This window comes from Methylobacterium sp. AC832 (genome assembly GCF_979256025.1).
In genome coordinates this window covers 168,611-283,071 of the sequence record NZ_CEEDMV010000001.1, presented here as the reverse complement: position 1 = coordinate 283,071, position 114,461 = coordinate 168,611, and the positions used below count along the sequence as shown (strand labels likewise).

The window sequence follows — 114,461 nt, the reverse complement described above, 5'->3', positions numbered from 1 at the left end:
CCGCGTTGAGCGCGCGGTAGACCGGCTCCCGCATCCAGGGCGCCCCCTGATGGCTGAACAGGTAGGGCTCGTAATAGTGGAAGGTGAACAGGAGCGGCGCGAAGCGGGCCAGCGGCGCGGGGTCGAGGGCGGTGAGCCCGGTGATCATGCTGCCGCAGGCGCCGCAGGCCACCAGGGTCAGGCGCGGGGCGACCCGGCGAGCCTCGCCGAGGAGATCGTCCTGGATCGTCAGCCACGATGCCGCGCCGCAATCCTGAGGCGGCTCGTTGACGGGCTCCAGCGCCAGCCGCTCCGGGGCGATCCGCTCCAGCATGCGGGCGAGGTCGGAGACGAAGCGGCGATAGGCGGGAAAGAGCGGCGCGCCGGGATCACCGTAGAAATTCTGAGGGTTCCAGTGATGGGTCGCACCGTTGGCCTGGACATTGACCAGGACCGCGAGATCCGCGCGCAACGCCGCTTCCACTGCGGCCCTGAGCTCGGCCATGAGATGCTCGCGCTCCTCCGGCGCGGCTGCGGCGAAGGGGCCGGGATCGACGGGCAGGCGCAGGAAGTCGAACCCGGCCGCTCGCAGACGGGCGAGGTCGCGTCCGGTCGGGACGGGCCGGCCCTCTTGGAACGGAGGCGTCCCGTAATCCGTGCGCGGGGCCGGAAATTCCCGCGTCAGGGAGAACCAGGGCCAGGTGTTGACGCCGCGCCTCAGGCGGAGCGGCGGCGGGGCGGCGGCGGCCGGGACCCGTGCCGCCGTCCATGCCGCGGCCGCGAGGATCGCCCTGCGTGTGGGCGCCGGCCTCACGAAGCGCGATCTCGGCTCTGGCCTCCCACCTCCATCGGCCTAGGGGCCGGAGGGAGATGGGCGGACGAGGTGCCGGAGTGCTTCGACTCCTGGCCCGCCGGTGCGGCGAAGCCTCCGAGCGCCATGGCCTCTTCCTCGTACTGCTTCAGGATCTCCGACCATTCGAAACGGTCGGCGGCACGGGCGAGCGAGGCGACACCCGCCCTTCTCGCCGCGCCGTCGTCCGCGATCAGGGTTTCGATGTGCCGCTCGCAGGCATCCGCATCGGCGAAGTAGAATTGCTCCTCGCCCGCCGTCCCCCGGTTGAACGGATTGTCATGGGCGATCACGGCGTTGCCTGCCCACAGAGCCTCCACCAGGGACGGGTTGGTGCCGCCCACCGTATGCCCGTGCAGATAGGCCCGCGCATGGAAGCGCAGGGATCTGATCGTCTCGGATTCATAGATGGCGCCGGGAAAGAGGACCTCGTCGCTGGCCGCCTCCCTCACCGCGCGGTGATAGGGATTGCTGTCGGAGAGCGTGCCGAGGACCACGAGCCGCATGCCCCGCACCTTGCGCGAGAAGGCATCGACCATGGTGAGGATGTTGTTGTCGGGCTCGATCCGGGCGATCGAGGTCATGTACCGCCCCGGCTTCAGGCCCATGGCCTCGATGGGCCCGGTCGGCGCCGCCGAGATCGGATCGCCGCCATACGGGATGGTGGCGATGGCGGATCGCGGACGGCGCGTGGCCACATGGTCGGCGATGGCGGGGTGGTCCGCCACGAGGCGGTGCGAAGCCCAGGCGGCGATCCATTCATTGGTCCAGAACCAGGCGCGCACCGCCATGGACCATTTCGGCCGCTTCCACTCGATGCCGTCCATATTGGTGATGATCTTCGCGCCGGAGAAGCGCAGATACGGCAGGAAGACCGCCCCGTTATAGCCGAGGACGAGGCTGACGCCGCCCCGCCTGGCGGCGTCGCGCACGCAGTGCCAGTCGAAATCCAGGGTCGCCCGCGGGCCGCTGGTGGAGACGGCCACATGGATGAGCTCGACGCCCTGCCAAGTGGTCGTGCGGAAACGCTCCGTCACCGCCTCGACCTCGTCCTGGCAATAGACCGCCACGTGCCAGCCACGCTTCACGAGAAAGAGCGCGAGCTTCTCGGCGAAGGTTTCAAAGCCGCCATGGGATGCGGGAATGCCACGCGTCCCCAGGATCAGCAGCGAGCGCTTGTGCGACGGCATCCGAGTCTCCTTTAGCCCCCAACGGTCCCGAGACGGGACATGAGAATCATCTCCAGGCAACCATGCGCCATGATTACACTGGGCGAGGTTCTTGCTCGGTAACGATTGAAAACATCGTGGCATGTCATCTTGGGGCAGTTGAGGTTGGGATTGAGGTCGAGTCGGCATGCGCATCACCTGCGTCCACCAGGGATACGAGCTCTATGGGTCCGACCGCAGCTTCGTTGAGAGCGTGCGGATCATCCGCGCGGCCTATCCGGCTGCCGTCATCGACGTCGTCCTGCCCCGCACCGGCCCCATCGTGGGTGCCCTCGAAGGCGTTGCCTCGCGGATCGTCTTCGAGCCGCTCTGGATTCTCCGGCGCCGCGACTTGCTGCGCCTCGCCACCCTCGGCCTGCTGACGCTTCCTGTAGCGATGCTGCGCGCCTGGCGGCGGCTGCGCGCGAGCGACCTCGTCTATATCAACACCTCGGTGGTGGCGGATTATCTCCTCGCCGCCCGGCTCTGCCCGGGTCGTGCCATCGTGCATGTCCACGAGATCCCGCAGGGCGCCACCCTGAAGCTGCTGCGCGGGCTGATCCGCTGGAGCGGGGCCGACATCGTGTTCAACTCCCGCGCCACCGCAAAGGCCTTCTCGCTGACCTCCAAGGTTGCCATGCGGGTGGTCTATAACGGTATCGCGGGGCCCGAGACGCCACCGGCCTCCACCTATGACGGCTCGCGTCCCCTGCGCCTGCTGATGCTGGGCCGGATCAGCCGCATCAAGGGCCAGGAAATCCTGGTCGAGGCGATCCACTCCCTTCCACCGGAGGTGCGCGGGCGGATCGAGGTCCGCATCGTCGGCAGCGCCTTCGAGGATACGGCGCGCGAAGAGGCGCTTGCCCGCCAGATCGCCGATGCGGGTCTCGGCTCGATCATCCGCCTCTCCCCCTTCGTCGACGATCCTTCCGATCTCTATCGCTGGGCGGACGTGGTGACGGTGCCGTCGCGCCTGCCGGAATCCCTCGGCCGCGTGGCGATCGAGGCCATGGCCTATGGCCGCCCGCCCGTCGTATCCCGCATCGGCGGGCTGACGGAAGTGGTCGAGGAGGGGTCAAGCGGCTGGGTCGTCACGCCTGACGATGCGCCGAGCCTGGCTTCCGCCCTGGAGCGCATCGTCACCGATCCGGCTTCCTGGCAGGAATTCCCGGCGGCCGCCCGTGCCCGCTACGCGGCCCTGTTCGGTGAGGAAGCCGCCGCGGAAGGGCTGGTGGCGATGATCCGTGCCCGCATCGGCGGTCGCGCGGGCGCCGATGCCAGCGCCGTCGCGGCGAGCTGAATCGTCATGCACGGTCTGAACCGCCTCGCGCGCCGCTTCATCCTCATGCTGGGGGGCGAAGTCACCCAGAGCGCCTTCCATTTCGGGATCAATATCGTCCTCGCGCGAAGCCTGAGCCCGCACGATTACGGGCGCTTCGCCATTCTCTTTCTCGTGGGTGGACTGGCGCTCACCTACATCCGGTCGCTGGCAGGCGTGCCGGCCACCATCACCATTCCGCCGCGCGCCGGACGACGCGCGGCGCGTGGTTTCGATGTGACCTTCGGTACGGTGGCGGTCATCCTCTCCGCGGCGATCGGGGCCGGGGTCTGCGCGGCGCTGATGGCTACTTCGGACATCAACGCCCTCGCGGGGAGCCTCTTCGTCGGCCTCTGGTCGCTGCGCAGCTATCTTCGCCTCGCGCTCTTCGCCAAGCACCGGCCGGCGATCTCGGGGCTGGGAGACGTGGTCTTCGCCCTCTCGGGCACCGCCTTTACCGTGGCGATGATCCATTTCCAGGGCGCGCCCGGCCTCGACGAGACCCTGTTCGCCCTGGCCTGCGCCAACGGCCTCGGCATCGTCGCATCGCTCGCGCTGCTACGGGAGCCGATCCGGCTCAGCCTCGGCCGCTCGGTGCGCCGCCGCTACGGGGCGATGATCCCGACCCTGTCGTGGTCGCTGGTCAACGTCACCACCGCCAACGTCCAGGGCCAGGGGCAGAGCCTTCTCGTGGCCGCCATCGCGGGGCCGGCTGCCTATGCGCCGATGGCCGCCACCTTCGTGCTGTTCTCACCCCTGCGGCTCTCGGCATCCGCCCTCATCAACATGGTCCAGCCCGAGGTGGCGGGCCATCTCGCCCGAGGCGACTTCCCCCTCGCGCGCCGCTTCGCCTTCATCTGCTCCGGCCTGCTGGGGCTCGGCTGCATCGCCTACGGCGTGATCATCCTCTGGGCGCTCGAACTCATCGAGCACAAGCTGTTTGCCGGCCAGTTCACGGCGGCGCCGATGACGCTGATCGCGGTGGCGGCCTGGGCCATCGTCACGGTCTCCCTCATTCATGCGCCGATGAGGGTGCTGATGGAGACGATGCAGGAATTCCGTCCCCTGGCGGTCATCGCGGGCGTGAGCGTGGGAATCGGCGCCGTCGCCGTCATCGGCCTGCTCTTGATCGCTCAACCGGCTTGGTCGCTCTTCGGCGTCCTGGGTTCGGAAGTCGTGGTCCTGGCGGGCTGCCTGTGGATGCTGAAGCCCTGGAGCTCAGCCCGTCACCCGATGCAGCCCGGCCTCGGCGGCGATCTCGAAGCGAGGCCCGGGCGATGACCCTCGACTCTTTCGGCGGGGCCCCTCGCGCCATCCATCGCGGCATGTCCGCCGCCCAGGCGGAAGCGGTCCGCCATACCACGATAGCCAGGACATCCCAGTCATGAGCGTGATCCCGGAACGTCCCGCACCGACGCTCCCTGTCTCCGCCCGCCGCTACAGCGCCCGCCTGCATACGACGATGGCGACGGTCGCCGATCTCTGGAGCCGGCTAGAGACCGACGGGACTGCCACGGCCTATCAGCGTCTCGATTGGGCGACGGCGGTGGCGGAGCGTCTGAGCACCGAATCCAAGGCCGAGCCGATCATTGTCGAGGTGACCGACGCCAACGGGCGTCCGGTCATGCTGGTGCCCCTGGCACGTCTGCGCCATCGCGGCTACCAGACGATCACCTGGCTCGATCTCGGCGTCTGCGACTATGCGGCGCCGATCCTCGCCCCCGGGATCGACCTCTCCGCCGACGAGATGCCCCAGGCCTGGACGGCGATCCGGGACGTGCTTCCCCGGACCGACCTGATCCAGATCAGCCGGATCCCCGACGATGTGAATGGCCGGCCGAACCCGTTCGCCTCCCTGCCCGGCAACCGCCGGATGGACATGCAGGCCTCGGGCGTCACCATCGAGGGCGATGCCGAGACGCTGCTGTCGCGCCTGTGTCGTCCCAGCACCCTGAAGGACATGGCCAAGCTGCGCCGCCGGCTGGAGCGTGCCGGCGCCGTCACCTTCGTGGAGGCGCGAAGCGCCGGCGAGGTCGACCGGATCTTCGATGCGCTGGTCGAGCAGCGCCGCTCGCGTTTCGCCGAGATAGGCCGGTTCAACCTTCTCTCCCGGCCCGATGTCGAAGCCTTCTACCGCGACGGCGCGCATCGAGGCCTGACCGGCGGACCGGTCCGCCTGTTCGGATTGGCGGTCGACGGAGAATGGATCGCCTGCGCCTACGGCCTCGTCCATGGCGGCACCTTCCATGGCATCCTCCTGACCATGGCGGGGGAGGCCTGGCGCAACACCTCACCGGGCCTCCACATCGTCGCGGAAACCCTGCGCTGGGCCCGCGCCGAGGGACTCGGCTATTTCGATTTCACGGTCGGCGTGATGCCCTACAAGTCGGATTTCGGGGTTCAGACCCGGGATCTGAGCGAGCTCTTCGAGGTCGTGACCCTGCGCGGCCATCTGGTGAAGCGCCTGATCGCGGGAACCGAAGCCTCGAAGATCTGGCTGCGGGGCCATCCGGAATGGTTTGCCCGCGCGCAGAAGGCGCGCCGGTGGCTCCGGCGCAAAGTCGCCTGAGGGGACCGGCCGGAAGCCGGCCGCCGGCGACGAGGGGTAAAGCCAGGCCTATCGCTTCGAGCGATTAGCCTGCTGCCCTCGTCCGTACCGGTTGGCCTACCCGCCCGATGATGCTAGGGGAACACGTGGTGAGTCTCCGTAGCTCAGCTGGACAGAGCACAGGTTTCCTAAACTTCAATTGGGCGCCGCGATGGGAAACCGCGCGGCGGATCCGCTCAAATTCGGGGAACGCCCAAGGCTGGCACGCGTGCTGGCCCGGCCGATCCCGAGCCAAGCCCCGGACTCATCCGGGGAAGGTGTAGAGACTAGACGGGCGGCGCCTAAAGATCGCGACGGGTCAATCCCCACCGGTCCATGGCGAAGGGATAGTCCAGACCACGAACGCTCCTGCACGGAGCGGCGGCGGAAGCCGAAGTGGGATGAAACCTGGGGTCGCAGGTTCGAGACCTGCCGGGGACGCCACCTCTCCATTCTCGACGTATCGTCCATATCCTGGACAAGGTGACGGCTCGGAATAGCACACCGCGCCGTGCTTTTTCGGGTTGGGTTGAACCTGCGAACGTGGAAGAAACAGTAGCTGCGAGCGCCCTGAGCGACGACGATCTGCCCAAGTGCACGGCTCGCGACAGGATTCATGAGACTGCACGGGATCCGACATGGCTGGACAAAAGACCGATGCACGCGATGTCCATGTCGGCCTGCGCATTTCCGAGCAGAGGAAGAAATCGGCCCTGACCCAGAAGCGCGTCGCCCAGAGCTTCGGCATGTCGGCAGCGCAGCTTCAAAAATACGAGAAGGGTATCAATCGCATCAGCGCGATCCATCTCGAGATTCTCAGCCGGATGACCGGTATGCCGATCGAATATTTCTTCGATGGCATGGAGCGCAGCGACGATGTTCCGGCTCAGGGGTTGAGCGAGGCACCGCAGCGGGCTTTCGTGAGGCAGGAGGGTCCGCAGGCCCAATGGGTCGGCCTCGTCGATGTCGTCGCCAAGCACGTGACGGAGCATTTCTCCGATGCCAGCCGCCGGGAATTCGCTGCCGCGATCCACGCCCTCGACGAGAAACTAAACGGCTGATCTAAAGTATGTTTTGTTCGTTTTAGCGGATACGTTCGGTTTGTCGTCTTGACCGGTCGAAGTGGGAGTGCCAGAAGCTCTCCGTTCCGAATACCGGGTCTAACGCTGCCGAGGCGAACCCGAAACCGGGGGGCCCAGATGCCGCGTTCCAACTACCTGTTCACCAGCGAGTCGGTCTCCGAAGGCCATCCGGACAAGGTCTGTGACCGGATCTCGGACACCATCGTCGATGCCTATCTGGCGGCGATGCCGGAGGCCCGCCTTGGGGTCGAGACCCTTGCCACCACCAACCGCATCGTCATCGCCGGCGAGGTGCGCGGACCGGATTCCGTGACCTTCGAGCACCTGGAGCACCTCACCCGCGAAGCGGTGAAGGACATCGGCTACGAGCAGTCGGGCTTCCACTGGAAGAACAACGACATCGCGATCCATCTGCACGCCCAGTCCGCCGATATCGCGCAGGGCGTGGATTCGTCCGGCAACAAGGACGAGGGCGCCGGCGACCAGGGCATCATGTTCGGCTACGCCTCGGACGAGACGCCCGAGCTGATGCCGGCGCCGATCTACTACGCCCACAAGATCCTCAAGGACCTCGCCGACGCCCGCAAGGCGAAGCAGGGTGACGCGGCCAAGCTCGGCCCGGATGCCAAGAGCCAGGTGACGGTGCGCTACCAGAACGGCCGCCCGGTCGGGATCACGCAGATCGTACTCTCCACCCAGCATCTCGACGAAACCCTCGATTCCGCCGATGTACGCGACATCGTCGAGCCTTACATCCTGGCGGCCCTGCCCCAGGGCTGGGTCGGCGAAGAGACCGTCTGGCACGTCAATCCCACCGGAAAGTTCGTCATCGGCGGTCCCGACGGGGATGCGGGCCTAACCGGCCGCAAGATCATCGTCGACACCTATGGCGGCGCGGCACCGCACGGCGGCGGCGCCTTCTCGGGCAAGGATCCGACGAAGGTCGACCGTTCGGCGGCCTACGCCGCGCGCTACCTCGCCAAGAACGTGGTGGCCGCCGGTCTCGCCACTCGCGCCACGATCCAGCTCGCCTACGCCATCGGCGTCGCCAAGCCTCTCTCGATCTACGTGGACCTGCACGGCACTGGGACTGTGGACGAGGCCAAGCTCGAGACCGTGCTGATGGACGCTCTCGACCTCTCGCCCCGCGGCATCCGCATCGCACTCGGCCTCAACAAGCCGATCTATGCCCGCACTTCCGCCTACGGCCATTTCGGCCGCAAGCCCGAGGATGACGGCGGCTTCTCGTGGGAGCGCACCGACCTCGCCGACAAGCTCAAGTCGGCCCTGTCCTGACCCGTGACGTACGGGCGGGATGATCTCCCGCCCGACGAGGGCGGGGCCGGAAGCGAGGGCGCGGACCGCGCCTTCTACGGCCGGCGCAAAGGCAAGCGCCTGCGTGCCGGACAAGAGCAGCGGCTGGCCGAACTGCTGCCGCGCCTGCGCGTGGCGTTGCTGAAAGCAGGCGCGAGGCTCGATCTGCCCGCGCTCTTTCCAGATCCGGTCGACGAGGTCTGGCTGGAAATCGGGTTCGGCGGCGGCGAGCATCTCGCCACCCAGGCCGCGCTTTACCCGCAGGTCGGCATCATCGGCGCGGAGCCTTTCGTCAACGGCGTCGTCAAGCTGCTGCGGGCCGTCGATGATGGCGACCTCGGCAATGTCCGGATCTGGGACGAGGATGCCACTCGGCTCCTCGCCGCCATTCCCGATGCGAGCCTCGCCCGCGTCTACCTGCTCTATCCCGATCCCTGGCCGAAGCGCCGCCAACGCAAGCGGCGGTTCGTCTCGGACGAGACACTGGCCGAGATTGCCCGGGTCCTGAAGCCCGGCGGCGTCTTCCGCTTCGCCAGCGACATCGACGATTATGCCGGCTGGACCCTGGTCCGCGCCGCGCGTTGCGACGCTCTCAGCTGGACCGCCGAAGCCGCCACCGACTGGAAACGCCCCTTCGCGGAATGGCCCGGCACCCGCTACGAAGCCAAGGCAATCGCGGCGGGCCGGGGCCCGACCTACCTGGAATTTCGTCGCGTCGGCTGATCGGTCGGGAGCGATGCGGCCGCGCCGAGCTCGGGCGCGATCGAAATTCGGCCACCGGTGACGGGTGCGCTCCGGCACAGCTTTTTCGTCGTAAGCCCTTGCGGCGCAGAGCGTTGCGTCTTCAGATACCGTGGCAACGAGCATCCGGGGCTACCGGAGCGAGTCTTGTGCCCCATACGAGTCCAGGGGCGCCGCCGAGTGAGGGTGCGGAGTGGGCAGCGGATCTGATCGAGGATCGCCAGTGCTTGGGGATGCGCGCTCCCCGGCCGACCCATATCGGCGCGGCTTCGAGGAGGCCGGGATCGGCCTGGTGATTGTCGATCACGCCACGAATCGCATCTACGATGCCAACCGGTTCCTGACTAACCTTCTGGGATACGAGACTGGAGACCTGGCAGGCCGGCCCGTCAGTGTGTTGGGCGACGATTCCGGCCTGCTCTCCACCGGCATCCGGCGCTGGACCACCGAGAGCGGCACCCCCCTCGACGTCCGCATCCGGCCATCGTCAGCCACGAACGAGGGCGTCTTCCGCACCTTCGTGGTGGAACGGGTCGATGCCGACGAGATCGTGCGCTCGGAGGAAAATCGCGCCGCGCTCACTGCCGCTGGTCTCGGAGAATGGCGGATCGATCTGGCCGACGGACTCCTCAGGGTGTCGCGGCGCGCGGCCCATATCCTCGGCTTCCCGCCCGGCACGTCGCTGACCTGGCCGCAGGTCGCCGAGCTGATGGACGCGTCCGAAGTGGAAAGAGTGAAGACGACCGTCCGCGCCGCGATGAGCGACGGCACTCCCTTCGCCATCGAAGCCCGCCTGCGTCGGGCGGGCGACGACGTCGAGATCCGGATCAGCGCCAGGGGGCAGGCGATCGGTACCGTGGGCGGCCGGTCCGGAATCGTCGTCGGCGTACTGCAGGATGTGACGACGCGGGTGGAGGCGCGCGACGCCCTCCGCGAGAGCGAGGAGCGCCTGCGTATCGCCACGTCGCTGGCCGAACTCGGCATTTTCGAATGGCACATGCTGGACGACCAAGCCGTCTGGGAGAACGAGCGCATGTTCGCGATCTTCGGGCGACACCCCGAAGAGGGAGCTCTGGGCAAGCGCGAATTCCTCAGCACCGTTCTACACCCCGATGACCGCCCCGCATTCCGCCAGGCGATCTCGACGGCTTTGCGTGAGGATTCCACGCTGCAGGCCAGCGGCCGAATCCAGCGCGCGCATGACGGCGCGTGGCGCATCATCGACATGGCCGGGCGCTTCGAGAGCGATGCCCCCCATCGCCTTCCCCGCCGCCTCATCGGCGTCGTCGCCGACGTCACCGAACGCAGGATCGCCGAGGAGCGGCAGGCGCTACTGATCCGTGAATTGCACCACCGGGTGAAGAACACGCTGGCGACCGTCCAGGCCATCGTCGGCTCGACCGCCCGCACCGCGTCGAGCATCGAGAGCTTCTACGAGGCTTTCGTGGGGCGGATCATGTCGCTGGCCCATACCCATTCGGTCCTTACCGAGGATACCTGGCAGACCGCGTCTCTGCGCAACCTTCTCGAGAACGAGCTCAGGCCCTATGGCGACGGTGCGTCGGACGGGCCGGGTACCAAGCGCATCGCACTCGACGGGCCGCCGGTGGACCTCGCCTCCGAGATCGCGGTCCCGATCGGCATGGCGATCCACGAATTGACCACCAACGCGGCGAAACACGGCGCGCTCTCGACGCAGGAGGGACGGGTCGCCATCACCTGGAGCGTCATGGAGGATGCAGGCGGCAAGACGCTGCATCTCGAATGGTCGGAATCCGATGGGCCGCCGGTGCGGCCGCCGACCCGCCAGGGTTTCGGCTCACGCCTGCTGCAGCGCGTGCTCACGGCCCAGGTCCGCGCCGACATCGCGGCGAGCTACCCGCCCGAAGGGTTTCGCCTGACCATGACGGCGCCGCTGCCCGCCCGGACCGAGGGGCTGAACCCCTTGGCCTGACCGACTGTCACGCCGCTCCGCGGGCAGCCCCGTCTTCGCCGCCCGCCTCGACGAAGGCCTTCAGTTCATCCAGGGAGTCGAAGGTGAACTGGCCACGCGGCGTATCCGCCTCGATAGAGCCGTTGGAATACATCACGTAAGTGTTGCCGCCGGACGCGTAGGTGCCGACCACGGTCAGACCGGCCTTGGCGGGGCCGGCGGCCGGTTCGACCTCCTCGGGTGAAGCACGCTCCGCAACGGGCTCCGGCTCGTCGACCACCGACGACCGCAGGCCCAGGGGCTCCTCCCGATCGGCCTCGCGGGGCGGAGATGGAGGCACCACGACGGCGGCGGGCGCTTCCACGACCGGGGGCGCGGGCTCCGGCGCTGGGATGACCGTATCGACCATCGCCATCGGCTTCACCGCCCGAGGCGGCTTGTTCGGCTTGATCCGCCGCGCCGGCACGGCATCGGCTTCCGTCTCGGGCCCTCCCGTGCGGACCTGGTCCTTTCGCGCTTCCTCGACGGAAGGAGGTGGCGGTTCGGGCAGGAGATCCGGCAGGAGCGGCGATGCCGGGTCGCTGCCGAGAGGCGAAGCCTCGTCGGTGAAATGAGGTGGCGATACGAGCCTCGGCTCAGACAGCCCCAGCGCGCTGGGGCGCTGCCGCCCGGACGGTGCCGGCTCCTCCGCGGCGTCGGTGGCGTCCAGCCCCGTCGGGTCGATGCGGCCCCGCCCCTCGGACAGGACGGCCCCCTCCGCGCCGAGGCCGGCGGCCTGCTCCAACAGGACCCGCTCCAGCCGCTTCAGGTAGGTGGCGACCACGGCAAGACCGAGGAGGAGCGCGCCCGACGAGGCCGTGGCGGCGCCCGCGATGGTCATCGTCCATCCGCTTTCCAGCCTGACATAGGGAAAGCCCTGGACCACGGAAGCAATGCCGCCGACGATCATGACGACGGCGAGCGCGAACAGCGCGAGGATCATGGAACTCTCTAGATGACGCCTGCACGTAGGAAGTGCGGCGCGCACAGTAAGGCCCGGCCCGGGTTTTGCAAAATCGATCCGTGGAGAAATCCCCGTTCACCGTTCGATACCGGACGCCCGTTGCCCTTGGCGGAGGAGCGACTTAGGTACGAACGCGTTGGCCGGATGACGGCGCGACCCTCGCATCCCTCGGAGCGAGACCCGCCATCCTGTGCCACCAGACCCGGGAGACCTGCCGATGACCTTCACCCTGCCCGAACTGCCCTACGCCTACGACGCGCTCGGCCCCTACATGTCGAAGGAGACCCTCGAGTTCCACCACGACAAGCACCACAAGGCCTATGTCGATACCGGCAACAAGCTGCTCGAAGGCACGGGTCTCGAAGGCAAGACCGTCGAGGAGATCGTCACGGCGTCCTACGGCACCAACCAGCCGCTGTTCAACAATGCCGGCCAGCACTTCAACCACCTCCATTTCTGGAACTGGATGAAGCCCAATGGCGGCGGCGCGGCCCCGGCGGCCCTGGCCGCGAAGATCGACGAGGATCTTGGCGGCTTCGACAAGTTCAAGGCGGACTTCATTCAGGCGGGTGTCAGCCAGTTCGGCTCGGGCTGGGCGTGGCTTGCGGTCAAGGACGGCAAGCTCGCGATCCTGAAGACCCCCAACGGCGAGAACCCGCTGGTCCACGGCGCCAAGCCGATCCTCGGCGTCGACGTGTGGGAGCACTCCTATTACATCGACTACCGCAATCGCCGTCCCGACTACCTCAAGGCGTTCATCGAGAACCTGGTGAACTGGGAATACGTCGAGAAGCTCTACAGCGAAGCCTCGAAGTAAGCTCCGCTCTCACGGTCGCGCCGCGGGTCTTCTGGCCCGCGGCGTTGCCTTACGGAACTGCTCGCATCCATTAAGTCTGACGAGACCGTCGGAGCGCGGCACTCCTCCCCCTTGTGGGGAGGAGTTGGAGGTGGGGGTGGCTGGGCGACCCGCTGCGGAGCCCGGCGGAACCACCCCCACCCTCGCTCCCTCCCCACAAGGGGGAGGGAAGAACGCGCATCGACGAAGCGTTCCGTTTCCCTCTCTCCGGTCGATTCGCATGATCCGCAGCATCCTTTCCGTCGGCGGCTGGACGCTGGTCTCCCGCGTCACCGGCTTTGCCCGCGACGTGGTGATGGCGGCCGTGCTCGGGGCGGGGCCGGTAGCAGACGCCTTCGTCGTTGCCTTCCGCCTTCCGAACCATTTCCGCGCCATCTTCGGCGAGGGTGCGTTCAACACCGCCTTCGTCCCGAGCTATGCCGGCCTTTCGGAGACCGGCGAGGAAGGCGCGGCCAGGCGCTTCGCGACCCGCGTCTTCACCCTTCTGCTACTGACGCAGATCGTGCTGCTCGCCCTCGCGTGGTCGGCGATGCCCTGGGTGGTGCGGGCCCTGGCACCGGGCTTCTCGGACGATCCCCTGCGCTTCGATCTCGCCGTCGCGCTGACACGGATCACCTTTCCCTACCTCCTCTTCATCACCCTGGTGACCCTGCTGTCGGGCATCCTCAATGCCCATCGCCGCTTCGCCGTGGCGGCGGGAGCACCGGTTCTCCTCAACCTGTCGATGCTGGTGGCCCTGGCGCTGGCGGGGTTCTTCCCGAACGCCGCCTATGCCGCCGCCTGGGGCGTCTCCGTCTCGGGCGTGCTGCAATTCGGCCTCGTCTGGCTCGCCTGCCGGCGCGCGGGCATCGCGCCGGAATTGGGGAGGCCGACCTTGCGCGATCCGGCGATGACGCGGTTCTTCAAGGTGCTCGGTCCGGCGGTGATTGGCGCGGCCGGATTTCAGATCGCCTCCTTCGCCGACACGATTATCGCGAGTTTCCTGCCCACCGGAGCGGTCTCGGCCCTCTACTACGCCGACCGGCTGTACCAGCTGCCCTTCGGCGTCATCGCCATCGCGGCGGGAACGGTGCTGCTTCCGGAGATGAGCCGGCGGATCGCCAAGGGCGACGTTGCGGGGGCGCATGCGGCGCAGAACCGGGCGGCGGGCTTCTCGCTCGCTTTATCGGCCCCCTTCACCATCGCCTTCCTCACCCTGCCGGGTCTGATGATGACGGCTCTATTCCAGCGCGGAGCGTTCAGCGCCGAGGATGCCGCCCGCGCCGCTTCGGTACTCGCCGCCTACGGCCTCGCCTTGCCCGCCGTGGTGCTGGTGCGCAGCGCGGTGGCGAGCTTCTACGCCCGCCAGGACACGATGACGCCGCTCATCGCCTCGCTCGCTTCCATCGCCCTCAACGTCGCGCTCAAGATCGTGCTCACCGGCCCCTACGGCGTGACCGGACTGGCGCTCGCCACCGCCATCGGCCAATGGCTGAACCTTGCGCTCCTCGTGGGGCTTGCCTGGCGCCGGGGTTGGACGGCACCAAGCCGGGGCCTCGGCATCACAATGATCGGGGTGGTCGTCGCCTGCGCCGCCCTCGCCGCCACGGCGATCTACGGCCTGCCGATTGTGGAACGGTCGTTACCGGCCCTGCCGCATTTCCGCGAGATCGTGGTGCTCGGGCTTCTCGGGCTCGTCGGTGCCCTCGTCTACGCCGCCTTGCTGCTGGGAACCCTACGGGCCTTCGGCCTGCGCCTGCGCCGGGCCTGATCCTCTCGGATCAACAGCCCCGGCAGATCCCGTTCAGGACGCGGTCCAGCTGTTTCTGCCGGTTGGTCCGCTCGTTCGGATCGACGATGGGGGCGCCGGCCGCACCAGGCGGAACGGTCTGGCCCGTGGTCGACGTATGAGGCGCCGTGACGGTGGTTTCAGGACCGCCCCCCGTTCCGGTGACGGCGGCCCGAGCCTCGGAGAGGCCCATGAGGAACGACAGACCGAGAGCGACGGCGATGATGCGACCGCGACGTCCCGATCGCTTTGAACCCTCGTACCGATCTCGCATCATTCCTCCCCGCATCGTGTCGGCGGCGTGCCAGCACAGCCTGTGCTTTCGGCTTGCGCGCCTCTCTCTGTATCGAACCCGAAAAACCGGTGACAAATCAGACGGGTTCCAGAATTAAATCACCGGCGATACGGGGATTAATCTCGTCCGACCGGCTGGTTCTCCGGATCGAGTCACGCAGGCAAGGTGAGCCGCACACGGCAGTCCCGGTGTTACTGTCCTGCCCGCCCCCGCATCGAGGCCGGTTGGCCGGGAAGACTCAGCCTGAACCCCGTATCGTGAACTGCATCTCCGTCGATGCGGTAGACGCCGATGGTTCGGTCCACGTAATTGCCGATATAGATATGCGATCCCGATGGACTGAAGGCGATGCCTTGCGTCACCGCCCCCGCCTCGGCCTCTCCCGTGCGGCGGACGAGCCCCGACGGATCGATGGTGAGCAGCGCCACCGCCCCGGTCGGGGTGTAGCCGGGGCCGCTCGCCGGAGCGCTCGATCCGCGCACCACGGCCACCGCCGCGTGCCGGCCATCGGGCGAGATCGTCAGGGTTTCGGGCGTATCGCCGATGCCGAGATGATCGATCACCACCGGGCGCGGCGCATCGGCTCGGATCACGCTGACGCTGTCGGCGTGCCCGTCGCTGGGCTCGGGGCCGGTATTGGCGGCGAGTGCCAAACGCCCGTCGGGCGTGACCTCCAACCCATAGATGCCGGGGCCGACGGGCAGGTCGAGGGCCGGATCGTAGGTGGCTTTGGCGCCGTCGAGGGCCAGGACACCCACCTTGGCCGCCTTGTTCTTGGCCACGAACGCGCGGCGTCCGTCCGGGGCGATGGCCAAAGCCGCCGCCTCGTCGCCCACATCCACGGTGGAGGCCACCCGCACGCTGGTGCCCGTAATGGCGAGGATCGTGACGCTGCGGCCCTCGCGGTTGGCCACGAGGGCGACATCGCCTGTTCGCGCGATGGCGAGGCCCGAGGGCTGGCGCCCGACGCGGATGGTCTCCACCAGACGCGGCGGGTCCGCGAGGAGGTCGATCACGTGGAGCCGGTCGTCCGCCTGCGCGTACCAGGCCTCGCCCTCCTGCCGCATGAGCACCGAACTCGCCGCCAGCCCGAGCCGTCCGTCCGGGGTGATCTGCAGGTTGGTGGGCGGCCCGTAGACGGAATTGTCGAGGGGCAGGACATGGGAGAGGCGGGGGCGGGCCTCGTCGCTCACATCGACGATGGCCAGCGCATCGCTTCCATTGGGGCCGTTCCGGCCGCCTTCGGGCAGGAAGAAGGTTTTTCCGTCGAGGCCGACGAGGAGATAAGCCGGCGCGTCGGCGGCGCAGGCGGGCGCGAGGCCGAGGAGCCCCGCCATGAAGATTCCGACGAGGCGCATCGTTCTCACTCCCAGCCGTCGCCGACGAGAGCCGCCGTGCCACCGCACCTGCCGATCCCGATGCGACGAAGGCATAATGATCCAGGACCGGAAAGGTTTGCGGCGGATCAGGCGCCCGCTGTCATGCGGCCCTGACCGTGGAGAGGAATTGCGACATCGCGGTATCGAGTTGGTTGAACTGCAGTGACAATTCCGAGGCCGAGGCGAGAACCTGGGCCGAGGCGGCCCCCGTCTCCTCGGCGGCCGAGGCCACGGCACTGACGTTGTGGGTGACCTCCCTGGTCCCGGCCGAGGCTTCGGTGACGTTGCGGACGATCTCCTGGGTCGCCGCGCCCTGCTCCTCCACGGCCGCGGCGATGGAAGCGGACACGTCGTCGATCTCACGGATGCGCTGGGTGATGCCGGCAATCGCCGAGACCGCCATGCCGGTGGAAGCCTGGACGCGCGCGATCTGGCCGGTGATCTCCTCGGTGGCCTTGGCGGTCTGGTTCGCCAGTGCCTTCACTTCGGAGGCGACCACCGCAAAACCCCTCCCCGCCTCGCCCGCGCGCGCGGCCTCAATCGTGGCATTCAGCGCCAGCAGGTTGGTCTGGCCCGCGATCGTCGAGATCAGGGACACAACGTCGCCGATGCGGGCGGTGGACTCGCTGAGATCGCGAACGAGCGCGGCGGTCTCGGCCGCTTCGCTGACGGCACGCTGGGACAGGCTGGCGGAGCCTTGCATCTGGCGGCCGATCTCCTGGACCGACGAGCCGAGCTCCTCGGCGGCGGAGGCCACCGTGGTGACGTTGGCGGCGGCCGTGTCCGCCGCGGCCGCGGCATTACCGGAGCGTCGGGCGGTCATCGTGGCCGTGGCGCTCATGCTGCCCGCCGTGGCCTGCAACTCCGTGGCGGCGGCGCTGACCTGAGTGGCGATGCCGCCGACCGCGGCCTCGAACCGATCGGCCATGTCGAGCATGACCGCCCTGCGATGGGCCTCGGCACCGGCGCGCGCGGCTTCCGTTTCCACCTCCAGGGCACGGGTACGGATGATGTTGTTCTTGAACACCAGGACAGATTTTGCCATCGCGCCCACTTCGTCCATGCGATCGACGCCGGGGACGTCGATGTCCGTGCCCCCCCGAGCGAGAACATCCATTGCCGAGGTCATCCGGCGCAGGGGGCGGATCACGGTGATAACCAGCATGATGGCGGCCCCCGAGGCCATGAGTGCGGCGATGGCGACGAGGACGATGGTCGCCATCACGGCACCGTCATAAGCCGTCTGCGCATGAGTGCCGCTCTCGCGCGCGGCGCGCGCTTCGTAGGTGACGAGCTTCTGAAGCTCGGCCAGCACCGCGCTCATACCCGTCGACATGGTCGTGTTGTAGGTGCGCTGGGCCTCGGCCAGGTTCCCGGTTTGCGCCTGCATGATGATGGTGTCCTGCAACGTCGAGTAAGCGACCCATTGAGTCTCGAACGCCTTGTACAGCGCCCTCTCCTCGTCCGTGTCCAAGCGAGGCATGTAGGCGGCCTGGACGTCGCGCATCTCATCGGCACGCAGTTTGACCGTGGCGGCAGCGCTGGCGCGTAGCTCTGGCGTATCCGCATTGATCAGACGCCCGCCGCTCACCCGCTGCCGCAGGGCAAGAACCTGGATCTTGCCGAGCATCTCGGTGTTCGGCAGGTGATCGTCCCGCATTTCCCGCCCGATATCGTTGACTGAGCGAAGGAAATATAGTGATGCCCCTGCGAGCAAAAGGGATAATAAAAATATAACCCCGAAGCTGGCTACAAGCCTTGTCTGAACGGATACCGATCTCAACAACATCGCAGCAGCGCCCTTGAAATTCTCGATTCTAGGGAACACTGAGCTTATTAACATACCGCAACTCCAATAATCACCGATCGCCCCTTCGCCACCAGTGATTGCTTGGTCGTTCAATGTCCGTTCTTGGATTGAACGGGGCCGAGGCTGCAGGGAGCCAACACTGATAAGAGCGGAGCATCAGCCGACGCCATGATCGTGCGCTCAGTTCGGTCTCACCTCGGCCCAGTCGCACTTCGGCCTGAGTTCAATCCGACGCGCGGCCGAGCGCCCTGCGTATCAGCCGCTTGGCATCCTCGCTGCCCCAATCGGCCGGTCCCTTCATCACGCCGAGGATACAGCCCTTGGCGTCCACCAGCATCGTCGTGGGCAGGCCGAGCGAACCGGTCGCCTTCTGCATGGCCGGCAGCACCCGCCCACCGGGATCGGCATAGTAGGCGAGATTCGTGATCCCATTCTCCTTCAGCCATTGCGGCGGCTTCTCGAGATTGCGCGTGTCCACATTGATCGCCGCGACGGTGAAGTCCGTCCCCCCCAGCATCTGCTCGAGCCGGTCGAGGGCCGGCATCTCGGCCTTGCAGGGCGCGCACCATGTCGCCCACAGGTTCACCAGCGCGAGCCGCCCCTGCAACTGGGCGAGCGTCCGGTCGGCGCCGTCCGGCCCCTTGAACACGAGGTCCGGCGCGGCGCGCGGAACCTTGGAGACTTCCATGGCCGCCACCTCGCCACGGGCATGGGGCGCGATGCGCGCGATCGTCTCCACGGCACCACGACACGGTTCTGCCACCGCCTCGCTGTTGCCGCCGGTCGGACGCGTCCCGTATACGGCGAGACCGCCCGCGATCAGGACGGCGACGACGGCTCCCGCAGCCAGGGTCGCCTTGGCTCCGGGCATCATCGTTGCGTCGCCCGACGGGTGGATGGGGCGGCCGAGAGGAACAGTGTCGACATGAGCAACCGGATGTGGGGCGGGCGCTTCGCGAGCGGCCCCGCCGAGATCATGGAGGAGATCAACGCCTCCATCGGATTCGACAAGCGCCTCGCACCCCAGGACATCCGCGGCTCGCTGGCGCATGTGGCGATGCTGGGTAAGGCGGGCATCCTGCCATTGGCCGATGTGGCAGCGATCGAGGACGGTCTCAAGGCCGTGCGCGCGGAAATCGAGGGCGGCGGCTTCGTGTTCAAGCGCGAGCTCGAGGACATCCACATGTCGGTCGAGAGCCGGCTCACCGAGATCGTCGGCCCCACCGCCGGGCGCCTGCACACGGCCCGCTCGCGCAACGACCAGGTCGCCACCGACATGAAGCTCTGGGTGCGCGACACCCTCGACAACCTTGACGAGCAGGCCGCCGGCCTGCAGCGGGCTCTGGCCGAGAAGGCGCTGGCGCACGCCGCCACGGTGATGCCGGGCTTCACCCATCTGCAATCGGCCCAGCCCGTCACGTTCGGGCACCATTGCCTGGCCTATGTGGAGATGCTGGCCCGCGACCGTGGCCGGTTCCGCGATGCCCGCGCGCGGCTCAACGAATGCCCGCTCGGAGCCGCGGCGCTGGCCGGCACCTCCTTCCCCATCGACCGGCACGCCACGGCGGCGGCGCTCGGGTTCGACCGGCCCACCGCCAACTCCCTCGACTCGGTAGCCGACCGCGACTTCGCCCTGGAATCGCTCTCCGCCGCCTCGATCTGCGCCGTGCACCTGTCGCGCTTCGCCGAGGAACTCGTGGTCTGGACCTCGGCCCAGTTCAACTTCGTGAAATTGTCGGACGGCTACACCACCGGCTCGTCGATCATGCCGCAGAAGCGCAACCCTGATGCGGCCGAGCTCGTCCGCGCCAAGTCCGGCCGCGTCATCGGCGCGCTGACCGGCCTGCTCATCGTGATGAAGGGCCTGCCGCTGGCCTATTCGAAGGACATGCAGGAGGACAAGGAAGGCACGTTCGACGCGCTGCAGGCGCTCTCCCTGTGTCTGGCCGCCATGACCGGCATGGTCCGCGACCTGGAGCCCAATGCCGAGGTGCTCGCCCGCGCCGCCGGCTCCGGCTACGCCACCGCCACGGACCTCGCCGATTGGCTGGTGCGCGAACTCGGCCTACCGTTCCGCGAGGCGCATCACGTCACCGGCCGCCTCGTCGGCGCTGCATCCGCCAAGGGGATCGGGCTGGAGGAATTGGCGTTGTCCGAGATGCAGGCAGCCGAGCCGAGGATCACCGATGCGGTCTATGCGGTGCTGGGCGTGGAAAACTCCGTTTCCAGCCGCACCAGCTATGGCGGCACCGCGCCGGACAACGTGAGGACGCAGGCCACACGCTGGCTGGCGCTGCTCGACGCGCCAGCCGCGACAGCGTGATTCACAGGGCGACAAAAAAGCTCGGCCGGAGCGGATGCGTTCACGGTCGAGCTATGTGATCCTGCCTAAAGCTCGGACCCACGCACGCCGGAGATGTCGATGCCCGTCGAGAGTTGGATGAATCCCGAAGACACCGCCGCCCTCGCGGCGGAAGCCACCACGCTGATCGATACCGTTCTGGCCCGCCTGCCTGAGGCGGATCGGGCTGCGTTCTGGGCATCGATCCGCAAATGCTACAACACGCCCTATAACGACCCGAAGCCCCGCGCCCTGCCCGTCCGCGACGTGATGGAAGCCAATGCCACCGCACCGTATATGGCAGCCTCGATCGCCGATCTGTCGGCCATCGCCGAGCCGCCGCGGGTGGAGATGGCAATGGGCGCCATCCTCGCGGGACCGACCTTCGGACCGGAGGCGCACCCGGCCTGAATCGTCCCAACGCGCCGAACCCATTCGCGCGGAGCCGCTGGTCGATCCGGCCCGGCGTGAACGCCTGATGGCGTCTCGCCGCAATTCCGCACAATTTTACAGCCTGTGTCGGGACAGCCGCTTTGGCTGCCAGTCCGTCCTTCGCGGCGCAGATTTGCCCTCCACGCTGTCGGCGGGCCTTCTTTCGTATTCGAGAACCTGAACACGATGCAGCATCCTCTCCGCCGCCTCCTCGCCGTCAGCGCCTCGGCGGCTGTCCTGGCGACCCTCGGCCCGGCCTCTCTCACCGCTCCCTCGCCGGCACTGGCGCAGCAGGAGGCCGCCACCGCAGCCGAGGCTCCGGCCAAATCACGGGGGCGCGGGCGAGAGAAGAAGAAAGCGGTCAGCGCGCCGGGCATGCAGCAGGCGACGCCGGTCGCCATCTTTGGGGACTGGAACGTCTTCGCCAACGGCCAGGGCAAATCACGCACCTGCTACGCCATCGCTCAGCCCCAGGCCCGCACACCGAAAACGCTCAAACGCGACACCGCCTACTTGTTCGTCACCATCCGCAAGGGTGACAACGTGCAGAACGAGGTCGCGGTCATGTTCGGCTTCCCGCCCAAGCCGGCCGCCAGCCAGGCAAAGGCCAATGCCACGGCCGCCTCCGATCCGATCCTCAGCCTCGGCAGTTCGCAATACGGCTTGGTCGTGAAGGACGAGAATGCCTGGCTTCAGAACCCGTCCGAAGAGGCCCGCCTCGTCGGCGAGATGGCCAAACTGGCCAAGGTTCAGGTCAAGACGACGTCCATGCGCGGCACCTCTACCAGCGACGAATACGCGTTGGCGGGCTTCGGCGACGCGATCAAACGCGCCCGCGAGGAATGCAAGTAAGACCAAGCCTCAACGAGGCGCGCGAGTGTCCACTGCCGCTCACTCGCGCAGCTGGGCCCCGATGAGAAGACGTCATCGAGGCCCGCTATCAGGAACCGCGTTTTGCGGAGCGGGCAGGATCAGGCACCGCCCAAGGCCGCCCGTGTGAGTGCGTCGGCCCCGATATCCTCGGTGCCGTTCATGCCCAGTGTTTCGATCAGCCGGCCACGGGCGCGGCTGACACGGCTTTTCATCGTTCCCACGGCGACACCGCAGATCTCGGCGGCCTCCTCGTAGGTGAAGCTCTGCGCGCCGACGAGGACGAGGGCCTCGCGCTGGCTCAGCGGCAGCAGGTCGAGGGCGGCCTGGAACTCCCGCATCTCCACCCGGATCTCCTGCTCGGGCAGGCTGGTGAGCCGCGCGGCATGGACGCCGTCGGCATCCTCCACCTCGCGCTTGCGCTTGCGTTGCTCGGAATAGAACAGGTTGCGCAGGATGGTGAACAGCCAGGCCGTCAGGTTCGTGCCCCGCGTGAAGCTGTCCGCCTTGGTCCAGGCACGGACCAGCGTGTCTTGAACGAGGTCGTCGCTGCGATCGAGATCGTAGGTCAACGAATAGGCGAACGCTCTCAGGGCCGGAATCGCACCGAGCAGAAGCTCACGCATCTCGGTATCGGCGCCCGAGGGCGTACCGACGGGATGGGTATGGCAGCTCATCATGAGGTCTCCCGCGAAGCAGGCTTGGCCGCGAGTTCGGCGAGAAGGGTCTCGAAACGGTCGGGGAGCGGCAGATCCAGGACGTTGCCGTAGAGAATGCGGAGGTTTCGGCCGATCCGGCGCCGGGACTCCGTGTCCATGCCGGCTCGGTCCATGCCGACTTGTGCGACGCCCAGACCGGGGCCGGCCATGGCTTCCGCTTCCGCAGACGACGCTTCGCCGCCGCAGGCGTGGTCACGGGGGACCCGTTTCCCCACGTCCAGCACCTCGAAAGGGCCGTGGATATCGCTGGCGTCGATCGTCATGGTTCTCCACCGTTATGTCGGTGTCGGTCCTAGTGACGAGCGCTTTAACGCGTTCTGAAAAATGTATTCAGAAACCTTTAAGCTTGTAAAAGCAGCGTCTCTCGCGCGATTCGATGTGTTGAAAGACATCTTATGCGGAAGCACAGCCAGATCAAGCTGAGCCGTAGATTCACACTACATTTACAAATCTGGATGGATGCTGAACGAGAACGGTTCCCCGCGCGGGGATGATGAAGGCCGGACCGACCGATTCACGAATCCTAACGGTTTTATGCGCCTCGACGCGGCGCGTAGGGACATCGATCGCGCCGCCTGAAATCGAGCGGAAATATGAATTTCCGGCCTCGAATGTCCCTTCGGTATCGCACGGTTGTGCACCGCACGGGGCTGCCTGTGCGGCGCGGAACCGCCATCCAACGGGATCATTGGCCCTGCTGATACAGGAGGTCCGATGCCGATCATCCAATCGCTCGCAGGCGATGCGATCCGCTGGCTCACTTGGCTGCCCTGGTGGACGCAGACCCTCGCTCTCGTCGCCGGGTGCTGTGCCGTGGTCCTCCCGCTCCATGGCGTCGTTTTCCGCGCCATGCAGCGCGCAGTGGCTGATCGGAGCCTGTTCTGGCGATCCCTGGTCTCGCGGACTCATGGACCGAGCCGTCTCGCGCTGCTGATCGTTTCCGTCACGGCGGCGTCGTCTGCCGCACCCCTCTCATGGGACGTGCGGATCGTCCTCAACCAGATCCTCGTCGTCGCGCTCGTGGCGCTGGCCGGCTGGTGCTGCGCCACCGCGCTGCATATCGCGACAGTGATCTACCTGCGCCGGTTCAAGCTCGACGCGGAGGACAACCTTCTTGCGCGCAAGCACTTCACCCAGATGCGAATTCTGGAACGCGCCGGCGTGACGCTCGTCGCGCTGCTGACCATCTCCATCGCGCTGATGACCTTCGAGCCGGTCCGGCAGTACGGCGTCAGCCTGCTCGCCTCGGCCGGGGCGGCGGGGCTGATCCTGGGTCTCGCAATGCAGCCCGTCCTCTCGAACCTCGTGGCGGGCATCCAGATCGCGATCACGCAGCCGATCCGAATCGAGGATGCGGTGATCGTGGAGAACGAGTGGGGCTGGGTCGAGGAGATCAACTCCACCTATGTGGTCATCCGGCTCTGGGACTGGCGCCGCCTCGTCCTGCCGCTGACCTACTTCATCCAGAAGCCCTTCCAGAACTGGACCCGCGAGGGCGCCTCGCTCATCGGCAGCGTCTTCCTCTATGTCGATCACCGCGCGCCGGTGGAGGCGATGCGGGCGAAGCTTTCCGAGATCGCGGCGCAGTCGCGTCTTTGGGACCGCAACGTCGTCAATCTCCAGGTCTCGGACGCCAGGGAGAGCGTCATCGAGATCCGCATGCTGGTGAGCGCCCGCAACGCTCCGCAGGCATGGGACCTGCGCTGCGAGGTGCGCGAAAAGATGATCTTCTTCCTGCAGACGGAATATCCGGGTGCCCTGCCGCGCCAGCGGGCGGAATGGATGCAGGCGGAGGCTGCGCCCCTCCCCCGGCAGGAGCCGGAAATTCCGCGCCGCGCGGCGTAACGCGCCGCCGCCGGGGAATTTCACCCGATCCCCGGTGGTATGGCTCGCCGAGCCCGCCCGTCTGGCCCATAAGGCGAGCGGAAGACCCGAGCCACGAGGACGAACCTTGACCGTCACCCAGCTGACCCACCACGACCTCGACGGCTACGGAGCCTCGACCATCGTCGGTGCCTTCCTCGACGTGTCGCGGATCGTCCATATCCCGCGCTATGCCGATGTCGGCCCGGTGGTCGACGCGGAATTGAAGCGGCTCTCCCGCGCCCAGGCGCCCGAATGCCTGATCATGACGGATCTCGGCCTGGAGGCCGTGGCCGTCACCTTCATCACCCGGTTCACTTCCATGAACTTGCGTCGCGACGAGGCAGCGCGGCACCGGCTGATCGTGCTCGACCACCATGCCTCCTCCCTCGACCAGCTGCGCGACCAGGGCCTCACCCTCGAGCCCGTGCCGGAGAGACCCGGCCTCACCAAGGTCGAACTCTCCGACCCGAACGTAGTCGTCCTCATCGACGAGGACCGCTGTGCCACCCGCCTCGCCTACGAGCATCGGGAGCTCTACGCGTCGCGTGAGGTGGAGGCCGGGACGACCGAGGAACTCGAGACGCTTGTCGCTGCCGTCGATGCCCTCGACCTATGGAAGAAGGAGCGCCCGACATTCCGGGGCGGCCTCGCCTTGGATGAGATCTTCTGGGACAATGTCGCGACCCTGATCCCGGTGGGCCATCCCTGGCATGACCGCTTCATCAGCGCGCTGCTGCGGGCTGTCTCCGCCCTGTTGCGCGAGGGGGCATCGCCGGCCCGCGTCGAGGCCGAGATCGCCGCGACCCGGCGTCGCCTCGTGGATGCGCTCCTCGCCGACGAGCCTCAGGACGACCCGACCCTCACCACCCGCATGCGGATGGCCCGAGCGCTCGCCCGGTCGGATGCCCTGTTCCAGCGACTCTCGGATGGGACGATGCTGTCCTTCGGCCTCGATTCGGGCATGTTCCAGCGCGTGTCCGACCTCGTGATGGAGAGCGGCAGGGCGACCCGCGTCGTCAATGTCCAGCGCACGGGCTCGCTGTCGTTCCGCTCGAACAACGAAACGGCGCTGGACGGTGCGCGCAAGTTCCGTGGCGGTGGCCACAAGGATGCGGCCGGCGGCAAGCTGAATGCCGGATCGGCCTTCTCCCTGGCCGATGCCGTCTCCCAGGTGGAGCCGGTGCTCAACCCGCCCCAGCCCGATCCGGCCTCCAGCCCCTTCGCGGCGCTCAAGCCCTGGAAGGGCTGAACCTCGCTCCTCAGCCGACCTTGCCCGTGGTGAGGACGCCGCGGGCCGCCGCCAGCACCTCCTCGCTGAGCTCATCGTCGTCGATGGCACGGGCCAGGGCGACGGCTCCGATCATGAGTGACAGGCTCGCCAAGGCCCGCTGGCGCCGCCGCTTCGCCAGGGCCGCGGGAAGCAGGCCGGTCATGCGCTCGATCAGGTCTCGGGCCCCGTGAAGAAACCGCGCCCGCAGCGGAGAACCCGGCGCTTCACGCGACACGTCATTGGCCAGACACGCCAGTGGACAGCCGAGGCCCGGGTTCCGAACGTGGCCGAGAGTCAGGTAACCCGCCATCCAACCGTCGAGATCGTCAGGGCGCCAGTTCTGGTTGGCCGCCAAGTCGAACGCCTCGACCGCCAGCGCCTCCTTGCTGGCGAACTGGCCGTAGAAACCGCCATGCGTCAGGCCCGCCGAGGCCATGATGTCGGCGACGCCGACGCCATGCAGTCCGCGCTCGCGGAACAGGGCCGCGGCGACCTCGACCACCCGTTGCCGGTTCAGCTTGGCCTGCGCCTGTGAAACCTTTGGCACGGTGAGATCCTCCTGCTTGACCTCCCAACATATAGATGATCGGCCTCATGCAAAAGGGGGCATCGCGACGGCGATCCAGGGCAGTCGATGCCACCGGTCCTGATTCTTCGTGTCGCGGGCTCACCGCACGCGTGGCAGCATCTCCTTCGCAAAGCGCCGCATCTCGGCCTCGAACGGCTGAAACTGCAGCATGAACAGGTCGATGCCGGAGCCATGAAAGGCGCGGATGCGTGCGGCGACGGTCTCGTAGCTGCCGACGAGCCCGGCCGCCGTGCCGCCATTGGTGCCGACATGCTGGGCCGCCGCCGCATCGGTCTTGGCGAACATCACGCTGGCGGCGTCGGTACGGGCCCTCGTGGCATTCCGTAGCCCCTCGTCGCGCCGCGCCAGGGCGAGGAGCCGGGCATGCTCGGCCTCAGCCTCGGCATCCGTCTCGCGGGCGATCACGAAGGCGGAGAGGCCGTAGCGCAGCGGCCCGTTGGCGGCGGGCCGGCGCGCCACGTCCGCGATCAGGGCCCTGACATCGTCGAGCGGCTGTCCGTTGATGAACCAGACATCCGCCCGCTCCGCCGCCAGGGCGCGGGCCGGCTCGGATTCGCCGCCGAGATAGACCGTCGGCCGTGGCCGAAAGGTCCCGGCCGGGCGCAACTGGTAATCCTCGACATGGAAATGCCGGCCCGCATGGGTCACGCGTTCGCCCCGCATGAGCCGGTCCACGAGGCCGATCCATTCCCGGCCATAGGCGTAGCGGTCGTCATGGGCCGGGAAGGGCAGGCCCGCCCGCTCGAACTCGGCCTTGTTCCAGGCATTCACGAGGTTGAGGGCGAAGCGACCCTCGCTCACATGCTCGATCTGCAGGGCCATCTTGGCGAGCACGACCGGATGGTAGAGCCCCGGCTTGATCGCCGCGATGATCTCGATGCGACGGGTCAGGGCGGCGAGCGCAGCGGAGGCGGTCCAGGCTTCCAGCTGGTCGCGCTCGTCGTCGTAAGGGTTCGCCGTGTGCTGGGCCACTAGGACCGAGTCGAAGCCCAGTGCCTCGGCCTCCAGCACCAGAGCCCGGTTGCGCATCCAGCTGGCATCGTCCGGCTCGTCCGGATCGTGGTGGGACGCGCGCGAGCCGTGGACGGCCGCCCAGATCCCGAAACGGGGCGCATCGCTCATGCGCGTCACCCCGCCCGCGCGGCGGGCGGTTGCCAGATCGCCACCCCGGTGGCGTCGAGCTTGCGGGGGATCAGCTTGGCCTCATAGAACGTATCGGCGATCTCCTGCTGCTCGCCGAGTTCGGCACGGGTCACGGGAGTGACCTCGTAGGTCCGGCGGCGGTTCACCGTCGCGACGATGTCGGGGGACAGGTCGCCCCAGATCGGGGCCAGCAGCGCCACCGCGGCGTCCGGCTCGGCCTTCGCCCACCGGCCGGCTTCCTTCAGGGCCTCGTAGACCGTGGCGACGACCTGCGGGTTCTCGGCCACGAAACGGTCATTGGCGAGGAAATAGCGGTGATAGCTCGACAGGCCGGTGGCGTCGGCCAGCACGCGCACCGGCCGCTTGGACTGCGCGATGGCAAGAAAGGGGTCCCAGATGACCCAGGCATCGAGACTGCCCTGGTTGAACGCGACGAGCCCCTCGGGCGCCTGGAGATAGGCCGGCTTGATATCGGGGAAGCCGAGACCGGCCTTCTTCAGCGCCGCCGCCAGGATGAAATGGCAGCCCGACCCACGCGATACGCCGACCGTCCGGCCCTTCAGGTCGGCGATGGAGCGGATGGGCGATTCGGCCGGTACGATGATCGCCTCGGCGGAAGGAACACCGATCTCGCGCGCGTAGAAGGTGAGCTGAGCGTTGGCGGCCTGAGTGAAGATCGGGATGGCATCCGCCACGTCCGCGTGCAGATCGACGGCCCCCGCATTCATCGGCTCGATCACGCTGGTGAACAGATGCCAGGACGGCGCGAAGCCAAGGGGCTTCAGACGCTCGTCCAAGGTGCCCTTCGCCTTCAGGATGGTGAGCAGGGTCGAGGAGCGCTGGTAGCTTAGGCGGACGGTGCGCTCGGCGGCGTGCACCGCCGGCGATCCGAGCGACAGGCTCGCTGCCACTCCTAAGCCGGCACGCAGAATCGTCCGGCGCGAGGGGGATGCTCCGCCCGGAGTGTCGTGATTCATCTTCGTCTCCAGGGTGAGAAAAGCACGTCCGGTACGAGCCTATTACAAGATGAAGCCCCACACAGATCCAGGCAGTGCCGGCGGATCTGCGGCTTGACCAAGCATAGGCACCGACCGACCCCGGTGTCTTACCGAGATGCTTTACTTCTCCGCAAGAAAACAGTTTTTTGAATTTCCCCGCCTTCGCGGACGAATATTTCCCACCCCCTCGTCGTTGAGATGCTTATCCTTCAAGATGGCGACAGCGATGCCATTCGTTCTCGAAACGGCACGTTCCATGGCTTAAAGCAGTCGCTCGAGACCCTGCAACGGGTCGAGCGCCGGAGATGCACCAGCAAGGACCGCAGATCGTGGTTCGGTGTGAGGATGCAGAGGCCGCCAGTCCAGGACCAGTCGCCACAGGCACAAGCACGGCGGCAGGATCGAAGCCTGCGAGGCATTCGCGTCTCGAAGGCCTGCGACGCCCATGAGTCGCGACGCTAAGCCAACCGACCTTCCATCCCCGATCCTGCTCGCGGGAAACCAAGCATCTTAAGTACATCATTCTAAAATTGAAGATGACGCGCGATTAAATCTTTAATAATTCCAACAATCCAAATAGAATAATTCCGATTACGATTGTTTCCATGGCCACGCGACAGATCACGACGGCCTGGATGGCCAAATGGTCGGCATAATGAGGACCGGGCTCGGGCAGGTGTCCCTTGTCGAAATGCTGCATCGGAAAAGCGGCCCCCATGATGCGCAAAAATTTAAGATCTTGGATAATTTATAGAAAAATTCGCAACCTTTCAAAAGAGCAGAAGGAGTATCCGTCAGGGTTGTCAAACGCGAATGTGGCAATCGATGAGACATCGATCGCCGCCCGGTCGCAAGAAGGCGCCGCCGCCATGGATGCATGATCTCGGCCTGCCTCCCGGGATTGGACACCACTGTCAGCAGGCGCCAAGGCATGGCGTGAAGATTGTCATCGAAGCACGGTCGGCGAACCGGATCCGCCTTCTCCGCGTCGGCGAGCGACCGCTTCCGTCGCGCCCTCGCGCATCCCCACACCGGGAGGCGCCAGGAACACGTCGCCGAAGATGGGCGAAGAGTTCGCAAACAGATGTGGCGTCGGCGCTACGGCGGCGGGCGATAGGCCCGGATCGGCAGATCGGGGGACAGGCGGTCCTCCGTCTCCACGCTCGTGGGGGCAGCGGGTTTCGGCGCGGCGACGGGAGCCGTTGGCGCGAGCGTGGGGGCCGGATCGGTGATGTAGCGCGGGGCGCCCGTGGCGGGACCGGCCGGCAGCGGAACGGCGGTGCCCGCGGCAGGCGGCGACGGGATCGTGGGGGAAGCGCGCTCCACGACAGGAACCGGGGCGCGCCGGCCGTCATCGGCTTTCTGGTTTCGTGCGCTCGGCCGTTCCATGGCACCGGGCGGCTGCGCGGCCGCCTTCGCGGGCTCCTTCGAAGCGCGGGCGGACGGTGCCTCGCGCCGGGGCTTGGGCGCCGCGCGGGTGGATACGTGCGGTCGTCCGCCCTCGCGCCCGGCACCGAGGGAGAGGTTCATGCGTTCGAGGCCGGAGACGAGATCCGCGAGGGTCGCGGTAGCCGTCCGGCACAGGCTCACCCGGAGGGACGCCGCGCGCTCGGTGCTTCCGCCGAAGAGACTGTCAGGGGCCGATCGCCCGCCGGATCGCGGAGCGAGATCGATCCATTGCCAGGCGTAGAGGCAGTTGCTGCCCACCGCGAGGCCCACGGGGCCATAGGCGTTCCGCTTGGGAACGGTGGAGACGCGCATGCCCTCCCCGGGAAAGCGCGCCAGGAGTTCCGCGGCGATGCCGAGGCGGGTCGGCTTCGCCATGGTCAGGGCGGAGCCGAAGCGCCCCCCCGCATCGGCTCCGTTGCGAACGCTGATCTCGGCGTAGTTGCGCGGGCCACCGGCAAAGGTCACGCGCTGGGCGAAGCCATCGCGAAAGGCGGTCTGCGCCACATCCGAGACGCGGCCCGCGCCGGGGATCTCGACCACGGATTGCGCGAGAGCGGCCCGTGTCGTGAAGGCCCACGGTAGGAGGACCAGGGCAGCGAAAACGCCGGATCGCAGGGAGGAGACCAACCGATGGGAGCGGATCATGGACGTTGCATCGAGCTCGGCGCGGTATCGGGCTGATCGTAGCCGCGATTGACGGCCTGCGAATTGGGCAAGGTGAAGCGGTCGGCCTCCGACGCAGCACGCTCCTGCGGGCCACGGTTCCGCGAGGCCTGCTGCGCCCGCCATAGGGTGCCCTCGCCCGGCTCCGACAGGGTGGAGGGCCGTTCGGAGCCGTCATAGCCCGGCAACAGGTTGAAGCCATAGCTCTCGTAGGGCATCGGCCCCGCTCCCGATACCCGGCGCGCGACGAGCGGCATGGTCTTCGAGGCGGGCGGCTCGGCCAGGAAGGCGCCGTCCTGCCGATCCGCGACCACCCGCGCCAGGGAGGGCGGAGCGTAGCGCAGGGGGTTCTCCGCCGACACCGCGAGGGGGAATTCGCTGCGCTGGACCGGCAGGGGCTTGGTCTGGCCGTCTCCCGACGCATCGGGTTTGGGCACCCGGCCATAGGCTGCCGTGTTGCGGGCCGGTGCGGTCGCGGCGGGAGCGGCGGAGGCGGCCGGTGCCGGGCGCCCCCCCTGGGACGGGGCTGCGTCCGCTGTCGCGGCGCAGGCCAGGGGTGGTCCGGCCGGCCCCTCGCGGAACAGGAGATCCACCACTTTGGGGAACAGGCCGTCGTAGCGGTTCACGATGGTGAGGTAATCCTGCTTCCGCTTGAGGCGCTGCAGCGACAGGGCATAGCCGGTCACCGCGGACTCGCTCGGAAGCCAAGCGACCGCGTGCTGGAACCATTCCAGCGCGGCCTCGAACTGGCACGAATTGTAGGCGTACCAGCCGAGGGCCTCGGCCCCCTCCCCCGACGCCGTGGCCAGGGTCACCTTCGCATAGCGGTTGATCCGCTCCAGATCGATGAAGCTGGGATTGGCCTGCGTCAGCCTGCGGCCCATGAGGTCGATGAACAGGATGCTGTTGCCGACATACTTGTCGCGCCAGGCATAGGCGACCTCCTCGGCCTCCCGCAGCATCCCGAGCTCGCGCAGGGTATGGGCGAGGCCATGGGCGATCATGGCATCGCCGCCGCGGCTGATGGCGAGCTTGAACCAGTCGAGGGCCGCGCGGAACTGGCGGTGGTTGTACGTGTACCAGCCGAGCAATCCGGTCTGGCTCGCATCGCCGGAGGCGCGGGCATAGGCTTGGAACGCGGCCATGTCCGCCGCGCTCGGCTCCTGGGCCGGAGCGCCGTGGAGATCCGCGACGATGCGGGCGCGGGTGATGTCGTTGGCGATCGCCTTGAACTCGGAGCCTCCGTCGGCATCCGTGCGCCCGATGGCGATGAGCTTCTCCGCCAGGACCATTGGCAAGGTCGACATCGCCTTCTGGATCGTGGCCAACCGCACGCTGGTGTCGTTGCTGGTGTCGAGCACGGTCTTGTAGAGGGCCAGGGCCTCGTCCGATCCGGCCGCTCCCCCTTCGGAGGCCAGGGCTTCCGCCGTGGTCCAGTAGCTTTCCACGTCGCTCGGATCGAGGGCGCTCGGGTCGGCCCGGTAGAGGGTAACGATATCCGCCGTCTTGCGCGCGGTGGTCAGGGCTTTCAGGCGGCTGCGGAAACTGGCCCGCAGGAGCTTGCGCGACAGTTCGTCGGAGGGGCGCCAGTTCGGGTCGGCAGCCCGGCGGGCCGCGATCGCCGCATCGAGGTCGTCGAAACGCCCTGCGGTGAACAGGTCCCAGAGCGGCGCCTCCTCAGGCGGGCTCGGCTGCAGGGTGTCGAGGTCGGTGGGTTCGACCCAGCCGGGATAGAGCTGCTTCAGCCGCGCCGCCTCGGCCTTCATCCGCGCCGTCTGCTTCTGCGACGCGTAGTAGCGCAGGGCGCTCTCATCGACCATGCCGGCGGCGGCGGAACTGCCGGGCACCGCAATGATCGCGGGCGCACGCGCCGCGTCGTCCGGGCTCTCGGTCTGCGCCGCCAACGGAGCGACGAGGCAGAACCCGGCGAGGGAGACGCCGCAGAGCAAGGCGAAACCCCGAGCCGCTCCCGTGGCGCGAGCGGTCGCCGGCCTCCCCCATCCGCGGATCACCGTGCCGGACATGACAGGTTCCTCATCTGCAGCGCCACCATCGACAGGAGGTGCAGCGTGGTCGGATAGTAGTTCTCGTTCCCCTGCGGCCGTCCGAACCCGTCGGGCAGCGGCATGCCCTTCCGGTCGCACAGGAGCAGCCCCGAGAGGGCGGTATAGCCGCTCTCGCTCAGGGACTCGACCGTCCGGCCGTCGGAGGTGTCGACGATGGGCAGGCGCTCCCGGTCGGGGCCGGACCAGAGCGCGACGAAGGGGTCGTAATCGCTCGGGCGCCCGACACCTGCCCAGACCATGTAGAGGGGAATGCGAATGGCGTTGTAGGAGAAGAGCGGCGGGAATCCATCCGCCGGACGCGGCTCCTCGCCCTTCAGGGAGATCCATTCGGTCGGCAGCTTCGCCGTCCCGAAGCGGGAGCGGCGGATCAGGTTGAGCCCGCTGGCGGTCACGGCCGCCCAGTCGAATTCGGGGGCCACGATGGGGAGCCGGGCGAAGGCCGGGAACACCCAGTAGGAGAGGTTGATCAGCGGCCCGTCCGCGCGTTCGGCTGCGGAGAAGCCGGAGACCGCCGGCAGCAGCAGTGCCCCGTTCTTGTCCTTGAACAGGATGGTCTTGCGCGCGACCTCCACGGCGATGCGCCGCGCGGCCACCCGGTACGAGGCCTCGTCCCAGGCCTCGGCCGCTTCGGTGAGGGCCCAGGCCACGAGGATGTCGCCGTCGGACGCGTCGTTGAGATCGGCCACCGCCGGTCGTTTGCCGGGCTCCCAGCGCCAGGCCAGCAGCTCGTCCGAGCGGACCATCAGGTTGGCGCGGGTCCATCCCCAGAGCCGTTCGAAGGTGGTCCGGTCATTGGCGGCGACCGCGAGAAGCATGCCGTAGCCCTGCCCTTCGCTGTGGCTGATCATACCGTTGGCGGTGTCCACCACGCGGCCCGCCTCGGTGATGAAGCGGGACCGGTAGGAGCGCCAGGCATCGGGATTCTTCAGGGAATCGGCGAGAACCGCCGGCTTCGAGGCTCCCGGCATGGCTTCGCCTTTCGCGGTGGGGGCGCCGGGGATCGCGGTGGCGGGTGGAACCGGCGAGGCGCCGTCCTGCGCCCTCGCGGGAACGATCCAGGGGCTCGCGACGGCCAGTGCCGCGCCGAAAACCAGGCCGAGAATGGGATGCACGGTGCGGGTCATCCGTTTTTCCGGCCGATATTGCGGACAAGGGACGTCGTCGTCAGGCCGAGGAGCAAGGCGAGCCCAAGGGTCAGCGCCACATAGATCGCCGGGTTCATAGAGAGCCAGCCGGCGGTGACGAGGCGAATGTTGGAGAGTGAGCGCGTCTTCGTCTCGACGAGCTCCACGTTCCGGGGAGCCACTGTCTCGAGGGATCCGTCCGAGGCATCGAGGAAGGCGAAGCGCCCATCGATCCGCGACCAGACCTCGGGATCGATGAGGCAGGCCGCCGAAGCCTTGAGCAGCAAGGCATTGGGGGCGGTGATCACGGTCACCGACCCGTCGAAGCCGTTCTGCGCCGCCGCCGCCGTCGGAAAGCCCTGGGCCATGATCAGGCTGGCGCCGGGGGGAACGGCGACCGTGGCGGGCGTCGATGGCGCCGCGCTGAACAAGGCGCGGGGGTCACCCACGACGGAGTTGAGCAAGGCCCTCCCCCGCTCGACGACGCCGTCCGCAGCTTCGAGGACGGGATGGCGCGCACGAAGGGTCTCGTCCCATTTCGTGACGAGATCACCGTCCGACAGTCTGGCCTGGGGCGAACGTCGCGCCTCGGCGGGCGCGGCGGAGGCAATGGTCGGGCTGGGGGCCGGCGCGCGTAAGGTCAGTTCGGGCAGGCTGCAGCGCGGCGGCAGGTTGCGGCGAAGCCGGTCCAGGGTCGGGGCCGGCACCGAGCCGGACTGGCCGGGCGCCCGCGCCGTTTCCGCGCGCGCCTGCCAGATCGTCCTGATCTGGTCCGGGTCGAGGCCCAGCCCCGACAGGGTCGAGGGAGACAGGGACCGCACCGGGGCGACGACGAGGGTCGGCCCGGGAGAGCCGCTCTGCATGTCGCCGGCGAGCTCGAAATCGATCATCCGCCCGGCGGCGCCCGCCAGTCTGGCGGCGAGGGTCGCGGCGGCCGCCACCGTGTCCTTGTCGAGGGTGGGCAGGACCAGACGCGGACGGCGTTCGGACTTGACGAAGGCCAGGGCCCCGCTCGTCGTCGCGGCGAGATCGGGAATCCTGGCCGCGTGCGCCAGGGTGGGAATCGACAGGCTCGCGCGGTCGAGGATGAGGAAGCGCTCACGCTTCGAATCCGTGGCGTTGAGACCGCAGGTCTCGTCCGCCGGGGCGGGAACTTGGGCCATGATCGCGACGCGGTTGAGGCCCGGACGCCACTTCGCCAGGGGCAGCGGGATCGTGTTGTTCTCGAACACCTCGCCGCGGGTCTGGGCCAGCGGCACGCTGGCAGCGTTGCTGCCGTTGAGATCCACGAGGATGCGGGCGTCCGAGGTCAGGCCGGACGCGTAGGCGCCCGCCAGGTTCAGCATGACCTTACCGTAGTCCGCCGGCAGGAAATCCGCCGGCAGGTAGACGTCGAAGGCGGTACGCAGCAGCCGCCCCGAGAATTCGCGAGTGGAGACGCCGAGGCTCTGCAGCGAGACCGTCTCGTCACCGTCCAGGATGGTGCCGCGTGCGAGGGACGCCGCCTTCAGGCCGGCGGGAGTGCCGTAGACCTCTCCTCCCCGCGCCAGGGCGGCGATGGCTTCCTCGATCTCGGCATAGCTGGTGCCCGTGACGACCAGGGTCGGTACCCGGTCCGGGCGCGGCGGCAGGACCACCAGCCTCGGCCCGCCGGTGGCGCCGATCGATTCGAGATCGGGCATCTCCCGTAATTCCGCCGCCGTCCCGACGATGAGGTTGAGACCCGACCGGCCCGACATGGGCGGGCCGAACTCCACCACCGGCCGGGCGATGCGACCGATCAGGCCCACCGCCTCCACCGCGTGGATCATGCGCTCGAGCCGGGGCAGGTTCGGCTTGTCGTTGGCGACCACCCGCACCGGCAGGGCGCCGCTATGGTCGGGCTCGAGGGCGGGAAGATCCTTGAGTTCGAGGCTGGCGGCGGCGACCGGCGCGACCACGAGCCCGGATCGCGACGGATCGATCTGCGTCCAGAGTTCGTAGGTGGCGTTGAGCGAGCAATCGACCCGGTGGCGCTGGCTGGCCTGCAGCGAGACGGCGTTGTAGCCGAGCTTGAGGCTTCCCTCCGGAATCTCGAACTCCACCACCTTCACCGCGCCCGGCGCCTGGATGTTGGTGCGTCCGACCACCGCACCGTTGACGCTCACGGTCAGTTCGGAGGCTTCGGGCGCGACCGAGATGGCCGAGAGGTAGGAAATGCGCAGGCGCGGGCGGCCCCGCGTCTGTGCTTCCGTCAGATAGACCGGGAAGCGCAGCGTCGCCTCCTCCCCCTCCATCCGGAACCCGTCGGTGGTGGCCGCGAGGCGACGCGCCGGGGCGATCCGGCCGACAGGCTCGCGCTGGACCTCCTCGGGGGGCGCGGCGGGGCGGGTTGCGGGCGGCGGGGCGTCCGGGCGGCGCATGGCATCGCCCACGGGCGGCACCGAGAAGCGCTCGGTCGGCCCCGATCCGAGGAAGCTCTGGGCTTGGCCGGCCGGCGTCTGCAGGATCAGGCCGAGGGCGCCAAGACAGGCGAGGACGCGAAAGGTCGACATGGTGATCTCCCTCACGTCCGCACGAGCGGGTCGTGCGACCCACGGCTCGCTTGCTTGCCCGAGCTTTCGAGAAGGCGGTCGTTCTCGAATTCCAGCATCAGCCGGACCCAGTCCGTCGCGGCCTCGCTGCCGGGAATGCGGCTCGATCCTTGGCGAACGACGAGGGGATTGTCGGACGGGCCGGGCGGGGTGGGCTGCGTGTCGGCGGGTGCGGTGAAAGGGGCCGGCTGCTGCACCAGGAGGGGGGCTTGCGCGCCTTGTTTCGGCAGGACCGGGCCTGCCTTGGCCACGGTCTCCGCCGTAGATGCATGTCCGCTCTTGAAGGCGTAGCTCGCCGCGCGGAACGGCTCGACCAGGCCCCACCAGATCAGCTGCAGCGTGCCGGAAAGGATGTTCTTGTGCCGGCGGCGGCTCTGCTGGAAGCGCAGGAGCGCACCGGCATCGCCGTACATCAGGCCCGCCAGCGCCCCGTATCCCTTGGGGTCGAGGGGCTGGAATTGGAGGTTGAGCACCATCTCGTCGCCCGATTGGGTCATTTCGCCGATCTCCACCGGCAGCGGTACCTGCACCGGAGCACCGTCGATGGGGACGACGGAGAGCTGGCCGGTGCGGTGCGTACTTCCAGCTCCCGGCGGCAGCGCCTCGGCGCCGAAACGGATCGTGCAGCCCAAAGCAGAGGCGCGTTCGATGGCGACATCGAGAGCGCGCCCCCCGAAGACGAGGCGGCCATGCCGGTTGATCGCCAGCGAGGGGCTCGCTTCGGTGGTCCTGCGCTCCGCCGCCACGCCGAGGGCCACGCCGGCGGTGAGGAGGTTGAAGAAGTTCCAGAGGCCCACGACCAGCATCAGGTTGGTGACGCCGGGCTCGAACAGATAGCGGTAGAGGGCCGTGCCGCAGCCGATGAGCAGGATGAAGTAGACCGCGAAATAGGGCCACGCCATGGGCGAGAGGTGGTCCTGATCGAGGGCGGCTCCCTTGGCGGTGACGTTGAAGGTCGGCTTGCGCGGCGAAACGATCACCGAAATGATGGCCCGGAAGAGATACAGGCCCTGGACGTATTCGTAGAGCTCCGAGACGAACGGCCAGCGAAACTTACCGTAGACGTAGTTCTGCATCATCAGGTTGATGACGATATAGGTCGCCGTATAGGCGATCGACTCATCGACGCTGGCGACGAAGATCTTCAGGTCGAAGAAGATGTGCAGCATGGGCGCGAACATGAAGATCATGCGCGGCACCGGAAAGAACCAGAACGTCATGCTCGACAGGTAGGCGAGCTTCTGGATCGGGTGGAGCCCGCGCTTGAACAGCGGGTTCTTGAGCATCAGGATCTGGAACATGCCCTGGCACCAGCGCGAGCGCTGGCCGATGAAGGCCACCAGCGTGTCGGGCTGCAGGCCGGCGATGAGCGGCGTGTCCACGTAGATGCTGTTCCAGCCGCGCGAATGCAGCTCGAAGGCGGTCTCGCAATCTTCGGTGATCGTGACGCCGGAGAAACCGCCGGCCTCGTCCAGCGCGCGCCGGCGCAGAAGAGCGGCGGACCCGCAGAAGAACGACCCGTTCCACTTGTCGAGGCCGCGCTGCGTCACCGAGTAGAACATCTCGTTCTCGGAGGGCATGCGGTCGAAGGTGCGCAGGTTCCGCTCGATCGGGTCCGGATTGAGGAAGGCGTGCGGGGTCTGAACCAGGAACAGGCGCGGGTCGGCCGCGAAATGGCCGATCGTCTCCCGCAGGAAGGAGCGGAACGGCACGTGGTCGGCATCGAGGACGACGATGATCTCGCCCTGCGAATGCTTGAGACCGTTATTGAGGTTGCCGGCCTTGGCGTGCTGGTTGCGCGGCCGGGTCAGATAGGTGACGCCGAGCGCCTTGCACAGGGATTGAAGCTCGCTGCGCCGCTGTATCGCCTCCTGCGCTTTCGCGGGGTCGGGATCGGCGCATTTCTGGTCGGTGCCGCCGTCATCGAGCAGCCAGACATGGAGCTTGTGGGCCGGGTAGTCGATGAGCTTGGCGGCGGACAGGGTCGTGGAGAGAATCCCCGCATCCTCGTTGTAGCTCGGAACGAAGATGTCGACGGTGGGCAGGTCCTCGGGCGGGCCCAGGGGCGGCGTGGCGCGGCGCAGCGGATCGGCGTTGATGATGAGGCTGATGAAGAGGATGAAGACGCAGTAGAGTTCGCCCAGCAGCAGGACGAGGCCGAACCCGAAGCTCACCGGATCGGACGGGGACGGCAACGTGTTCGTGACGCGCCAGAACATGTAGCGCAGGACCACGAGGCTCCCGAGAGCCAGGAAGACGAACCGCGCCGGCGGATTGTCGAAGAAAATCCATAGGATGCTCATCGCCACCATGGCGCATAGGCTCATCGCGAGCTGATCCTGCGTGCTGATCGGCTGACTCAGCAGAGCGAGAACGGCGACCGCGGACACCATCCACACGATCCAGCGCAATGCAGATCTCAAAACGAGTATCCCTTTGGGGGCGGGCAATCGGTCGGCACAAGCAATTATCGCGCGGGTGCATGAAGCTGTCGTGAGGAAGAATGCTTAACTTCCAGCATCCGACATCCACGGCAGCGTCAGGCATCGGACTCGGCCATTTTGCGGCCAACCGGTTGCGATTGTCTTGCTACGCTGAAAATCGAGAAATCTCGGTCTTAATATGTCGTTTAGGATGCAATTGGGCGGTTGCGACGCCGAAAAAGCGCGGAATGGTGTGACGCGTCGAAACGAAGCACGGCAGGCACGGCCTCAGAACGCGGCCCGGGCCTCCACACTGGAATAGTAGCCGCTGCCCTGGATCCGGTCCTTCACGTAGCCGACGCCCACGGCCATCTTGATCGGGCCGATGGAGAAGCCGGTGACATGGGCGCCGATGCGGTACTGGCTGAAGAAATTGTCGCCCAGGACCATGGCCTCGGGCCCGATATAGATTCCGTCGGCGACCATGTAGCCGGCGCGGAAGCGCGTGTAATAGGCGCTGAACTGCGTCGAGTAGGAGCCATAGGCCGAGACCATGGTGTTCTCGGTGGGCCGAGCGTAGAAATTCGCGGCGAGCTTGGCCCCGACTCCGGTTCCGATCACGGGGTTGTCCGGGTCGAGAATCGAGAGCTGGTTGCTTCTCACGTTGAAGCCGACGAAGCCGGCCAAGGCCGCGTCGCGCCAGATCCACTCGTAGCCGGCGCTGAGCGCGCCTTCCTGCTGGTAGCCGTTGACCCGCTGGGCGACGCCCTGGCCGGGATAGCTGTAGGTTCCGGCGACCGCCTCGACGCGAATACGCGGGCCGCTCTGAAGCAGAGTGCCTTCCGTGGCAAAGGTCCCCGTCACTGAACCGAAGGCCGAACTGTTCGAGGTGACAGCCGCCGAGGCATCCACGGCCGTGGTCCAGGCGTCGTCCCGCGCCACGGGCTCGGCGCCCGTGTACCAATCCGCCGCCTGAGCCGACATCCCGACGAGCAAAGCGGGGACGAGGACAGTAGCGAGAGTTGCAAAGCACTTCATGGGGGCACGACCCTGTTGTCCCGGCGCGCCCGGATGCATCCCTCAACGGGTACCGTTATCATCGACGCGTTTTCTTTTATGTTCCGTCAACGTTAACTGAGAGCTAACGACGGCCAGGAAGCCGACATTCTTCGTAAGCTTGCTGAAAACTTACTCGGCGACGCGCGATCTTGTGTCGCAACGGGACGAGAACGCTCAAGCCAATACGTCCGTGACAGGCCGGCTCATCCCGCGACGGGGGCGCGGCGACATCCGAGGCGGATGCCGCGATCATCGATCGCGGTCCGAGGATCGTCGGCCGGCGGGACGTGCGTCCCACGCCAGTCCAGCCACGAAGCCGCGATTGTCGATCCGAGCTCGCGGGACGAGGCGTCCCGCGCCTTGTCAGGCCGCGACCGCCGCGTTCTTGCGGGCAGCCTCGCGCATGACCGCCGCCAGGGCAGGATAGCGGAATGGCTTCTCGATATGCAGGAACGCGCGAGCGCTCGCCGGCAACTGTCCCCCCGGGCTCGCGAGAATGACGCGGATCTGAGGATGGCGGTTGGTCATGGTCACGGCCAATTGGAGCCCGCTCACCACGGGCATGGCCCAATCGGCGATCATGACATCGAAGGTCGCCGCTTCGTCAACGAGGGCCAGGGCATGCTCGGCTGAGCCCGCCTGGACGACATCGTGGCCGAGATCGGTGAGGGCATCGGCGAAGCTCTGGCGCACGAGGCTGTCGCTGTCGACGAGGAGCACCCGAAGGGCGGGCATCTGCGCGCCGGCTTCCTGCGCCTCGGTTTCGGAGGGCGCATCCCCGGCGCGGAGCCAGACTTCCGCGAGGAAGCCGGTGGCACTGCTGCCATCCGCCAGAAGTCTGAAACCACCTCCAACCTGGGTGAGGAGAGCCGCCACCGCCTTGGTCGCCTCGCTGTCGCTGGAGGGTATGGTCGTGGCATGGCGACCTGGCGTGCCGCTGGCCAGGATGATCCGCACGTAACGGCCGGAGGCGAGTGCGATCCCCTCGTCGTCGGAGAGCACCTTCTCGTCGGCACCGATGGCGAACCCTTCCGAGCCGATGTCGCGGACATGGAAGGCGAGGTTGAGAAGGACGGCCTCCAGAACCTTCTCGCTGCACAGGACCTTGGCGAGGCCCGGACGGATCCGGGTCTCCACCGAGGTCTGGTGCAGCACGTTGGCGCCCAGGAACGGGACGAAGGCGGTCAGCGTCACGGCCACGTCGGTTTCCTGCAGGCCGGAATCGTCGCGGCGCACGAAGTTGACGAGGCGCCGGGTCAGGCTCGATCCGCGTTGGGCGCCCGCCAGGGCGGCATCGATCAGGCGTGCCTGGTTCGAGGGAAGATCATGACGCCGTTGAAGGGTCGCCAGATTGGCGATGACGACGGTGAGCACGTTGTTGAAGTCGTGGATCACCCCATCCACCACCTTGCGCAGGACGGTACCGGTCCGAGATTCCACGGGACCATCGGTCTCCCGGCGACGCCGCTCGACCGGAGACGCGCTGCCCTCCGCCTCCGCGCCACCGACGAAATTCGGGTCCTTGACGGTCTCGCCGACGAATTCGCGGCTCAGCGCATGCAGGATCGTGGGCTTGGCCGACTGCGTCTCGTCCTCGGCGCGGATGAAACGGACGAAGAGACGCCGCTGGCCATTCTCCGCCAGACTTCCGGTGGTGCGCAGGACGACGTCATGCGGGCCGGGCTGGTCCAGCGCCGACCGCATCGTGAAATCCATCAGATCGCGATCGTCCGGGGCGATTCCGCTCTTGAGATCGGTGAGGGCGACGGCGCGGTCCGGAACCGCATGGTTCGCGTGCGTGGCGGGGTCGCTCCAGGTGACGCTGCCGGCCTCGGTGTCGATCTCCCAATAGGTCCAGCCCGACATGGATTCGAAGGTGCGGAAGCGCTCCCGGATGCGCGAGAGGGCCGAGCGCGTCTCCTGGAGTGCGCGGACACCGCTGCGCTCCCGTGCCACGAGGCGCTCTTCGTGTTCCGACAATTCCGCGATGCGCGAGGGCGACGAGACGCCCTGCTCGCTCTCGCCGATCAGCTTGAGCCGCCGCACGATGCGATCGCCGACGATCCAGCCGCCGCAGGCCGTCAGAAGACAGACGGCCAGCCACAGCACCACGCTCCCGTTATCGGGGAGGGAGGCCTCGATGCTCCGCGGCGCTCCGGCATTCGTCACGCGTGCGACAGCGAGCCAGCCCGACGGGGCGAGATCACGAAATCCTGCGCTCGGCGTCGCCTGTTCCACGACCTCCCGGGCACCAGACGTCTGTTGGGCCATGAGGCCCGAACTCGGCCGCGCATCGGGAGCGAGAATGGACAGGCCCATGACGCCGTTCGTCACGGGGCCGCTCGCCGTGGCAGAGGCGGCCAGCACCCTGTCCTGAATCTCGCCGATCCACGCCTCGTTCAGGCGGGCGACGAGAATGCCCTCTCCGCCGGCCGCAGGGCCCGGAACCGGCAGCGCGATGTCGAACACCGTCCGCCCGTTCGCCCCCGGAGACGGCACGGCGACGATGGCCTGGGAGGCCCTGGCGCGCAGGAACCAGGACCGGCCGGATACGTCCCGGCCGAAACCGAGATCGTTGCCGGCGACCTTCACGCGGCCATTTGGGCCCACCAGGTTGAGCTCGGCATAATCGGGACGCAACCTGAGCCATGCGCTCAGCACCGGCTGAAGCTCATCCGCATCGAGGCGCTGGGACGTCTGCTTCAGGGTGACGGCGAGCGTCTTGAGATCCTGGACGACGTCGTAGACCCCGCGATCGAGGGCGGCGGCGAAGCGCTGGGAGGCTTGGGCGGCCTCCAGCGGCTTGCGCGCCTCATCACGGCTCAGGTTGGAGACCGCGAGACTGCCCGAAACGACGAGGATGCCCACGAGCGCTGATGCTCCGGCCACTACGGCATAGAGCGATTTCATCGACATCAGGCTCAGGCTGAGCTTCTTCATCTCATCTCACGCTGATCGTTCTCGGCGTCACGCCGGGACCGCGTTCCTGACCGTCGGGGAGACATCAGACAGACAGATCAGCATTAAAAACTCTTTAAGCGCGGCGCTTAGCGGGTTGCAATCGTTCAGTGTTCCCAAGCGGAACCGGGCCGTTCCCCGCCCGCACGCGCCACGTCCCCCAGCCGGCCCGGCCGTCGGCCGCGGTCCGACGGTCCGCCGCTTATCTAACGCCCCTTGGGGTGTCACCGTCAGGTGGCGACAGGGCGCACCTCATGAGCGGACGGCGTTCCGCAGGCCCGGCAGAAGCGCTCGAAGGTGCTCTTGCGGTGGTCGCAGGTCGGGCAGCGTTCGAAGGCGCCGAGGCCGCAATGAGGGCAGAAGTTCAGGTTCGGGTCGTCGAGGGCGATCGGTCGTTCGCAGCCCGGGCAGGACTTCTTGGCGAGCCGCTCCAACGCCTGATCCGTGGCGATTTCGCCCCGGCGCTCCTCGGTCGGTCGCGTTTCCGCCAGCTTCTGCCGCTCGTTATAAGATTGCAGGGCACCGATCGCCGCACGGCCGGCGACGAGGGTCACGAGGACGCCGACGCCGTATTGCACGTAGCCGCCATAGCTCGGCAGATACGGAACGAGCTCGACGAAGAACGCGAAGGTCGCCGCAAAGGCGAAGCCCCAGACGAAGGGCCAGTTGCGGCCCCGCCGCCGCTTCAGCAACAGCCACCCAGCCAGCCCCAGGAGCGGCAGGGTCAAGGCGAGGCGATATCCGAAGACGCGCAGCTCCTGCTCCCGCTCGACGGCGTCGAGCTTGACCTGAGCCGCCGCGCGCAGGTCGCTCTCCGCTTGCGTCAGCGGTTCTTCCTGCTCGGAAAGGGCGAGCCGCGCCTTCGCCAGCCCTTCCAGCCGCTCTTCAATGGTCCGTTCCGCCCCCTTCAGCGCATCGAGCGCCTGCGTGCGCGCGATGAGGTCCGGATCCTGGTCGACGCGCTGCGTGGCGTCGCGGGTCTTCAGCCAATTGGCGAAAGTCTCGCGCGCAGCCTCCGAGGCCGAACGCGCGGCATCGAGAGCGAGCTGTTCCTGCTCCGTCCGGCGCCGGATGTCGTCCTGCTCCCGCCGGATCCGCTTGAGGGACTCGGCCGCCGCGCCATCGGCCGGTCCGTCGAGGAACTGTTCGAGGGTATAGCGGTGCTCGACCTGGGGCAGGTCACCGACGACGAGGGCGCCGAGGCCGATCAGGAACCAGCCGAAGAGAAAGGCGATGAGCCAAAGCCCGAGCGTCAACCAGCGTTCGGACAATCTTCGGCTGGACCGCATATCGTGCCCCCTGTCGATGGCCCCGCCCCCGCCTCGGATTCACGAGGTCGAGGCCGTCTCGCGCCCCCCCCGAAGGGACCGATATCGCGAGCTGGGCCATAAAGCCGACGGGTGTAGCCGCCTTCGCTCCGCGCGAACAGGTCAGTGCCGGCCATCCGCGATTGGGGAACAAGGCGAGGCGTGAAACTAGAAATTGCGAGGATGGGCAAAGCCATTACCTCTCCAGTCGGCGTGTGAAGGCAGCTTCAATGACCCTAAGCTGTTCTTCGTGTTACGATCCGTTTTCTCGGCTGGGTTTTTATGAAGGCTTCAGCTCGATCAGTTTCCGGCCAATATTGTACAGCCTCTTGTCGTCCTCCTGGGCGCATCGTGCTAGATTTGCAAGCTTATGGCTGTCGCGCTGGCCCATTTTAAACGCTTCGATCACGTGCCCTATTTCTTTTGCATCGCCCTTGCTGAAGGCCTCCCTCAACTCAGTGCGACCTTTTACATCCTGTCCTTGATTCAGGCTCCAGTCCAAGTCGTCTTTAACTGATTTCCAGTTTGCAGACATTATTTCCTCCCTTTGCCCCGTGCAGGACGAGAAAGAGGATACGCTTCTTTTTATCATCGTCGAGCAAATCCGCATGGGCGGCCTTGCTCGCGGGATCGCGGTCAACCTGCCTCCTGCTAGGGAGGCCGAATGACGTATCGCCGGTTATCGCTAGTCCTCCATACTGCATTCACATGCTCGTCCGCGCATGGAGGGCAAACGGATGGGCTACGACAACCCGCGACACGGCGAGTGGTCGTAGCCCATCCGTGACGACAGCCACGCGGTGGTATGGCCGACGCCACGGATCTGGTTGCGGGAAAGCCTTCTCAGGAGAATGAGCCGAAACTCTCAAAAACCGACGGAGACACAGCTCTGACATATGGAGCCGGAGGTGCCGACGTAGGCTGGATCGTCCCGCTATTAGTGGTTGGCTCTCTACGCCCAATCTCGGTCAAGGAGTTAGAGCCGCGCACCACTGGTTCCAAGGTTGCAGGCGTAGCAAGACGATCACGTTCAATGTGATTGTACATTTGTCAGGCACATCTGGACGCGTTGAATTGGGAGAAGTGAGCTTAGAATGCGCTGCGAGCGGGCGTGTTCCGGCTGGTATGCCTGGGTCTGGTGTCGCACCGTCACATGGTCAAGCTTCAATCTACTGCCCGCTAAGAGATGGTCCGCCCGAAGTCCCACCGGTGCCGGGCGGGCTGCTGGTGAGCGTGCCGCCGATATTCACGTCCGGCGTGCTGCCAGGAACGGAAGCCGGGCTCGGATTGCCCGGAATAGCATCGGCAGGACGGCCCCTCGCACCGCTTGCCCGCGGCACCGGACCCGGCTCCATGGATGGCGTCATGACGCCAGTGTTCCCAGCCCCGCCGGTGGGAGCCAGCTGCTCGGCGAAAGCCGGCGCGGTCAACAGGACAGCCAGCGTAGTCGTGAGAGCGAGTTTCGTGAGGGTCATGTGTCCATCCGTGCGGCTGAAGTCGATCAGCAACGGCCGGCGGTTCGGAAGGTTCGGCGCCGCTTCGACGAGAGAGCCGTAGGCTGCCCTCGCCGCGGACACCGACAAATCAATGTCGAGCGCCGTGTGCTTCTCATCGCCGGCACCGACGCGGCCGGCATCGCCGGTGCGGAGCGCCGCTGCCGCGAAGCGGAGGGCGCCGCCGTCGGCGGCCTTGGCGGAACACGACGCTGTCCTCGCACGCCAGCGGCCCGGCGTGATGGGCATCCTTTTCAACGACGGCAAGGGATGCAGGGAACAGGTCGGCATCCGTCCCGCTATCCGGGCGAGCGACGTCGCGACGACGCTTCGACTGACCCTGGCCGGGGCGGGCACCTCCCGAGCCTCATCGCCGCCCGTGACGTCGAAGGGGGCCTGCTCGTCCGGGTTCGCGGACCGTGGGCCACCACGGGCGGGGCATCGAGGACAGTGAGTCTGGCGGGACGGAATTTGCCGGAACGCGTACGCCTGTTCCCCGAACATGTGCGCACCGAAATCTCGAAGCGGTTTTCCTTGGAATCCACGCAGCGATAGAAGATCCGGGCAGCGAGTTTCTCACGGAAGCCTCTCGTCGCCCTCGCGTGCGGACGAGCCCCCGACTCCTCTGCGGGGAATGAGACGCGCCCATACGTGGAAACCCGACGCTCGGTACCAGCTTCGAAGCTTCTTATTGGTCGGAAGAGGGACCGTCCGCTCCAGAGGGGAAGTATCGAGGAGAACCGTTCATCCAGAAGCGATGAGTTCGAGGCCTCATCGCTCATGTCACATCTGCCGACCCAGTCTCGTCCCTGTGGCATGACGCGCGTTTCTTGATCCTAACGAGCCAGATGCAAGCGCGTCCCACGAAAGGGATGACGATGACGACTGCAGTGACAACCAATACCAGACGAACCGATCCGGGATATGCTGGCGCTCCACCTGTGGGGGCTGAGGAGTTGGTGCCCTCGCGCTACGCGGTGCGGATCGGTGAGATCGACGTGCTGGTCGTCAGCGACGGAGTGCTGCCGCTCCCGACCAAGATGTTGGGACACAACGTCGAGGCGGCCGAGAGGGCGACTTGGCTGAACGACATGTTCCTGCCGCCGGACGCGTTCGACTGGTCGCTGAACGTGGTCGTTGTCCGCAGTGGCGGCCAGACCATTCTCATCGACGCCGGATTGGGGCTGGACCCGAACCTCAACCTGCCGCGGGCCGGGCAACTGGTCAGGCGATTGGAGGCCGCCGGTATTGATCTCGCGGCCGTGACCGACGTGGTGCTGACCCACATGCACATGGACCATGTCGGCGGGCTCCTCGTCGAGGGAGTGAAGGAGCGGCTGCGCCCGGACCTGCGGATCCATGTGGCGGCCGCCGAGGTCAAATTCTGGGAAGCGCCCGACTTTACTCATGTCGACATGCCACAGGGGTTCCCGGACGCGCTTCGGGCGGCCGCCAAGCGGTTCGCGCAGGAGTACCGCAGCCTGTTGCGGCTGTTCGATGAAGAGCACGAGGTCGCGCCGGGGGTGGTCGTCCATCGCACCGGTGGCCACACTCCCGGGCACAGCGTGGTCCGCCTGGCATCCGGCGGCGACCGGCTGACATTCGCCGGCGACGCCGTGTTCACGGTCGGGTTCGAGCACCCAGACTGGCACAATGGCTTCGAACACGATCCCGAGGAGGCGGCTCGCGTTCGCGTCAGGCTTCTGCGGGAGCTGGCGGCGACCGGTGAGCAGTTGATCGCCACGCACCTGCCGTTCCCTTCCGTCGGTCGGGTCGCGGTCGATGGCGACGCCTTTCGGTGGGTTCCCGTGTTCTGGGACTACTGAAGGCATGGGGTCAGTGCCGACCCGGTCGCCCGTTCGAACCATGGTTCGCGCACGCATGATCCATCCGCAATGGCCGCTCCTCGGGATCCGTCCCGAGGAGCGGTTTCCATGGGATCACGCCGTCCCGGCACGCCCGAACCGGGACGGATTTTCTCCGAGGCCGCGCCCGTCGCGAGCATCCCACATGGCGAGCCCTCGCCGGTCCCGAGTCGGACGCATCGATCGTCCGCGCCGATGTCACACCGCGAGGGGCATTCCTCGTCATGACGGCGACCGGTCCCGATGGGACTTGAGACAAGATGGAGCGTCACATGAAGATCGTCGTCATCGGCGGTACGGGGCTGATTGGCTCGCAGGTCGTCACCATTCTCAAAGCCGCCGGCCACCAGGTCCTTGCGGCGTCGCCGAATACCGGCGTCAACGCCGTCACGGGCGAAGGCCTCGCGGATGCGTTGCGGGGCGCCGGCGTGGTGGTCGACGTCGCCAACTCACCGTCCTTCGCCGACGACGCGGCAATGGACTTCTTCGTTCGTGCCGGACGGAACCTCGCGGAGGCCGAGAAGAATGCCGGCGTCACCCACCATGTCGCGCTCTCGGTCGTCGGGACCGAACTCTTGCTCGACAGCGGCTACTTCCGCGCCAAGCTCGCCCAGGAAGAACTGATCGCCTCGGCGGGCGTGCCGTGGACGCTTGTCCGTGCCACGCAGTTCTTCGAATTCGTCGCGGCGATTGCGGAGGCCGCCATCGTCGACGGCGTTGCGCGCGTCACCTCCGCGTCGATCCAGCCGATCGCATCGGCCGATGTGGCCGCGAAGGTCGCCGAAATTGCCCTGGCGCCGCCCCGGAACGGCATGATCGAGATCGCCGGCCCTGACCGGCTGCCGATGGCCGAATTGGTGAAGCATCACTTCGACGGCATCGGCGAGACACGCGACGTCATCACGGACGACACCGCACCGTATTTCGGGGTGGTCCTTGGAGGGCCTTGGCTGACGCCCACCGGGGACGCGTGGCTTTCGCAGCGGCGCTACGGCGACTGGCTGGCGGCGCAGCCGAAGCGCGTGGCCTGAGGCTCCCCGCCGGTGGATGCGGCCTATATCTCAGCGCTGTCCGCGCTTGCGGGGTCGGCCATCGGCGCGATGGCCTCCTTCGCGACCACATGGTTGACGCAGCACAGCCAGGAGCGCGCGACGCTCCTGGTGCAGGATCGCGCGCGACGGGAGGCACTCTACGGCGAGTTCATCCGCGAGGCCTCGACCCTGTTCGGCGACGCCTTCGAGCATGACCTCGACGACCCGGCCAAGCTGGTCAACCTCTATGCCATCGTGAACAAGATCCGGCTCTTCGGAGAGCCGGAGACACTCGAAGAGGCCGAGCGTGTCATGCAGCGCATCGGCGAGACCTATTTCGCTCCCAACAAGGATCTCGCCGCCTTCTCGGACATCCGCCATGCCAGGGACCTCGATCCGCTCTGCGCGTTCTCGATCGTCTGCCGCAGGGAACTGGCAATCGCCCGCCGTTGAGGCTCAGTGAGACACCGGCGCTCCCAGCATCCCTCCGAACCGCATGGCCATCCTCTGGAGCTTGTCCGGATTGCGGGTGAAGTAGATGCCGACGATCAGTCCGGCCTGAATATCCAGGGCGACGGTCTGGAGCATTCCGCCCGGCTCCAGGCTGACATAGCCCGGCAGGCCATCGATCCAGAGGTCCTGCAGCTTTTGGGCATGCTGGATCCACGATTTTCGCGCGGCGCCCTCGAACATGCGCGTGACCTTGTCGATGCCGACGATGGGCCGCGGGAATGCATGCACCTTTCCGCCGCCGTCCGAGTGCACGACGACGGCATCGGCGAGCATGCTGCGCAGGGCCGCGACGTCGCCTGTCGCCGATGCCTCGAAGAAGGCTTTCGCGATCCGCGCACCCTCCTCCCTCTCGACCGGAAAGCGCGGGCGGGCGGACTGCACGTGCTTCCTGGCCCTCGCGGTGAGTTGACGAACCGCCGGCGGCTCACGCCGGAGCGTGACCGCGACGTCCGCGAGCGGGACCGCGAAGACATCGTGCAGGAGAAACGCGGCCCGCTCCAGCGGCGAGAGCCGCTCCAGGGCCAACATCAGCGTGAGTGTCAGGTCGTCGCCCGGGTCTTCGTCCGGGGCCATGGCGACGGGCTCGGGCAACCAGGTCCCGAAATAGGTCTCGCGCCGTACCCGCGCGGATTTCATGACGTCCAGGCAGAGCCGCGTGACCGTGCGTGACAAGAAGGCACCGGCCGAGCCGACCTCGGCATGGTCGACGCGCCGCCAGCGGAGCCAGGCGTCCTGTACGACATCCTCGGCCTCGCCGATGGACCCGAGCATGCGGTAAGCGAGCCGGACGAGCCGCACCCGCTCCTGCTCGAAGACGAGGGTCGGATCGTCAATGGTCGGCATGGCGGAACGACCAGATGCTGAGGGCGACCGCAATAAGCGCAGGAAGTGTCACCGCGGGGAAGTCGCGAGGCAGAACCTCCGGTCCGCAAATGCCGACGGCCACCTCCCAGACATGGAACAGCGCATGGCCCGAGAGCCAGGTCGCACCCATGGTCCAGAGCAGGACACGCGAGCCGGGTCTCACGACACCGTACACAAATCCCGACCCGATCAGCACGAAGATCAGGCCGATATCTCGCAGGAAGTGCTGATTGAACGGGCCTGTCGAGGTCACGCCCGGCACCGCGAAATACCAAGCCTCGGGTGCGGCGAGCATGTAGAGGCCATTGCCGATCAATCCTGCGCCAAGAAGGCCAGCCAGCAGCCGAATAGCTTTGGTCATCGCACTCTCCCCACGTGATTGGTCAGTGTGGGTGACGACGCGCCAAGGCCGGATGTGACATGGGATGGGTCTTATCCCGGCACTTTCATCGGCGCCTTCGGTCTTGCACGGCGCACCTCACTGAATTCGAGTCGGCTGCGCTGATGTTCGAGTGTCGGGAAGTTTGAGCGTGCCGCGAAGAGATTCGGCCGCTGTAGCGCGGGCATGATCGCGTTGGTTTCGACCAGTGATTTCGATCGTTCCTGCGATGTCGGCAGGGGCAATGCGGCATCGAAGCAGTGTCAGGCATCCGGTTGCAAGGACGCCTCACCGCAGCCTGTTTCGACGCACGACGAACGGGCAATGGAGTTGGGCTGGACGGGGATCTGCCTCCGAGAAGTGGGCGCAGGAGGTAAGGCGATGCGTCACTGTATGACATCACTCGGGGGCACACGGAGTAATCGCCGCAAATCCATTTGCGCTCCGTACAATGAGCCTCCTCGGTGAGACGATCGAGGAGCGCATCGATGTCGTAGCTGCGTACGCTCCTTGTATGGCGGCGGATTGATTATTTCATTGTATCAATTCTAATATTGATCACATCACTGCTCTGTGTGAATTGCCTCTTGTGTGTGTATCGGAATTTTGCAATCCGATCCTTTACGCGCATCTGTTCCAGGATGCTTTAACTCGGCACTCGAAATGCTCCGCGTTTCCCGAACGCAGTCCGAACAGGAGTCCCGGCTAGGCATACTTTATCGCACCCATCGCGAGGCACTTTTGCGGTTTCTCGGTCGGAAGGTGGGTGTTCACGAAGCCTCCGATCTCGCGCACGAGACGTTTCTTCGGGTGGCCCACGTCGCCCTGGACGATCCCCCGCTGCAGAACGAACGCGCATTCCTGTTCAAGGTCGCGGCGAACTTGGCGATCGATCATCGGCGAGCCGAGGCACGTCGGGCACGCCTGCTCACCGCGGAGGACATTGCCGCCCATCTCTCGGTGCCGGATGACGCACCGGGACCGGACCGGGATGCGAAGGCACGTGCCGATCTCCGCCGTCTGACACAGGCGCTGTCCGAGTTGCCGCCTCGCCGGGCGACCGCGTTCCGTCTCAGCCGGATCGAGGGCATGAGCCATGCGGCCATAGCCACGCATCTCGGTGTTTCGCTCCGCACGGTCGAATCGGAGGTTCGGATGGCACTGGACCATTGCGCCGAGCGCCTACGGATCGGTCACCATGGACGCTGATTGCGGGGCGGCACGGGCGGAGGCGTCTTCCATCGTAACGGCCCGCAACCGAGGGCCTGTGTTGCAGAGTCATGCCAATAACCGGCGAAGGCTCCGAGCATCCGGTCGGATAGGCTGTCTAAGCCGTCGCTCCGGGAGAGTAGCCCTTGCACGCCACAGTCTGGGAATGCTCTTGCGGCGTGTCCACGAGGAGAAGGCACGAAGGCTATGATGGCCGGGGATCACGACCGGGAACTCGGATCCGGCGACGCGGCGGCCGTCGAACGGGAGGCTCGTGCCTGGATCGTGCGGTTGACGTCCGGGACGGCAACGCATGCCGATGCGGAGGCCCTTACCGCCTGGCGCACGCGGCCCGAGCACGATGCCGCTTTCATCGCGGCCTCAAAGCTGTGGCGCCAAGCCGGTATCGCGCTCCCGAAGCAGGTCGCACCTGCCCTTGTCCGCGAGGCACCGCGTGACATCTCCCGCCGCCGGATACTCCGGGGGGCGGGGCTGGGAATCGCCTCGGCCTCCATCGCCGCGAGTGGGGCTGCCTTCCTGGCGAACTGGCCCGAACTGAGCGCGGATTTCCGAACCGGCACCGGAGAGGTACGGACGATCGATCTGCCGGGAGGGGTCCGGATCGAACTCGATGCCGAAACCGCTCTCGATGCCGGGACGGCTGAACCCGACACTTTCGTCCTGCATGCGGGAGCCGTCGCCGTCACGGTCCCCGCCAATGCGCGTCCGATCTCCCTGACGGTCGGTCCGGCGCATGTGGCCGCGCGTCCCGGGATGGCGACGGAGTTCGTCGTTCGCTGCCGTCCGGCCCAGGGGCTTACCGGCTGGACCGGCGGGACGGACGCCGAACTCTCCTGCATCTCGGGCTCTGTCGAAGTGGTGGCGGAACCGGGCGCGCCGCCGACGGTGCTGGCCGCCGGCCAGGGGGTCGACACGAAGCGTGGGGCGCGGGACATTCATTCCATCGACACGGCGACGACAGCGGCGTGGCGGCGCGGCCTTCTCGTCTTCCGCGACACGCCGTTGTCTCAGGTCGTCAATGATCTCAACCGCTACCGCCCCGGTCGGATCGTGCTGGGCAGTTCGGCGGCCTCCGCCCGGCGGGTGACGGGCATCTTCCACCTGTCCCGTCCGGAGGAGGCACTCACGAACATCCGCACCGCCCTCGCTCTCTCCGAATTCAGGCTCGGCGACCGGCTCGTCATCCTGCGCTGACCCGTCACGGACTTTTCTTGCGGGGTGACGGGCTCCGCAGCGTCTCAGGAATCAGACGGGCGATCACGACCCGTCGCACAGCGGTGGCAAGCCGCCTTGAGACGATGGGGCTGATGACGGTGCGGCGTAGCAGACAAGACCGGGGACGGGACCAGTACCGGATGGCCATTGGATTGAGCGGTCTCGCGACATTGGTCGCCGCCATGCCGGCTCCGGCTTCGGCGGCGATCGAGCATGCCGGCCCGGCTGCAACGATGGGTCGATTACATCTCGTCCAGGCATCGGCACTCATGCCGGCCCAGGACGCGGCGATCGACTTCGCCCTTCCCGCCATGCCCCTCGACGAAGCGCTCGCGGCCTATGGCGCGGCCAGTGGCGTTCAGTTGATCTATGACAGCAGCGCCACCCAATATCTGCGCTCGGTCGCGGTCGTCGGACGCTACGACCGTGCCGAAGGACTGCGTCGGCTCCTGGCCGGCACGGGACTGACGCCCCAGTTCACCGCCGAGCGATCCGCCACCCTCCTGCGCGTGGTGGCACAGGCCGGTATCGTCGCCCCGGATCAGGCCGGGGCCGTTGCCCTCGACATGCTGGAGGTGTCGGGCGAGAACGCCATAGGTCCCGTCCACGGCTATGTCGCCCGCCGCAGCGCAACCGCGACCAAAACCGGAACGCCGATCCTGGAGACCCCTCAGGCCATCAACGTGGTTGGGCGGAAGGAGATCGAGGACCGTCAGGCCCAGAGCGTCAGTCAGGCCCTGCTCTACACGCCCGGCGTGATGAACCAGTACGGCACGGATGTGCGCTATGATTGGCTCTACGTCCGCGGCTTCGTGCCGGGCCGCTACCTCGATGGATTGCGGTTGCCCTTCGGAGCCCGGGGCTACTCGCAACCGCGTGTCGAATCCTATGGTCTCGAGCGTGTCGAGTTGCTGAAGGGGCCATCGTCGGGACTGTATGGTCAGAATTCCCCAGGGGGCCTGCTCAACCTCGTGAGCAAGCGCCCGACGGCGACACCTCTGCGTGAAATCCAACTCCAGACCGGCAGTTTCGGGCGTGCGCAAGCCGCCTTCGACCTGTCCGGGCCGATCGATCCTGAAGGCAGGATCCTCTATCGGCTGACCGGTCTGGCCCGCACCACGGGAACGCAGCTCGATTATCTCGAGGAAGACCGCGTCTTCATCGCGCCGAGCCTCACTCTGCGGCCGGATGCCGATACGTCCCTGACGATCCTGTCACAATATCTCAACATCGATTCGCCCGGCGGGGGAGCGCCTCAGGGCTTGCCCGCCCTGGGCACACTCTACGCGAACCCGAAGGGCCGCATCCCTACGAAACGCTTCATCGGAGAGCCGAATTACGACCGGTTCAAGCTGCAGCAAGGCTTCATCGGATACGCGTTCGAACATCGCTTCAACGACGTCTGGACCGTCCGGCAGAACCTGCGTTACTCGCATGTCGACGCCAATACCCAGCGTGTGCAGGCAATCGGCCTCGGCGCCGATAACAGCACGCTCTCCCGCTACGCCTGGGCCTTCCCGGAGCGGTCGGACCTGTTCAACATCGACAACCAGGCCGAAGCCCGCTTCTCCACCGGCCCCTTCGCGCATACGCTTCTCCTCGGCGCGGACTACCTGCGCGAGGATGCCCGGTACGATGAGTCCCAGCTCCGGATCGTGCCATCCGTCGACGTGTTCGCCCCGGTCTATGCAGGCACGGTCACGCGTCCCCCGCTCGGTACGCGGATCACCCAGGGACGAAACCAGACCGGACTCTACGCGCAGGACGAGATCCGCTTTGGCGGCTTCCGCCTGACCGTCAGCGGGCGTCAGGACTGGGCCGACGCGGTGACCCGCACGACGAATGCCGCGACCGGCGCACTCACGCGAGTGAAACAGGATGACGCTGCCTTCACGGGCCGCGTCGGGCTGAGCTATCTGCTGGATGGCGGATTGGCGCCTTACATCAGCTACGCCACCTCGTTCCAGCCGACGGCCGGTACGAACCGCGCCGGTCAGCCCTTCGCACCGACGGAGGGTGAGCAGATCGAAGGCGGCATCAAGTTTCAGCCGCCCGGTACGAACCTCCTCATGACGGGAACGGTATTCGATCTGACGCAGAAGAACGTTCTGACACCGGACCCGACGGATTTCCGGTTCAATGCACAGACCGGCGAGGCCCGCGTCCGCGGCGTGGAACTGGAGGTCAAGGCAAGCCTGACCGAGAGTCTCGACCTGATCGCCTCCTACGCCGCCATGAACAGCGAGATCACCAAGGCGAATGCGAACGCGGCCGGGGCAAGCATCATCGGGAACGAACTCCCCTTCGTGCCCCAGCACCAGGCATCGGCTTGGCTCGACTACACGTTCCGAACGGGCGATTGGGCCGGGCTCGGTCTCGGGGCAGGCGTGCGCTACATAGGCGCCTCGGTGGGGGACAACGCCAACCTCTATCATATCCCGGTCGTCACCCTGGTCGACGCGGCCGTTCGGTATGATTTCGGCTACCGCTATCCAGCGCTGAAAGGCGTGGATCTCGCCGTCAATGCGACGAACCTGTTCGATAAGACCTACGTATCGACCTGCATCGCCGCGACCGGCTGCTTCTACGGCAATCGTCAAACCGTGCTGGCGACGCTGCGCTACCGTTGGTGAATGGCTGAAGAGGACCCAGTCCCAAGCAAAACGGCATTGCCGCTTTGCTTGGGACTTATCAAATTTTGCCTGCTGGCTGAATTTGAACATTTTGACGAAAGCGCAAAGATTATCTGCTTTGCGCTATTCGTTTGGCAAATCGCGGCAATCTGCGTTGCTGCACGCGATCATATCGGCATCCACGCGGCCGAATATCCCTCGCCATTGTTCAATGATGCCTGAACGTTGCAGTCGTTGGCCTGTATAGGAAACGAAGCGGCGAGGAACCATTTCGCACACGATGCGATCGTCGGCGCAGGCCCCGTTTGCGTAGGCCGGCGGGACGTAGGCGACGCCAGCCTTCCCAGACATCGTAATGCGCTGCCACCAAGACAGCGCGACTTAGAAGTCGGTCCGCTCGGTAGTGAAGTACTGGCCATTTTCGACGATGCTAGGATGCGCCGCCCAACTTGAATATGGGAGCATCCTCCGTAATCGGCACCATTGCGCCACGGCCTGCCCCATCTGGTGGCCCAAGTACAAAGTTAGCGCATCAGCGGCCGTGTGACGATGGCGGGGCGAGCGAACGGCGCTGAGCTGCTTGGCTCTTCTGACCAGATGACGACCTCTGGCGCTGGCGGGTGGCAGCCGACCGACGAGTGTGGACGGATGCTGTTGTAGCGCCTCCGCCATAGCTCGATCACGACGCTGGCCTCCTTGAGTAATCGGCAGATGAATAAGCTGGCAGAACGAGCCCGGGCCGAATTGGGCTGCTGGATGGTTAGCCCAGTCGTCGCAATCATCCTGGACGTCCGCAAGCGGACGCGTCCCCCATAGGCGGCCCTACCGAGCCCTCGCGCCGCGGCTAGAGCTGCGCCCGACCACGTTGGGTCGGGACACATCTCTAAGCCTCTGTTTGCCGCGCTCTTTTTTGCCGAACCGGCATCCACTTCGGCGGAGAGCGCTCTAGACCGTAACGACGATCTTTCCGATCTGCTCGTTGCTTTCCATGAACCGATGCGCCTCGGCGATGCCATCGAGTTTGAAGGTTTTCGCGATGACTGGCTTGAGTGCCCCTGACGCGAGGCCCTCGACGATATACACTTTGGCCTTCCGAAGACGCTCCGGGTCCTGGGTGATCTCGAAGAGTTGGTAGCCGCGCACGGTGAGGTTCTTGCCGAGCAGCGACAGGACCGGGATCGTGATGGGCGTGGTGTCGAGCGCGCCGTACTGAAAGAAGATCCCGAGGGAGCTCAACGCCTCAAGGATCTTACCGACCTCCGGTCCGCCGACCGGGTCGAAGGCGACGCGAGCGCCCTTGCCGTCCGTGATCCGCCTCACCTCGGCGACGAGGTCCTGCTCCTCCGTGGCGATGACATGGGCGGCACCATGGGCCAGGAGTTCGTCGCGCTTGTTGCTGCGCCGGGTCAACGCAACGGGGGTGGCGCCAAGCGCCTTTGTGATCTGAATGGCGGCGAGCCCGACGCTGCTGGACGCAGCGCGGATCAGCACCGTCTCGCCGGCCTTCACGTCCGCGATGTCGATCAGCGCGCCGTAGGCGGTCGTGAACATCATCCAGGCGGCGGCCGCCTCCTCCCAGGACAGCGTCTCCGGGTGCTTCACTACACCGGTGGCCGGTGCGTTCACGAGTTCGCCGTGCAGGCCGTACTCCCCCAGCATGAAGCAGGGAATTACACTGACGGCATCGCCCAGCGCGAGGCCATCGACGTCCGGTCCGAGAGCTTCGACAGTGCCGGCGGCCTCGTACCCGAGGATGGCCGGGAAGGTCGGCTCGGTGACGTACTGGCCGGTCCGGAACATCACCTCGGCGCGGTTCAGACCCATCGCCTTGACCCGGATCTGGACCTCGCCGGCCTTCGGCGCCGGTACCGCCACGTCCTCGACCTTGAGGACCTCGGGGCCCCCGATTTCATGGAAGCGTACGATGCGCGTCATGGGTTGTTTCCTGTCGTGGGCGCCATTCCCGCGGATCGCGGATGGGCTGGTGTCTCGAACCTAAGGACGGGCGACTGCTACGATAACCTGCTAGTTTCTGCGCGCGGTGATGAATGGAAGTGAACAATGCGCGCGAGCGAGCTCGGTGAGATGTCGACCTTCCTGGCCGTTGCCAAGCATCGCAGCTTCCGGAAAGCCGCAACTGAGCGTGGCGTCGCTTCCTCCGCTGTCAGCCATGCAATCCGCAGCCTTGAGGAACGCATCGGCGTTCGGTTGCTACAGCGCACGACCCGATCCGTTGCTTTGACCGACGCAGGCGAACGCTTTCTCGCCGAACTCGCACCCGCCTTCGACCAGATCGCGAGGGCTCAGGAGAGCCTGAACACCTTCCGGGAGACGCCGTTCGGCATGGTCAGGATCAACCTGCCAACCTCGATTGCCCCCTTCCTGCTGCGCGACGTCCTGGTTCCGCTGACCGAGGGAAATCCGGGTCTGCACCTGGACGTCGTGTCCACAGACCGCTTGGTCGACATCGTCGAGGAAGGTTTTGACGCCGGCATCCGGTTCGGCGAAGTGCTATCCCGCGACATGGTTGCCATCCGGATTGGCCCGGTGCAGCGTCTCGTCGTGGTGGGTTCGCCGGATTACCTGAGCAAGAACTCTCGTCCAGAGCATCCACGGGACCTCGCACGGCATACCGGCATCCGATACCGCTTCCCCAGTGGCAAGATGTTCAACTGGCGGTTCGAGCGCGACGGCGAGGCCATCGAGGTCGAGGTCGATGGTCCTATCACCCTCGACGACCAGCAACTGATGATCGAGGTGGCCGCCAAGGGAGGCGGCCTCGCCTACGTCTGGGAGGATCGCGCCAGACCGCACCTCGACGCCGGGACACTGGTCCTGTGCCTGGAGGAATGGTGCCCCGTGAAGGGAGACCTGTTCCTCTACTATCCGAGCCGACGGCATGTCTCCGGAGGTCTTAGGGTCTTGATCGACCGCATGCGGATCTGATCGAACGATAGCCGACTGACGGCAAACCACCCGACCTTACCGTTGAGCGAACCGGCGGTTGGTGATTGAAAACAACAACACCCCGCCCAAGCTGGTGACGTTGACCACCTGAGTTACCGTAGTCTTTACCTTACGGCCAAGCGCATCAGCCCTGCGCCTTGAAGACGAGGCTTTTCTCATATCGGCGATCTGTCCTGCTGACGCCGGAGACAGTCGTGCGATGCACCGGAGAGGTGACGCGAAGCTCTTTCTTTCTCGTGCTTCTTTCAAGTCCCGAGCATGTCCGCCTCTGCCCTGCCCACGGCCGCTGCCTGTTGCTGCGCGACGGCCCTGTCGGATCTGCGCTTGAGACGGAGGCCGATGGCAATGACGAGGGTAGCGCCGAGCACACCTATCGCGTGCGGGACCAAGCCCTGCAGGGTTGGGGGCATGAGCGCAACCATGTGCTCTTGAACGAGCCGATCCGTCGCGATCATCTCGCCGGCCACCCAACCCAACAGCCCGCCGCCGAACCAAATCAGGATCGGGAACCGGTCGATCAGCCGGGTGATCAGGCTGGCGCCGACCACAAGCAGCGGTACCGAGAGGGCCAGGCCGATAATGAAGAGTTCGTCGTGTCCCTTGGCGGCGCCCGCCACCGCGACGACGTTGTCGAAGCTCATCACGGCGTCGGCCACCACGATGGTCCAGATCGCCTTGGGCAGGCTGGAATGCTCCTTGATGGCGCTCTCATCCTCCTCCTCGCCGCGCACGAGCTTGACCGCGATATGCAGCAGGATGAGGCCACCGGCCACCTTCAGCAGGGGCACCGCCAGCAACTGCGAGATGATGACGGCGAAGACGATCCGCAGCAGAGCCGCCGCGAAAGCGCCCGCAAACACGCCGATCCGCCGCTGCCGCTCGGGCAGGCCGCGGCAGGCCATGGCAATGACCACCGCATTGTCGCCCGACAGGATGATGTCGATCCAGACGATCTGCAGGAGCGACAACAGGAAGGAGGAGGTGAGGTAGGATTCCACGTCGAAAACGCCTCTGCTGCTCCGGCTCGGCGAAGCGATCGAGCACTCGGCAGGTGCCCATTGTCCCGCCTGCACATGCGCAGACGGGCACCTCGGATTGTCGGCAGAGCCGGCAATCCCCCCAAGGAGATACCGGCTCTGATCGCGGGTTCAGGGATTGGCTTCGACGGCGGAGCGGAGCACGGGGGTCCACCGCGCCACCTCGCGTTCGACGAGCGCCTGCAGAGCGTCCGGGCCGGCCTCGGCATCCTTCGGCACCGTGCCGCCGAGATCGAGGATGCGCTTCGTCGTGCCCGGGTCCTTGAGCGCCGTCTCGAGAGCCGCCACGAGTTTGGCCCGGACATCCGCCGGCAGGCCTTTCGGCGCGAACACGGCGTTCCAGGCGCTGACCTCGTAGCCGGGCAGGCCGGCCTCCTTCGTTGTCGGCACGTCGGGCAGGCTCGGGGAGCGCTCGGGCGTCGCGATGGCATAGGCCTTGATCGTGCCGCCGGCGATCTGCGGGGCGACGTTGACGATCTGATCCGTCATGAAGTCGACCTGGTTCGCCATCAGGTCGTTCAGCGCAGGTCCCGTGCCGCGATAGACGACGAGCGTGGGTTTGGCGCCGGTGAGCGAGTCGAAGAGCACGCCCGTCGAATGCGAGACCGAGCCGACGCCCGCATGGGCCTGGTTTATCGAGGGGCCGCCCGCCTTGATCGCCTCGATGAAGCTTTTGAGATCCTGCGCCGGGAAGCCCTTCTTGGCGACGATGACGATCGGCGTGCCGGCGGCGAGGCCGATGGGATCGAAGCTCTTGGCCGGATCGTATTTCAGGCCTTTGAACAGGGCCGGTGCCGCGCCATGCGTGCCCATGTGGCCCATCATGATGGTGTAGCCGTCGGGCGAGGCCTGTGATGCACGGGTGATGCCGGTGGTGCCGCCGGCTCCGGTGACGTTCTCGACAACGACCTGCTGGCCCAGCGCGCGGGACATAGGTTCGGCGACGATCCGCGCCACCACGTCGGTCGGTCCACCGGCCGCGAAAGGCACCACCATGGTGATCGGACGCTGGGGATAGGTATCGGCTGCAGCGCTGACGGCGGCGAGCGCCGACAGGAGGCCGATGGCGAGAGCCCTTCTCATATTCCTCATCCTTTTCGTTTCTGGTTATCGTGTCGGCCGTCGAAGGACGCCGAGGCGTCCGCTCCGTCAGGCCTCCGTGAACACCTCGTCCCGGCTTCGCCGCAGCGAGGGCAGCAGCGCCGCCGCCAGGATGGTGAAGGCGACGAGGAACAGCACCGCGCTGACCGGGCGCTCGAGGAACACCAGGGCGTCGCCGCGCGACAGGGTGAGGGCACGGCGCAGGTATTCCTCCATCAGCTTGCCCAGGACGAAGCCGAGTAGCAGCGGCGCGGGCTCGAAGCCGAACTTGATCAGCCCGTATCCGAACACTCCGAAGGCCGCGATCAGCATCACGTCGGTGGGCAGGGAATTGATCGAGTAGATGCCGATCGAGCAAAACATCAGGATCGCGGGGAACATCAACCGGTAGGGCACCTTCAACAGGCGCACCCAGATGCCGACGAGGGGCAGGTTGATGACGAGGAGCATGAGGTTGCCGATCCACATCGACGCGATCATGCCCCAGAACAGGTTGGGGTTCTTGGTCATCACGCCGGGGCCCGGAACGATGCCGTGGATCGTCATCGCGCCGACCATCAGCGCCATCACGGCATTCGGCGGAATGCCGAGGGTAAGGAGCGGGATGAAAGCCGTCTGCGCCCCGGCATTGTTGGCGCTCTCCGGACCAGCCACCCCTTCGATGGCGCCGCGCCCGAAACGGCTCGGATCGCGAGCGAGCCGCTTCTCGATCGTGTAGGAGGCGAAGGGGCCGAGGACGGCGCCATTGCCGGGCAGAATGCCCAGGATCGACCCGATCGCCGTCCCGCGCAGAGCCGAGGGTGCGGCCTGCCGAAGATCCGCGAGACTGGGCAGCAGGCGGCCGATCCGCGCCCGGGCGATCTCACGGGTCTCGGTCTGGTCGAGGTTGCGCAGGATCTCGGCGACCCCGAACAGGCCCATCGCCAGGACCGAGAAATCGACGCCGTCGGTAAGGAAGACGAGGCCGAAGGTCATGCGCTCCTGGCCGGTCTCGAGGTCGGTGCCCACGGCGGCGAGCAGGATTCCGACCAGGATCATGGCCACGGCCTTGAGCACGGAGCCGTGCGCGAGGACGACGGCGAAGGCGAGCCCCATCACCATCAGGGCGAAGTACTCCGCAGGCCCGAAGATTAGCGCGAGGCGCGTCAGCGGTGCGCCGAGCGCCGCGATCAGCAGCGTGGCGACGGTGCCGGCAAAGAACGAGCCGATGGCGGCGATGCCGAGGGCTACTCCGGCCCGCCCCTGACGGGCCATCTGGTGCCCGTCGAGGGTGGTGACGACCGACGTCGCCTCACCGGGGATGTTGACCAGGATCGCGGTGGTGGAGCCGCCGTATTGCGCCCCGTAATAGATCCCCGCGAGCATGATCAGGGCGCCGACGGGATCGAGCCCAAAGGTGATCGGCAGGAGCATCGCGATGGTGGCGATCGGGCCGACGCCGGGCAGCACGCCGATCAGGGTGCCGACGAGACAGCCCAAGAAGCACAGCGTCACGTTCTGCAGGCTCAGCGCGACGGCAAAGCCAAGGCCGAGATTGGCGAGGAGATCCGTCACGTGCCGCGCTCCCGATCAGGTCGACATCGTGTGCGGCGCGACGTCGATCCGACCTCGATGGGTGGAGCGGCGCTGCATGGCGAGCAGGCCGAGTCCCGCCAGGGCGAGGGCGCCGGCCCCGAGCCTCAGCATCACGCGCGACGGGATCGTGCCGCTCGCCGCCTCGATGAGGACGGTGGGAAAGATGGGGATGGGCAGGTTGAGCAGGTCCCCGAACAGCAGCATGCAACCGGCGGTGAGAAGCAGGGCCAGGATCAGAAGTTCGCGAAATCGCGCTTCGGGTGTGGCGTAGCCCCCGATGATCACCGCGAGCGGTCCCGCGATGATCAGGCCGAGGCCGGGACCGGCGACGGGGCCGAGGGAAAAGGGACGGATCGTGACCGCGAAGGCGAGGATCGCCAGCACGACGGTGACCGGGCCGCGCAAGCCGAAGGTCTCGAGGCCCGCGCCTTCACGGACGAGCCCCGTCAAGGCCAGCACGCCGCCGCAGATGGCGACACCGATCGCGACCCAGTGCGGCAGCATGCCCGGCCCCATGGACCCGAGGGTGCCCCGTGGCAGATCGCTTGCGGCCCAGATGCCAAACATCCCGAGCAGAACCAGCGCGATGCCGGCCACGAAGCTCTGCGGCGCAGGCACGATGGACCTTGTCCGCCGCACGCCGTCGGATGCGTCACTCATCGTTTCTCCCCTACGCGCGCCGCCTTCGTTCTTCGGGCGGTCGTCGCAGCGATAGTCAGATCACATGTGTTCCGACGAAGCGTATCCTCGAGGACGGCCTCTGCGCGGTCTGGGCAGCTAACGCTTTCGCTCACACAGAAAAGATAGACCTGAAATCATAGGATCGCCCCTATTGATCGTTGTCAAGAGGCTATGCCCTGAACCGAAACCTCTAAAAGTGGCCATGCGTTAACAATCAACTTGTTTTGCAATCCGATCTCGCGGAGTGAAGCTACGCGGCAGGGCGCGCTTTAATCCATGCTCACCGAAAGATTTTGAGTGAGCGGGCTTCGTTCAACTGTGACCGCTTCCCGACCCGATGGTTCGGCGAAGTCCGCAAAGCAGTCGGATTGTGAAACACCATCGTCGGGTCGATCGGAAACTGCGGCTACAGGTTTCCTTCCGCAGCCGATCCATCCGGACACTCACTCCAGCCTTCGGGCCATCGTTTTTCCATGAACGGTCCTTCTCATGCGAGCCGAGCCATGCGCCGTCTAGCGTGGCTCATCCCCGCATAGGATCGGCATTGCCTGGTTCGCACCGATCACGGTCGTTAGCGGACCGACATATTCGTCTGTCCCGAGGACCCGCCTCCGAAAACGTTCTCCTGGTTCCCACGGTCGGGGGTACGACCCCTCATCAGGGGATGGACGGGATCGCCGGAGCCAGGCTCAGGCCGAGACTGGCGTGCGGAGCGGGGAGTACGTGGCGCGGTAGCTGCGCGGGCCGATCACGGGAAGCAGGAGGTTTCTGGCCCAGCCCGGCATCCGCGCGGTGCGGGACAGGCGATCGGTCATGGCCTGGACATGGGCCACGCGAGGCCGGCGCAGCGCTTCGTAGTGTGCACCCACCGTGCCCCAGTCCGTTCTCTCCGCCAGCAGAGCGCTCAGCACGAGCGCGTCTTCCAGGGCGAGGGCGGCGCCCTGGGCCCAGACCGGCGCGGTCGCGTGCGCGGCATCTCCGACCAGCACCACCCGGTCCCGGTTCCAGCTCGGGATCCGAACCTCTTCGAGGGGGGAGTGATAGAGCCCGCCCGGCTCGGCCAGAACCACATCGAGGGTGTCGCGGACGAGACGCGGGAACGACGCGAAGGCAGCACGCGAGGCGGCCAAGTCCCGCCCCTGTCCGGCAGCCTTGACGACGGAGACCCAGCCATAGACCTCGCCCCGGCCGACGGGGATGAGCAGGAACAATCCGCCCGATCCCGCCCAGAGTGTCCAGGCGTCGAGGCCTGGATTCGGTGCCATGAAGCGCCAGCTCGCCGGGGCCAGCATCGCCGCGTCGGGCGCACGATCGCCGAACACGCTGCATCGGACCCGCGAATGCACCCCGTCCGCGCCGACGAGCAGCCCTCCGGTTTCGACACGTCCGTCCCCGCATTCGGCGGTGACACCGTGCGGCCCCTGCCTGACGGCGGCGACCTCGCATCCGCTTCGGATGTCGTCCGGCTCGAGGTCGAGCGTCAGAAGGCGCAGCAGGTCGGCGCGACGGAGACAATGAGGCCGTGCCGCCTCGCCCCAGAACGCCGTCTCGTCGACGGCGAAGAGGAGGCGCCCGCTCTCGGTACGGTATTCGCGCCGCTGAATGGGTGCGCCGACCCTGCGCAGGGCGTCGCCCAGGCCGAGTTGGCCGAGAGCCTGGACCGCATTGCCCGGCAGGTTGATGGCGAGGCCCGCATCCGCCGGCTCTCCACGCCGCTCCAGGGTGAGCGAAGGCAGCCCGCGCCGCCGCAGCGCCCGCCGCATGGCGAGGCCCGCGATGCCGCCGCCGGCGATGAGAACTCGATCCTCTTCGTTTCTGGCCATACGACTTCGCAATCCTCTTCGCTTCTGCTCAATGCCAACGGTAAGGCTCGGCCAACGGGAAGGCTTGCGATCCTGCTTCTCGCGCAAGTGCATCAAGAACGGATGATGCGAAGCGCTCTTGGAAAAGACCAGATCAAGTCAAGATCAGGACCAGTGGCGGCGTTCGGGTCGCGACGCGTTCATCAAGGGCATCGCGACAAACTCCGCATGACGGGCATAGGCGAGCCCGGCAAGCGCAATCAGCAGCACGAGCGGAGGTAGCATCGTCGCGGCAGGATCACCCGCATACCAGTGGCTGCCGACGGCGCCGGCCATCAGGATGGCGAGCAATGTCGCTCCGGCTGCGGTGAAGCCGCGAACCCAGAGTAATACCGCGCCGAGCAGTTGCAGAGCCCCGATCACGTACATGAACCAGAGCGGGTAGCCGAAGCGCTCGAAGCCCGCGACCTCGAAGGGCAGTGCGGCAAACTTCATGCCGGCCGCAGCTGTGAAGATGAGCGTCAGTATCGCGCGCGCAATGAAGCCGCTGAATGTCTTTCGATCCCATGTCTGTGCCATTGCGGTTCCCCTGTCCAAGTAGAGCTGTCCCCGCCGATACGGTGCCGGACCATGACTCGATTTGTTTTCAACGCGATAGCATTGTCTTTCACGAGGCTCGCGAGATCTCCGCAACGGCCGAGGCCAGCGTGCCGAAACGCGCCCCGTCGTCCCCGCAAGGCGTGATGCGGCGAAGAGAGTGTCCGGGCCGCCGCCGTGCGTACGGCGGCGGCCGTTCTACGGTTCGAAACCTGAAGAGCTTGGCGCCCGATCAGCCGCAGACGCGCTCGTAACCGTCGAACAGGGGCGTGTAGACGGTGCGGCAATCGCCGAAATCGGAGCTGAGAAAGTCGCCGCTTGCGGGAGCGACCCAGGGGAGCCCGCCGAAGCGCTGGCGGAGCCCGCGGTGGTAGAAACGTCGATCATGCCCGAACCGCCCGTACCCGAACCGCCCGTGCCCGAACCCGCGGTGACCGAAGCCTCCATGATGGCCAAAGCCGCCGTGAAAGCCGCCGTGTCTGAACCCGCGGGCATCCGCACTGAGACTACCGGCAGCCAAAGTCGCGAGCGCGAGACCGGCTGCAATCATCATCTTCGTCGAATTTGTCTTCATCGTGCTTCTCCCTGTTGGGGTGGAAGCACTCTGCCCTCGATGATGATTGATCTCTGTGATCTGGGTCACGAATACCTGAGCGTTCGCCTCGACTCGAAGAATATCATGGCGGAGGTGGATCGTGCCGCAGCCAAACCTCTATCGGCTGAGCGCGTCCACGGATGGCCGTAATCTGTTGCTCGTCGAAAATGTCATCCGGTGTATCGATGCCGGCGGCTTTCAGCAGATCGGCGCTCGCGGCGAGGCGTGACGTTCTCTCGGAGGCCACTGCGAGCAGGCGGCTCGCGACGTTGACCGTATCGCCTGTCGCCGTGATGTGCTGATTGGTGTCGCTTCCGAGGCGCGAGAGAATGACCGGCCCGTAATGAGCGCCGATGCGCACATCGAGCGCGCGTCCTGCGCCTGCCAGTTCAAGGTCGCGTGCGATCCAATCCCGGGTGCGTCGGATGAGGTCTTCGGTTGCCCGCACGGCGTTTTCCGCTCGCGCCGGATCGGGGTCCAATGCGCCGAACACGACCATCGCGCCGTCGCCCATGAAGTTGACGACGAGACCTCCGTGTGACGAGGCCGTCTCGTCCACGAGATCGTGGAACGTCTTGAGGATGTTGCGGGTGCGCACCGGGCCAAGGCGCTCGCTCTGGCGAGTGAATCCGGTGAGATCGATGAAGAGCACCGGGATCTCGCGCGCGAGGGGCTCAGCGAGATAAGTCGGGTCCCAGGCGAGACGATCCGCGAGGGCTGCGGGTTGAAGCTGGCGCAGGGCCTGCTCCGATTGCGCCAGCCGCACGCCTCGGTGGCGATCCAGTATCTGCCGCGCCACCGCACACAGAAGCATTGGCAGTCCGGCCGCTGCGACCGGCAGGGCGGCGCTCAACCAGATGCCATGGCTGAAGGCGACGGTGCCCACGGCAAACCACGCAGCCAGCAAGATCAGCCCGAGGATGGTCGCCGGGCCAGGCGGCGCCAGCGCAATCAGAAGCACGGCGGCGCCCGCGAGAGTCACGGCCGCCAGGGCGTCGAGCCGCCGCACGCGGGCATCGCGCACCAAGCTGTCCCCCGTGGTCAGGTGGGCGATGCCGGTCGCCAATAGTTCGACGCCGGGCATCACCGGATCGAACGCCGTGGCAAAGGTGTCGCTGCCTCCGAGTGCCGTCGCGCCGATCACGACGATGCGGTCGCTCAGAGATGCCACCGCTGCCGTACCATCCAGGAGCGCGGCGGCGCTGAGGGTCCGGATCGTGCGCCGCGGCCCATAGGGACGAAGAGGAAGATGATAGCCGAGATCGAGCGGGATGACGGCAGAGCCGATCCGGACCTGTCCCTCGCCCAGGACCGGATCGGTCCGCGCTGCCAGGGCCGCCGCGCGCAGGACGAAAGCCGTGGCCACGCCCTCATCCGTCATCGCAACCAGGGGAAGGTGCCGCGGCACGCCCGCAGCGTCCTCGGACACATTGACGATCCCCGACAGCGCGGTCGCGCCGATCCCCGGTATCGGCCGGTGCACGGCGGTGGCGACCGGGATACCGTCCTCGTTCGTCACGTCGTTGAAAACGGCCGCCGCCGCCAACACGGCAGGCACTTTGGCAAGGGCAGCGGCGAGGGCACGATCCGCCTCCGGCTGGCGCCCGTCTTCCAGGAACAGAACATCCACGGCGAGCGCGCGCGGGCGGGCGGTGGCGATCGTCTCGATCAGCCGCGCCATCGTCGCGCGCGAGATGGGGAAGCCTCCGTCCCGGCGGACGATCTCGTCGTCGATGGCGACGATCGCGATCTCTTCGGGGGGCGCGCGCCGACCGGCCAGCCGCATGCGCAAGTCCGTCATGGCCGCCTCGAGGTGGTCGAGAGGCGTCGCCCGCCCGGCGATGTGCAGATGGGCGAGCCAGCCGCTCCAGCCAAAAGCGGCCACCAACGCAAGGAGGACGAAGTGCCGGGTCACCCGACGGTGGTTCGAGATCGGCTCACGCCCCTGCATCAGGCCCGCTGCTTTCACTGCCCGAAGCGTTCCAGCAAACCTCTGACGCGTTCCTGCGGCCACCGCCGCACGTCCAGGGGCCCCTGGTCCCCGTCGACATCGACGCCCTCACCCGGGGCCAGCGTGACGGAAACGCCCGGCGCGTTACGACGTGCGACGACGACATGGCCGCGAGCCACGAACACCGCCGTTTTGGCGTCGGTCACATCGACGGCGTAGACCGTGCCGCGCACGGAGGCAATCGCGTGGGGCGTGAGGATCTGGAAGCCGCCCTTCCGGGGACGCGAACGGGGCGGCAGGGTCACCAGAACGGCGCGGCCGCCGATCTCGGCGCCTTCCAGTTGCCCGTCGCCGTTCCGATCGATCGGCCGCAGCGTGGCCGACCGCTCGGTTTCCAGTGAAAGACCATCCGTGCAATGCAGGACCCGCAGGGGCGGATCGAAGCGTGTCGTTTCCATGCAGCGCGTTTGGGCAAGGGCGATACCGGGGACGATGCTGGCCGCGAGTGCCGCCGCGACTCGTGCCGGGTTTTTCATGATTTGGATCCCTTCTGCCGCCTCAGATCCGGGACGGCCCACCGAGGGCCGCCAGACGCTGTGCGAACTTCACATTCACGCGTGAACGCCCAAGATCGATGATGCCGGACCGACGCCAATCCTGAAGAACGCGGTTCACGCTTTCCCGCGCCGCGCCAACATAAGCCGCAAGCTCTTGCTGCGTCACCTGAATCTCGGCACCGTAATCCTCGGACAACATGATCAGTCGGCGTGCCAATCGAGCGTCGAGAGGAAGCAGCGTGGCTTCCTCCATCCGCTCGCTCATCCAGCGCAGTCTTTGGCACAGGAATTCGATGATCCGGACCGCCAGGGTTGCGTCATGCGTGAGAAGGCCGAGGAAGTCCCGCCGCTCGATGACGAAGAGATCCGTCGCCTCGAGTGCGACAGCCTCTGCGGTGCGGGCATGGCCGTCCAGAAGGGCAATCTCGCCGAAGACATCACCGGCCCCGAGGAGATTCAGCGTCACGGACCGCCCCTCCTCGCTGCAAGCGGCGATGCGGATCTGCCCGCGACGGATCGCGTAGAGAGCATCGCCCGGATCGCCCTTCTGGAAAAGTACCTCGTTTCGCGCGACGCTCACCGTCCTGCACAGGCCGGCGATGCTTTGGATGGCTTCCTGGCCCAGTTCGGCGAAGAAAGGATTGGCCGCCAGGATGCGGGTGAGCCTGTGTGGCGTGCTCACGGCCGCGTCCCCTGAAGTCGCGAGGCCGGGCGCACGTTCGGGACCAGACTTCGCAGACAAGCGATACGTCGACGGTCGAACCTCGGACCGGATCTGCGAGGACGGCGCTCCACGCGCAGCGTCGCCCCCAGGGTCTTCTTCGCACCGGAACGGGTACTCCCGCCGAAGGCACTGCTCTGTTTCACCGTCATCGTCCGATCCGTCCTGCAGCCTCGTGTCGGCGCGGCGCCTCGCCCTATGGCTCTTCATGGACCGGATCGTCCGTGATGAAGGTCACAGAGCGGCGCAGCCAAGTCGTCGCGCGAGGTTAGGCTCGCATGACGGCCCAATGCACAACGGCGTCTCAGTATCTCTCACAGAACTGCCTTTGCGCCGTCGTGCTCCGAGCGAGGGCCGACCGTGGCCGGGAGTTTCGTGAGCACTCTTGGAGCTGGGAGATCTGGCAAGACCGGTCCTTCGGCAAGACTTGCGCGTCTTCTTCGGCCGGGGCGTCGCGCCTTCCTCACACGGTCGGTATCGTGCCCCCATCGATGACGTATTCGGTCCCGCTGATCGAGGACGCATGGGGTGATACGAGGAACAGGATCAGACTCGCGACTTCCTGGGGCTTTGCGGGGCGTCCGAGTGGAATGCCGCCAATGCTGTTCATGATGATCTGCTTGCCCCCTTCAAAATCCGTCCCCGCTTCGGCCGCGAGGCGTTCCGCCAGCTGGATCGATGCTTCGGTCTCGACCCATCCCGGAAATACGCGAACGACCCTGACGCCCTTGGGCGTGACCTCCCTGGACAAGGCCTTGCTGTAGGTGGAGAGCGCGCCTTTCGCAGCGGCGTAGGCGGTGGTGGATTCCGGCAGGGGGAGCTGGCGCTGGATCGACGTGACATGCACGACGATTCCGTGCCCACGCTCGACCATGGCAGGGACAAGGGCTCGGTCGAGGCGGACCGCCGCCATCAGGTTCTGTTGTATCTCCCTGTCCCAGGTCTCGTCGTCGAGCGCCGAAAAGCCGCCGCCCGGGGCGCTCGAGCCGCCGAGTACGTTGACGATGATGTCGACACCCCCGAACGCCGCAATCGCTGCCCGGGCCAAGTCGGAGCAGCCAGCGGATGACAGCAGGTCCGCCGCGACGAATTCCACACCGTCCGGTAGGTTGGCTGGTCTTGCGCGAGCGCTCGTCATTCAGCGTCTCCGGTTCTCCGATCTCGAGCGCGCGATCCCGGCGATTTCACAAAAGATGCTGGTTCAGCGGTTACGAGGGTTGGAAGCAGACGGAATCGTGACACGCCTCGTCCACCATCAGGTTCCGCCGAAAGTCGAGTATAGCTTCACGGAGTGGGGGCAATCGTTGTGCCCGATGCTGGACGCGCTTCTGAAATGGGCCGCTGCGCCAGACACGCAGGAATAAGATCGCGCCGCGGAATCGTCATGCTCAGCAACGGCGGAATTGCTTCGATCACCCGGCCGGATTGAGCCGCAGACGGCCTAACGGGTCGCTCGACGAAGACGCGGGACGCTGCACCAAAGGGGAGATTTGAAGAAAGGCGGGCAACCTAACCTATGCCCCGCCTTGCGCCCTCAAGCCCGAGATCGAGCGTGAGGTTTCACCGCATGCTGCGCAGCAGGAGCGCGGCCTCGGGCCGAGTCATGCCGTCCCTCCCTTCGAAGCGCTTCTCGCAATTGCCGCTCGGTCGCCCGCAGGCGGACCTCGGAGGAGGCCAGAGCGGCAAGCGCCGACAGAGCCTGCGCCTCACGCTCATCGAGCACGCGCTGCTTGTAGTCGATCACGCACAGCGCGCCGACGGGGAAACCTTCGTTGTCGAGGACGGGAACGCCCGCGTAGAAGCGGAACCCAGGATCGCCCGCAACGGCCGGATTATTGTTGAACCGAGGGTCCTTTGCGAGATCCTCCACTGAGAAGACCCCTTTTTGCAGAATCGTATAGTTGCAGAACGCCCAACTCCGCGGCGTCTCCGGAAGGTCGAGCCCAAGGCGTGACTTGAACCATTGCTGCGTCGGCGTGAGCAGGGTCAGCAGCGAGATCGGTGCTTTCAGTGTCTGGCTGGCAAGCCATGTCAGGCGATCGAAGGTCTCCTCGGGCGCCGTGCCCAGGAGCCCGGATCGTTCCAACGCCACAAGCCTCTGGCCCTCGTTGAGGGCGACTGGGAAGGGCAAGGCCCCGGGCGGCAGTGCCGTCTGCCCCGTATCAGCCAACGACCGGCGGACGGCCGCTACCGCCTGTTCGGGGGTATCGATGGCGATCACCCGATCGAGCCCATCTGTCTTCCTCGCCTGCACGGAGGCACCCACGGCCAGAATGTGGCTGTGACCTAAGGAGGGGTTGGCCACGAGACTGTGCAGGAGGCCGGACCGCTCGACATCCCCATCAGCAAGATCGACCACGATGGCATGGGGACGGGCCGAGCCGAGCGCGAACAGCGCGGCATGAAGATCTTCGAAGATCTCAGCCTCGCATTCGGGGACGGCGGCGAACACTTCCTCGTAGGATCGAATCCGATCTCCCGATGTGATGACGATCACAGTGGCGGAGGCCGAGGGCGTGCCACATCCACCACCCTCGATGAGCGCTTCGATATCCGTCCGATACACACGGCGATGCCCACCCGGCGTCTTCCAAGACGGAACCGAGCCCCCCTCGATGAGCAGCTGAGCTGTGCGGACTGAAACGCCGAGCAGCTTGGCCGTCTGGGCCGTGGTGAGGATGTCCTTCTCCATCGCCTTCACTGTGTCCACCTGCCGATCCCGCCGACGCGAACGGCGCCGTCGGCAGCAAAAAACGAGCCCTAGCAGGGAAGCCGTCCCCGCGCAAAATTGGCATATTTGCTAAATCTGATAGATTTGATATAGCGACGCTTCCCTGTAGCGGTTCAGCTAAGAGCCTCAGACGGGTGCACCGTCTCCCGAAGCCGGACCCCAGCAACTTCAGCATTTCGCAGCGGAAGCCACCAAAGACCGGGGGAGACTGTCTTTGTCCCTAGTGACCACAGTTTTACGGAAGAAGGAGGCATGAAATGGTGAGCCACCCCTTTGATGAAGACCGGGATTTGTCTCGTCGTGCGCGGGAGAACCAAGGGCGCCTGATCGCCGAGTTGAAGCCGCACTACGATTTCATCGTGTGCGGCGCTGGCGCGTCGGGCTCCGTCGTCGCACGGCGGCTCGCGGAGAACTCCGAAGCGCAGGTGCTGTTGATCGAAGCCGGCGGCAGCGATGACGCGGAGGCTGTGCTCGACCCCGCTCAATGGCCCGCCAATGTGGGCAGCGAGCGGGATTGGGGTTTCCAGGCGCAACCGAACCCGCATCTGAACGGTCGTGCCCTGTCGATGTCGATGGGCAAAGGTCTCGGGGGTGGCTCCAGCATCAACGTCATGGTGTGGGCGCGCGGGCATCGCAGCGACTGGGATTTTTTCGCCGAAGAGGCAGGCGATCCTGGCTGGGGTTACGACAACGTCCTCGAGATCTACCGTCGGATCGAGAATTGGCAGGGGACGCCCGATCCCACCTATCGCGGCCAATCGGGTCCGGTCTGGGTCCAGCCCGCCTCTGATCCCAGTCCCATTGCATACGCGATGCTCGATGCCGCCCGCGAGATCGGTATCCCGACCTTCGAGCACCCGAACGGCCTGATGATGGAGGGGCCGGGCGGCGCCTCTATCTCGGACATGCTGGTCCGCGACGGCCGGCGCCAGTCGCTTTACCGGGCCTATATCCGCCCCTGGCTCGACCGCCCCAACCTGACGGTCTTGACCGACACGACCGTTCGGCGAGTGCTGATCGAGAATCGGCGCGCCGTTGGTGTCGAGGTGGTTCGCGCCGGGCAGGTCCTCACGATCCACGCCCGGTCCGAGGTCGTGCTGTCACTGGGCGCGATCCAGACGCCCAAGGTCCTGATGCATTCGGGCATCGGAGATCAGGCGGAACTGACCCGTATGGGAATACCGGTGCTGCAGCATCTGCCGGGCGTCGGGCAAAACCTTCAAGACCACGTGTCCTTCGGATGCATCTGGAATTACGAGGAGCCGATCGCCCCGCGTAACAACGGCAGCGAGGCCACCCTGTACTGGAAGAGTCGTCCGGAACTCGATGCGCCGGACGTGTTGTTCTGCCAAGTCGAATTTCCCGTCCCCAGCGAGCGGACCTCGGCGCGCGGTGTGCCGGCACATGGCTGGACGATGTTCGCCGGTCTCGCGCATCCGGCGAGCCGCGGCCGGCTGCGTCTGACGAGCGCCGACCCCTCGGTGCCGATGGCGATCGAGGCCAACATGATGTCCGAGCCCGCGGATATGGCAACGGCCCTCAGATGCGTCGATCTCTGCCGCCAATTGGGAAATGCTCACGCGTTCCGGCCCTTTGTCCGCAACGAGGCCATGCCCGGCGACCTCAAGGGTGACGCGCGCGAAGAGTTCGTCCGTGATGCCGCGGTGACCTACTGGCACCAGAGCTGCACGGCCAAGATGGGCCGTGACGCGATGTCGGTCGTCGATGCGTCGCTGAAGGTTTACGGGATCGAATCCCTGCGTATCGCAGATGCCTCGGTCATGCCGCGTGTGACCACGGGGAATACTCAAGCGCCCTGCGCCATCATTGGGGAGCGGGCTGCACAGATGATCCACCAGGCTCACGGCCTATCATCGTAGCGCAGCCATGCGCCGCGCCGACGGACGGCGTTCGCGGTGAGGATATCGGCAGGATGGCGGTTCCTGGATGCTCGGTCATCGACACGATTGCCCCAGGTCTTGGCGCCATCCTGCGTGATGCCGTGAGCCGAGAACGGATGATTTCATGCATCGTCGAGCAGATGCATAGCATCATATCGGCATCATCAGAATTTTTGTCAGTGCTCCAGGCTCAAGCGCGCTTGTCGTCTACGAAATTTCGAATGATCGCCGGCCGGTCATCTCCGCGCGCATGAATCGATCTTGATCCAGGCACATCGGATCGGTCGCAATCATGCGAGATCCTTCTCATTCACAGGTCACGACCAGATGTCGTGATCGTCGCACTGGTGGTCTCCGATGAACGTCCATGCTGTCGAACGCAAGTTGCGGCAAATGGGAGATGAGGCAAGGGGGCTCGCCGTGATCGGTGCGGTCTTACGCGTGCGGCAAGGAGCGGCACAGGTTCATCCGGAGGTAGAGCGTCGTCTGCTCGATGCGGTCGCCGCCTTGCTGCCGGGAGGCCTGGATGAGCTCGATCAGGAGCGGATGTCCGCTCTATTGGCATCCGCCACCCACGCGCTGGAGGAAGCACGGGATCTGTTCGAGCATCCGGACAGGCCTCCGCTCTGGCAGGTGAGCGATCCCGCGATGCTGCAGGCGCAAGGCCAAGCCTCGCGCGGCGTCGTAGGGCGCTTGGCAGCCTTGGCGGCGGAGCGTCCAGCGCTCGCGGCCGCGCTTGGCGGGCATTTCCTGGACGTCGGCACCGGTGTCGCCGGCATCGCCCTGGAGGCGGCTGCGCAATGGCCTTCGCTGCATGTCGTTGGTTTGGACATCTGGAAGCCCGCCCTCGATTTGGCCCGCGAGAACGTGGCGGCGAGCCCTTTTGGCAGCCGCATCGAACTTCGCCTGCAGGATGTGACCCGTTTCGATGAAGTAGCGGGCTACTCGCTGACATGGCTCCCGGCGCCCTTCCTTTCGCAGGACGCGGCCCGGACAGCGCTCGATCGACTGACGGCTGCTCTCCGACCGAAGGGATATCTGGTCGTGGGGCTCTATGGCCCGCCGGCGGAGCCCATCGGAGCCGCACTGGCGGCCCTGCGGCTGGCCCGGAGTGGCGGGCATCTGTGGGATTGTCACGACATGGAGGTTGAACTGCGCTCCCGCGGGTTCACTGCTGTCGAGACCTGTCGCGGACAGCCGGTGTCGCTCGTCATGGGACAGGGCGCATAAAGCGCTCATCCCTCAGCCTGACCCGGTACGCCCGTGCCGCCATCGCCGACTGGTCCGGCATCGGCGACGCGTGCGGCGACCCCGCCCCGGGCACCCCGGAGAACATCGACGCCCTGATGGCCCGTCGGGAAGCTTACGAACGGAATTACCAACTCGTGTTCACCCCGGCCGTCGACGCGAACACCGACCAGGCCGTCGACGCCGCGGCCTGAGATCCACCGCATATCGTCCTGAGCGGGCGCCGATCTCGACCACATCGGGTCGGCTGCGGCGCACGCACGGACATCGACGACGCAGCGCTACTCGCGCGGCGCGGACGGAAAATCACGGGTGGTAGCGAATCTTCGGGTCGCGCATCGGGCCGTGAAGAACGGGGCCTGAACAGGCCTTGGGGAACGCGATGGCGAACATGGGGAACGCGAGATCAGCGGAAGGGGGCCAGAAAATCTGACGCTTCAACGAGTTAGTTGGAGCGGGCGATCGGGATCGAACCGACGACATTCAGCTTGGGAAGCTGACGTTCTACCACTGAACTACGCCCGCATGCCGGTTGCGGGAGGGCCTCGACAGCTTCCCCTCGCCCAGCGGAGCGGACCATATCAGAGCGGCCCGCTTTGTCCACGGCCTAGCCAGGGCGCGGCGCGACGGTTTGCGTTTCCAAGGAGCGGGCTTTCCGATAGCGTACCGGCCGGTCCGGCATGTCGATCCGGCACGCCGAGCGGGCCTCTCGCGACCGGGTCGGCCCGCCCTCTCCCCCAGCCTGCGGATTGTCAAAAAGCACCAATGGATATCTCTTCCGCGCAGGGCGGCACGCACGCCACGATGAATGACGCCTCCGGCGAGACGCCGCGCCGGGGCCCTCGCCTCGTTCTCGCCTCCGCCTCCCCGCGCCGGCTGGCGCTGCTGCAGCAAGCGGGCATCGAGCCCGACGCCCTGCTTCCCGCCGATGTCGACGAGACCCCCCACAAATCGGAAGCGCCGCGCGAGCTCGCACGACGCCTCGCCAGGGCCAAACTCGACGTGGCGGGGGACGCCGCCCGCCGCCGCGACGACATGCGCGACAGCTACATCGTCGCGGCCGATACGGTGGTGGCCGTGGGACGGCGCGTCCTGCCGAAGGCGGAACTGGCCGACGAGGCCACCGATTGCCTGCGCCTGCTCTCCGGGCGCCAGCATCGTGTCTACACGGCGGTCTGCGTGCTCTCGCCCAAGGGAAGCCGCCGCGAGCGTGTGGTGGAGACGCGGGTGCGGTTCAAGCGTCTCTCCGGCCGCGACATCGAGCGCTACATCGCCTCGGACGAGTGGCGGGGTAAGGCGGGCGGCTACGCCATCCAGGGTCTCGCCGGTACCTTCGTGGTCAAGCTCGTCGGCTCGCACAGCGCCGTCGTCGGCCTGCCACTCTACGAGACGATCAGCCTTCTCGAAGGCGAGGGCTTTCCCGTGCGGCAAGGCTGGGGGGCGATGGCATGAGCCGGGCCGTTCCCATCAAGCCGAAGCCGGAGCCGTGCCCGATCTGCCGCAAGCCCGCACAGCCGGAATTCCAGCCCTTCTGCTCGGCCCGCTGCGCCGATATCGACCTCGGCCGCTGGCTCACCGACCGCTACGCGATCCCCACCGAGGAGGACGAAACCGAGGACGAGGACCCGCCGCGTTCGTCCTGAGCCGATTCCATCGCACGAAGCGCGCAAAGGAGGCTGGACAGGGCCCCGCCACCTCACTATACCCCCGCTCCAGTCGACGGCGCCAAGCGCTTCGGCGGGGGCCCAGGTAGCTCAGTTGGTAGAGCATGCGACTGAAAATCGCAGTGTCGGCGGTTCGACTCCGTCCCTGGGCACCATCTATTTTTTTAAGCCCGTAGTTTCGCTGGATTATCCCGATCGGCTTCCGCACCAGGGTAGCAGGTGAGGGATAAATGAGCGCCGAGCGGGCTAGCCGGACTTTTTCGGCGGTGCGTGTGTAGACCGCGCTTTCCCGGCTTCCGGGCGTCCACCCATAGAGAGCATTGCGCTGGGCCACCGTAGCTCCAGCTTTGGCAGCACGGCGCGCCGGAGTTCCGTAGACCGCGCGTTGACCCCGCTCGCCGGCATCACGAAAGATCTTGTTGAATCAGTTCCCGTACGATTCTTTCGTGAAGGCCCGGCCCTGCTCGCTGATGATGCAGGTGAGATCTCCGGTCGGCGTCGCTGCGATCGACTCGGCCAGCATCCGGAGGATTGGCCGCGGGACGACGTCTCCCGTCTTCGATGGCTCCCTGCTCCGGACGTGTTGGCGACCGATCTTCACCGCATCGCTGCGCCTGAAGCCCGTATGGAGCGACAGGTCGAAGGCGAGGCGCTGGCGGGTGCCGACCGGCCACTTCGCTTCGAACCGGGCTAGTTCGTCGTCTGTCCAGCCAAAGAAGCCCACCTCATCATTCGCGCCCGTCAGCAGCTTGGCGTTGAGGGTCGGGGCGACCGGGACAAGGCCCCGAACCGTGGCCCAACCGAAGAGGCCACGCATGGCCTTCAGGAATGTGTTGGCGGCGTGCGGCTTGTCGCGGCGCTTATCCCGGCCAGCGAGAATCCCCCCATCGATCTATGGTTGTCAGAGGCTTCGAACCGGTGGTTTCCTGCATCGCGCGGTACACCGTATGCCGCCGCCTGCGAGTGGAGGCGCTGAGGTCTGACCATTCGGCGCTCTCGAGGCATTTCTCGATGAGCCATGAGAGTACCCCTGTGGCTGGCCCTTTGTACCTCGGCGGGCGCTCCCTCGGGCGCGAGGCCGTAGGGTGGCTGCTGCCATTCGCTTCCTGCGCAAAACAGAGCTCGGCCATTTCGGGGAGAACGTCCGCTTCCTTCGTTCGTCGTTGGAAAGCGGACGGGTCACCATTTCACGACGAAATGGTGGGTTCAGGCACGAGCGCCCTTCGTCCGACTCCTTCCGTCAGCTCCAGGCGTGGAACGGCGGGTTCACGCCGTTGAGGGCGTGGTTGCCGATGATCGCGTATTTCCAGCGCACCGGGTCGTGGAGGGTGTGGGTGCGGGCGTTGCGCCAGTGCCGGTCGAGGTTGCTCTCGGCCAGGGTCGAGCGGGTGCCGGCGAGCTCGAATAGCTTGCTGCTCGCCTGCACGGCGATCTCGGTGGTGAGCACCTTCGATTCGGCGACGGCGAGCTGGGCCGCAGCCACCGTCTCCGCGCTCGGGTTGGCCACTGCTTCGTCGAGGGCGAGGCCGGCTTTGTCGAGGATGGCTTCGGCCGCATGGAGCCGGATCGTCAGCTCGCCGATCGCCTGGATCGTGTAGGGATCGTCGGAGGCGCGGTCCTGGCCGCTATCGACCCAGGGGCGGGTCTTGGTGCGGACAAAGGCGATGGTGTCGTCGATGGCCTCGCGGGCGATGCCGGCATCCACCGCCGCCTGGATGATCTGGAAGATCGCCCCGTCGGAGCGCGGCTGCTCGTAGCCCTTCCAGGCCGGGACGAGATGGGTCTTGGGCACACGGACGTCGTCGATGAGGACGGTGCCGCTCGCCGTGGTCCGCTGGCCGAAGGCCGACCAGTCGTCGATGACGGTGAGGCCGGGGGCGCCCCTGTCGGCGATGGCGTACCAGGCGCGCCCCTCGCCATCGAGGGCGACGATGGGGACGAGATGGGCGAGCAATGCCCCCGTCGAATAGAACTTCTTGCCGCGCACGATGACGTGTTCGCCGTCGTCGACGAAATGGGTCTTGAAGTCGGTGGCGCGCGGGGTGCCGATCTCCGAAAAGGCATTGCCGAAGCGGGTGCCCTTCAGGACCTCGCCGAACAGCAGCGCCTGCTGCTCCGGGTCGGATACCGTACGGATCGCCGCCACGATGCCGAGGTGGTTCTGCGAGATCTGGCCGATCGAGGGGTCGGCGGCCGAGATGATGGCGACGACCTGCGCCAGGGTCTTATAGGACACCTCCGGCCCGCCGAAGGCCTTGGGCACGTTGATCGACCACAGCCCGCTCTGCGAGAACGCGTCGAGCTCGGCATAGGGCCGCCGGTTGGTCTGGTCGCGTTCGGACGCGCCCTCGCGGAACTCCTTGGCGAGGGCATGGGCGACGCGGATCGCCTCGGCATCGTCGCGGATGACATGGGCGGGGGATGCCGGACGGGGAACCGGCGGCGCGCCCCGGGCGGTTTCGAGCGACTGGGCGCTGACAGCGATGTTCATGGATGGCTCCAGGGTACCGGGCAGGCGATGGGCTGGTTTGAACGGGCGTTTGAAGACCTCAGCCGGATCCCCCTCTCCCCGCCAGCGGGGAGAGGGCCGAGCCCCCCTCGTCGGGGGCGAGGCAAGCGGAGGCGAGGCCGAAGCGAGGGTGAGGGGGCGATTCCGAAAGAGGCTCCTCCGGACGAGCCCCCTCACCGGCGGATGCCGCCTCGCCGCGCCGACGACGAGGTCGTCGCGGCCCTCTCCCCGCCTGCGGGGAGAGGGGATGCGCGGCTGTCGTCAGCTGGCGCTGGAAAGGCCGCTCAGGCGGCCTCAGCCCGACGCTCGCGCGCGGCTTCGAGCGCCCTCACCTTCGGGATGATGTGCGCGCCGAAATAGGCGACCTCCTCCTGGAAGTGCAGGAAGGCGAGGAGCGCGAGGTCGACGCCGGCATCCTTCAAGGCCACGATACGCTCGGCAATCTGGTCGGGCGTGCCGATCAAGTTGGTCTTGAAGCCGTCATTGTACTGGACGAGATCCTCGAAGCTCGATTTCGCCCAGTTGCCCTCCCCTTCCGGAGAGGCCTTGCCGGCGTTCTTCACCTCGTGGCCGAAGGCCTTCACCGCATCGGGATCGGCGTTGTCGATGATCTCCTGGAGGACGGCGCGGGCCTCTTCCTCGGTGTCGCGGGCGATGACGAAGGCGTTGACGCCGACCTTCACCGAATGGCCGTTGGCCGAGGCCTTGGCTTGGATGTCGTCCACCTGCGCCCGGATCCCCTCCGGCGTGTTGCCGTTGGTGAAGTACCAATCGGAGACGCGGGCCGCCATGTCGCGCGCCGCGCGGGAGGAGCCACCCTGGAAGATCTCGGGCTGCGGGTCGGCCGGCTTCGGCTTCAGGGTGTAGTTGGTGTAGCGGTAGAAATCGCCGCGGAAGGTGAAGTCGTCCTGCGTCCAGATCCCGCGCAAGGAGCGGATGAACTCCTCCGAGCGGCGATAACGCTCGTCATGGTCGAGCCAGGGCTCGCCGATGGCGCGGAACTCGCCAGAGAACCAGCCCGACACGACGTTGATGGCGATGCGCCCGTTCGTGAGCTGGCTGATCGTCGCGATCTGCTTGGCGGCGATGGTCGGGTTCCAGGGGCCGGGCAGGAGCGCGGCGATGACCTTGAGCTTCGTGGTCACGGCCAGCAGGGCGTGGCTGAACGCCACCGATTCATGCTGGTACTCGGCGCCGTAACCGGCGGTGAAGCGAATCTGCGTCAGGGCGTAGTCGAACCCCGCCTCCTCGGCGATCTGTGCGAGGCGGCGATTGTAATCCGCCTCCCAGCTCGTGCGTTGTTCGATCTTGCTGATGACAAGGCCACCGGACACGTTCGGCACCCAATAGGCAAAACGGATCGGCTCCGGAGGGCGATGGCTCGGGCGGGTCATAGTTCTATCCGCGAATGTGAGAAACCAGGCATTCATCTAAAGCGAAAGCCTCAGTTGAATACATTATTGCAGCAAGCACATCATCATTCACTGCTTGTGCTTCATCTTTGATAGATGAAATCTCTTACAAACCGGGGCTATAGTCAAAGGAATGGAAATACATTTTCTTGCCGCAGACAAGGACAATCTTTCGATACGCAGCCGTTCAGCGAGAACATTCTATTTCCTCCCCGTCGGCCCCGCCTCGGTGAGACGGTCACCCGGGGTGCATCGGACGCGTCGCGGAGCCGACCTTCGCCACAGGGTGCCGACCGCCGGCCCCTCCGTGAACGACGGGGTATCGGGGGTTTTCCCTCGCCGAATGTTTCATCGCCGCCTGGGCCTCCCGCGCTGCGGTCAACGGCCCTAGCTATCGATGCGCGAGCGATGGTAATCCCGCGTTCAGTGGTGACGGACAGAGACTCGGCCCCGGCCCGGACAGGGCGTGGCAGGGCATCTCGGATGACAGGTGGGAACCAGGCGATGACCGGCTTCGACGCTTCGACCTCTCCTTTCGCCGGACCGTCATTGCCGCGTCCGTCATCGCAGCTGGTCACCGTCTTCGGCGGTTCGGGCTTCCTCGGACGCCATGTGGTGCGGGCGCTGGCCAAGCGCGGCTACCGTATCCGGGTCGCGGTCCGGCGGCCGGACCTCGCCCTGTTCCTGCAGCCTCTCGGCAAGGTCGGGCAGATCGTCGCCGTGCAGGCGAACCTGCGCTACCCGGATTCCATCGCCAGGGCGGTGGAGGGAGCCGACGCGGTGGTGAACCTCGTCGGCATCCTCCAGGAGACCGGCAGGCAGGGATTCCTCACGCTTCAGGCCGAAGGGGCGGGCGAGATCGCCCGTGCCGCCGCCGCAATCGGCGCGCCCCTGGTCCACGTCTCGGCCATCGGGGCGGACCCGCATTCCGACTCTCTCTACGCGCGCTCGAAGGCGCTGGGCGAGGCGAAGGTGCTGGCGGCCCAGCCCCGGGCTGTGGTCCTGCGTCCCTCCCTGGTCTTCGGCCCCGGAGACAGCTTCTTCAACCGTTTCGCGTCGCTCGCCCGCGTGCTCCCGGTCCTGCCCCTCGCCGGAGCCGAGACGCGCTTCCAGCCGGTCTTCGTCGGCGATGTGGCCGAGGCCGTGGCCCGCGCGGTGGACGGGCAGGCCGAGGCCGGCCGCGTCTACGAGCTCGGCGGCCCGGAGGTCGAGACCCTCGACGGCCTCGTCCGCTACATGCTGAAGACCACCCGCCGCCGCCGCCTCGTCGTCGACCTGCCCAAGCCCATCGCCATGCTGCAGGCCCGCGTGATCGAGACCGTGGACACGCTGAGCCTCGGCCTGCTGCCGGACAGCCTCAAGCTCACCCGCGACCAGGTCACGCTGCTCCAGACCGACAACGTGGTCTCGGAAGCCGCCAAGGCGGAAGGCCGCACGCTGGACGGGCTCGGCATCCTGCCCACCGCGATGGCCGCCATCGTGCCCGGCTACCTCTGGACCTTCCGCAAGGCGGGCCAGTTCTCGAAGGAGGCCTTCACCGCCTCAGAGGAGGAGGCCGCAGAGCCGTCCTCCCCGCCGGTCGCCCGGCCGAGCGGTCCCCCGATCGGCCCCGATGCGGCGGCCCCGAGCCGGATGGGCGTACGCTGGGGCACGCGGGGATAGTACGCCGTCTGGAGTGGCGGCGCAGAACGGATGAAATCCGAAACCGGACGAATGTTTGAAACAGACAGGTTGTGTGTAGCCGCGAAGTTTCGTCTTAGCCCGGAGAAAAGCGTCACCTGCATTGGCGTGCAGGGCTGCGCGGCTACGACGGCACCCAGAAGCTGGCCGGGCACAAACGCGTGGCATTGATCGATGCCGAAGGGCATGTCCTGGCTTCGGCGAACGTGCAGGATCGCGTTGCGCTGGCTGCCCTTGATGACGGCAAAAAGAGATGGTCCAGCCTGCACTCAGCCAAATTCGACGGTGCCTCACGGTCGAGCGCCGCCAGGATTGGTGCCTGATCCAGGGCACGCGCCACCCCGCCATCGAGAAGCCGCCGGGTCAGAGCGGCCCTCATTCTGAGCTTGTCGAAGGATGCCGTGCTGGAACAGCGCCGCGACGTTGCATGAATTTTCGGTGTGTTTAGCTATTGAGGCGGCCCGCACCGTTAACGTGCCGAACGCCCTGGATGTCGCAACCAGACGGCTCGCTTGCGTCGCCGTCCTCCCGGCCAAAAATGCCCTCGACAATCCCGCATGAGAAGGCAGGCCAATACAGGCTTTAGGGAGCTCGTTGCCGTCGCCGAGGAGGTCTCCTTACTGTCATGCAGTTGTGATCCAAGGGCCTGGATCATTCCCATTCATCAGGAAGGCAATGTTATGGACGGCACGCGCGCCGGGACTCGTCCTTTCGATATCGAGGCTATTCGTCGAGAGATGGCCGACGACTTCGATGAAGAATTGGAGATGGAACTAGAAGACGAGCGCCTTGAGCGACTGGTTAGCGAAATCGATGCAAGCCCGCGTCCGCCCAGCATGGACCGGCGAGTCTATTTCCGTGAGCTGTTTCGGCTCCAACACGAGCTGGTTCGTCTGCAGGATTGGGTCCAGGCCCAGAAGCTCCGCGTGGTCGTGATCTTCGAAGGGCGGGATTCGGCTGGTAAGGGCGGGGCCATCAAGCGCATCACCCAGCGTCTCAATCCGCGCGTCTGTCGCGTTGCCGCGCTTCCGGCTCCCAGCGAGCGCGAGCGCACGCAATGGTATTTCCAGCGCTACGTCGCGCATCTGCCGGCGGGCGGCGAGATCGTGCTGTTCGACCGCTCCTGGTACAATCGCGCCGGCGTCGAGCGCGTGATGGGGTTCTGCACCCCGGACCAGTACGAAGAGTTCTTCCAGTCCGCGCCGGAATTCGAGCGCATGCTGGTGCGGTCCGGCATCATCGTGCTGAAATACTGGTTCTCGATCACCGATCAGGAGCAGGAACTGCGCTTCAACATGCGCATCCACGATCCCCTGAAGCAGTGGAAGCTCTCACCGATGGACGTCGAATCCCGTCGCCGTTGGGAGGATTATACCAAGGCGAAGGAAGTGATGCTCGCCCGCACGCACATTCCCGAGGCGCCGTGGTGGGTGGTCGAGGCCGTGGACAAGAAGAAGGCCCGCCTCAACTGCATCAGCCATCTCCTCACCCAGATCCCCTATGGCGACGTGGAGCACCCGCCGGTGCATCTGCCCGAGCGCATGCGCCACGAGGATTACGCCCGCCAGCCGGTTCCGCAGGATATGTTCGTCCCGGCGCTGTTCTGATCGGAGCCGAGGGCATCGAAGGCCGCCTGTCCGGTCTCCCTGCGGTTGCCCAAAGCGGCACGGATGGGCAAGACCTGTGTCGAAGAGGCCGATGAACGGCCGGTCCGGCATGGGAACCCCGCATGAGCGCCACCGACGAGATCCTGTTCGAAACCGACGATGCCGGCATCGCCCGCATCGTCCTCAACCGCCCACAGGCACGAAACGCCCTGACCTTCGCGATGTATCAGGGCCTCATCGACCTGTGCGGACGGATCGAGGCGGACGAACGGATCAAGGTTCTCGTCATTACCGGCGCCGGTGAGAAAGCCTTCGCCGCCGGCACCGATATCGCCCAGTTCCGGGACTTCTCCAGCCCGGACGACGCCCTTGGATACGAGCGCTTCATGGACAAGGTCCTCGGCACGCTCGAGCGTCTGCGCGTGCCGGTCATCGCCGCTGTCGCCGGCGCTTGTACCGGCGGCGGTGCCGCCATCGCGGCTTCCTGCGACCTGCGCATCGCCACACGCGATGCCCGGTTCGGCTTTCCCATTGCGCGGACGCTCGGCAATTGCCTGTCCATGTCGAACCTTCAGCGCCTGTCCGGCCTCATCGGTCCCGCACGGGTGAAGGACATGATCTTCACCGCTCGGTTGTTCGGCGCGGAGGAGGCGCTTTCGGCCGGTCTCGTCGGCGAAGTCGTGGAAGATGCCGCCGCTCTCGCCGCCAGGGCGACGGAACTCGCGACGCAGCTTGCCGGCCATGCACCGCTGACCCTACGCGCCACGAAGGAAGGTCTGCGCCGCCTCGCCGCCGAGGAGGAGGCATCGGAACGGCCCGACGACGATCTCATCCTCATGTGCTACACGAGCGCCGATTTCCGCGAGGGCATGGAGGCGTTCCTGGCCAAGCGCCCGCCGAACTGGACCGGCAAGTAAGGCGCTCCTCACAGAGCACTGCTCTGAAGCGGATGTGGGAAGCGCGACACACCGAGATAGGGAATTCCTGCGGCCACATCGCTCCCTCGTATCGGTTACAGCTCTGTCACGCTCTGCATGATAGAGCGCGAGCGGGGGTCGGTCGCCCTGGGACACGCTTTTCCGAGGAATGATGCTCCGCTCGTTTCCTCTTGCGGCCGTCGCAGCCCTGATGTCCGGCCTTGCCGTGTCCGGCGCCCACGCCCAGACCGCTGCCGAGATTGCGGCCCGGCAGGCGCGTCTGGCGCTGGAAGGGCTCGATATCGGCTCACCGCGCGGCGCCGGCGGCGATCCGCAGACGTCGGTGGCGCAGTCGGTGACCTCGGCCAAGCCTTCGGCCAACCTCAACACCTCGATACAGGACCAGCTCGGCCCGTATGGCGACCCCTATGGCCTGCGTTCCTTTCTGAAGACCAAAGGCATCGAGTACAGCCTCACCTATATCGGCGAGAGCTTCGGCAACGCGACGGGCGGTGTACGGCGCGGTGCGATCGTCGAAGGGCGCCTGGATATCCAGTTCGATGCCGACCTCGAGAAGCTGGCAGGTTGGCAAGGGGCGACCTTCCACACCAATCTCTACCTCATCCACGGCACCGGCCTGTCGCGCTACTACGTCAACAATTTCATCACCGTGAGCGCCATCGAGGCACTGCCCTCTTCGCGGCTCTACGAAATCTGGCTGGAACAGAAGCTGTTCGACGGACAGTTCGGATTGAAGGTCGGTCAGATCGCGGCCGATACCGAATTCGCCGTGACTCAGACCGGCACGCTGTTCATCAATTCCACCTTCGGCTGGCCCAACATCATGGCGGAGGTGCTGCCGAGCGGCGGTCCGATCTACCCGCTGGCGGTGCCGGCGATCCGGGCGAAATACGTCCCGAACCAGAATTTCTCGCTGCAGGTCGGCGTCTTCGACGGCGATCCGGCAGGGCCTTACCCCAGCGATCTCGATCCTCAGCGCCGCAACCGCACCGGCACGAATTTCCGCACCAGCGACCCCGCCCTCGTCATCGCGGAGGCCGCCTATGCGTACAACATCGCGCAAGGTGATGAGGGCGATCCCGGCACGGTGACGCTGGGGGGCTGGCATCATTATGGCCGGTTCGACAGCCAGCGTTTCGACGAGGCCGGGCGCTCGCTGGCCGATCCGTCCACCACCGGCATCGCCCGGCGCTTTCGCGGCGATAGCGGCCTCTACGGCATCATCGACCAGACCATCTACCGCGAGCCCGATGACCCGAATGACGGTGCCAGTGTGTTCCTGCGCCTGTCCGGTTCGCCCTCCGACCGCAACATCGTGGATTTCTACGCCGATATGGGCATTGCCTATAAGGGCCTCTTCAAGGGACGGTCCGACGACACGATCGGCGTCGCCTTCGCCCTGGCCCGCATCTCGGACAGTGCCCGTGGGTTCGACACCGATGTGATCCGCTTCGGCGGCGCGAGTGGACCCCGTCGGAGCAGCGAGGCCGTGATCGAGGCGACCTATCAGGCCGTCCTTGGACCCGGCGTCACGGTTCAGCCGGACATCCAGTACATCTTTCGCCCGGGCGGCGGCGTGCCCAATCCGCGCGATCCCGATGGCGCCCGGATCAAGAATGCCGCGGTGTTCGGCGTGCGGGCGACGGTGCGTTACTGAGGAGCACCGGTTTCTCGCACCTCGCGAATGTTTCGAGCAAAGTGGGAAGATCTCCGGGCGCGATAAGCCCCGAGTGCCCTGCCGGGCCTGATCACATCGTGAGCGCGGCCACGGCGGCACGGTAAATGGTCTGATCGATCGCGCCGAGATGCTCGGCGCAAGCGGCTTGCGCCTTCTCCCAGAGCGGGTACGCCTGTGCCAAGACTGTGCGACCTTCGTCGGTAAGCAGGATGCGTCTGACGCGCCTGTCGTCCGCATCGGCCTCGATTCTTAGCAGCCCGCGTCGTTCCAGGGGCTTCACGTTGGCGGTGATGGTCGTGCGATCCATCGCTAGGGCCTGTGCCAGCGCGCCGATGGTCGGAGCCTCGTCTCGGACGAGCATCATCAGCAGCGTAAACTGCCAGTTCGAGAGGCCGGTCGGGCGGAGCGCCGCGTCATAGCGCCGGCCAATGGCGCGTGCCGCCTTCTGAGCCGCGAAGCTGAAGCAGGCTTGTTCGACCCCGGCCGCGATCTTTGGAGTGAGGACCGGATGTCCGGCCATGCGAGATTTCCCTGGAGTGTTGATACCAACGAGATAATGGTCCTGCGGGTTTTGTACAGCCCCTGCCAAACGAGACCTCCTCGGAATATAATTGATATCAACCTATGTGCGGACGCGCACCGCAGGCCGCGGCGCTACGTTTATATCAACGTTATTGCAACGGGCCGAAGCGTCGGGTCATCGGAAACCTCCCCCGACGAACGCTCACCGAACAGGACGTCGTATCATGACCACTCGCTCCACCTTCATCACCGGCGCCATCCTCACACTCGTCGCCGCTGCCATCGTTCCTGCCAAGGCCGAGCCGGCGAGGTCGTTCGACGCCTGGGGGCATCGCTTCACCGTCCCCGGTACCCAAGCGACCTTGACCGCACCCGCCACCAACTCGCCGAACACCGATTCCATCGCGCCGAAGCGGTCCTACGCATCCGCCAAGGCGAGCGCAGAGGCCGTGGACGCTCCGTCTAAGCCATCGATCCGCACGCTCAATATCTGGGGTGCACGCGTCGATGCCCCCCGCTACTGACGGCAGGGCCGAGAACGACGTCGAAGCTCCACCTCATCGCTGGCGGTCGGCGTCCATCGGCTGCCGATCAGAGGCGCCTCGGCTTCGGGACTTAGGTCTGAAACCCTTGGTGAAGTGACAAGCCCAGCCGATGACGAGACAGGGTGAGACATCCCATCCTGTCTCATGCTTTCCAGCGACGTTTGCGGATCGAAACGGCTGAAGACGTAAACGGCCGCACGGTCCAATTGGAAGCATCTCATTGATACGGTCGATATCGGATATCGATGCTATCTGTTTGATGAATGTTGCGCCGCAAAATATATCGGTCTCACGAAACGGGGCATCGGCCCCGAAACATCAGAGGGATCAATATTATGACCGTTCGTAGCCTTGTCCTCGCCGCTCTCGCCTCCGCCACCCTGGTCGGTACCGCGACCGCTCACGAGCGCATCACCGTCACCCCCACGCTCTATCGGGAGCAGGCCCGCGTCACGGCCGCCGTGCGTCCGGCCTCCGAGCTGACCACCACGCCGTCCCTGACCTCGCGTGCTCCCGCGACCCGTCGCATCGTCGCCGAGATCGTCGACCCCGCGACCCGCTAAGGCCGCTTCCGTGAGCGGGGCCGGAGCAAAGGCGTGCATCAGCGCTCCATGGGGTCTGCCCCATGGAGCGATTTGCTTGTCGAGCCCACCGAATGCGGGCGCTCAGGCGCTCGCCTGGCTCACGAACTTCGTCGTCAGATAGGCCTCGATCGCTTCCGAGCCGCCCTCGCTGCCGTAGCCGGAATCCTTGATGCCGCCGAAGGGAGTTTCGGGGAAGGCGAGGCCGTGATGGTTGATGCCGAGCATGCCGCTCTCGACCCGGGCGGCGATCTCCGTCGCGCGGGAGGCCGAGCGCGTATAGGCATAGGCGGCCAGACCATAGGGCAGCCGGTTGGCCTCGGCGAAGGCGGCCTCGTCGTCGGAGAAGCGCTGGACCAGGGCCACGGGGCCGAACGGCTCCTCGTTCATGATCCGCGCAGTGAGCGGGGTCTCGGTGATTACGGTCGGTTCGAAGAAATGGCCGCGGTTGCCGATGCGCTTGCCGCCGGTGCGGAGCTCCGCGCCCTGCGCTACGGCATCGGCCACCAGGGATTCCATCGCCTCGCGCCGGCGGGCATGGATCAACGGTCCCATCTGGGTCTCGGGATCGAGCCCGTCGCCGACCCTGATGCCCTGTGCATGCGCCACGAACCCCTCGACGAAGCGGTCGTAGACGGAATCGTGGATGAGGAAGCGGGTCGGCGCGACGCAGACCTGCCCGGCATTGCGGAATTTGTTGGCGCCGAGCACCGAGACGGCCTTCTCCACATCCGCGTCGGCGAAGACCAGGGCGGGGGCGTGGCCCCCGAGTTCCATGGTGATGCGCTTCATGTGGCGCCCGGCCAAAGCCGCGAGCTCCTTGCCCACCGGAGTGGAGCCGGTGAACGAGATCTTGGCGATGACCGGATGCGGGATCAGGTAGGACGAGATCTCGGCTGGATCGCCGAAGACCAGGGACAGCACGTCACCCGGCACCCCGGCATCGAGGAAGGCGCGGACGAGTTCGGCGCAGCTCGCCGGCGTATCTTCCGGCCCCTTCAGGATCACCGAGCAGCCGGCGCAGAGCGCCGCCGACAGCTTGCGGACGGCCTGGTTGATCGGGAAGTTCCAGGGCGTGAAGGCGGCCACGGGACCCACCGGCTCGCGCAGAACCATCTGGGTCACGCCCGGCACGCGGGCGGGGATGATGCGGCCGTAGGCGCGTTTCCCTTCCTCGGCGAACCAATCGATGACGTCGGCGGCGGCAAGCGTCTCCACCCGTGCCTCGGCCAGCGGCTTGCCCTGTTCCAGCGTCATCGTCCGGGCGATGTCGTCGACGCGCGAACGGAGCAGATCGGCGGCCCGCCGCATCACCTTGGCGCGATCGAAGGCCGCGACCCTGCGCCATTCGGCGAATCCGCGACGGGCGGCTTCCAGGGCACGGTCGAGATCGTTGCGCGTCGCCACCGCCACGGTGCCGATGGCGTCGCCGGTGGCGGGGTTGAGGACGGGGATCGTCCGCGCGTCGGAACCGGGCGTCCAGGCCCCGGCGATGTGAAGGGTCACGTCCGTGTCGGTCATCGGCGGCTCACGCTCTCGAAGGAGCATGGGTTGTCCGCCCTTCGCGCCAGCGCCGCAACCCTCCGTGCCGCAACCCTCGGGAGCGGTCTCAGGCGGCGATGCGGACCCGCGCCTCGTCGGCGCCCTTCACCGTCACCGTGCCGCCGCGCGTCGCCTGCAACGTGCCGCCGCGCGGGATCACGATCCAGCCCTCCTTGCAATCGTCGATGGGCTCGGAGACCACTACGAGGCCGGTTTCGGTCTGGCGGTAATAGAGGCTCGGCGGGCGGCCGTCGCAGGCCCAGCGATAGGCCGTCAGGGTCTCGCCGTCGGTGACGACGGAGGTGAAGCGCAGGGCCTCGGTGATTCCGGCCGCCTGCATCAGGTCGCGGACCGTCGAGAGGGTTTCGGCCATGGCGCCGATCGGGTCTTCGGCGAGGCCGTTGGCCAGGGCCAGGAGGAAGATCGCCTCGGAATCGGTGGTGCCGCGCCGCGCTTCGTAGAGCGCGTCCGGGATCAGGGCCTCGATCCGCCGCTTGATGCGGTGATAACCGCCGATCTGGCCGTTATGCATGAACAGGTGCCGGCCATGGGCGAAGGGATGGCAGTTCGCCCGCGTGGTGGCCGTGCCGGTCGAGGCGCGGACATGGGCGAAGAACATCCGCGCGCGGACTTGCTGGCAGAGATTGACGAGGTTCTCGTCCGACCAGGCCGGGCAGACGTCGCGATACTGGCCCGGATCGGTCCGTTCGCCGTACCAGCCGATGCCGAAACCGTCGCCGTTGGTCTCCGTCTTCGCCTCGGTGGCGTGCAGCGACTGATGCACCAGCGAGTGCGTCGGCGCGCAGACGAGATCGGTCAGGAAGACCGGATCACCGCTATAGGCGAGAAAGCGGCACATGACTGAGCAACAACCCCCTGTGTCGGCACCCCTCCCCGGATCGGGAAACAGAAACCGTTCCATGATCCAGCTTGACGGTCGTTGAATTGTAACATTCGATCTTTTGCGGTGAACAGATCGTTAATGCGTTGCGGTATGCCCGAACCTTGTGCGTCTGCGTAGACGATGTGCAGAGACGCTCGATTTCGTGCATTCTCGGATCTTAGGCTGCCACCAAGCCCGCTTTGAGGCGGTTCCGCTTTTTATGGAGCGAGAGGCGCATAGCCGTGGCGGCGGCTGGCACCCTTGCCGATCCCGGCCAGGCGGCGCAGCCTTCGAACAATCGAATCATCGACCGGGCGCATGACGCCCTGCGGGGCCGCGATCGCGCCCGCCCCCATTCCAAGAAGGAGACCTCATGAATCATACCATCCACTCTACCGCCGACACCGTGTCGCCAGCCCAGATCGACGGCCCCGTTGCCCTCGTGGTTGAGGACGATGCAGCGGTTCGCGACCTCGCTGCAGCCATTCTCGAGGAAACCGATCTCGACGTGATTGCCTGTGACAGCGCCGAGGCGGCCATCGGCGTTCTCGAGCGCAAGGGCATGAACGTCGCCCTGCTGTTCGCCGATGTGCGCCTCGGCGGGGCCATGGACGGCATCGCCCTGGCGCGGACCGTGGAGCAGCGCTGGCCCGATGTTCGGATGGTCCTGACCTCGGGCTACGACGAGCGCAGCACCGGTCGCCTGCCCGAACAGGCCATTTACATGCAGAAGCCCTGGCGCGCCCTCGATGTCCTGGTGGAAGCCGAGCACGCCTCCGCCGCCGTGGGGATCGCCTGAAACGACAGAATGCCCGGACGCATCGGCGGCCGGGCATTCTGAGAGATGGGACGGTAGCGCCAGTAACCGCGTTCGGGGCCGATACGGGATCGGCCGCCGGTCGGTCTTACGAGGCGACGTTGGCCGAGGGAGCGGCGCTCGGAGCGAAAGGCGAACCGCCCGGACGACGCGGCGCACCGGCGCCGAAACGGGGCTTCGGCTTCGGAGCGGCGATCAGGCCCTCACGGATCGCGGTCTTGCGGGCCTGCTTGCGGGCGCGGCGCACGGCCTCGGCCTTCTCACGAGCCTTGCGCACGGAGGGCTTCTCGTAGGCCTTGCGCTGCTTCATCTCGCGGAAGATGCCCTCGCGCTGCATCTTCTTCTTGAGAACGCGGAGTGCCTGGTCGACGTTGTTATCGCGAACGAGTACCTGCAACGGACTTGATCCTTTAGAGACGTATGTTTGTCGGACGGCGCCCTCTCCGAACGCCCCCGCCTGTTCGACGAGGGCAAACCGCCAATAGCCCCATACCCTGGATCGCTCCAGGGAGGGACCTGTGTGTGACGGTCTCGAATCGACGCTGAAAACTCACTTGGGGCAGGCTCATACACCAAGCGGACACGAGTTCCAACCGCTCTCGGTTAAATCCTGAGCCGGACCCGCATCCTCATGCGTGCGATTGGATGAAGTTGCGCACGAGCGGGTAAGTCTGGCCCTCCCACTTGCGGCCGGTGAAGACGCCGTAATGGCCGACGCCCGCCTGCAGGTGGTGGCTCTTCATGTGCGGGGGAAGGCTGCCGCACAGGTCGTGCGCCGCCATGGTCTGCCCGACGGCGCAGATATCGTCGCGCTCGCCCTCCACGGTCATCAGCGCGGTCTTGCGGATGGACCGCATGTCGATGGGATTTCCGCGATAGGTCAGTTCGTTCTTGGCGAGGGTGTAATCCTGGAACACCGTCTGGACGGTTTCGATGTAGAACTCGGCCGCGAGGTCGAGGACGGCAAAATACTCGTCGTAGAACGTCTCGATCTGGTTGGCCTTGTCGGCCTCGCCGTTGGCGAAATGCCAGAACAGGTCTGCATGGCTCTGCTGGTGGCGCTTGGCGTTCATCGAGACGAAGGCCGAGACCTGCATGAAGCCGGGATAGACCCGACGGCCGGCCCCCGCATGACGCTGGGGCACCGTGGCGATGAGGTTCTTTTCGAACCAAGAGATCGGCTTCGAGGTGGCGAGCTTGTTCACCGAGGTCGGGCTGATGCGGCAATCCACCGGCCCGGCCATGAGCGTCATGCTGCGCGGATGCGCGATGTCTTTCGACTCGGCCATGACGGCGGCGGCGGCGAGCGCCTGAACCGCCGGCTGACAGACCGCCACCACATGCGAGCCCTCGCCCATCACGCCGAGGAACTGCACCAGGTGATCCACGTAATCGTCGAACCCGAACGGACCGTCGGCGAGCGGCACGTCGCGGGCATTATGCCAATCGGTGATGTAGACGTCGTGGTCGGCCAGCAGGGTGCGCACCGTGCCGCGCAGCAACGTGGCGAAATGGCCCGAGAGCGGCGCGACGACGAGCACCTTGGGCTGCTCGGAATCGATGTCCTTCCTGAAGCGCAGAAGCGTCCCGAACGGGGTCGAGAACGTCGCCTCCTCGCTCACCGACACTTCGCGGTTGCCGACCCGGACGCTGTCGATGCCGAAGGCGGGGCGGGCGAAGGTCAGGCCCGCGCGCATCATCATCCGGGCGCCGGCCGACCACCAGTTCATCGGCGCCGCATTTCGCGACCCGACCCAGGGCGATACGGCGTCGTGGACGAGCTTCCCCCAGGAGCGCGTGCGCTGGGCAAGGTCGGACTGCACTTCGAAGGCATCGTAGAGCATGACGCTCGAACTCCTGCGCGAACGATCGGATAGCGGGTCATTCGCTTCGTTGTGCTCAACCGCCGGGATCGCCTCCGACGGTCGTCACAGCCCGCTAGGCTGAGCCACGGTTGCGCACAACGCAATCGGCTGCAGGTACGATCTGTAATAAATGTTGTGAGAATGCATCACTGTCCCATCGACGAGACGGGAAAGGTTTTTCTCCTTCGGCGAAGGCCGGTTCGATGCGGCACGAGACTTGGATGCCCCCTGCACAGCTCGGGCCGAAAACCTTATGGACGGCCGGGGATGAGAAGACAGGGGATGGACATGTCAGTCGCCACGCTCACGATTTCGAGCCGGAACTACTCATCCTGGTCGCTCCGGGGATGGCTGGTCTGCCGCATGGCCGGGCTCGATTTCGAGGTCGAGGTCCTGTCCGGTGACGACGAATCCTCACGGGCCGAGCTTCTACACCTGTCGCCGTCCTTCCTCGTGCCCCGCCTCGTCCATGGCGAGATCGAGGTCTGGGATACCCTGGCCCTCTCCCAGTATCTCAACGAGACCTACCCCGATGCGGGCTTCCTGCCGAAGGATCCGGTGGCGCGGGCGCGCTGCCGTTCGATCTCGGGCGAGATGCATGGAGGGTTCATCAACCTGCGCTCGGCCCTGCCGATGAACCTCAAGGCCCGCCACACCAATTTCAAGATCTTCAACGGAGCCAGGGGCGATATCGAGCGCGTCATCACCATCGTCGAGGATTGCCTGGCGCGCTACGGCGGTCCGTTCCTGTTCGGCACGCGTCCGAGCCTCGCCGACGCCATGTTCGCGCCGGTCTGCACGCGGTTCCAGACCTACGACGTCTCGCTGCCCCGCAACGTCGCGGCCTATCGCGACACCATCCTGGCCTGGCCCCTGATGGTGGAATGGAGCGAGGCGGCCGCCGCCGAGCCCAACGAGATCGAAGAACTCGACATGGAGTTCTAAGGAAGGCCCCCGGCGTGTAGCCCCCCCCCGGTGCCTGGGCGTGGATGCCGGGCACCGGGAGGGACCGCCCTTACGTGTTGAAGTCGAACAACAGGGCGCTGGCGCTCGCGCCGGACGCCTTGGCACCGGAGGCGGCGTAACCGGACGCACTCGTCTGCGATTCCTGGAGCGTCGTCATGAAGCTGTCGAGAAGCTCGCTGACGCCGGCCGACATGTCTGTCGAGGATGACGCGCTTTGTGCCTCAACCTCGGATGGCGGCGGGCCGGCCGGTCGAGCGCCCGCGCCACCTGCGCCCCCAACTCCTCCCCTGCCCGACGCGTTGGCTTCGAACAGCGTCTTCAGGGTCTCGGCCTGATCGGTGGTGAGGTCGCCGCTGGAGACCTGATCCTCGATGAGGCTGCCGATCGTGTCCTCGATCTGCGACGGGTCGAGGCGTGTGCTCGTTCTGCCGGTCGCGTTGGAGCTCTCGCTCTTGAGGCTCGAATCGATTGAATCGAGGGCGTCGGTGAGAGCGGTGCCGTCGGTGGCGCTGATGCCGCCGGTGGAGACCTCGCTGGCGATGGCCTGCGCGACCGGATTGCCTCTGGACGGCGGCGGACGCTGGGCCTGGAACGTGGCGGAGGTCTGGGTAGAACTGACGGATGTCATGGCGCGGTCGCCTCGGTCGAATGCCGCCGCGGGAAGTTCGCGACGGGTGTCGAGTGAGCGGCACCCAGGGTTAAGCGGATCTTTCCCGCGCCCGGCACAAGAGTTTCGCGATGTTTCGAACCCGCATCCCGAAACAGTCGGATGCCAAATTCACGAGACGACCGGGGCGACGGTCCCAGGGTTCGTCGATGGAGACGCGCGCAGCTGCCCTCCCTGAGCGACGGCGAGGGGCAGGTCGATACGGGCCACGAGGCCGTGGGGGAGCTTGTTCGACAGGGTCAGCCGGCCGCCATGCCCCTCCACGATGGCGAGAACGATCGACAGACCGAGGCCGAAGCCGCTGGCCTCGTTGAGATTCCGGGCCCGGTCTCCGCGTACGAAAGGCTGCACCATGGCGTCGCGCTCGGCCTCCGGAATGCCGGGACCGTCATCGGACACTTCGAGAGCCACGCCCTGATCCGACGGGTGCATCGTCAGCCGCGCCGCGCCGCCATACTTCACCGCATTATCGACGAGGTTGACGATGGCCCGCTGGAGCTCGTCCGCCCGGCCGTGCACGAGGACGTGCCGCGTCTGTTCCACACGCACGTCCGCGCCGACATCGGCGAAGCCGTCGCACACGGTCTGGACCAGGGAAGCGAGGTCGACGAGAGTCTGGGTGCCCCCGGCCTGCCCATCCCGGACGAAGGACAGGGCGGCGTCCACCAGCCCGTTCATCTGGTCGAGATCGCGCAGCGTCATGGTGCGTGCGTGATCGTCCTCGATGAATTCGGCCCGCAGCCGCAAACGGGTGATCGGGGTGCGCAGATCGTGGCTGATTGCCGCCAGCATCTGAGTTCGATCGTCGATGAGGCGGCGGACGCGGCCGCGCATCGTGTCGAGGGCGCGGGACACGGCCATCACCTCCTTCGGGCCGTTCCGGGGCAGCGCCACGAGGTTCATGCCCGTGCCGAAGGCATCGGCGGCCTCGGCGAGTTTCGCCAGCGGAGCGGTCAAGGCCCGCGTCGCCCAGATCGACATGAGCGACAGGGTGATGCCGAGGAGGACGAAGGTGAAGATGATCGGGCCGGGGCCGAACGGAGACCGGACGTCATCCGGCAGGGTCGCGCGCAGGCTCGCACCGGACGGCGTCGTGATGCCGATCCGAATGCCACTGGCCGTCTCCGGCACTTTCCCCGGAGACGAGAGATCGGTGATCGTGAGGGGCCGTCCGAACCCGTCGCGCATGCGCTGGACTATGGGATGGTCGGCCTGCCCGTCCCGAGTGTTGGGGGCGGGAGTTTCCGGCAGGCCCGGGGCCGCTTCGAGCTGCAGGCCGGGCAGGCTGCGTGCCGCATCCTGCAGCAGGCGCGGCCGATCCCCCGGCGGAGCGGCATCGAGCAGGCGAACGATGGTGGACAGCCGTGTCGCGGCTACGCGCGGATGGTTGTCCGGATTCCAGGGTTCGCGCAGCAGCAGGAAGGCCAGGGTCGCCACCGCATGGCTGACGACGATGGCGGCCACGCTGAGCATCGCGATCTGGCCGGCGATACTGCGGGGCGGAAAGCCGAGGAGGCGCCCCCACCGGCCCTTCGTGGTCGCGCTCATGATCGCGTCACCGCAGGGGTGAACAGGTAGCCGCCGGAGCGGATGGTGCGGATGATCTCCGGGTTGCGAGGGTCGGCCTCGATCTTCTGGCGGATGCGGCTGATGAGAACGTCGATGCTCCGCTCGTATGGGCCGGCGGCCCGTCCCTGGGTCAGGTCGAGGAGCTGGTCGCGCGAGAGCACCCGGCCGGGTCTCAGGCAGAGCACGTGCAGCAGGTCGAATTCCGCCCCCGTGATGGTGATGCGGGCATCGTCCGGGCTGAGGAGCTGACGCAGGGACACGTCGAGGGTCCAGTCGAGGAAGCGCAGCCGGCGGGCGCCATCGTCGCCGGCAGCCTCGGCGCTCGCGCCCCGCCGCAGGATCGCGCGGATGCGGGCGAGAAGCTCGCGCGGGTTGAACGGTTTGGCGAGGTAATCGTCCGCGCCGATCTCGAGCCCGACGATCCGGTCGATCTCCTCGGCCTTGGCGGTGAGCATCAGGATCGGGATCGAGGACCCCGCGCGCAGGCGCCGGCACAGGCTCAACCCGTCCTCGCCCGGCAGCATCAGGTCGAGCACGATGAGGTCGACGCGCGCATCCGCCAGCGCCTTGTCCATCTCGCGCCCATCCCCTGCGAGGCTCACCCGGCATTCGTTGGCACGGAGGTAGCGCGCCACCAGGGCGCTGATCTCGCGGTCGTCCTCGACCACGAGGATATGGGGCGTGGCGGAATTCGTCTGCGTCATGTCTCGTCCATCCGGTGGCCGTTTATGACGCCTCGGCGGAGGGATTCGAAGGGGATACCGAGATCAGAATTGTAAACGTCTGTTTCGGTCCGGTATCCGGGACACATTCGGCAAATGTCATCGCAAAGACGCTTGCGTCGACTATGCTCTACCGCCTGCGAAACCCGAAATAGCCGCCATCGGCGTCGTAAAGCACGTCGAAGCCATTGAGAAAGCGCAGGCCGGTATTGACGAAGGGCTCCGGGCGACGGGTGTTGAGGGTCACTTTGCCCGGCGAGAGTCGGGACTCGTCGCCGATGACGATGTCGTAGGCCGCCGCCGGTTCGGAGCCTCGTCCGGGAAAGGTGAAGCCGAGGCGGGTGCCGGGCAGGAACTGGCTTCGGCCGTCGTCATCGGAAGTGACGGCACCGTCCACGGCCCCTGTCGGCAAGGTCAGGTACATCGCCGACACGCCCGTATCGACGAGCGCCCGGCCGCAGGCGCCGGGTGCCTGGCCGTTCACCGTGATGCAGACCGGGACGCCCTGCCATTCGCCGGGAATGTCGGGGTGGGGATCGAGCTTCACGAAGCGAATGTCGCCGCGCGTATTGGCTGCGGTGAGACCCGCATGGATGCCGTCCCGCGTCACCACGTAGCCGCGCCGTGCGGGGCTCCTGCCGTCAGGCGCGAGGTTGAGGAGCGGGTTGGTGTCGGGCGTGCTCTGGCGCTGCGAGTCGCCCTCCCGTCCGAAGCCGATGCCCAGCATGGCCACGTGGCCGGGCATCGTCTCCGGCGTACAGGCGCGAGCATTGTTCGTGCACGCGATCTCGGTGACCGCCAGGACGGGGAGCGGTGAGGTGGTCACGCTGGCCCCGTTGCCGCCGACGAGCGTGACGGGCAGCGTCACCCAGCGTCCGATCATGATCCGCCCGGAACTGCTGTAGGTGAGCCGTCCGGGCCGCGACGGCATCATCTCGAAGCCGGGGATCCGGCTCGCTGAGACGACGATGCCGGTGGAGCCGGTATCCATCAGGACCGGGCGCACCTCATCCCCGAAGGACAGGCCGAGGCGCGGCGAGCGCGTGATCTCGGCGCCATCCTCCCCCGCGTTGAGGTAGGAGAGATACGTGCCCTGACGGAAGCCGTCGTAATGCGGTCGCTCGTCGGCGGAGGCCGGGTTGGCGGATGTGCTCAAGGCGGCGATCCCAAAAGCAAGTGCGGCAAGCGTTGCCTCATTGGGCGATCGGTGCCGGCGTCCCGCGGCGCGGATGCGGTGCTTGAGGACCTCGATCATCATTCACCCCTCCGACACGCTGGTAAAGCGGCGCCGGAGCCCTCGCCTCGGTGCCACCGCTTGTCGGTTAAGCCTTGGCAGACAACCACTTAAGGGACGCTTACACGGATCGGTGCGCGTCAACCGCCATCTCTTTCCGCAGCGGCGGCGGCGACGGCCCTGGCCACCGAGGCGATGGTGGCGCTGCGCGCCTCCGGCGACGTCTTCGCCCCGGTCAGGTAGACCGTCAGGACGAGGGGAGCCCGGCGCGGCGGCCAGATCACGGCAATGTCGTTGGCCGTGTCGTTCTCGCCGGATCCGGTCTTGTCGCCGATGCGCCACTCCTTCGGCAGGCCGGCGCGCAGCCGCGCATCGCCGGTGCGGCAACCCACGAGCCAGGCGGTGAGAAGGGCTCTCGATGAGGGCGAGAGCGCGTCCGCGAGGACGAGGCGCCGGAGCGTCTGGGCCATGGCCAGCGGCGTAGTGGTGTCACGCGGGTCGCCGGGCACGGCCTCGTTCAGATCCGGCTCGATACGGTCGAGGCGGGTCGTCGCGTCGCTGAACGCGCGGATCTGGGCGGTGAGTCCGGCCGGGCCACCCATCGTCCCGAGGAGCAGGTTGGCGGCAGTGTTGTCGCTGAGCGTAACGGCGGCCTCGCAGAGTTCGGCGAGGGTCATGCCCTCACCATCCGCCTTCGGTCCGCTCATGGGCGAGTAGGGCACGACCTCGCTCGCCGCGTAACGCAGCCGCCGGTCGAGACTGTCCTCGCCCTGGTCGATCCGCGCCAGCACAGCACCGGCCGCGAGAACCTTGAACGTACTGCACATCGGGAAGCGCTCCGCCCCGCGATGCGCCGCCTGGGTGCCACTGCCGGTATCGAGAAGACCGATCCCGAGCCGTCCGCCGATCGTCGCCTCGATCTGCGCGAACCTGTCGGCAAGATTCTCCGGAAACGAAGCCGCGGCGGGCGCCGGTCTTCCCCCGGCGAGAAGATGTCCCGCAGCCCAGGCGGCTGCGCCGAAGGTACAATCGCGTCGGGTGACCATGCGCATCCTTGCCGGTCCGTCGAATCGGCGGTGACCATGGCGACCGGTTTGCGGTCCCATCGTGGCGGATCGAACGTGGTTTTGGCGGGCCGGACCGCGAATTCCTCGGCCGTGCGCCTTGCCTTCGGATTGCCTCGCACGCCTTCGATTCTTATCTGCTTACCTCAGGTGCCGGCGCGATGTCCGACGCGGGCCTCGATCTCGGGAGACGACGATGCAAGGCTCTAAGGACGGCGCGGGCCGCGGCTCCAACCGCTTGTTCGACGATTTCGCCCGACTCATGACCGATGCCGCCGGTGCGGCGCAGGGCGTGAAGCGTGAGGCGGAGACCGTGTTCAAGGCGCAGATCGAGCGGCTGATCCGCGACATGGACATCGCCACCCGCGAAGAGGTGGATGTCCTGCGCGATCTGGTCTCGGCTCTCCGCACCCAGAACGATGCTCTCGCAGCCCGCGTCGCCGTGCTGGAGGGCCGGCTCGGCACGCAGGAGCCGCCGCCTCCGCCAGCGACATCGGTCTGATTCGCGGGCCCCGAGTCCGGTCTAAGCTTGTGCACAGGAAGGAACGGTGGAAATCCGCTTTCCTGTTCACCGGTCATCGGGAGCGCTTTGAAACGCGAGTCCGCCACGGTCTATAGTGAGTGAGGCACTGATTCGCTTCGCCCCCGGACCCGACCTTCGACCCTTAAGCTTCCTCTCGATCACGCTGTGTCTTGCCTGTGCGCGGATTCAGCTTGGGGATGGGAAATCCGGAAGGGGATTGATTGTCGTTCACCATTATCGGCGCCCCTTTCGGGACGCCTAGCTGGACCGCTATGACCCAACTTCACATCGAAGGCCTCGACCGGAACGAGCACCCCCTCGACATCGTCGAGCGGCTCGCTTCCCTTCGCGATTGGATCTTCGACCGGGCCGAGACCGACGAGATGTCGGTGGCCGTGGCCGGCCGCTGGTCCGACTATCACGTCGCCTTCACCTGGATCGAGGATGTGGAGGCCCTCCATGTGGCCAGCGCCTTCGACCTGAAGGTGCCGGCTCACCGCCGCACCGAAATCCTCACCCTCATCTCACTCGTCAACGAGCAGCTCTGGGTCGGTCATTTCGACCTGTGGTCCACCGACAGCGTGGTGATGTTCCGGCATTCTCTGCTGCTCACCGACGGTGCCGCACCGACCCAGAGCCAGTGCGCGATGATGTTGAAATCCGCCGTGGATGCCTGCGAGCGCTACTATCAGGCGTTCCAGTTCGTGCTCTGGGCGGGCAAGTCCGCCCGTGAATCCCTGGATGCGGTCTTGTTCGAGACCGAAGGCGAGGCGTGAGCATTCCGTCTTCCTCCACCCTGCCGGCCTCCCTCACCCTGGTGGGGGCGGGTAAGATGGGCGGCGCGATGCTGGCCGGCTGGCTCGCCGGCGGGCTCGATGCCGCCAGGACCTGCGTCGTCGATCCGCAGGCCTCGCCCGAGATGGTACGGCTCTGCGAGAGCCATGGCATCGCCCTGAACCCGAGTGACGTCCCGGCCAACGATGCGCTGATCCTCGCCATCAAGCCGCAGGGGTTGGAGGGCGCGGCCGGCCTCCTCGATGGGATGATCGCACCCCATACGCTCGTCGTCTCTATCCTGGCGGGCAAGACCATCGGCGACCTGCAGGGCCGCCTACCCTCCGCGCGCGCCATTGTCCGGGCGATGCCGAACCTTCCGGCGAGCATCGGCCGCGGCGTCACCGGCGCGGTGGCGAATGCCAACGTCTCCCCGGATCAGCGTGACCAGGCCGATGCCTTGCTCAAGGCTGTCGGGGGCGTGGAATGGCTCGACGACGAGGCGCTGATCGACACGCTGACGGCTTTATCCGGTTCCGGCCCGGCCTATGTCTTCCTCCTGGCAGAGGCGATGGCCGAGGCGGGTGTGGCGGCTGGGCTGCCGGCCGACATGTCGGCACGGCTTGCCCGCGCCACGGTGTCAGGGGCCGGGGCGCTCCTGTCCACCAGCCCTCACGATGCGGGGCAGTTGCGGCGCGACGTGACGTCACCGGGCGGCACCACCGCGGCGGCCCTCTCCGTGCTGATGCGCGAGGGCGGTGTGCCGGACCTGATGCGCGAGGCGGTCGCCGCCGCGAAGCTGCGGGCAGGCGAGCTCTCCGGCTGAGCCGCCCCCTAACCGATCCGCCTGCACAACCTACATGATAGGGAACAGACACGAGGATCGAACGACCATGGCAAACACCACAGGTGCGAAGCCCGAGGGTGGTAATGAGACCGGCGGCAACGAGACCGCTGGGACGGACATCGCCGTCGCCGCCCCGCAGCACTCCCCGCGTGAGGCTGCCGTCGAGGCGCTGATGCGGCTCGCCGCCGTCCAGCCCTGGAACGACATCGAAATCGGCGACATCGCCCGCGAGGCCGGCCTGTCCCTCGCCGAATTCCGCGACCTGTTCCCCTCCAAGGGCGCGGTACTCGGTGGCCTTTCGCGGATCATCGACCGCAAGGTGCTGGAAGGCGATTCCTCCGACCTCGCCGAGGAGCCCACCCGCGAGCGTCTGTTCGACGTGCTGATGCGCCGCCTCGATGCGATGACCCCCTACAAGGACGCCCTGCGCCGGATCTCCTACGCCCTACGCGGCGATCCGCTCTCCCTCGTCGCGCTGAACGGCGTAGCGCTGAACTCGCACCGCTTCATGCTGGCTGCGGCCGGCATCAACACTGAAGGGCCTCTGGGCCGGCTGAAGCTGCAGGGCGTGGTCATCGCCTTCGCCCGCACCGTCGAGGTGTGGCTCGACGATGACGACCCGGCCCTCGCCCGCACCATGGCCCGCCTCGACAAAGAGATCCGCAACGGCGAGCGTTTCATGGAACGGGCCGACGATGCCCGCCGCCTCACCGCGCCGTTCCGTGCCATCGGTCGGTCGCTTTTGGAGCGCGGCGCCCGCCGACGCCGGGGTACGCGTCCCGAGGACGAGGTCGGCCAGCAGACGGTGTGACAGAACGCTTTCCCTCCCCCCTATGCGGGGGAGGGTGGCCCGCGAAGCGGGTCGGGAGAGGGGAGCGCCATCTCCGGAGAGGTCGTCCCCTCTCCCGCCTGCTCCGCAGGCACCCTCTCCCGCAGAGGGGAGAGGGTGGATTGGGCGCAAACGAAAAGGGCCGCCCCACCGGGCGGCCCTTTCCTGTTTCAGGAGTGAGTGATTCAGCCGCCGATACGGTTGGCGAGGACGGCCGAGTGGCCGTGCTGGTTGGCGATGTAGGGGAGCGCCTGGTTGGCGAATTCACGGCCCTGTGCGTTGTCGCCGTTGCGCGAGTAGGACTCGTAGAGGCCGAGGGTGCGGGCATCCGAACGGGCCTGCTGCTGCACGAAGGTACGGTCGAATTCACGGCCGGTGCGGGCGTTCTTCAGGCGGTCGATCCGGGCCTGACCGTCCGGGCCGATGGCGACGCGACGGCCGGGCTCACCGGGGGTGTTGTCGACGAGGCCGACGCCGCCGAGCACGCCGCCGACGATCCGTGACGCGATGGTGGCCGAGATCGTCACCGGGGCGAGGACGACGCCGACCGGGTTGTCGAAGCGGGTCTCGAAGGGCTGGCTGTCGGAGACGACGGTGCCGCCGGCGGTCAGCGAAGTGCCCTCGGGCAGCAGTGCCTTGGTGGTGGCCTCACGCTCGACCAGCACGTTCTTGGCGTAGTTGCGGACGTTCGGGTTGCGCGAGCGCTCGAGGGCGATGCGGCTCGACTCGATGCTGACGGCATCCGAGCGCAGGGCGGCGGCGCGGAACGAGGAAGTGTCGCGGGCCTCAGGGGCGTTGGCGTCGAACTGGGGCGCGACGCGGATACCGAGGGGCTCCTGCGCGAGCGCCGGGGTCGTGATCGCCGCGACGGTGAAGCCGAGGGCGGCGAGAAGCTTGGTGTTGATCATGGCGGAGGTTGTCCTCACACGCCTTTACGGCGTTTGGTTGAAAGACCGTTTCGTCCGGCATGAACGTTTCGTTAACGTGACGGTTCCTGCTTGAAGGGCATGGCTGTGGTGCGGTGCGGCATGCTTCACCTATTTGTGACATGGCTATCGTTCGCCCTCCTACCCGATCACCTCGTCCTGAGGCACCGCGAAGCGGCCTAGAAGGAGAGTCCCAGAATCCACCGCACGAACTGGAGGGCTCCGCCTTGGAATAAGGTGAGAGAGCAGCACAACGTTCAATGCGCCTCCTCCCAGTTCCCCGCCGCCTGCGCCTCCACTACCAGCGGCACGCGCAGGGTCAGCGCGGGTGCGGGCGCCTCGACCATCACCCGGCGGATCACCGGCAGCGCCTTCTCCACCTCGTCCTCGGGTGCTTCGAATACCAGTTCGTCGTGCACCTGCAGCAGCATGGTCACGTTGAGTTTTTCCGCCCGCAGCGCCTGCTCCATCCGGACCATGGCCCGGCGGATGATGTCGGCGGCCGAGCCCTGGATCGGAGCGTTGATCGCCTGGCGCTCCACGCTCGCCCGCTCGTTCGGGTTGTTCGAGCGGATCTGCGGATAGTGGCAGACGCGGCCGAACAGGGTGGTGACGTAGCCGAGGTCGCGGCAGAGCTTCTTGGTGTCGTCGATATAGGCGCGGATCCCGGGGAAGCGCTCGAAATACTGCTTGATGAAGGCCGAGGCCTCCTCGCGGCCGATGCCGAGGCGGTCGGCGAGCCCGAAGGCCGAGATGCCGTAGATGATGCCGAAATTGATCGTCTTAGCGCGCCGGCGCAGGTCCGAGGTCATGTCCTTCAACGGCACGCCGAACATGGCGCTGGCGGTGGCCGCGTGAATGTCGACGCCGTCTTCGAAAGCTTGGCGCAGCTGCGGGATATCGGCGATGTGGGCGAGGATGCGCAGCTCGATCTGGCTGTAATCGGCCGAGATGAGCTTCCTGCCCTCCGGCGCCACGAAGGCACGGCGGATGCGCCGGCCCTCCTCGGTGCGGATCGGGATGTTCTGCAGGTTCGGCTCCGAGGAGGAGAGCCGGCCGGTGGTGGTGGCTGCCAGCGAGAACGAGGTGTGGACCCGGTCGGTCTCCCGGTCGGCATGCTGCTGCAGCGAATCCGTATAGGTGGATTTCAGCTTGGCGAGCTGGCGCCATTCCAAGATCTTTTTGGGCAGTTCGTGCCCGGCCTGAGCCAGTTCCTCCAGCAGGGTGGCGGGCGTCGCCCACTGGCCGGACGGCGTCTTCTTGGCGCCGGGCAGGCCCATCTTGCCGAACAGGATGTCGCCGATCTGCTTCGGCGACGAGACCTGGAAGCGCTCGCCGGCATCCTCCTGGATCTCTTCCTCCAATCGCACGAGGATCTGCGAGAAATCACCCGAGAGCCGGCTCAGCATGTTGCGGTCGACGCGGATTCCCGCCGCTTCCATCCGGGCGATGACCGGGATGAGGGGGCGTTCCAGGGTCTCGTAGACCGTCACCCGGCGCTCGGCGACGAGGCGCGGCTTCATCATCCGCCACAGGCGCAGGGTCACGTCCGCATCCTCGGCGGCGTAGGCGGTGGCCTTGTCCAGAGGCACCCTGTCGAAGGTGACCTTCGCCTTGCCGGTGCCGGCCACGTCCGAGAAGGTGATCGGCTGATGGCCGAGATGGCGACGGGCGAGTTCGTCCATACCGTGCCCGCCCTTGCCGGCATCGAGCACGTAGGAGATCAGCATCGTGTCATCGAACGGCGCGATCTCGATGGCGACGCTTTGGCGCCGGAACACCAGCCAGTCGTACTTGATGTTCTGGCCGACCTTCAGGACGCCCGGATCTTCGAGGAGCGGCTTCAGCGCCGTCAGGGCGGCATTGATCGGGATCTGTCCGTCGACCGGGCTGAACTGCCCCGTGGCCGCCTTGGCATCGCCGAACAGGTCGCTCGCCTCGGATGCAGCCACCGGTTCCAGATGGGCGAGGGGGATGTAGGCCGCCCGCCCCGGCGCCACCGCCAGGGAGACGCCGACGAGGTTGGCGTTGTTGGCGTCGAGGGAGTCGGTCTCGGTATCCACCGCCACCACTCCGGCCTCGCGTGCCTCGGCGATCCAGGCCGCCAATTGGTCGAGGCTGGTGATCGTCTCGTAACCCGTCGTGTCGATGGGGTTCGTCGCCTCGGCCGCGCGCAGGGCAACGAGGCCGGAAGGCGTCGGTTCTGAGGGGCCGCGCGGCTTCGCTTCGCCTTCCGGCAGGTTCAGGTCGGCAAAGGGATCGACCTCGCCGCCTTGTGCCGCGGCCTCGAACGGGGGCGCGTCGGCTCCGTCCGACCCAGGCAGCAGGGCCGGATCGGGCTTCACCTTCTCGGGGTCCACATGCAGCATCGAGGCGATGCGGCGGGTCAGGGTGTTGAACTCCATCGCCTTGAGGAAGCCGACGAGCTTCTCGGGGTCGGGCGCTGGCAGGCGCAGGTCGTCGAGGGCGATGGGGAGCGGCACGTTCTCCTCCAGAGCCACCAGCCTCCGCGAAAGCTTCGCCTGGTCGATGCTGGCGAGAAGGGTCTCGCGGCGCTTGGGCTGCTTGATCTCGCCCGCCCGTTCCAGCAGCGCGTCGAGGCTGCCGTATTCCTTGATCAGGACGGCGGCCGTCTTGAGGCCGATGCCGGGCACGCCGGGTACGTTGTCGGACGTGTCGCCGATGAGCGCCAGGGCGTCACCGATCTGGTTCGGCTGCAGGCCTTCCCATTTGGCGATGATGGCGTCGAGGTCGAGGTTGCGCTCAGGCCTATGCCCGGGCTTGCCCTTCACGCCGGATTCGAAATCGTAGAACCGCACCAGCGGCCCCACCAGCTGCATCAAGTCCTTGTCGGAGGACACGATGATGACGCCGGCCCCGCGCGCCTCGGCCTGGCGCGAATAGGTGGCGATGAGGTCGTCGGCCTCGTAGCGCTCCAGCTCGATGGGTTTGAGGCCGAAGGCGCGCACGGCCTCGCGCATCAGCGGCATCTGGCGCTTGAGGTCGTCCGGCGCGTCGGGGCGGTGGCCCTTGTAGTCGGGGAAGAGCTCCTTGCGGAACGAGCCCTCGGACTTATCGAACACGATGGCCAGATGCGTCGGCTTGATCCCCGCTGCCCCGTCCTGAACGAACTGGGCAATCTTGGTGCAGAACAGCCGGACCGCCCCCGTGGGCAGCCCGTCCGAGGGCCGGGTGTTGTACTTCTGGTCCTGGTTGATCGACTGGAAGTAGGCCCGGAAAATGAAGGACGACCCGTCCACCAGGATGATCTGATCGCCGGGGCCGACGGGGGCGGATGGAGAGACAGCGTTCATCGTGAGAAAAAGGCCAAGTTCAGGAGACGAGAGCGAGCGCGCTCAGGAGGCAGAAAAAGCGTCGCGTTCGGCGATGCAGGCATGACGTACTTCGCCGAGCCGCTCTTGGACGGCAGCCCAGACCAGATCCAGCTCTACCTTGTGATAGGGATGTCGATAGACGTTGCCGACATTGGCGATCGATTGCCAGGGAATGTACGGGTTGCGCAGCTTCGTTTCCGGATCGAGGCGGCGACTGGCCTCGGAGATGATCTCGAGACAGCGGATGACAGCGTAGACCGTACGTTGGTCAGCGATGAACGTATCGAACGTCATTCCAGCCGTGAAGTGCTGAGCGGCGTCGATATTGTCGATGATGTCGATGATCGCATCGCGGACGCGTTCAGAACGCATGAACGGCATCTCGTTCGGCCCACAGACGGATATGCGGTTTCAGAGCATCACGGCTGGCGACGTCCACTGCGACCGGAAAGAGCGCCTCGATGAAGTACACCAGGCCAACATAATCGTCGACGTCACGAATGGTCTCTCGGTCGAGAACGACCATGACGTCGACGTCGCTTGAACCGATCGCCTCTCCCCGCGCCGTCGACCCGAACAGCGCAGCATGACGGACGCCGCGTAGGCGTAGCTCCGCCTCGTTCTCTCGAAGAATTCCGATGGCGATGCCGCGATCCATTCGGCGACACTACTTCAAATCGCGGGCGCGCTGAAGGGCCGGGTGGAAGTGTCGCGTGCCGGAACGGCGGATTCCAAGACCGCGTTTCAGCCTCGTCCTCCACAGTTTCGGAATCCTACCGCATGATCCCGGTCCGCCGCTCGACCTGCCTCGCCCTGACCCTCGCCCTCTCCGCCGCCCCGCTCCCGGCCTTTGCCCAGGCGCTGCAGAACCCCGGCACGGCGACGATCGAGGCCCATGTGGTGAAGGCCGCGCCGCTGGAGGCGACACCGGAGCGGATCGCCGCTCTGAAACTCCCCGCAGGGTTCAAGATCGAGGCCTTCGCCCGCGATCTCGGCGCGCCCCGCGTCATCGTCGTGGCGCCGGACGGGGCGCTGTATGTCAGCGACCGCGACGCCGGCACGGTCACCCGCATTGATGCGACCGACGCGGCCAAGCGCCAAGTCGTCCTGAAGAAGCCGGATGTGCACGGGCTCGCCATCCATGACGGCACCCTGTTCTACGTGACGGTGAAAGAGATCTTCTCCGCGCCGATGAAGGCCGATGGCAGTCTCGGCCCCGAGACGAGGCTCGTCGCCGACCTTCCCGATGCCGGCCAGCATCCGAACCGCACCATCGGCTTCGGGCCGGACGGCTGGCTCTATGCCAGCCTCGGTTCCACCTGCAACGAATGCGAGGAGCGCAACCCCGAGAACGCCACGATGGTGCGGATGAAGCCGGACGGGTCGGGTCGTGAAATCGTCGCTTCGGGACTTCGCAACACCATCGGTTTCGCCTGGGAGCCCGGGACGAAGGCGCTCTATGGCTGGGACGACGGCGTCGACTGGCTCGGAAACGACGCAACGCCGGAGGAGCTGAACCGGATCGAGCCGGGCAAGAAGTATGGCTGGCCCTACATCTTCGGTGCCGGGATCAAGAACCTCTATCGCGAGGTCCCCAAAAGCTCGCTGGAGCAGTGGGACAAGGACAGCGAGCGGCCGCTTCTCACTTGGACGGCGCACGCCTCCTCGATGCAATTCGCCTTCTACGACGGCGCGCAGTTCCCGGCCGAGTACAAGGGCGATGCCTTCGTCACCATGCACGGATCATGGAATCGCAAGCCGCCGAGTGGCTACGAAGTCCTGCGCGTGCATTTCGAAAAGGGCCTGCCGACGACGATCACCCCGTTCGTGTCGGGCTTCCTCACCGAAGGCGGCCCGAGCGGCTGGTCGCGTTTCGCCCGGCCCTTCGGTCTGGCGGTCGCCAAGGATGGAAGCCTTTTCCTCGGCGACGACCAGCACGGCATCATCTACCGGATCAGCTACAAGGGCTGAGCGGAACTCAACTCGCGGCGCCCACCGTATCCGCCATGCGGGCGTCGCGAGCTCCCAAGGGCTCCTCGTGTCCGATAGTGGTGTCGGCCTCGGTCTGGTGCTCCATCTCCGCATTGATCTCGGCGCCGACGAGGACAATGGTCGTCGAGATCCAGATCCAGGTCATGAAGCCCACGACCGCGCCGAGGGAGCCGTAAGTCTCGTTGTACTTGCCGAAATTCGAGACGTACCAGGAAAAGCCCAGCGACCCCGCGAGCCAGAGCACGCCCGCGATGGCGCTGCCCCAGGTCACCCAGCGCCAGCGCGGCGCGTCGCGGCTCGGACCATAGCGATAGAGCACAGCGAGGCCGGCCAGCACCGCGAGCAGCAGCACCGGCCAGCGCAGGAGCGAGATGTACCAGGCCTCCGCGCTGAGACCGACGATGTTGATCACCGCCGGCACCACGACGATGCCCACCAGGGCCAGCACGATGAAGAGCAGCGCCCCCGCCGTGAAGGTGAGCGAGCGCAGGTTGAGCCAGAAGAAGTTCCGGGTCTCGCGCTCCTCGTAGACGATGTTGAGGGCCTGGAAGACCGCTTTCATCCCGCCATTGGCGCTCCAGATCGACAGGGCGAGACCGGTGAAGAAAGTGAGACCCAGGGTGGTGTCACCCTTCTCAGCGATGCGCTTCACCTGTTCGCCGATGATGTCGAGAGCACCGGACGGGATCACGCCCTGGAGGTTCTGCAGGTGATCGTTGATCGTCGATACCTCCGCCACCAGACCGTAGCAGGCGACCAGGGCGGCAATGGCGGGGAAGATCGCCAGCAGAACGTAGAAGGTCACGCCAGCGGCCACCGAGACGAGGTTGTTCTCGCCGATATCGTGGAAAACCCGAAGACCGATATCCTTCCAACCCTTGGCGGGGATTTCGGACGGTGTCGACGCCTGCCGCCCGCGTTCGGTCTCCATCCTGGCGACGTGCTTGGCGTCCCTTCCCTCATGGGAGGGGGAGGGCTCGCTCGTGCGTGGGGCGGAGGGAGACCTGTCCGACGCTGACCCGGACGGGGATGGCCGCGTGCCCTTCCGCGGCAGGACGACGAGACCGACGAGCGCGGTCACGAGCCCCAGCGTCCACAGGGTGGAGCCGGATTGCCCAGCCCCCCCCGCTCCCGCAGGGTCATGATGTGGTTCGGCCATCGGCGGTTCGTCCTGTAGAGCGGAAAGTGAATTCAATTCCCTGCGACAACCTTCCGCCGCCCAGAGAGTTTCATGCACGGTCCCCGACCGTCTTTCAGCGGACGAAGTCGGTGAGGGAGAGCCGCAGACGCGCTGTCCGGCACGGTGCGTGCTCTCAGGCACGGACTGTCAACCCGTCTGCGGTTATCTAGCGCCATTCGGCGCTTGCCCTCGGCAGCCGTTGCCCTCACCGTTTTCGCGAAATCTTCCAAACGAGGACACGACAGCCCCGTGCCGCACGCGACAGAGCTGATTGCCATCATCGCCCTCGGTCTCGTCCTGGCCTTCGCCTGCGGGATGCTGGCCCAACGGCTGCGGCTTCCTCCCCTGGTCGGCTATCTCCTGGCCGGGGTTCTGGTTGGGCCGTACACACCCGGCTTCGTAGGCAACAGCCAACTCGCGAGCCAGCTCGCCGAAATCGGCGTGATCCTGCTGATGTTCGGGGTCGGCCTGCATTTCTCGATCAAAGACCTGATGGCGGTGCGCACCATCGCCCTACCGGGCGCGATCGTGCAGATCGTGGCCGCTACCGCCATGGGTGGGCTGCTGGCGCATCTCTGGGGCTGGGGCATCGGCGCGGGCCTCGTCTTCGGCCTGGCCCTCTCGGTGGCGAGCACCGTGGTGCTGCTGCGTGCCCTGGAGGAGCGTCGGCTCCTCGACAGCGACAAGGGCCGCATCGCCGTTGGGTGGCTCATCGTCGAGGATCTGGCGATGGTCCTCGCCCTGGTCCTGCTCCCCGCCCTCGCACCATCCCTCGGGGGAACCGGCGACGGCGCGGCCCACCATGTTGCCGACGGCAACCTCTGGCTCACCCTGGCCCTGACGCTGGCCAAGGTCGCGGTATTCGCCCTGGTGATGCTGGTGGGCGGACGCCGCGTCGTGCCCTGGCTCCTCGATCAGGCGGCCCGCACCGGCTCGCGCGAACTCTTCACCCTCGCGGTCCTCGCTTTGGCGCTGGGCATCGCCTTCGGATCGGCGGAGCTCTTCGGGGTCTCCTTCGCGCTCGGTGCATTCTTCGCCGGCATGGTGCTGGCCGAATCCGACCTCAGCCATCAGGCGGCGGCCGATTCCCTACCCCTGCAGGATGCGTTCGCGGTGCTGTTCTTCGTCTCCGTGGGCATGTTGTTCGATCCGGGCATCCTCCTGCGCGAGCCGCTCTCGGTGCTCGCCGTCCTCGGCATCATCCTCCTCGGCAAATCGCTCGCCGCCGTGGCCATCGTGCTGGCCTTCAAGCATCCCATCGGCACCGCGCTCACCATCGCGGCCAGTCTCGCGCAGATCGGCGAGTTCTCCTTCATCCTCGTCAGCCTCGGATTGTCGCTGAAGCTCCTGCCTACGGAAGGACGCGACCTCATCCTCGGCGGCGCGATCCTGTCGATCACGCTCAACCCGCTCTTCTTCGTCCTGGCGGAGCGGGCCACGCGCTTCTTCGCCGAGCGGCCGGAACTCGCGGCCCGGTTCGAGCGTCGCGGCGCTGCGGCGATGGCGGTGACGGAGGAGGCGAAGCCTCATCGCGGGCATGCCATTGTCATCGGCTATGGCCGTGTCGGAAGCACCATCGCCAAGGCCTTCGCCACCTGGGACCTTCCCTATCTGGTGATCGACCGCGACCGCCGCCGCGTCCTCGACCTGCGCAAGGACGGTGTCGAAGCGGTGTTCGGGGACGCCACGGCGCCGGGTATCCTCGAAGCCGCCGATATCGGCCAGGCGAAGCTCATCGTGATCGCATCGCCCGAGCCGCATACGGCGCGCCGCCTCGTCGAACTCGCCCGCGAGGCCAATCCCGGCATCGACACGCTGGTGCGCACCCATAACGATGGCGAGCGGCACTATTTCGAGGAACAGGGCGTCGGCCTCGTCCTCATGGCCGAGCGCGAACTGGCCTTCGGCATGACGCTCTACGCCCTGCGCAGCCTCGGGCTGAAGGAGGGCGAAGCCCGCATCTTCGTCGACAGCACCCGTGTGGAGAGCCGCACGGCCCCGGTCGAGGCCGAGATCGACCAGGGCGCTCCGGAACTTCGCCCCCACAAGGCGGATGTGGTCGAAGGGTAGGGCTTGGTCTGCGGTCCTGCGAAGGACGGGATGGGTTCCGTCTTTTCAAACACATCCTGCGGGCAGGCATCGACCTGAGTCCGTCCGAGCGCCCGGGTAGTGCGACGCGACCCACCCCATGTCCGGAGCATTTCGTATCGAGGGACCGGCCGATCGGTACGATGAGCTCCGGGGGCGTCCCGGCTCAGGCAGGTCCTGCCAGGGCGCTCTTCGGCAGCAGCATGTGCACCCCCTTGTTGCCGTCGACCGTTTGCGTGATCCGGAGGTTCCCGGCGAGCGAGCACAGCATGTAGGCCTGATTGCGGGTCAGGCTGCTGCGTGCGCAGACATGGCGGACCATCTCGCGTACCGCCTGGCGCATGGCCTCGTCGAGGCTTTCATGCAGGCCGATCGTCATGAGATCGGTCGGGGTCTCGGCAAACGGCCACGCATAGCCGAGATCCTTGCGCACGGTCAGCCGAAAGGTCCCCGATAGGCCGGTCTCGAGAGCGGTGATGCAGACCTCGCCGTCACCCTGCACGCCGTGGCCGTCGCCGGCATAGAAGCCCGCGCCCGGGTTGAAGACTGGCAGATACAGCGACGTGCCGACCTTGAGTTCCTTGTTGTCCATGTTCCCGCCGAAGGCGCGGGGAACCGGAGAACCGACCCTTCCCCAGGCTGCGGGAGGCGCCGTGCCCATGATTCCGAAGAACGGATCGAGGGGCAACTCGGCGCCCCAGGGCAGGATCGCGACGCCGCGGGCGACGTCGATGTCGGGATGGATCGTCTCGTAGTCGGTGAACTCGTCCGGCAGGGTGCCGAGCAGCGGAAGGATCGCCACGAAGCCCCAATCCATGCGGAACTTCAGATCGAGGATGTCGACCTGGAGCACGTCGCCGGGTTCCGCCCCGCGGACATGGACCGGACCGGTGACGAAATGCGGCCCGGGGCCGGAGGCGAGGGTATCGAGGGCGGCGAGGTAATCGGCCGGCACCCGGGCCGGATCGGGATGGAGCGATTCCTTGCCGCCGGCCGGAAACGAATGGAGCGTGACGGTGTCGCCGGACTCGACCTCCAGGACCGGCGGCAGAGCGGCGTCGAAATAGCCGAGCACCATCGTGTCGGGGGTCGCGGGAATCTCGTGATGCGTCGACATGAGGGATCCTTCCGAAGGTCTGATGGCGGCTGGTCAGACCGCGATGTGCTGGGACAGGGTGGCGTGGTCCAAGGTCTCGCGCGTGCCCCGTTCGACCACGTTGCCGCGCGAGAGCACGACGAAGGAATCGGCGAGGCGAACCGCGAATTCGAGATATTGCTCCACGAGGAGCACGGTGATCCGGCCTTTGAGCTCTTCGATCACGGTCTCGATCGCCGAGACGATGGAGGGTTGAATGCCTTCCGTGGGCTCGTCGAGGAGGATGAGGCGGGGGCGTGTGCTCAGCGCGCGGGCGATGGCGAGTTGCTGCTGCTGACCGCCCGAAAGATTGCCGCCGGGCCGGTTCCACAGGTCGCGCAGGGCCGGGAACAAGGCGACCGCTTCATCCACGGCGTCGGTGCGGTCCAGCCCATGTGCCCGGGCGGCGACACGCAGGTTCTCGGCCACGGTGAGGTCGGCGAAGATCTCGCGCCCTTGCGGCACGATGGCGAGGCCCGCCCGCGCTCGCCGGTCGGGAGACATGTCGGTGATGTCGGTCTCGCCGAGGATTATGCAGCCACGGCTCACCGGAATCAGGCCGGCAAGACAGCGCAACAGCGTCGTCTTGCCGGCGCCGTTGCGGCCCAGCACAGCCATGCAGGAACCCGGCTCGATGGACAGGTCGACGTTCCGCAGGACTTGCGCGCTGCCGTAATGCTGGTCGAGGCCGGTGACGGACAAGCCGAGCGGAACCGGCGACAGGGAGGGGGACACGTCGCTCATCGGCCGAGGAACACCTCGATGACCCGTGAATCGGCGCGCGCACCCTCCATCCCGCCCTCGAACAGGGTGCGGCCCTCGTGAAGCACGGTCACCCGGTCGGCGATCGCCTCCACGAAAGCCATGTCGTGCTCGATCACCAGGATGGCTCGGTCGGGCCGGCGCAGGGATCGGATGAGATCGGCGGTGCGTGCAGTCTCGGCATCGGACAATCCTGCTACCGGCTCGTCGAGGAGGACCAGCTTCGGCTGCGAAGCCAGGACCATGCCGATCTCCAACCATTGCTTCTCCCCGTGCGCCAGGGAACCGGCGAGGGTGTCCGCACGCGTCTCCAACCCGGTCTCGGCGAGGGATACCGCGATGCGGTCGGATCGCTCGGAGATCGGGCAATCGAGGCCACAGCCGATCTCGAGGTTTTCGCGCACGGTCAGGGCAGGAAAGACGCTGGGCTTCTGGAACTTGCGACGCACGCCCGCACGGGCGATCTCGGCCTCCGAGCGGCGGGTCAGGTCGAGGTCGTCGCCGAGCATGATGCGGCCCGAGGTCGGTTTGGCGATGCCCGTGATGGCGTCGAGAAGGGTGGTCTTGCCGGCGCCGTTCGGACCGATCACCGCCCGGACCTCACCGGGATCGATGGCCAGCGACAGCTCGTCCAGGGCGCGGAACCGCCCGAACACGACGCTCAGATTGTCGATGGTCAGGGCGCTCATCCGAGCCTCCCGCCGCGCCGCAACCAGGTCGGTTTCAGGCGCAGGGCCGCGAGGTCGAGGAGGCCGTTCGGCAGCCCCAGCACCACGACGAGGACCAGACCCGACAGGATGAAGGGCCACGCCTCCGGCATCGCGGCGCTCAGCCAGAACTTGAGGGCGTTGACCGCCACGGCGCCGATCACCGCGCCGCCGAGCCTTCCCATCCCGCCGATGGCGACCCAGACTGCGATCTCAATGGAGAGATCGGGGCTCAGCA

The 114,461-nt window shown here is 66.6% G+C and carries 100 protein-coding genes, 2 tRNA genes and 2 pseudogenes (2 of these 104 running past the window's edge); 43 read left to right on the top strand and 61 right to left on the bottom strand.

All coding sequences use genetic code 11. The annotated features are described in order from the left end of the window. Positions 1–793 carry the 5' portion of a glycoside hydrolase family 5 protein gene (locus tag AC0IXR_RS01330; RefSeq protein ID WP_471759475.1) on the bottom strand. The gene continues 461 nt to the left of window position 1, outside the view, so 793 of the gene's 1,254 nt are visible here — the first part of the coding sequence; it begins with the start codon at positions 791–793; the stop codon falls past the left edge of the window. Beyond that, positions 790–2,019, bottom strand: a complete 1,230-nt coding sequence (locus AC0IXR_RS01325; protein ID WP_471759474.1) for a DUF1972 domain-containing protein — start codon at positions 2,017–2,019, stop codon at positions 790–792. Before AC0IXR_RS01325 ends, AC0IXR_RS01330 begins: the two co-directional genes overlap by 4 nt. A 166-nt stretch (positions 2,020–2,185) precedes the next feature. Here AC0IXR_RS01325 and AC0IXR_RS01320 point away from each other — a divergent pair, with 166 nt between their 5' ends. The 7 genes from AC0IXR_RS01320 (at position 2,186) to AC0IXR_RS01290 (ending at position 11,033) form a co-directional block, all read left to right on the top strand. Next, positions 2,186–3,337: a glycosyltransferase gene (locus tag AC0IXR_RS01320; protein WP_471759473.1), complete on the top strand. Its 1,152-nt coding sequence runs from the start codon at positions 2,186–2,188 to the stop codon at positions 3,335–3,337. A 6-nt stretch (positions 3,338–3,343) separates the two neighbouring features. Continuing rightward, positions 3,344–4,636 (top strand): MATE family efflux transporter, encoded by a 1,293-nt coding sequence (locus AC0IXR_RS01315; RefSeq protein WP_311275884.1) that lies wholly within the window; start codon positions 3,344–3,346, stop codon positions 4,634–4,636. Positions 4,637–4,739: 103 nt separating this feature from the next. Then, the gene (locus AC0IXR_RS01310; RefSeq protein WP_471759472.1) at positions 4,740–5,924 is read left to right on the top strand and encodes a GNAT family N-acetyltransferase; all 1,185 of its coding nucleotides are present in this window, start codon (positions 4,740–4,742) and stop codon (positions 5,922–5,924) included. A gap of 656 nt (positions 5,925–6,580) precedes the next feature. Then, the gene (locus AC0IXR_RS01305) at positions 6,581–7,003 is read left to right on the top strand and encodes a helix-turn-helix domain-containing protein (RefSeq protein WP_056454015.1); all 423 of its coding nucleotides are present in this window, start codon (positions 6,581–6,583) and stop codon (positions 7,001–7,003) included. 138 nt (positions 7,004–7,141) lie between these two features. Continuing rightward, positions 7,142–8,320 (top strand): methionine adenosyltransferase, encoded by a 1,179-nt coding sequence (gene metK, locus AC0IXR_RS01300; protein WP_311275885.1) that lies wholly within the window; start codon positions 7,142–7,144, stop codon positions 8,318–8,320. A 3-nt stretch (positions 8,321–8,323) separates the two neighbouring features. Continuing rightward, positions 8,324–9,061 (top strand): tRNA (guanine(46)-N(7))-methyltransferase TrmB, encoded by a 738-nt coding sequence (trmB, locus tag AC0IXR_RS01295; RefSeq protein ID WP_471759471.1) that lies wholly within the window; start codon positions 8,324–8,326, stop codon positions 9,059–9,061. Positions 9,062–9,272: 211 nt separating this feature from the next. After that, a complete protein-coding gene (locus AC0IXR_RS01290) occupies positions 9,273–11,033 on the top strand; it encodes a sensor histidine kinase (protein ID WP_471759470.1) in 1,761 nt (586 codons plus the stop codon). 7 nt (positions 11,034–11,040) lie between these two features. On the opposite strand, the gene AC0IXR_RS01285 is transcribed toward AC0IXR_RS01290, so the two are convergent. After that, a complete protein-coding gene (locus AC0IXR_RS01285) occupies positions 11,041–11,994 on the bottom strand; it encodes a hypothetical protein (protein ID WP_471759469.1) in 954 nt (317 codons plus the stop codon). Positions 11,995–12,232: 238 nt separating this feature from the next. Between AC0IXR_RS01285 and AC0IXR_RS01280 the strand changes: the two genes are divergently transcribed. Then, positions 12,233–12,832 (top strand): superoxide dismutase, encoded by a 600-nt coding sequence (locus AC0IXR_RS01280; protein WP_471759468.1) that lies wholly within the window; start codon positions 12,233–12,235, stop codon positions 12,830–12,832. 259 nt (positions 12,833–13,091) lie between these two features. Beyond that, the gene (gene murJ / locus AC0IXR_RS01275; RefSeq protein WP_471759467.1) at positions 13,092–14,621 is read left to right on the top strand and encodes a murein biosynthesis integral membrane protein MurJ; all 1,530 of its coding nucleotides are present in this window, start codon (positions 13,092–13,094) and stop codon (positions 14,619–14,621) included. A gap of 10 nt (positions 14,622–14,631) precedes the next feature. On the opposite strand, the gene AC0IXR_RS01270 is transcribed toward murJ, so the two are convergent. The 4 genes from AC0IXR_RS01270 to tlpA form a co-directional block, all read right to left on the bottom strand. Further along, a complete protein-coding gene (locus AC0IXR_RS01270) occupies positions 14,632–14,916 on the bottom strand; it encodes a hypothetical protein (RefSeq protein ID WP_471759466.1) in 285 nt (94 codons plus the stop codon). 209 nt (positions 14,917–15,125) lie between these two features. Continuing rightward, complete coding sequence (locus tag AC0IXR_RS01265; protein ID WP_471759465.1) at positions 15,126–16,292, bottom strand: YncE family protein; 1,167 nt, start codon at positions 16,290–16,292, stop codon at positions 15,126–15,128. Between the two features lie 121 nt (positions 16,293–16,413). Beyond that, positions 16,414–18,102, bottom strand: coding sequence for a methyl-accepting chemotaxis protein (locus AC0IXR_RS01260; protein WP_471759464.1), 1,689 nt, complete (start codon positions 18,100–18,102; stop codon positions 16,414–16,416). Positions 18,103–18,346: 244 nt separating this feature from the next. Further along, positions 18,347–18,994, bottom strand: a complete 648-nt coding sequence (gene tlpA / locus AC0IXR_RS01255; protein ID WP_471760212.1) for a thiol:disulfide interchange protein TlpA — start codon at positions 18,992–18,994, stop codon at positions 18,347–18,349. A 54-nt stretch (positions 18,995–19,048) separates the two neighbouring features. Here tlpA and argH point away from each other — a divergent pair, with 54 nt between their 5' ends. From argH to AC0IXR_RS01240, 3 genes are all read left to right on the top strand, one after another. Further along, on the top strand, positions 19,049–20,446 hold the full coding sequence (gene argH, locus AC0IXR_RS01250; RefSeq protein ID WP_461235114.1) for an argininosuccinate lyase: 1,398 nt from the start codon (positions 19,049–19,051) through the stop codon (positions 20,444–20,446). 99 nt (positions 20,447–20,545) lie between these two features. Next, positions 20,546–20,875, top strand: a complete 330-nt coding sequence (locus AC0IXR_RS01245; RefSeq protein WP_471759463.1) for a hypothetical protein — start codon at positions 20,546–20,548, stop codon at positions 20,873–20,875. Between the two features lie 207 nt (positions 20,876–21,082). After that, complete coding sequence (locus tag AC0IXR_RS01240; RefSeq protein WP_419953873.1) at positions 21,083–21,748, top strand: invasion associated locus b family protein; 666 nt, start codon at positions 21,083–21,085, stop codon at positions 21,746–21,748. Between the two features lie 119 nt (positions 21,749–21,867). Here the strand turns inward: AC0IXR_RS01240 and AC0IXR_RS01235 are convergent, their stop codons facing one another. Together AC0IXR_RS01235 and AC0IXR_RS01230 are read right to left on the bottom strand one after the other, a co-directional pair. Then, on the bottom strand, positions 21,868–22,443 hold the full coding sequence (locus AC0IXR_RS01235; protein ID WP_207413911.1) for a sigma-70 family RNA polymerase sigma factor: 576 nt from the start codon (positions 22,441–22,443) through the stop codon (positions 21,868–21,870). Beyond that, positions 22,443–22,748 (bottom strand): NepR family anti-sigma factor, encoded by a 306-nt coding sequence (locus AC0IXR_RS01230; RefSeq protein ID WP_471759462.1) that lies wholly within the window; start codon positions 22,746–22,748, stop codon positions 22,443–22,445. Before AC0IXR_RS01230 ends, AC0IXR_RS01235 begins: the two co-directional genes overlap by 1 nt. Positions 22,749–23,199: 451 nt before the next feature. On the opposite strand from AC0IXR_RS01230, the gene AC0IXR_RS01225 reads away from it, so the two are divergent. Next, positions 23,200–24,330, top strand: a complete 1,131-nt coding sequence (locus AC0IXR_RS01225; RefSeq protein ID WP_471759461.1) for a mechanosensitive ion channel family protein — start codon at positions 23,200–23,202, stop codon at positions 24,328–24,330. A 106-nt stretch (positions 24,331–24,436) separates the two neighbouring features. Next, positions 24,437–25,600 carry a dimethylmenaquinone methyltransferase gene (locus tag AC0IXR_RS01220; RefSeq protein WP_471759460.1) on the top strand — a complete coding sequence of 388 codons (1,164 nt, stop codon included), beginning with the start codon at positions 24,437–24,439 and terminating at the stop codon, positions 25,598–25,600. 10 nt (positions 25,601–25,610) lie between these two features. Here the strand turns inward: AC0IXR_RS01220 and AC0IXR_RS01215 are convergent, their stop codons facing one another. From AC0IXR_RS01215 to AC0IXR_RS01205, 3 genes are all read right to left on the bottom strand, one after another. Then, positions 25,611–26,168: a TetR/AcrR family transcriptional regulator gene (locus AC0IXR_RS01215; protein ID WP_471759459.1), complete on the bottom strand. Its 558-nt coding sequence runs from the start codon at positions 26,166–26,168 to the stop codon at positions 25,611–25,613. Positions 26,169–26,288: 120 nt separating this feature from the next. Further along, positions 26,289–27,332, bottom strand: coding sequence for an LLM class flavin-dependent oxidoreductase (locus AC0IXR_RS01210; RefSeq protein ID WP_471759458.1), 1,044 nt, complete (start codon positions 27,330–27,332; stop codon positions 26,289–26,291). 5 nt (positions 27,333–27,337) lie between these two features. Next, positions 27,338–28,330: an ABC transporter substrate-binding protein gene (locus AC0IXR_RS01205; protein ID WP_056428012.1), complete on the bottom strand. Its 993-nt coding sequence runs from the start codon at positions 28,328–28,330 to the stop codon at positions 27,338–27,340. A gap of 737 nt (positions 28,331–29,067) precedes the next feature. Between AC0IXR_RS01205 and AC0IXR_RS01200 the strand changes: the two genes are divergently transcribed. Then, positions 29,068–29,232 carry a hypothetical protein gene (locus AC0IXR_RS01200; RefSeq protein WP_471759457.1) on the top strand — a complete coding sequence of 55 codons (165 nt, stop codon included), beginning with the start codon at positions 29,068–29,070 and terminating at the stop codon, positions 29,230–29,232. Positions 29,233–29,449: 217 nt separating this feature from the next. On the opposite strand, the gene bcsN is transcribed toward AC0IXR_RS01200, so the two are convergent. The 10 genes from bcsN to AC0IXR_RS01150 form a co-directional block, all read right to left on the bottom strand. Next, a complete protein-coding gene (gene bcsN, locus AC0IXR_RS01195) occupies positions 29,450–30,445 on the bottom strand; it encodes a cellulose biosynthesis protein BcsN (protein ID WP_471759456.1) in 996 nt (331 codons plus the stop codon). Continuing rightward, positions 30,442–32,487 carry a hypothetical protein gene (locus tag AC0IXR_RS01190; protein WP_471759455.1) on the bottom strand — a complete coding sequence of 682 codons (2,046 nt, stop codon included), beginning with the start codon at positions 32,485–32,487 and terminating at the stop codon, positions 30,442–30,444. The genes bcsN and AC0IXR_RS01190 overlap by 4 nt, the downstream gene beginning before the upstream one ends. Further along, entirely contained in the window at positions 32,472–33,653 is a 1,182-nt protein-coding gene (locus tag AC0IXR_RS01185) for a glycosyl hydrolase family 8 (RefSeq protein ID WP_471759454.1), read from the bottom strand. Before AC0IXR_RS01185 ends, AC0IXR_RS01190 begins: the two co-directional genes overlap by 16 nt. Next, positions 33,650–36,187 (bottom strand): cellulose biosynthesis cyclic di-GMP-binding regulatory protein BcsB, encoded by a 2,538-nt coding sequence (locus AC0IXR_RS01180; protein WP_471759453.1) that lies wholly within the window; start codon positions 36,185–36,187, stop codon positions 33,650–33,652. Before AC0IXR_RS01180 ends, AC0IXR_RS01185 begins: the two co-directional genes overlap by 4 nt. A gap of 11 nt (positions 36,188–36,198) precedes the next feature. After that, positions 36,199–38,619 carry a UDP-forming cellulose synthase catalytic subunit gene (gene bcsA / locus AC0IXR_RS01175; RefSeq protein ID WP_056428023.1) on the bottom strand — a complete coding sequence of 807 codons (2,421 nt, stop codon included), beginning with the start codon at positions 38,617–38,619 and terminating at the stop codon, positions 36,199–36,201. A 318-nt stretch (positions 38,620–38,937) separates the two neighbouring features. Beyond that, positions 38,938–39,687: a cellulose biosynthesis protein BcsS gene (gene bcsS, locus AC0IXR_RS01170; protein ID WP_056428626.1), complete on the bottom strand. Its 750-nt coding sequence runs from the start codon at positions 39,685–39,687 to the stop codon at positions 38,938–38,940. 384 nt (positions 39,688–40,071) lie between these two features. Beyond that, positions 40,072–42,648: a cache domain-containing protein gene (locus tag AC0IXR_RS01165; protein ID WP_471759452.1), complete on the bottom strand. Its 2,577-nt coding sequence runs from the start codon at positions 42,646–42,648 to the stop codon at positions 40,072–40,074. Positions 42,649–42,896: 248 nt separating this feature from the next. Next, positions 42,897–43,955: a zinc ribbon domain-containing protein gene (locus tag AC0IXR_RS01160; RefSeq protein WP_056428028.1), complete on the bottom strand. Its 1,059-nt coding sequence runs from the start codon at positions 43,953–43,955 to the stop codon at positions 42,897–42,899. A gap of 298 nt (positions 43,956–44,253) precedes the next feature. Continuing rightward, the gene (locus AC0IXR_RS01155) at positions 44,254–44,508 is read right to left on the bottom strand and encodes a hypothetical protein (protein WP_471759451.1); all 255 of its coding nucleotides are present in this window, start codon (positions 44,506–44,508) and stop codon (positions 44,254–44,256) included. A gap of 634 nt (positions 44,509–45,142) precedes the next feature. Beyond that, on the bottom strand, positions 45,143–45,715 hold the full coding sequence (locus AC0IXR_RS01150; RefSeq protein ID WP_471759450.1) for a hypothetical protein: 573 nt from the start codon (positions 45,713–45,715) through the stop codon (positions 45,143–45,145). Positions 45,716–46,338: 623 nt separating this feature from the next. On the opposite strand from AC0IXR_RS01150, the gene AC0IXR_RS01145 reads away from it, so the two are divergent. The 3 genes from AC0IXR_RS01145 to AC0IXR_RS01135 all read left to right on the top strand — a co-directional run bounded on the left by AC0IXR_RS01145 (position 46,339) and on the right by AC0IXR_RS01135 (position 48,815). Continuing rightward, positions 46,339–47,292, top strand: a complete 954-nt coding sequence (locus AC0IXR_RS01145) for an MBL fold metallo-hydrolase (protein WP_471759449.1) — start codon at positions 46,339–46,341, stop codon at positions 47,290–47,292. A gap of 311 nt (positions 47,293–47,603) precedes the next feature. Continuing rightward, complete coding sequence (locus AC0IXR_RS01140) at positions 47,604–48,362, top strand: SDR family oxidoreductase (RefSeq protein WP_471759448.1); 759 nt, start codon at positions 47,604–47,606, stop codon at positions 48,360–48,362. Positions 48,363–48,374: 12 nt separating this feature from the next. After that, positions 48,375–48,815 (top strand): hypothetical protein, encoded by a 441-nt coding sequence (locus AC0IXR_RS01135; RefSeq protein WP_207410998.1) that lies wholly within the window; start codon positions 48,375–48,377, stop codon positions 48,813–48,815. Positions 48,816–48,818: 3 nt separating this feature from the next. Here the strand turns inward: AC0IXR_RS01135 and AC0IXR_RS01130 are convergent, their stop codons facing one another. Together AC0IXR_RS01130 and AC0IXR_RS01125 are read right to left on the bottom strand one after the other, a co-directional pair. Further along, complete coding sequence (locus tag AC0IXR_RS01130) at positions 48,819–49,718, bottom strand: sigma-70 family RNA polymerase sigma factor (protein ID WP_471759447.1); 900 nt, start codon at positions 49,716–49,718, stop codon at positions 48,819–48,821. Beyond that, complete coding sequence (locus AC0IXR_RS01125) at positions 49,705–50,100, bottom strand: hypothetical protein (protein ID WP_461229090.1); 396 nt, start codon at positions 50,098–50,100, stop codon at positions 49,705–49,707. The genes AC0IXR_RS01130 and AC0IXR_RS01125 overlap by 14 nt, the downstream gene beginning before the upstream one ends. Before the next feature lie 681 nt (positions 50,101–50,781). Here AC0IXR_RS01125 and AC0IXR_RS01120 point away from each other — a divergent pair. The 4 genes from AC0IXR_RS01120 to AC0IXR_RS01105 all read left to right on the top strand — a co-directional run bounded on the left by AC0IXR_RS01120 (position 50,782) and on the right by AC0IXR_RS01105 (position 55,418). Then, a complete protein-coding gene (locus AC0IXR_RS01120) occupies positions 50,782–51,327 on the top strand; it encodes an RNA polymerase sigma factor (RefSeq protein WP_461229089.1) in 546 nt (181 codons plus the stop codon). 207 nt (positions 51,328–51,534) lie between these two features. After that, positions 51,535–52,542, top strand: coding sequence for a FecR family protein (locus tag AC0IXR_RS01115; RefSeq protein WP_471759446.1), 1,008 nt, complete (start codon positions 51,535–51,537; stop codon positions 52,540–52,542). 83 nt (positions 52,543–52,625) lie between these two features. Then, positions 52,626–55,196, top strand: a complete 2,571-nt coding sequence (locus AC0IXR_RS01110; protein ID WP_471759445.1) for a TonB-dependent siderophore receptor — start codon at positions 52,626–52,628, stop codon at positions 55,194–55,196. Continuing rightward, a complete protein-coding gene (locus AC0IXR_RS01105; protein ID WP_471759444.1) occupies positions 55,197–55,418 on the top strand; it encodes a hypothetical protein in 222 nt (73 codons plus the stop codon). A gap of 379 nt (positions 55,419–55,797) precedes the next feature. Here the strand turns inward: AC0IXR_RS01105 and AC0IXR_RS01100 are convergent. Both AC0IXR_RS01100 and AC0IXR_RS01095 read right to left on the bottom strand, forming a co-directional pair. Continuing rightward, positions 55,798–55,897 (bottom strand): annotated as a pseudogene (locus AC0IXR_RS01100) (integrase core domain-containing protein); the annotation flags it as partial. A 244-nt stretch (positions 55,898–56,141) separates the two neighbouring features. Continuing rightward, complete coding sequence (locus tag AC0IXR_RS01095) at positions 56,142–57,131, bottom strand: zinc-dependent alcohol dehydrogenase family protein (protein WP_471759443.1); 990 nt, start codon at positions 57,129–57,131, stop codon at positions 56,142–56,144. 126 nt (positions 57,132–57,257) lie between these two features. Between AC0IXR_RS01095 and AC0IXR_RS01090 the strand changes: the two genes are divergently transcribed. Further along, on the top strand, positions 57,258–58,142 hold the full coding sequence (locus AC0IXR_RS01090; protein ID WP_471759442.1) for a LysR family transcriptional regulator: 885 nt from the start codon (positions 57,258–57,260) through the stop codon (positions 58,140–58,142). A gap of 266 nt (positions 58,143–58,408) precedes the next feature. Here AC0IXR_RS01090 and AC0IXR_RS01085 read toward each other — a convergent pair whose 3' ends face one another. The 11 genes and pseudogenes from AC0IXR_RS01085 to AC0IXR_RS01035 form a co-directional block, all read right to left on the bottom strand. Beyond that, positions 58,409–59,161 carry a TerC family protein gene (locus AC0IXR_RS01085; protein ID WP_311275916.1) on the bottom strand — a complete coding sequence of 251 codons (753 nt, stop codon included), beginning with the start codon at positions 59,159–59,161 and terminating at the stop codon, positions 58,409–58,411. Positions 59,162–59,311: 150 nt separating this feature from the next. Beyond that, positions 59,312–60,283: a tripartite tricarboxylate transporter substrate-binding protein gene (locus AC0IXR_RS01080; protein ID WP_471759441.1), complete on the bottom strand. Its 972-nt coding sequence runs from the start codon at positions 60,281–60,283 to the stop codon at positions 59,312–59,314. Between the two features lie 66 nt (positions 60,284–60,349). After that, positions 60,350–61,855: a tripartite tricarboxylate transporter permease gene (locus tag AC0IXR_RS01075; protein WP_056428081.1), complete on the bottom strand. Its 1,506-nt coding sequence runs from the start codon at positions 61,853–61,855 to the stop codon at positions 60,350–60,352. 15 nt (positions 61,856–61,870) lie between these two features. Then, entirely contained in the window at positions 61,871–62,536 is a 666-nt protein-coding gene (locus tag AC0IXR_RS01070) for a tripartite tricarboxylate transporter TctB family protein (protein WP_419953593.1), read from the bottom strand. A gap of 710 nt (positions 62,537–63,246) precedes the next feature. Next, complete coding sequence (locus AC0IXR_RS01065) at positions 63,247–64,380, bottom strand: FAD-dependent monooxygenase (protein WP_471759440.1); 1,134 nt, start codon at positions 64,378–64,380, stop codon at positions 63,247–63,249. A gap of 144 nt (positions 64,381–64,524) precedes the next feature. Continuing rightward, positions 64,525–64,938, bottom strand: coding sequence for a DoxX family protein (locus AC0IXR_RS01060; RefSeq protein ID WP_471759439.1), 414 nt, complete (start codon positions 64,936–64,938; stop codon positions 64,525–64,527). Positions 64,939–65,188: 250 nt separating this feature from the next. Next, positions 65,189–65,530, bottom strand: a complete 342-nt coding sequence (locus AC0IXR_RS01055) for a hypothetical protein (RefSeq protein WP_419953590.1) — start codon at positions 65,528–65,530, stop codon at positions 65,189–65,191. Positions 65,531–65,633: 103 nt separating this feature from the next. Continuing rightward, positions 65,634–67,520 (bottom strand): CHASE2 domain-containing protein, encoded by a 1,887-nt coding sequence (locus AC0IXR_RS01050; protein ID WP_471759438.1) that lies wholly within the window; start codon positions 67,518–67,520, stop codon positions 65,634–65,636. Beyond that, positions 67,517–68,038, bottom strand: a complete 522-nt coding sequence (locus AC0IXR_RS01045; RefSeq protein ID WP_471759437.1) for a FecR domain-containing protein — start codon at positions 68,036–68,038, stop codon at positions 67,517–67,519. Before AC0IXR_RS01045 ends, AC0IXR_RS01050 begins: the two co-directional genes overlap by 4 nt. Positions 68,039–68,060: 22 nt before the next feature. Further along, positions 68,061–68,741 (bottom strand): Crp/Fnr family transcriptional regulator, encoded by a 681-nt coding sequence (locus tag AC0IXR_RS01040; protein ID WP_207410983.1) that lies wholly within the window; start codon positions 68,739–68,741, stop codon positions 68,061–68,063. A 502-nt stretch (positions 68,742–69,243) separates the two neighbouring features. Next, positions 69,244–69,918: pseudogene (locus AC0IXR_RS01035) on the bottom strand (SDR family oxidoreductase); the annotation flags it as partial. On the opposite strand from AC0IXR_RS01035, the gene AC0IXR_RS01030 reads away from it, so the two are divergent. Beyond that, a complete protein-coding gene (locus tag AC0IXR_RS01030) occupies positions 69,890–70,144 on the top strand; it encodes a winged helix-turn-helix transcriptional regulator (RefSeq protein WP_419953588.1) in 255 nt (84 codons plus the stop codon). The pseudogene AC0IXR_RS01035 and the gene AC0IXR_RS01030 sit on opposite strands and share 29 nt — an antisense overlap. 170 nt (positions 70,145–70,314) lie before the next feature. Here the strand turns inward: AC0IXR_RS01030 and AC0IXR_RS01025 are convergent, their stop codons facing one another. After that, positions 70,315–71,490, bottom strand: a complete 1,176-nt coding sequence (locus AC0IXR_RS01025) for a GAF domain-containing protein (protein WP_471759436.1) — start codon at positions 71,488–71,490, stop codon at positions 70,315–70,317. A gap of 278 nt (positions 71,491–71,768) precedes the next feature. Between AC0IXR_RS01025 and AC0IXR_RS01020 the strand changes: the two genes are divergently transcribed. Continuing rightward, positions 71,769–73,391: a GMC family oxidoreductase gene (locus tag AC0IXR_RS01020; RefSeq protein WP_471759435.1), complete on the top strand. Its 1,623-nt coding sequence runs from the start codon at positions 71,769–71,771 to the stop codon at positions 73,389–73,391. A 441-nt stretch (positions 73,392–73,832) separates the two neighbouring features. Continuing rightward, positions 73,833–74,642 (top strand): methyltransferase domain-containing protein, encoded by an 810-nt coding sequence (locus tag AC0IXR_RS01015; protein ID WP_471759434.1) that lies wholly within the window; start codon positions 73,833–73,835, stop codon positions 74,640–74,642. Between the two features lie 468 nt (positions 74,643–75,110). On the opposite strand, the gene AC0IXR_RS01010 is transcribed toward AC0IXR_RS01015, so the two are convergent. Then, a tRNA-Gly gene (locus AC0IXR_RS01010) sits at positions 75,111–75,185 on the bottom strand. A 240-nt stretch (positions 75,186–75,425) separates the two neighbouring features. Here AC0IXR_RS01010 and AC0IXR_RS01005 point away from each other — a divergent pair. The 3 genes from AC0IXR_RS01005 (at position 75,426) to AC0IXR_RS00995 (ending at position 76,479) form a co-directional block, all read left to right on the top strand. Further along, positions 75,426–76,112, top strand: coding sequence for a Maf-like protein (locus tag AC0IXR_RS01005; RefSeq protein ID WP_311275929.1), 687 nt, complete (start codon positions 75,426–75,428; stop codon positions 76,110–76,112). Continuing rightward, positions 76,109–76,303 carry a DNA gyrase inhibitor YacG gene (locus AC0IXR_RS01000; protein ID WP_311275930.1) on the top strand — a complete coding sequence of 65 codons (195 nt, stop codon included), beginning with the start codon at positions 76,109–76,111 and terminating at the stop codon, positions 76,301–76,303. Before AC0IXR_RS01005 ends, AC0IXR_RS01000 begins: the two co-directional genes overlap by 4 nt. Positions 76,304–76,403: 100 nt before the next feature. Further along, a tRNA-Phe gene (locus AC0IXR_RS00995) sits at positions 76,404–76,479 on the top strand. Between the two features lie 269 nt (positions 76,480–76,748). Here AC0IXR_RS00995 and AC0IXR_RS00990 read toward each other — a convergent pair. From AC0IXR_RS00990 to sfnG, 3 genes are all read right to left on the bottom strand, one after another. After that, positions 76,749–77,141, bottom strand: coding sequence for a hypothetical protein (locus AC0IXR_RS00990; RefSeq protein ID WP_056428124.1), 393 nt, complete (start codon positions 77,139–77,141; stop codon positions 76,749–76,751). 423 nt (positions 77,142–77,564) lie between these two features. Next, a complete protein-coding gene (locus AC0IXR_RS00985; protein WP_471759433.1) occupies positions 77,565–78,815 on the bottom strand; it encodes an SfnB family sulfur acquisition oxidoreductase in 1,251 nt (416 codons plus the stop codon). A 302-nt stretch (positions 78,816–79,117) separates the two neighbouring features. Then, positions 79,118–80,227: a dimethylsulfone monooxygenase SfnG gene (gene sfnG / locus AC0IXR_RS00980; protein WP_056428126.1), complete on the bottom strand. Its 1,110-nt coding sequence runs from the start codon at positions 80,225–80,227 to the stop codon at positions 79,118–79,120. A 522-nt stretch (positions 80,228–80,749) separates the two neighbouring features. Between sfnG and AC0IXR_RS00975 the strand changes: the two genes are divergently transcribed. From AC0IXR_RS00975 to AC0IXR_RS00960, 4 genes are all read left to right on the top strand, one after another. Continuing rightward, entirely contained in the window at positions 80,750–81,907 is a 1,158-nt protein-coding gene (locus AC0IXR_RS00975) for a complex I NDUFA9 subunit family protein (RefSeq protein WP_056428129.1), read from the top strand. Positions 81,908–82,605: 698 nt separating this feature from the next. After that, a complete protein-coding gene (gene ppk2, locus AC0IXR_RS00970; RefSeq protein WP_056428132.1) occupies positions 82,606–83,532 on the top strand; it encodes a polyphosphate kinase 2 in 927 nt (308 codons plus the stop codon). A gap of 122 nt (positions 83,533–83,654) precedes the next feature. Further along, a complete protein-coding gene (locus AC0IXR_RS00965; protein ID WP_471759432.1) occupies positions 83,655–84,449 on the top strand; it encodes an enoyl-CoA hydratase/isomerase family protein in 795 nt (264 codons plus the stop codon). 169 nt (positions 84,450–84,618) lie between these two features. After that, positions 84,619–86,127, top strand: a complete 1,509-nt coding sequence (locus AC0IXR_RS00960) for a carbohydrate porin (protein ID WP_471759431.1) — start codon at positions 84,619–84,621, stop codon at positions 86,125–86,127. Between the two features lie 91 nt (positions 86,128–86,218). Here AC0IXR_RS00960 and AC0IXR_RS00955 read toward each other — a convergent pair whose 3' ends face one another. Then, positions 86,219–86,668 carry a MarR family winged helix-turn-helix transcriptional regulator gene (locus AC0IXR_RS00955; protein WP_471759430.1) on the bottom strand — a complete coding sequence of 150 codons (450 nt, stop codon included), beginning with the start codon at positions 86,666–86,668 and terminating at the stop codon, positions 86,219–86,221. A gap of 226 nt (positions 86,669–86,894) precedes the next feature. Between AC0IXR_RS00955 and AC0IXR_RS00950 the strand changes: the two genes are divergently transcribed. Both AC0IXR_RS00950 and AC0IXR_RS00945 read left to right on the top strand, forming a co-directional pair. Further along, positions 86,895–87,194, top strand: a complete 300-nt coding sequence (locus tag AC0IXR_RS00950) for a hypothetical protein (RefSeq protein WP_471759429.1) — start codon at positions 86,895–86,897, stop codon at positions 87,192–87,194. 356 nt (positions 87,195–87,550) lie between these two features. After that, the gene (locus AC0IXR_RS00945) at positions 87,551–87,778 is read left to right on the top strand and encodes a hypothetical protein (RefSeq protein WP_471759428.1); all 228 of its coding nucleotides are present in this window, start codon (positions 87,551–87,553) and stop codon (positions 87,776–87,778) included. 102 nt (positions 87,779–87,880) lie between these two features. Here the strand turns inward: AC0IXR_RS00945 and AC0IXR_RS00940 are convergent, their stop codons facing one another. Both AC0IXR_RS00940 and AC0IXR_RS00935 read right to left on the bottom strand, forming a co-directional pair. Next, positions 87,881–89,317, bottom strand: a complete 1,437-nt coding sequence (locus AC0IXR_RS00940; RefSeq protein ID WP_471759427.1) for an NAD-dependent succinate-semialdehyde dehydrogenase — start codon at positions 89,315–89,317, stop codon at positions 87,881–87,883. Between the two features lie 88 nt (positions 89,318–89,405). Beyond that, the gene (locus AC0IXR_RS00935) at positions 89,406–90,197 is read right to left on the bottom strand and encodes a class II glutamine amidotransferase (protein WP_018045521.1); all 792 of its coding nucleotides are present in this window, start codon (positions 90,195–90,197) and stop codon (positions 89,406–89,408) included. A gap of 397 nt (positions 90,198–90,594) precedes the next feature. Here AC0IXR_RS00935 and AC0IXR_RS00930 point away from each other — a divergent pair, with 397 nt between their 5' ends. Continuing rightward, positions 90,595–91,020 carry a response regulator gene (locus tag AC0IXR_RS00930; protein ID WP_207410967.1) on the top strand — a complete coding sequence of 142 codons (426 nt, stop codon included), beginning with the start codon at positions 90,595–90,597 and terminating at the stop codon, positions 91,018–91,020. Positions 91,021–91,126: 106 nt separating this feature from the next. On the opposite strand, the gene rpsU is transcribed toward AC0IXR_RS00930, so the two are convergent. Continuing rightward, positions 91,127–91,435, bottom strand: a complete 309-nt coding sequence (rpsU, locus tag AC0IXR_RS00925) for a 30S ribosomal protein S21 (RefSeq protein WP_056428151.1) — start codon at positions 91,433–91,435, stop codon at positions 91,127–91,129. 232 nt (positions 91,436–91,667) lie between these two features. Then, a complete protein-coding gene (locus tag AC0IXR_RS00920) occupies positions 91,668–92,882 on the bottom strand; it encodes a polyhydroxyalkanoate depolymerase (RefSeq protein WP_471759426.1) in 1,215 nt (404 codons plus the stop codon). Between the two features lie 309 nt (positions 92,883–93,191). Here AC0IXR_RS00920 and AC0IXR_RS00915 point away from each other — a divergent pair, with 309 nt between their 5' ends. After that, the gene (locus tag AC0IXR_RS00915) at positions 93,192–93,848 is read left to right on the top strand and encodes a glutathione S-transferase family protein (RefSeq protein WP_419953573.1); all 657 of its coding nucleotides are present in this window, start codon (positions 93,192–93,194) and stop codon (positions 93,846–93,848) included. 70 nt (positions 93,849–93,918) lie between these two features. On the opposite strand, the gene AC0IXR_RS00910 is transcribed toward AC0IXR_RS00915, so the two are convergent. The 5 genes from AC0IXR_RS00910 to bla form a co-directional block, all read right to left on the bottom strand. Further along, the gene (locus AC0IXR_RS00910) at positions 93,919–94,497 is read right to left on the bottom strand and encodes a hypothetical protein (RefSeq protein ID WP_471759425.1); all 579 of its coding nucleotides are present in this window, start codon (positions 94,495–94,497) and stop codon (positions 93,919–93,921) included. A 150-nt stretch (positions 94,498–94,647) separates the two neighbouring features. Continuing rightward, positions 94,648–96,084 (bottom strand): ATP-binding protein, encoded by a 1,437-nt coding sequence (locus AC0IXR_RS00905; protein WP_471759424.1) that lies wholly within the window; start codon positions 96,082–96,084, stop codon positions 94,648–94,650. After that, complete coding sequence (locus AC0IXR_RS00900; RefSeq protein ID WP_207410965.1) at positions 96,081–96,809, bottom strand: response regulator; 729 nt, start codon at positions 96,807–96,809, stop codon at positions 96,081–96,083. Before AC0IXR_RS00900 ends, AC0IXR_RS00905 begins: the two co-directional genes overlap by 4 nt. A gap of 148 nt (positions 96,810–96,957) precedes the next feature. Then, on the bottom strand, positions 96,958–98,085 hold the full coding sequence (locus tag AC0IXR_RS00895; RefSeq protein ID WP_471759423.1) for a hypothetical protein: 1,128 nt from the start codon (positions 98,083–98,085) through the stop codon (positions 96,958–96,960). Between the two features lie 116 nt (positions 98,086–98,201). After that, on the bottom strand, positions 98,202–99,107 hold the full coding sequence (bla, locus tag AC0IXR_RS00890) for a class A beta-lactamase (RefSeq protein WP_471759422.1): 906 nt from the start codon (positions 99,105–99,107) through the stop codon (positions 98,202–98,204). A gap of 214 nt (positions 99,108–99,321) precedes the next feature. On the opposite strand from bla, the gene AC0IXR_RS00885 reads away from it, so the two are divergent. From AC0IXR_RS00885 to AC0IXR_RS00870, 4 genes are all read left to right on the top strand, one after another. Beyond that, positions 99,322–99,627 carry an accessory factor UbiK family protein gene (locus AC0IXR_RS00885; protein ID WP_311275941.1) on the top strand — a complete coding sequence of 102 codons (306 nt, stop codon included), beginning with the start codon at positions 99,322–99,324 and terminating at the stop codon, positions 99,625–99,627. Positions 99,628–99,920: 293 nt separating this feature from the next. Continuing rightward, positions 99,921–100,424 carry a type III secretion system chaperone family protein gene (locus AC0IXR_RS00880; protein WP_018045511.1) on the top strand — a complete coding sequence of 168 codons (504 nt, stop codon included), beginning with the start codon at positions 99,921–99,923 and terminating at the stop codon, positions 100,422–100,424. Continuing rightward, complete coding sequence (proC, locus tag AC0IXR_RS00875; protein WP_471759421.1) at positions 100,421–101,248, top strand: pyrroline-5-carboxylate reductase; 828 nt, start codon at positions 100,421–100,423, stop codon at positions 101,246–101,248. The genes AC0IXR_RS00880 and proC overlap by 4 nt, the downstream gene beginning before the upstream one ends. A gap of 67 nt (positions 101,249–101,315) precedes the next feature. After that, positions 101,316–102,080: a TetR/AcrR family transcriptional regulator gene (locus AC0IXR_RS00870; RefSeq protein ID WP_207410962.1), complete on the top strand. Its 765-nt coding sequence runs from the start codon at positions 101,316–101,318 to the stop codon at positions 102,078–102,080. Between the two features lie 203 nt (positions 102,081–102,283). Here AC0IXR_RS00870 and AC0IXR_RS00865 read toward each other — a convergent pair whose 3' ends face one another. The 4 genes from AC0IXR_RS00865 to AC0IXR_RS00850 all read right to left on the bottom strand — a co-directional run bounded on the left by AC0IXR_RS00865 (position 102,284) and on the right by AC0IXR_RS00850 (position 107,017). Further along, positions 102,284–103,006: a DUF4142 domain-containing protein gene (locus AC0IXR_RS00865; RefSeq protein WP_056428189.1), complete on the bottom strand. Its 723-nt coding sequence runs from the start codon at positions 103,004–103,006 to the stop codon at positions 102,284–102,286. Positions 103,007–103,281: 275 nt separating this feature from the next. After that, positions 103,282–106,338 carry a DNA polymerase I gene (polA, locus tag AC0IXR_RS00860; protein WP_471759420.1) on the bottom strand — a complete coding sequence of 1,019 codons (3,057 nt, stop codon included), beginning with the start codon at positions 106,336–106,338 and terminating at the stop codon, positions 103,282–103,284. Positions 106,339–106,380: 42 nt separating this feature from the next. Beyond that, positions 106,381–106,731, bottom strand: a complete 351-nt coding sequence (locus AC0IXR_RS00855) for a HepT-like ribonuclease domain-containing protein (protein WP_244478102.1) — start codon at positions 106,729–106,731, stop codon at positions 106,381–106,383. Next, positions 106,721–107,017, bottom strand: a complete 297-nt coding sequence (locus tag AC0IXR_RS00850) for a nucleotidyltransferase family protein (protein WP_471759419.1) — start codon at positions 107,015–107,017, stop codon at positions 106,721–106,723. The genes AC0IXR_RS00855 and AC0IXR_RS00850 overlap by 11 nt, the downstream gene beginning before the upstream one ends. 122 nt (positions 107,018–107,139) lie before the next feature. Here AC0IXR_RS00850 and AC0IXR_RS00845 point away from each other — a divergent pair, with 122 nt between their 5' ends. Further along, on the top strand, positions 107,140–108,330 hold the full coding sequence (locus tag AC0IXR_RS00845; RefSeq protein ID WP_056428200.1) for a PQQ-dependent sugar dehydrogenase: 1,191 nt from the start codon (positions 107,140–107,142) through the stop codon (positions 108,328–108,330). A 7-nt stretch (positions 108,331–108,337) separates the two neighbouring features. Here the strand turns inward: AC0IXR_RS00845 and AC0IXR_RS00840 are convergent, their stop codons facing one another. Next, complete coding sequence (locus AC0IXR_RS00840) at positions 108,338–109,510, bottom strand: YihY/virulence factor BrkB family protein (RefSeq protein WP_471759418.1); 1,173 nt, start codon at positions 109,508–109,510, stop codon at positions 108,338–108,340. A gap of 270 nt (positions 109,511–109,780) precedes the next feature. Between AC0IXR_RS00840 and AC0IXR_RS00835 the strand changes: the two genes are divergently transcribed. Further along, a complete protein-coding gene (locus tag AC0IXR_RS00835) occupies positions 109,781–111,601 on the top strand; it encodes a monovalent cation:proton antiporter-2 (CPA2) family protein (RefSeq protein WP_471759417.1) in 1,821 nt (606 codons plus the stop codon). 184 nt (positions 111,602–111,785) lie between these two features. Here the strand turns inward: AC0IXR_RS00835 and AC0IXR_RS00830 are convergent, their stop codons facing one another. The 4 genes in view from AC0IXR_RS00830 to urtC are tightly spaced (at most 33 nt apart) and all read right to left on the bottom strand, a layout consistent with a single transcriptional unit that may run on beyond the window. Next, positions 111,786–112,736 (bottom strand): acetamidase/formamidase family protein, encoded by a 951-nt coding sequence (locus tag AC0IXR_RS00830; protein WP_207410955.1) that lies wholly within the window; start codon positions 112,734–112,736, stop codon positions 111,786–111,788. Between the two features lie 33 nt (positions 112,737–112,769). Further along, positions 112,770–113,498 (bottom strand): urea ABC transporter ATP-binding subunit UrtE, encoded by a 729-nt coding sequence (gene urtE, locus AC0IXR_RS00825; RefSeq protein ID WP_471759416.1) that lies wholly within the window; start codon positions 113,496–113,498, stop codon positions 112,770–112,772. Further along, positions 113,495–114,205, bottom strand: a complete 711-nt coding sequence (locus AC0IXR_RS00820; RefSeq protein ID WP_056428213.1) for an ABC transporter ATP-binding protein — start codon at positions 114,203–114,205, stop codon at positions 113,495–113,497. Before AC0IXR_RS00820 ends, urtE begins: the two co-directional genes overlap by 4 nt. After that, positions 114,202–114,461, bottom strand: the 3' portion of a protein-coding gene (gene urtC, locus AC0IXR_RS00815; protein ID WP_471759415.1) for an urea ABC transporter permease subunit UrtC. 826 nt of this gene lie beyond the right edge of the window; only the last 260 of its 1,086 coding nucleotides appear in the window; its start codon lies off the right edge, out of view; its stop codon occupies positions 114,202–114,204. Before urtC ends, AC0IXR_RS00820 begins: the two co-directional genes overlap by 4 nt.

Coding starts and splice junctions, on each gene's coding strand:
- AC0IXR_RS01325 (WP_471759474.1), bottom strand. CDS start 2,019: ATGCCGTCGCACAAGCGCTCGCTGCTGATCCTGGGGACGCGTGGCATT.
- AC0IXR_RS01320 (WP_471759473.1), top strand. CDS start 2,186: ATGCGCATCACCTGCGTCCACCAGGGATACGAGCTCTATGGGTCCGAC.
- AC0IXR_RS01315 (WP_311275884.1), top strand. CDS start 3,344: ATGCACGGTCTGAACCGCCTCGCGCGCCGCTTCATCCTCATGCTGGGG.
- AC0IXR_RS01310 (WP_471759472.1), top strand. CDS start 4,740: ATGAGCGTGATCCCGGAACGTCCCGCACCGACGCTCCCTGTCTCCGCC.
- AC0IXR_RS01305 (WP_056454015.1), top strand. CDS start 6,581: ATGGCTGGACAAAAGACCGATGCACGCGATGTCCATGTCGGCCTGCGC.
- metK (WP_311275885.1), top strand. CDS start 7,142: ATGCCGCGTTCCAACTACCTGTTCACCAGCGAGTCGGTCTCCGAAGGC.
- AC0IXR_RS01285 (WP_471759469.1), bottom strand. CDS start 11,994: ATGATCCTCGCGCTGTTCGCGCTCGCCGTCGTCATGATCGTCGGCGGC.
- AC0IXR_RS01280 (WP_471759468.1), top strand. CDS start 12,233: ATGACCTTCACCCTGCCCGAACTGCCCTACGCCTACGACGCGCTCGGC.
- murJ (WP_471759467.1), top strand. CDS start 13,092: ATGATCCGCAGCATCCTTTCCGTCGGCGGCTGGACGCTGGTCTCCCGC.
- AC0IXR_RS01270 (WP_471759466.1), bottom strand. CDS start 14,916: ATGATGCGAGATCGGTACGAGGGTTCAAAGCGATCGGGACGTCGCGGT.
- AC0IXR_RS01265 (WP_471759465.1), bottom strand. CDS start 16,292: ATGCGCCTCGTCGGAATCTTCATGGCGGGGCTCCTCGGCCTCGCGCCC.
- AC0IXR_RS01260 (WP_471759464.1), bottom strand. CDS start 18,102: ATGTTGTTGAGATCGGTATCCGTTCAGACAAGGCTTGTAGCCAGCTTC.
- tlpA (WP_471760212.1), bottom strand. CDS start 18,994: ATGCCCGGAGCCAAGGCGACCCTGGCTGCGGGAGCCGTCGTCGCCGTC.
- argH (WP_461235114.1), top strand. CDS start 19,049: ATGAGCAACCGGATGTGGGGCGGGCGCTTCGCGAGCGGCCCCGCCGAG.
- AC0IXR_RS01245 (WP_471759463.1), top strand. CDS start 20,546: ATGCCCGTCGAGAGTTGGATGAATCCCGAAGACACCGCCGCCCTCGCG.
- AC0IXR_RS01240 (WP_419953873.1), top strand. CDS start 21,083: ATGCAGCATCCTCTCCGCCGCCTCCTCGCCGTCAGCGCCTCGGCGGCT.
- AC0IXR_RS01235 (WP_207413911.1), bottom strand. CDS start 22,443: ATGAGCTGCCATACCCATCCCGTCGGTACGCCCTCGGGCGCCGATACC.
- AC0IXR_RS01230 (WP_471759462.1), bottom strand. CDS start 22,748: ATGACGATCGACGCCAGCGATATCCACGGCCCTTTCGAGGTGCTGGAC.
- AC0IXR_RS01225 (WP_471759461.1), top strand. CDS start 23,200: ATGCCGATCATCCAATCGCTCGCAGGCGATGCGATCCGCTGGCTCACT.
- AC0IXR_RS01210 (WP_471759458.1), bottom strand. CDS start 27,332: ATGAGCGATGCGCCCCGTTTCGGGATCTGGGCGGCCGTCCACGGCTCG.
- AC0IXR_RS01205 (WP_056428012.1), bottom strand. CDS start 28,330: ATGAATCACGACACTCCGGGCGGAGCATCCCCCTCGCGCCGGACGATT.
- AC0IXR_RS01200 (WP_471759457.1), top strand. CDS start 29,068: ATGATGCGCAAAAATTTAAGATCTTGGATAATTTATAGAAAAATTCGC.
- bcsN (WP_471759456.1), bottom strand. CDS start 30,445: ATGATCCGCTCCCATCGGTTGGTCTCCTCCCTGCGATCCGGCGTTTTC.
- AC0IXR_RS01190 (WP_471759455.1), bottom strand. CDS start 32,487: ATGTCCGGCACGGTGATCCGCGGATGGGGGAGGCCGGCGACCGCTCGC.
- AC0IXR_RS01185 (WP_471759454.1), bottom strand. CDS start 33,653: ATGACCCGCACCGTGCATCCCATTCTCGGCCTGGTTTTCGGCGCGGCA.
- AC0IXR_RS01180 (WP_471759453.1), bottom strand. CDS start 36,187: ATGTCGACCTTTCGCGTCCTCGCCTGTCTTGGCGCCCTCGGCCTGATC.
- bcsA (WP_056428023.1), bottom strand. CDS start 38,619: ATGGTGTCCGCGGTCGCCGTTCTCGCTCTGCTGAGTCAGCCGATCAGC.
- bcsS (WP_056428626.1), bottom strand. CDS start 39,687: ATGAAGTGCTTTGCAACTCTCGCTACTGTCCTCGTCCCCGCTTTGCTC.
- AC0IXR_RS01165 (WP_471759452.1), bottom strand. CDS start 42,648: ATGAAGAAGCTCAGCCTGAGCCTGATGTCGATGAAATCGCTCTATGCC.
- AC0IXR_RS01160 (WP_056428028.1), bottom strand. CDS start 43,955: ATGCGGTCCAGCCGAAGATTGTCCGAACGCTGGTTGACGCTCGGGCTT.
- AC0IXR_RS01155 (WP_471759451.1), bottom strand. CDS start 44,508: ATGTCTGCAAACTGGAAATCAGTTAAAGACGACTTGGACTGGAGCCTG.
- AC0IXR_RS01150 (WP_471759450.1), bottom strand. CDS start 45,715: ATGCCCATCACGCCGGGCCGCTGGCGTGCGAGGACAGCGTCGTGTTCC.
- AC0IXR_RS01145 (WP_471759449.1), top strand. CDS start 46,339: ATGACGATGACGACTGCAGTGACAACCAATACCAGACGAACCGATCCG.
- AC0IXR_RS01140 (WP_471759448.1), top strand. CDS start 47,604: ATGAAGATCGTCGTCATCGGCGGTACGGGGCTGATTGGCTCGCAGGTC.
- AC0IXR_RS01130 (WP_471759447.1), bottom strand. CDS start 49,718: ATGCCGACCATTGACGATCCGACCCTCGTCTTCGAGCAGGAGCGGGTG.
- AC0IXR_RS01125 (WP_461229090.1), bottom strand. CDS start 50,100: ATGACCAAAGCTATTCGGCTGCTGGCTGGCCTTCTTGGCGCAGGATTG.
- AC0IXR_RS01120 (WP_461229089.1), top strand. CDS start 50,782: ATGCTCCGCGTTTCCCGAACGCAGTCCGAACAGGAGTCCCGGCTAGGC.
- AC0IXR_RS01115 (WP_471759446.1), top strand. CDS start 51,535: ATGATGGCCGGGGATCACGACCGGGAACTCGGATCCGGCGACGCGGCG.
- AC0IXR_RS01105 (WP_471759444.1), top strand. CDS start 55,197: ATGGCTGAAGAGGACCCAGTCCCAAGCAAAACGGCATTGCCGCTTTGC.
- AC0IXR_RS01095 (WP_471759443.1), bottom strand. CDS start 57,131: ATGACGCGCATCGTACGCTTCCATGAAATCGGGGGCCCCGAGGTCCTC.
- AC0IXR_RS01090 (WP_471759442.1), top strand. CDS start 57,258: ATGCGCGCGAGCGAGCTCGGTGAGATGTCGACCTTCCTGGCCGTTGCC.
- AC0IXR_RS01080 (WP_471759441.1), bottom strand. CDS start 60,283: ATGAGAAGGGCTCTCGCCATCGGCCTCCTGTCGGCGCTCGCCGCCGTC.
- AC0IXR_RS01070 (WP_419953593.1), bottom strand. CDS start 62,536: ATGAGTGACGCATCCGACGGCGTGCGGCGGACAAGGTCCATCGTGCCT.
- AC0IXR_RS01065 (WP_471759440.1), bottom strand. CDS start 64,380: ATGGCCAGAAACGAAGAGGATCGAGTTCTCATCGCCGGCGGCGGCATC.
- AC0IXR_RS01060 (WP_471759439.1), bottom strand. CDS start 64,938: ATGGCACAGACATGGGATCGAAAGACATTCAGCGGCTTCATTGCGCGC.
- AC0IXR_RS01055 (WP_419953590.1), bottom strand. CDS start 65,530: ATGAAGACAAATTCGACGAAGATGATGATTGCAGCCGGTCTCGCGCTC.
- AC0IXR_RS01045 (WP_471759437.1), bottom strand. CDS start 68,038: ATGAAAAACCCGGCACGAGTCGCGGCGGCACTCGCGGCCAGCATCGTC.
- AC0IXR_RS01020 (WP_471759435.1), top strand. CDS start 71,769: ATGGTGAGCCACCCCTTTGATGAAGACCGGGATTTGTCTCGTCGTGCG.
- AC0IXR_RS01005 (WP_311275929.1), top strand. CDS start 75,426: ATGGATATCTCTTCCGCGCAGGGCGGCACGCACGCCACGATGAATGAC.
- AC0IXR_RS01000 (WP_311275930.1), top strand. CDS start 76,109: ATGAGCCGGGCCGTTCCCATCAAGCCGAAGCCGGAGCCGTGCCCGATC.
- AC0IXR_RS00990 (WP_056428124.1), bottom strand. CDS start 77,141: ATGCGTGGCCTCTTCGGTTGGGCCACGGTTCGGGGCCTTGTCCCGGTC.
- AC0IXR_RS00985 (WP_471759433.1), bottom strand. CDS start 78,815: ATGAACATCGCTGTCAGCGCCCAGTCGCTCGAAACCGCCCGGGGCGCG.
- sfnG (WP_056428126.1), bottom strand. CDS start 80,227: ATGACCCGCCCGAGCCATCGCCCTCCGGAGCCGATCCGTTTTGCCTAT.
- AC0IXR_RS00975 (WP_056428129.1), top strand. CDS start 80,750: ATGACCGGCTTCGACGCTTCGACCTCTCCTTTCGCCGGACCGTCATTG.
- ppk2 (WP_056428132.1), top strand. CDS start 82,606: ATGGACGGCACGCGCGCCGGGACTCGTCCTTTCGATATCGAGGCTATT.
- AC0IXR_RS00965 (WP_471759432.1), top strand. CDS start 83,655: ATGAGCGCCACCGACGAGATCCTGTTCGAAACCGACGATGCCGGCATC.
- AC0IXR_RS00960 (WP_471759431.1), top strand. CDS start 84,619: ATGATGCTCCGCTCGTTTCCTCTTGCGGCCGTCGCAGCCCTGATGTCC.
- AC0IXR_RS00955 (WP_471759430.1), bottom strand. CDS start 86,668: ATGGCCGGACATCCGGTCCTCACTCCAAAGATCGCGGCCGGGGTCGAA.
- AC0IXR_RS00950 (WP_471759429.1), top strand. CDS start 86,895: ATGACCACTCGCTCCACCTTCATCACCGGCGCCATCCTCACACTCGTC.
- AC0IXR_RS00945 (WP_471759428.1), top strand. CDS start 87,551: ATGACCGTTCGTAGCCTTGTCCTCGCCGCTCTCGCCTCCGCCACCCTG.
- AC0IXR_RS00940 (WP_471759427.1), bottom strand. CDS start 89,317: ATGACCGACACGGACGTGACCCTTCACATCGCCGGGGCCTGGACGCCC.
- AC0IXR_RS00935 (WP_018045521.1), bottom strand. CDS start 90,197: ATGTGCCGCTTTCTCGCCTATAGCGGTGATCCGGTCTTCCTGACCGAT.
- AC0IXR_RS00930 (WP_207410967.1), top strand. CDS start 90,595: ATGAATCATACCATCCACTCTACCGCCGACACCGTGTCGCCAGCCCAG.
- AC0IXR_RS00920 (WP_471759426.1), bottom strand. CDS start 92,882: ATGCTCTACGATGCCTTCGAAGTGCAGTCCGACCTTGCCCAGCGCACG.
- AC0IXR_RS00915 (WP_419953573.1), top strand. CDS start 93,192: ATGTCAGTCGCCACGCTCACGATTTCGAGCCGGAACTACTCATCCTGG.
- AC0IXR_RS00910 (WP_471759425.1), bottom strand. CDS start 94,497: ATGACATCCGTCAGTTCTACCCAGACCTCCGCCACGTTCCAGGCCCAG.
- AC0IXR_RS00905 (WP_471759424.1), bottom strand. CDS start 96,084: ATGAGCGCGACCACGAAGGGCCGGTGGGGGCGCCTCCTCGGCTTTCCG.
- AC0IXR_RS00900 (WP_207410965.1), bottom strand. CDS start 96,809: ATGACGCAGACGAATTCCGCCACGCCCCATATCCTCGTGGTCGAGGAC.
- AC0IXR_RS00895 (WP_471759423.1), bottom strand. CDS start 98,085: ATGATGATCGAGGTCCTCAAGCACCGCATCCGCGCCGCGGGACGCCGG.
- bla (WP_471759422.1), bottom strand. CDS start 99,107: ATGGTCACCCGACGCGATTGTACCTTCGGCGCAGCCGCCTGGGCTGCG.
- AC0IXR_RS00885 (WP_311275941.1), top strand. CDS start 99,322: ATGCAAGGCTCTAAGGACGGCGCGGGCCGCGGCTCCAACCGCTTGTTC.
- AC0IXR_RS00880 (WP_018045511.1), top strand. CDS start 99,921: ATGACCCAACTTCACATCGAAGGCCTCGACCGGAACGAGCACCCCCTC.
- AC0IXR_RS00870 (WP_207410962.1), top strand. CDS start 101,316: ATGGCAAACACCACAGGTGCGAAGCCCGAGGGTGGTAATGAGACCGGC.
- AC0IXR_RS00865 (WP_056428189.1), bottom strand. CDS start 103,006: ATGATCAACACCAAGCTTCTCGCCGCCCTCGGCTTCACCGTCGCGGCG.
- polA (WP_471759420.1), bottom strand. CDS start 106,338: ATGAACGCTGTCTCTCCATCCGCCCCCGTCGGCCCCGGCGATCAGATC.
- AC0IXR_RS00855 (WP_244478102.1), bottom strand. CDS start 106,731: ATGCGTTCTGAACGCGTCCGCGATGCGATCATCGACATCATCGACAAT.
- AC0IXR_RS00850 (WP_471759419.1), bottom strand. CDS start 107,017: ATGGATCGCGGCATCGCCATCGGAATTCTTCGAGAGAACGAGGCGGAG.
- AC0IXR_RS00845 (WP_056428200.1), top strand. CDS start 107,140: ATGATCCCGGTCCGCCGCTCGACCTGCCTCGCCCTGACCCTCGCCCTC.
- AC0IXR_RS00840 (WP_471759418.1), bottom strand. CDS start 109,510: ATGGCCGAACCACATCATGACCCTGCGGGAGCGGGGGGGGCTGGGCAA.
- AC0IXR_RS00830 (WP_207410955.1), bottom strand. CDS start 112,736: ATGTCGACGCATCACGAGATTCCCGCGACCCCCGACACGATGGTGCTC.
- urtE (WP_471759416.1), bottom strand. CDS start 113,498: ATGAGCGACGTGTCCCCCTCCCTGTCGCCGGTTCCGCTCGGCTTGTCC.
- AC0IXR_RS00820 (WP_056428213.1), bottom strand. CDS start 114,205: ATGAGCGCCCTGACCATCGACAATCTGAGCGTCGTGTTCGGGCGGTTC.